The organism is Billgrantia sp. NRB1, from assembly GCF_056921725.1.
This window is the reverse complement of the sequence record NZ_CM167783.1, coordinates 115,344-226,903: the sequence shown is the minus strand read 5'-3', so window position 1 is coordinate 226,903 and position 111,560 is coordinate 115,344. Positions and strand designations below refer to the sequence as shown.

Below are 111,560 nucleotides of genomic sequence, written 5' to 3'. Positions count from 1 at the left end.
ATGCGCCCGAAGGGGCTGAGCAGCAGGCCGAAGCAGACGGCGATGAGAAACACCAGGGTGATGATGTAGTACCAGCTGAAGGTGCTCTCGATCCAGGCCCTGGCGGTGCCGAAGACGCTGCCGGCAAGCTCGGTGTCCAGCGCCGAGAAGAGCACGAAGGCGAGAATGATGCCGGCGGCCCAGAGCGTCATGCCGCGGTGGCTGCCACGAAACAGGCCCTGCTGCTCCACCAGCGCATAGTAGCGATGGGAGTCAGCCTCGGCGCCGGGAACAGGCCCTTGCGAATCGGTCATGGGTATCTCCTATGAAGCGACAGTGCCGACATCCTGCCCGACGCTGAGGAGATAACCATACACTAGACGACTTTTTTAACACATAAAACGACAAACACTCCCCATCAGGCGTCAACAGTATCCATAAAGCGAAAAATGTCCATGGCTGCCAGGACTGTCCTGCCCGAGCGGCCACATCAGGCGGCGGTAGATGGGGTGATGGCCGGACAATACCGGGCACTGCCCTGCACTCAAGAAGCCGAACATATCGATGCCATGCGCGAGCACTTCGACAACCTGAAAGAGGAGCCCGGCAGACCCTTAAACAGAATTAAGAGCCTGCTCAGACGGGGGACGACCAACAACTCCTCCCCGACCAAAAAACCCATAAAATCAAACGACTAACGAAGGACTTTTAAAGGCCACCCGAATCCCATCTTCCACTTATGCCCCCACCGGTACTCTCCCGCCCTGGGAAGATTGCTTGACAGGTTTGGAGGGCGGCTTCTATGGTCTATTTATTCGCATAAATATAATAATTGTTGGCTCGCCAGCACGAGCACCTCCCCTCCTGGCATCGACCAGGAGGAGCGACCGCCCCACCAACCACAATAAGGGGATGTAACGATGAGAAAGACCCTTCCTCCACGCAAACTTGCCATATACGGTGGCATGCTACTGGGCTTCTTGATGCTCGAAAGCCCGATGATCATGATTGCCAACAAGGTCGACCCCATGATCATGGGCGTACCGTTTCTGTTCGTCTGGAACCTCGTCTGGTGGAGCTTCCTCACCGGTCTGTTCCTTGTGGCTTACCTGACCAACTGGGGAAGCGGCAGCGTGCCCGCCACCCAGCGCAGCCGTTAAGGAGGCCACACCATGACTGGTAGCATCTTCATCATCGCAGCGTTCATGATCATCCCCTTGCTCGTGGGGGTTGTGTCCGCAAGGAAGTCTCAGGACACCAGCGAAGATTTCTTCGTGCAGGGTCGAGCCATGGGCAGCATCGCCGTATTCTTCACGGTGGCTGCTACCTGGTGGAGCGCCTTTGCCTTTCTGGGCTCGAACGCAACGTTCTATACCAGCGGCCCCGTCTACCTAACCGCACTCGCATGGAACCTGTTGTTCGGCTTCATGTACTATTGGGTCGGCAAGCGCGTGTGGTTCCTGGGCAAGCGCTTCAACTACCTCACCCCGTCCGATCTGATGGGTGACTTCTATAACAGCGAAGCACTGCGTATTCTGGTCGTCCTGATCACGCTGGTGTTTACGGTGCCCTATCTGCAGATCCAGTTGACCGGCGGTGCCTACCTGATTGAGGTTGCCTCGGGTGGCGTCGTTCCCTTCTGGCTGGCGGCCCTGCTGTTCTACTTCATCATCATCGTCTACGTGTGGATTGGCGGCATCCGTGCAATCGCCTGGACCGATGTGATCTACGGTGCGCTACTGTTCTTCGGCATGATGTTTGCCGGCTACTACATCTCGCTGCAAGTGGGGGGGCCAGCGGCGCTGTTCGCACAGCTTCAGCAGAGTTCACCCGACCACCTGACCATGCCGGGACCGAACGGCAACATGGGCTACAGCATGTGGTTCTCGCTATTCGTGATCGTGGCCATCGGGGCTTTCATGGGACCACAGATCTGGCTGCGCATGTACTCGGTGAAAAGCGGCCGTCTGTTCAACCTGATGCCCTTCCTGCTGGGGCTGGCGGCCTTCGCCTACTTCGGCTCCGTGCTGACCGGCTACACCGGCGTGATTCTCGAACCAGGCCTTGAGAATGCCGACCAGATCTTGCCTGTCATGCTGATGAACTATGCGCCATATCTGCTCGCTTCACTGATCATGGCTGCCGGTGCCGCCGCCGCCATGTCCACCGCCAACTCGCAGATTCACGCAGTCTCTACCGTGGTCACCATGGATATCTACCAGCGCTATGTGAACCGCAAGGCGAGCCAGGCACGCATCGTGACCATCGGCCGTCTGTCGCTGGTCGGTTTCTCGCTGGCCGCCTATATCCTGGCCCTGACCGTGCCTGGCTTGCTGGTGACCATCGGCATCGCCGCCCTGGCGGGCACCGCCCAGCTGATTGTGCCGACTATCGGTGCCATCACCTGGCGTCGCGCCCATCCGATGGCAGCCTTCTGGGGCCTGCTGACAGGCGTACTCTGTGTGCTGGTGCTTACCTATGGTCCTACCGTCAGTAACCCGCTGGGACTGCATGCCGGCATCTGGGGACTGCTACTCAACGGTGGGCTCTTCGTTGGTCTGAGCCTGGTGCTCAAGCGGAAGGATCACGAGGTAGTAGAGCGCTTTGCCCTGGCTCGTCAAGAGTACGACGCTGAATATCACCCGGAGCGTCTGGAGGGCGCCTCCCAGCCTGTTGGCGAGGCGGCTACGGCGCGCTGATCCATCTCACGGGGCCTGCCCAGCAGGCCCCATTTTTACAAGGAACCATCCATGGTCCAGACCCCGACACCGCGTCGTCGACAGAAGCTGGCTGAGCTGATCAGCGACGATATCAAGCGCTGGATCGCGACCGAGGGAATGACCGAAGGCGACCGCCTTCCCAACGAAAAGACCCTCATGGAACTCTACGGCTGTGCCAAAGGCACGGTGCGCGAGGCCCTGAAGATCCTCGAGGTCGAAGGGCTAGTGACCCTGAAAACGGGGCCGGGCGGCGGGGCAATCTTACATACCCCGAGCATGGAACCAGCCAGCCGCATGCTGCGCAATTTCCTGCACTTCCGCTCATTAGATGGCCACCAGGTCTATCAGCTGCGTCGCCTGCTGGAGGTGGAACTGGCGGTCTCCGTCGTGGGGAAGCTAAGTCCCGAGGCGCTGGAGAGCCTTGCCGTCAATATCGACGCCTGCGAATGCCATCATCCAGGCGAGGAAGATCAGCGACGCCAGCGCTTTCTCGAGCTGGAGTTTCACAACCTGCTGGCCAAGGCCTGCCCCAACCCGCTGCTCGCCTTCATGTGTCGTTTTCTCAACGACATGCTCCGCGACTTGGTGGTAGTCAAGAAGGCCTATATACCGGAGCGCAAGCAGTTCGACGAGGCCAACCACCGCTACCACCGTGAGCTGGTCGAGGCGTACCGCGATGAGGACAAGGAGCGGGTTCGCCAGCTGATGGATGAGCACATGCGGGATGCCGAGGCCCATATGTCAGCCCTGGAGGCCGAAATGGCCGACCAGATGCTGATCTCCCAGGAAACCTTGTTCGACGCAGAGCAAGACTCACCACTGCTGCATCTTATCAAGCAAGCCCGCTGAGCACAGCGCGACAAGCCGTGCCTATCACACAATCACAAAGAGGCGACTCATGACGATTGCTAACGTTCTGCGCCCCGCTACCGAGCTACGTACCGACCGTGAACGCCTCTGGCAGGCACTCATGGAAATGGCCAAGATTGGCGCCACCCCAAAGGGGGGCGTGAACCGCCAGGCCTTCACCGACCTTGACCGCCTGTCACGAGACCTGTTTATCGAGTGGTGCCGCGCCGAGGGGTGCACCATCCGGATTGATGCCATTGGCAATATCTTTGCTCGCCGAGAAGGCCAGGAGCCCGACAGCCCAGCCGTCATGACCGGCAGCCACCTCGACAGCCAGCCCACCGGCGGCAAGTTCGACGGCGTTTACGGGGTGCTGGCCGGCTTGGAGGTGATTCGCACCCTGAATCAACATGATATCCAAACACGATCCCCCATAGAGGTCGTCGCCTGGAGCAATGAAGAGGGGTGCCGTTTCGCGCCCTGCATGATGGGCTCCGGGGCCTTCACCGGCCAACTAGCATTGGAGGAGATGCTGGCCCGCACCGATGCGGAGAACATCAGCGCCGGTGACGCCCTTGAGGCCATTGGCTACCGAGGGGAAGATTGCGTCACTCCTGACCACATCAAGGCATATTTCGAGTGCCATATCGAGCAAGGACCGCTTCTGGAAGACACCGGCAACACCGTAGGAGTCGTCGTGGGGGCCCTAGGCCAGAAGTGGTTTGACCTTACCCTGACCGGGCTGGAGGCCCATGCTGGCCCGACCCCGATGCCGCTGCGCCGCGATGCGATGGTCGGGGCAGCTGACATTACCCAAGCGGTCAACCGCATTGCCAACGCGCATCAGCCCCACGGCCGTGGCACGGTCGGGGTCGTCAACCTGCACCCAGGCTCGCGCAACGTCATACCCGGCCAGGTAACGATGACGATTGACCTGCGCCACTTCGAGAGCGAGAGGCTCACCGCCATGGCCGAGGAACTCCACCAGGTGATCCAGGAGACGAGCCAACGCCATGGCTTGGCGTTCGAGCTGACGCCTACGGCGGATTTCTTACCGGAACACTTTGCCGACAGCTGCGTGGGGGCGGTACGTCGTGCTGCCGAAGCCATCGGCTGTGCGCACATGGATATCGTCAGCGGTGCCGGTCACGATGCCATCTTCATGGGGCGTGTCACCCAGGCTGGCATGATCTTCGTCCCCTGCGAAAACGGCATCAGTCACAACGAAATCGAGAATGCCAAGGCTAGCGACTTGAATGACGGCTGCAACGTGCTGCTTCACGCCATGCTGGAGCAGGCCGGAATCGCAGGCGAAGCCGTGGAGTGAAATGCGATGACCATGACCGCCCTTCCGACACAACTCGCCGACCTGAGCGCCGTTGAAGCGCTCAGCTTGTTTCGCCACCGAGAACTTTCGCCGGTGGAACTGACCAAGGACTGCCTGGCGCGCCTCCGCCGCGACAACCCCGCCGTCAACGCTTTCGCCCATGTAGACGAAGCGGGCGCACTAGCCGCTGCTCGCGCTTCCGAGTCACGCTGGCAGGCCGGCACGCCCAGCGGCCCTCTCGACGGCATCCCCACCACCATCAAGGATCTGACGCTGACAGCTGGCTTGCCGACCCGATTCGGCTCAGCCACCAGCAGCCCGGACGGCCCCTGGGAGACCGATGCCCCAATCAGCGGCCACCTGCGTGAAGCCGGCGCGGTGATTATCGGCAAGACCACTTCGCCGGAGTTTGGCTGGAAGGGCGTGACAGACAACCCCCTTCACGGTGTCACCCGCAACCCCTGGGATCACCGCCTGACGCCAGGCGGCTCCTCGGGCGGCGCTGCGGCAGCGGCAGCGCTCAACCTCGGCCTTCTCCACCAGGGCAGCGACGCGGGCGGTTCGATTCGCATCCCCTGCAGCTTCACCGGCACCTTCGGCCTCAAGCCGACCTTTGGATGGGTGCCCCAGTGGCCGGCCAGCGTCATGGGGCCGCTCTCACACTTGGGCCCGATGACCCGTACCGCCGCCGACAGCGCCCTGATGCTCAGTGTCATGGCTCAACCCGATACCCGAGACGGCTACCTGGGCAACCCGCGCGCCGATGACTGGCTGAGCCCGCCTCCCGACTCGCTGGCAGGATGGAGAATCGCCTTTAGCCCCGACTTGGGCTATGTGGATGTCGCGCCGGACATTGCGGCCCGCGTCAGGGAAGCCGTGGAAGCGCTGCAGGCGCTGGGCGCCACGATCGAAGAGGTGGGCCCAGGTTTCGACTCTCCGCTGGAGGTCTTCAATACCCTCTGGTTTGCCGGTGCGAGCCAGGTACTGGAGCGCCTGGATAGTGCCCAGCAGTCACTGCTGGATCCGGACTTTCTGGCTATCGCCCGGCGAGGTGCCGCGATTCCATTGCGCGACTACCTCACCGCTTGCCGCGCCAGGGAGCAACTCATCGCGAAGATGCAGGGATTCCATGAGCGCTATGACCTGCTGGTAACGCCCACCATGCCCATCGCCCCGTTCGAGGCGGGGCATAACGTCCCACCAGGTGGTCATTATCGTGAATGGATGGACTGGACACCCTTCAGCTACCCCTTCAACCTGACGCAACAGCCTGCAGCCTCGCTGCCCTGCGGCCTGGATGCCCAAGGCTTGCCGGTCGGCCTGCATCTGGTTGGCCCACGCTTTCAGGATCTCAAGGTCCTTCATGCCGCGCAGTTGCTGGAGGACCTCCTGCCAGACATGCCCTCTCCCACGAGCTGATCGCACAGGTGCCGGGATGACGCCCGGCACCCCAACTGCCGCACGGTGGTGCTGATGACTGACACGCTAACGCCGCGGGCGCCCTTCTGGGCGCCCGCTGATGACTGCTTTACGTTCCCGCTCGGCTGCTCATGAGGGGAAGGAGAACTGCGCCCCCTCGCGTACGCCGGCCGAGGGCCAGCGCTGGGTGATGGTCTTGCGTCGGGTATAGAAGCGCACCGAATCGGGGCCATAGGCGGAGAGGTCGCCGAACAGCGAGCGCTTCCAGCCACCGAAGCTATGATAGGAAACCGGTACCGGCAGCGGCACATTGATGCCCACCATGCCCACCTGGATGCGGTCGCTGAAGTAGCGTGCCGCCTCGCCGTCGCGGGTGTAGATACAGGTGCCGTTGCCGTACTCGTGGTCATCGATCAGCCGCATCGCCTGCTCCATGGTGTCCACTCGCACCACCAGCAGCACCGGGCCGAAGATCTCCTCCCGGTAGCAGGTCATCTCGGGCGTCACGCGGTCGATGAGGGTACCGCCCACATAGAAGCCCCCTTCATGGCCGGGCACCTGCACGCCGCGACCATCCACCACGATGCTGGCCCCCTGCTGCTCGGCGCTGTCGATGTAGCCGCACACCTTCTCCTGGTGGGCCTGGGTGATCACCGGCCCGAAGTCGTTCCCGGCATCGTGGAAAGGGCCGACCTTGAGGGAGGTCATCTGCTCCTGCATCTTGGCGATCAGGGTGTCGGCGGCTTCGTCGCCCACCGCCACCGCCACCGAAAGCGCCATGCAGCGCTCGCCGGAGGAGCCGAAGGCGGCCCCGTTCAGGGAGCTGACCACGTTGTCCATGTCAGCGTCGGGCATCACGATGGCGTGGTTCTTGGCGCCGCCCAGGGCCTGGCAGCGCTTGCCGTTGGCGCTGGCGCGGGAATAGGTGGTTTCCGCGATGGGCGTGGAGCCGACGAAGCTCACAGCCTGGACACGGGGGTCATCGAGCAAGGTGTCCACGGCCTCCTTGTCGCCGTTGACCACGTTGAGCACCCCGGCGGGAAGCCCCGCCTCTAACGCCAGCTCGGCCACGAACAGGGCCGAGGAGGGGTCGCGCTCGGAGGGCTTGAGCACGAAGGTGTTGCCGCAGGCGATGGCCATGGGATACATCCACAGCGGCACCATGGCGGGGAAGTTGAAGGGAGTGATGCCGGCCACCACGCCCAGAGGCTGAAACTCGCTCCAGGAGTCGATGCCGGGGCCGGTGTTCTTGCTGTGCTCCCCCTTGAGCAGCTCGGGGGCGCCGCAGGCGTACTCCACGTTCTCGATGCCGCGGGCCAGCTCGCCCTGGGCGTCGTGAACGATCTTGCCGTGTTCTTCGCCGACCAGGCGCACGATCTCGTCGGCACGCTCCTCGAGCAGCTGCTTGAAGCGGAACATCACCCTGGCCCGCTTGGCCGGCGGCGTATCGCGCCAGGCCGGGAAGGCGGCCTGAGCGGCGGCGATGGCCTCCTCCACGGTGGCCTTGGACGCCAGGCTTACCCGCCCCTTGACCTCGCCGGTGGATGGATTGAAGAGCTCCTGGGAGCGTCCTTCGCGGTCGACGCGTGCGCCGTTGATCAGATGGCCGAGTGTTGTCATTGGGTTCCTCTTGATAGCTCGGTTACAGGGGGAATTCAGTCCAGTTCGCCGATGGATTCGCCCAAGGCGTTGACGAGGCGGTCGATCTCTTCGCGCTCGACGATAAAGGGCAGGCCGAGCTGGATGGTGTCGCCGCCGTAGCGTACGTAGAAGCCTTTCTCCCAGCACTTCATGGCGATCTCGAAGGGCCGGCGGGCCGGCTCGCCGGGATAGGCCTCGATGGTCAGCGCCCCGGCGAGCCCGTAGTTGCGAATGTCGCTGATATAGCGGCTGCCCTTGAGGCCGTGCAGCGCTTCCTCGAAGAGCGGGCTCATCTGGCGTACGCGCTCGATGAGCTGCTCCTGCTCGAGGATGTCGAGCGAGGCCAGGGCCGCGGCGCAGGCCGCCGGGTGGCCGGAGTAGGTGTAGCCGTGGGGGAGTTCGAGCATGTAGTCGGGGCCGCCCTGCTCCATGAAGGTGTGGTAGATCTCGCCCTTGACCATCACCCCGCCCATGGGCACGGCGCCGTTGGTCAGCTGTTTGGCAAAGTTCATCATGTCGGGGACCACGCCGAAGGCCTCGGCGCCGGTCATGGCCCCCATGCGCCCGAAGGCGGTGATCACCTCGTCGAAGATCAGCAGGATATCGTGCGCATCGCAGATCTCGCGCAGCCGCTGCAGGTAGCCGACCGGCGGCGGAATCACCCCGGCGGAGCCGGCCAGGGGCTCGACGATTACCGCCGCAATGTTGGAAGCGTCGTGCAGGGCGATCAGCTCCAACAGCTCCTCGGCCTTCTCGGCGCCGCGCTCGGGCATCCCGCGGGTGAAGGCGTTCTCGGCCATCAGGGTGTGGGGCAGGTGGTCGGCATCGACGCCCTGGCCGAACAGGGCGCGGTTGGCGCCAATGCCACCCAGGCTGATGCCGCCGAAGTTGACCCCGTGATAGCCCTTGGCGCGCCCGATCAGCTTGGTCTTGGTGGGCTTGCCCTTCTTGCGCCAGTAGGCGCGGGCGATCTTCAGGGAGGTGTCGGCGCTCTCGGAGCCGGAGCCGGTGAAGAAGGCATGATCGAGCCCCGCTGGCGTCAGCTCACGCAGGCGGTGGGCCAGTTCGAAGGCCTTGGGGTGACCGAACTGGAAGGCCGGCGCATAGTCGAGCTCGCGCAGCTGACGACTCACGGCGTCGGCGATCTCGGGTCGCGAGTGGCCGGCACCGCAGGTCCAGAGGCCCGAGAGGCCATCGAAGACCCGGCGCCCCTCCGAATCGATCAGATAGCTGCCCTGGGCGCCGACGATGATGCGCGGGTCGCGCTTGAACTGGCGGTTGCCGGTATAGGGCATCCAGTAGGCGTCCAACTGATCGGCACTCAAGCCGGCCGCATAGGGAAATGCCTGGGCGGTCATGGTAGGGCCTCGCATAAGCTTGTCATTGTGGATATGCCGCGGCGGGTCGCTTCGCGGTGCTGATAGCCACAGGCTAGGCGGCCCCATGAGTCAGTTAAATTTTTAAAAACTTACTTTCATGTAAACTCAGGGTTAACTTTCTGGCCGGGAGCGGGGCATGGGCAAGGGGGTCACGATGGGGCAGCTGGGCGACGCCGATCTGCGTCTGCTGCGTATCTACCGCAAGGTGGTGGAGTGCGGCGGTTTCTCCGCCGCCGAGGTGGAGCTGGGCATCAGCCGGGCCGCCATCAGCATGGCCATGAACGACCTGGAGACGCGCCTGGGGCTGCGCCTCTGCCAGCGCGGCCGCAGCGGCTTCTCACTGACCGATGAGGGCGCCGAGGTCTATGAGTCGACGCTTCAGCTACTCGCCGCGGTGGAAGGCTTTCGCACTCGAGTCAATGCGCTGCACGCCCAGCTCAAGGGCGAACTCAATATCGGCATCACCGACAACCTGGTAACCATGCCCGAGATGCATATCACCCACGCCTTGAGTGCTCTGAAAGAGCGCGGGCCCGAGGTGCGCATCAATATTCGCATGATCCCGCCAAGCGATATCGAGCTGGCGGTGCTGGATGGACGCCTGCATACCGGCGTCGTCCCGGACCTCAAGGTCCTGCCGGGGCTCAACTACCTCTCCCTCTACGAGGAGGCATCACGGCTCTACTGCTCGGATGAGCACCCGCTGTTCGCGGTGGAGAAAGTGGACGAGGCGGCGCTGGCCAGCCACGATGCCGTGGTTCCCGCCTATGCCCAGACCCCCGAGATCAAGGGCGTTCACGAGCCCCTCAGGACCGCCGCCTCGGCCAGCGACCGCGAGGGGGTGGCCTTCCTGATCCTCTCCGGCCGCTATCTCGGCTATCTGCCCACCCACTACGCCGAACGCTGGGTCCGTGACGGTCGGATGCGCGCCCTGGATCCCGAGCGGTGGCGCTATGACACCCACTACAGCGCCATCACCCGCAAGGGGGCCCAGCCCAACCTGGTGTTGGAGGGCTTTCTGGAAGAGCTGAGGAGGCTGATCGGTGAGTAGGCGTCTCGCCTACCCCCCCGTCATGTTCATGAAGCGCACCACCTGGACATCGCCATCGGTGGTGAAGTGGTGGCGCTCAGGCTTCTTCGCCATGGCGGCAACGATGGCCTCTTTCAGGCGCTCGCTGTCGCCGGGGTGGCGGCGCAGCACCGCGCGCAGGTCCACCGAGTGCTCGTTGCCCAGGCAGAGCAGCAGGCGCCCCTCGGCGGTGACCCGCACCCGATTGCAGGCGTCGCAGAAATTGTGACTGTGGGGCGAGATGAAGCCGATCCGCGAGTCGCTGTCGGCCATGCGGAAGTAGCGCGACGGCCCGAGCGTCGTCTCGGTGGTGGGCACCAGGGCGTGGCGGGTCTCGATGATGGCGCGCACCGCGTCACTGGAGCAGAAGGTGGTGGCGCGGTCGTGGCCGATGGCCTGGCCCAGCGGCATCTCCTCGATAAAGCTGATGTCGACCCGCTCCCGGCGGGCGAACTCGACCAGGTCGAGGACCTCATCGTCGTTACGCCCCTTGAGGATCACCGCGTTGAGCTTGATGCGCGCGAACCCGGCCTCCCGGGCCGCGCGGATGCCGTCGATCACCTTGGCCAGCTCGCCGGTGCGGGTCAGGGCGCGGAAGCGCGCCGGGTCCAGGGTGTCGAGGCTGACGTTGAGACGCTTGAGCCCACCCTCATACAGGGCGCGGGCGTGCTTGACCAGGCCGGCTCCGTTGGTGGTCATGGCGAAGTCGGAAAGCCCCGGCAGCGTGCCCACCTCGGCGACCAGGGTCTCGATGCCCCGCTTGACCAGCGGCTCGCCGCCGGTGAGGCGAATCTTTTCCACCCCGAGTTCGACGAAGGCCCGGCACAGGGTGGCCATCTCCTCCAGGGTGAGCACCTGGGCGCGGGGCAGGAAGGTCATCTCCTCGGCCATGCAGTAAACGCAGCGGAAGTCGCAGCGATCGGTGACCGAGAGGCGAACGTAGCGGACGGTGCGGCCGAAGCCGTCGATCAGCGCGGTCATCGACGCGCCTCCACGCTAGCGCCGGCATGCAGGGGCAGTCGAGCGATCAGCTCGCCGACATCCTCGGCCACCTCGGCCACGACGTCCTCGCCGTAGCGCTGGCCGCGGCGCTTGCGCAGGCCGCGCTTGTAGAGTTTGACGTGTTCGGTGGCGGTGACGCCGGCCCTGTCCAGGCAGTGGCTGACGCAGTGCATCGGGCAGCCGTCGATGGCGACGATGGGGCGCCCGGAGCGGGCGACCTTGACCAGCCCCGGCACCCCGCCGCCGACGCCGGCGATGCACGACATCTCCGCGACGCCGCCGTGGTCGAGGCGCAGCGCCACATCGTTGGCAAGCTGGGCCACGTCCGAACAGCCCGAGCAGGAGTAGACCAGGGTGCGCGGTTTGTCAGCGGTTCGGGGCATAGGTGCCTCCCGGTTGCAGTGTTGCGTAGCGCGCTGTCGCCGCGTGGCGTCAGTCGTCGGTGACCATGGCGTCGCGCAGCTTCTGTTCGTCGAGCACGGTCAGCCGTTGGCGATCGATATTGATGGCGCCACTGTCGCGCAGCTTGGCCAGCAGGCGCGACAGGGTCTCCGGCGTCATCGCCAGCTGGGAGGCCAGCCAGCGCTTGGGGATGGAGAGACGCACCACCCGGGGCCCCTTGGCGCGGCCCGAGGGCAGCTGGCGCAGGATATAGCTGACCAGCCGTGACATGGCATCGGCCTGGGTCAGCAGCGCCAGGTCCTCGAGGCGCTCGGTGAGCTCCAGCGCCAGCCGGCTCATGAACTCGGCGCGGCAGGCGGGCTGACGATCCATGATCTCCCGGCAGCGCGAGGCGGGAATCGCCAGCACATGGGTGCGCCGCAGCGCCTCGGCCGAATAGAGATAGACCCCGGCGCTGGAGACCATGCTCAGCTCGCCGAGAGTACCGCCGCGCTCCACGCAGCGGATGGTCGCCAGCCGGCCATCGCCGGCAGAGCGGGTCAGGCGCACGGCGCCGTTGATGACGATATACAGCCAGTAGGCCGGGGCGTCCTGGCGAAACAGCCACTCGCGGTTCTTCAGCTCGAGCAGTTCGGAGTCTTCCAGCAGCGACTCGACCTCGTCGTCCTCGAGCTGACCCAGCCAGGGGATGCCCAGCACCAGCTCGCGCAGCTGCTTGGGCTTGAACAGCAGGTCAGCCGACGAACTGTCCGGCGGGCAGATAGGGGTAGTCATGACCTTCCTCCACGTCTTTGTCAGCGACCATCATCAGATAGCCGTGTGCCTGGCTGGCGGCCCGCAGCATGTGCGACCCCTGGCCGCCGGCCAGCAGAGCGACCGGCTGGCCGCCCCGCCAGTCGAGTACCACCCGCAGCAGCTCCCGCCGCCCGGGACTCGCCCGCCGGGAAAACCCCGCGCGCACGGCGAACTGCTGCAGCGGTGATACCTCACGCCCCTGGCAGCCCTGCACGAAGGGCCTGGCCAGCAGCTGCCAGCCCACCAGGGAGGCCACCGGGTTACCCGGCAGGCCGATCAGCGGCACGCCGTCCGGCGTTCCATCGTCCAAATGGCCGAAGGCAAACGGCTTGCCCGGCTTCATGGCCACGCCGTGGAAGTCCAGCCCACCCAGGCGCTCCAGCACCGGACGCACGTGATCCTCCTCGCCCACCGAGACCCCGCCGGTGCAGATCACCAGATCCGCCCCATCGCGGGCGGCGATGAAGGCGTCGTGCAGCGCCTCGGGCGTATCGGCGATGATGCCGAGATCCAGCACGTCACAGCCGGCCTGTTCCAGCAGTGCCTGCAACATCACCCGGTTGCTATTGTATACTTGACCGGTTTCGTAGGGTATCCCTGGTTCAATCAGCTCATCGCCGGTGGATATCAGCGCCACCGCCAAACGCGGCAACACCGGCACCTCGGCAATGCCCTGGCTGGCCAGCATCGCCAGCGCCGGCGCATTCAGCGCCGTCCCGGCCGGCAGCAGGGTGTCGCCGACCCGGTACTCCTCACCGCGGCGACGAATATTGGCCCCGGGCCTGGCCTCGCCCACCACGTGCATCCGCCCGTCGTCATCCAGCCGCACCCGCTCCTGGGGGACCACGCAGTCGGCCCCCTCGGGCACCGGCGCGCCGGTGAAGATCCGCGCACAGCCCCCTTCGGGAAGCCGCTGGGCACCGGCGCCCGCCGGCACCCGCATGACCACCGGCAGCCCCGCCTCGCTCAGCTCGGCCAGGCGCAGGGCATAACCGTCCATGGCGCTGTTGTCGATGCCCGGCATATCGAGCCGCGCCACCAGGTCACCGGCCAGCACGCGTCCGGCGGCCCGCTCCAGAGGCAGGCGCTCCTCCCCGGTCAGCGGCCTGGCCGCCGCGATCATCCGCTTGCGGGCGTCTTCCAGGTCGAGCAGTCCCTTGGCAAGGCTGGCACAGCTCATGCGCGCACTCCTTGACCACGGTCAGGCGCCGTCTCCGGGTCCCGGGAGCCACAGCCGGCCGCCTCGGGCAGCACCATGGCGACGAAGTTGCAGGGCCGGGTACGGGCATCGAGCTGGCTTTCGAGGATACCGTCCCAGGCGGTGGCGCAGGCCTTGGGCGAGCCAGGCATGGCGAAGATCAGGGTGCGATTGGCCACGCCGGCCACGGCACGGGACTGGATGGTGGAGGTGCCAATGCTTTCATAAGAGAGCTGGCGGAACAGCTCGCCGTAGCCGTCCACGGCGCGGTCGAACAGCGGCGCCAGCGCCTCGGGGGTGGTGTCTCGCGCCGTGAAGCCGGTGCCGCCGTTGACCAGGATCACCTGGATATCCTCACGTACCACCCACTTGGAGACCACCGCCCGGATGCGATAGATATCGTCGGGCACGATGCGTCGCTCGACCAGCGCGTGGCCGGCCTCGGAGAGCCGCTCACTGAGCAGGTCACCGCTGCCATCGCGGTCGTAGCCGCGGGTATCAGAGACGGTCAGCACGGCGATACCAAGCGGCGCGAAGGGGGTATTGGCGTGAACATGGGCCATGGGATTCTCCTCACCGCCCGCGACGCGAGCGGCGACATGGATATGAGGAAAGCGGGCACCGCGCAGCGCAGTGATTCACCGGAAACGCCTGCTCGCGCGGGGAGTTCTACTGCATCAAGGCGTTGGCGCTGTCGTCATCCAGGGCGATGCCCTCGACGCCGATGTCGGTTTCCAGCGCCAGCAGGTAGTGACGCAGGGCGCGACGCGTGGACTGCTCGCGCAGGCTATGACGCACCCGGTCGAACACCTCGTCGAAGGTCAGCGTCTTTCCTTCCAGGCGCTGGTCGATGAGCACCACATGCCAGCCATAGCGCGAGGCCAGAGGTCGCTCGTGCAGCCCCTCCGGCAGGTGATGCAGGGCGCGGTCGAGCTCGGCCACGGTCTGGCCCGGCGCCAGCCAGCCCAGCTCGCCGCCCTCGTCCTTGGAGGGGCAGGCAGAGTAGCGCATGGCCAGCTCGGTAAAACGCTCGGGCGCAGTGACAAGCGCTTCGATGAGCCCCTCGCCCTGCCGATAGCCGGCGTCCCGTGCCTCGGCGTCATCCGGCGCCGCAGGTAGGAGGATATGCCGTACGGCCAGGCGCGTCGGCTCGCTGAAGCGCTCGGGGTCGGCCTCGAAGAAGCGCCGGCAGTCCGCCTCGCTGGGTTCCGGCACCTCTAGCTCGCGATCCAGCAGCGCGGCGATGGCGGCGTCGTTGTCGCCGTCATCTGCGCTGTCGGCCGCGACGAGCCCCAGCTGGGCAGCGCGTGAACGCAACAGCTCGCGCACCACCAGGGCCCGAGCCGCCTCGAGCTGCGCCTCGCCGGCGCTGGCCGCGGGGTGGTACTGCATCTCCTGGGCGATGGCGGCCTCCTCGATGGTGGCGCCGCCGACCCGGATGGGAGGGGGACTCGCGCCCCCCGGGATCATCTCGATATCGATCTTTTGCATGGTGATAAATCCTTGGCGCACAGGCGCTGAGTCTAGAGGGCGCCGGGGACAGGTCATAGAGGGGGTCCTATGCCAGGGATGGCATCGGTAGCGCCCAGGGAGGGGTTTACAGCGCCCCCTCGTTGACCTGTCGCCGGACAAGCCCGGTCCTGTTTTCGTCTCGCTTCAGCCCCGCTTGCGCACCAGCTGGTAGCGACGAGTGATATAGCCCAGCGGAATGCTCCACACGTGTACCAGGCGCGAGAAGGGGAACAGCAGGATGATGGTCAGGCCCACGAAGATGTGCAGCTTGTAGATCCAGGACACGCCCTCCATGTACTGAGCGGCACCGCCGCCGAAGAAGACGATGGCCTGGGCCCAGCTGGAGAGGGTGACCATCATCTCGCCGTCCAGGTGGCCCAGCGAGAAGAGGACGGTGATCATGCCCAGCGCCGCCTGGAAGACGATCAGCCCGAGAATCAGGGTATCCATGGTGCTGGAGGAGGCGCGAACCCGCGGGTTGGTAATGCGGCGATGCAGCAGCATGGCGCCGCCCACCAGGCAGGCAATGCCGGCGGCCCCGCCCACCACGATGGCGATCAGCTGCTTGGTGCCGGCGTGGAGGAAGGGGGAGTAGACCCAGTGCGGGGTCAGCATGCCGAACAGGTGGCCAAAGAAGATCACGATGATGCCGACATGGAAGAGGTTGCTGGCCAGTCGCATGTTCTTCGACGACAGCATCTGGCTGGAGCCGGTCTTCCAGGTGAACTGCCCCTGGTCGTAGCGCAGCAGGCTGCCGACCAGGAACACGGTGCCGACCAAATACGGGTAGTAGCCGTAGATCAGGTGGTCGAGATAGGTGCCGAATGCAGACATGGTGATTCTCCTGTTAACGACCCGTCACCGGAGGCATCGCCTCGGGTGAGAGAATGCGAACGGCCTCGCTGTGGACGCCCTGCTTGCGCTCGGCCAGGCGGCGGCCCTCGGCGGACTGCAGGGCGCAGTCCTGGTCGGATTCGGCGGTGAAGCGCACCGCCTCCTCTTCCCAGACCGCGTCCAGCGCCTCGGGGGTGTCATCGGGCTCTTCGCTTCGCACCTCCTCGCGCCGCGCATCCACCTCCGACTCGGCGCCGATCAGGGCCAGCAGCGCCCGCGTCACCAGCCCCTGGTCGGCATCGCGCTCCTCGAGGCGCGCGGTGAGCAGGCCCAGGATATGGCGGATCTCCCCCAGCCAGCGGCCGATCTCTGCCTCATCACGAGTCGAGAGATACTCCAAGAAGATCGGCAGGTAGTCGGGCAGCTCATGGGCGTCCAGCGCGAAGCCGGCGGCCTGATACTCGTTCATCAGGTCGACCATGGCCTGGCCCCGGTCGCGGGACTCGCCGTGGACGTGCTCGAAAAGCAGCAGCGAGGTGGCCCGACCCTTGTCAAACTGCGCCACGTACTCCGCCTGCAGCTCCAGCAGGTCGCCGTCGGCGATGCGCTGGCACCACTCCATCAGGGCCGTGCGCAGGGGCGCCGCGAGGCGGCGCTCCTGGTCGATGACTTCGATGAGCTCGCCGGCCGCGGCCTGTAACTCCTCGGTGGGGTAGTCGAGCAGGCGCGACAACACACGCAGACTGCGCATGCCAACGGCCGGCTCGGCCATCTTCAGGGCAGCATCAGCCATGACGGGCCTCCTCCGCTTGCGGGTCAAAGGTCTCGACCGGCTGGACCAGGGTAGCGGTCTGGGGCCGGCCGTTGAACAGGCTCGGCTTGCTCTCGCCGTGGCAGCCGTCGCCGAAGCTGAAGCCGCAGCCGCCGCGCTCCGGGAAGGCTTCGGTCGCCATCTCGCGGTGGCTGGTGGGGATCACGAAGCGATCCTCGTAGTTGGCGATGGCCAGATAGCGATACATCTCTTCCACCTGCGCCTCGGTCAGCTCGACATCCTTCAGGACATCGGTATTGGGCTGGCCGTCGACATGCTTGCCTCGCATGTAGAGGCGCATGGCCATCAGCCGCTTCAGCGCCAGCACCACGGGCTCCTCCTCGCCGGCGGTGAGCATGTTGGCGAGATAGCGCACCGGGATACGCAGCGATTCGATCTTCGGCATCACGCCGTCGAACTCGATCTTGCCGGCCTCGGCGGCGGACTGGATCGGCGACAGCGGGGGCACGTACCAGACCATCGGCAGGGTGCGATACTCGGGGTGCAGCGGCAGCGCCAGCCCCCAGTCCATGGCCATCTTGTAGACCGGCGAGGCCTGAGCGGCCTTGATCACGTTGTCGGTAATGCCGTCCTTCTTCGCCTGGGCGATGACTTCCGGATCGTTGGGGTCCAGGAAGATCTCGCACTGACGATGATAGAGATCGCGCTCGTCCGGCGAGCTCGCCACCTCCTCGATGCGGTCGGCGTCATAGAGCAGCACGCCGAGGTATCGAATGCGCCCCACGCAGGTCTCGGAGCAGACCGTCGGCATGCCCGCCTCGATGCGCGGGTAGCAGAAGATGCACTTCTCGGACTTACCGGTCTTCCAGTTGTAGTAGATCTTCTTGTACGGGCAGCCGGAGATGCACATCCGCCAGCCGCGGCACTTGTCCTGGTCGATCAGCACGATACCATCCTCTTCGCGCTTGTAGATCGCACCGGACGGGCAGCTCGCCACGCAGGTGGGGTTGAGGCAGTGCTCGCAGAGCCGCGGCAGATACATCATGAAGGTGTTCTCGAACTGGCCGTAGATATCGGCCTGCACCTTCTCGAAATTCATGTCCTTGCGGCGCTTGGCGAACTCGGTACCGAGAATCTCTTCCCAGTTCGGGCCCCACTCGATCTTGTTCATGCGCTGACCGGAGATCAGCGAACGCGGTCGCGCGGTCGGCTGATGCTCACCCTGCTTGGCGGTATGCAGGTGCTCGTAGTCGAAGTCGAAGGGCTCATAGTAGTCGTCGATCTCCGGCAGGTCGGGGTTGGCGAAGATGTTCGCCAGTACCCGCCACTTGCCGCCGATCTTCGGCTCGATCTTGCCATCCTTGCGGCGCATCCAGCCGCCCTTCCACTTGTTCTGGTTCTCCCACTCCTTGGGATAGCCGATGCCGGGCTTGGTCTCGACGTTGTTGAACCAGGCGTATTCCATGCCTTCACGGCTGGTCCAGACATTCTTGCAGGTCACCGAACAGGTGTGGCAACCGATGCACTTGTCGAGGTTGAGGACCATGCCTACCTGGGAACGAATCTTCATTTCACGGCCTCCTGCTCGTAGTCATTGCCCTCGCCATCCAGCCAGTCGACTCTCTTCATCTTGCGAACCAGGACGAATTCATCGCGGTTGGAACCGACGGTGCCGTAGTAGTTGAAGCTGTAGGAAAGCTGCGCATAGCCGCCGATCATATGGGTCGGCTTGGGGCAGACCCGAGTCACAGAGTTGTGGATACCGCCACGCGTCCCGGTGACCTCTGAGCCCGGCACGTTCACCTGGCGCTCCTGGGCGTGGTACATCAGTACCATGCCGTTCTTGACCCGCTGGCTGACCACCGCCCGTGCGGCGATGGCACCGTTGGCGTTGTACAGTTCGATCCAGTCGTTGTCCTCGACGCCGATCTCGCCGGCGTCATCCTCGGAGAGCCATACCACCGGGCCGCCGCGGTTGAGCGTCAGCATCAGCAGGTTGTCCGAGTAGGTAGAGTGGATGCCCCACTTCTGGTGCGGAGTGATCCAGTTCAGCGCCTTGGACGGGTTGCCGTTGTCGCTGATGTACTCGACGTTCTGGTACGCCTTGGTGTTGATCGGCGGACGATAGACCAGCAGGCTCTCGCCGAAGGCACGCATCCAAGGATGATCCTGGTAGAACTGCTGGCGGCCACTGACGGTGCGCCACGGGATCATCTCATGCACGTTGGTGTAGCCGGCGTTGTAGGAGACGTGTTCGTCCTCGAGGCCGGACCAGGTCGGACTGGAGATGATCTTGCGCGGCTGGGCGACGATGTCGCGGAAGCGGATCTTCTCCTCTTCCTTGGGATGCGCCAGATGGGTGTGATCCCGCCCGGTGATCTTGGACAGCGCGCCCCACGCCTTCACCGCTACCTGACCGTTGGTCTCCGGCGCCAGCGTCAGGATCATCTCGGCCGCGTCGACGGCGGACTCGATCTGTGGACGGCCCTTATGCGGCCCATCGACCTTGCGGTGATTCAAGTCCCCCAGCAGCGAGACCTCCTTCTCGGTGTTCCAACTGATGCCCTTGCCGCCGTTACCGGCGCTCTCCAGCAGGGGCCCGATGGAGGTGAAACGCTCGTAGGTCTCGGGATAGTTGCGCTTGATCTCGATCAGCGCCGGCATGGTCTTGCCGGGGATCGGGTCGCACTCGCCCTTTTTCCAGTCCAGCACTTCGGGCTGGGCCAGCTCGGCCGGGGAGTCGTGCTGGTGCGGCAGGGTGACCAGATCGGTCTCCTCGCCCAGATGCCCCACGCAGGCCTTGGAGAACGCCTTGGCGATACCCTTGTAGATGTCCCAGTCGCTGCGCGACTCCCAGGCCGGATCGGTGGCCGCGGTCAGCGGGTGAATGAAGGGGTGCATGTCGGACGTGTTGAGGTCGTCCTTCTCATACCAGGTCGCGGTGGGCAGCACGATATCCGAGTAGAGGCAGGTGGTAGACATGCGGAAATCCAGGGTCACGAACAGATCGATCTTACCCTCGGGGGCATCGTCGACCCACTTGACCTCTTGGGGCTTGTTGCCGCCCTCATCGCCCAGGTCCTTGCCCTGGATACCGTGGCGGGTGCCCATCAGGTACTTGAGCATGTACTCGTGGCCCTTGCCCGAGCTGCCGAGCAGGTTGGAACGCCACACGAACATGTTGCGCGGGAAGTTCTGGGGGTTGTCCGGATCTTCCGCGGCGAAGGCCAGCTTGCCCTCCTTGAGCTGCTGAACGGCGTAGTCCTTGGTGGAGAGGCCGGCGGCCTCGGCGGCCTTGGCCAGGCGCAGCGGGTTGGTGCCCAGCTGGGGCGCCGAGGGCAGCCAGCCCATGCGCTCGGAGCGCACGTTGAAGTCGATCAGGCTGCCGGGGTACTCCTCGGCCTTGGCCAGCGGCGAGAGAATCTCCTTGATTTCGAGCTTCTCGTAGCGCCACTGGGAGGAGTGGTTGTAGAAGAAGGAGGTGGAGTTCATGTGCCGCGGCGGACGGTGCCAGTCGAGGCCGAAGGCCAGCGGGGTCCAGCCGGTCTGCGGACGGAGCTTCTCCTGGCCCACGTAGTGGGACCAGCCGCCGCCGCTCTGGCCGATGCAGCCACACATCACCAGCATGTTGATCAGACCGCGGTAGTTCATGTCCATGTGGTACCAGTGGTTCATACCGGCACCGACGATGATCATGGAACGCCCCCGAGTCTTGTCGGCGTTCTCGGCGAACTCCCGGGCAATACGGATGACCTGCTCGGCGGGCACGCCGGTGATCTTCTCCTGCCAGGCGGGGGTATAGGGCTTCACCTCGTCCAGGGAGGTGGCACCGTCATCCTCGCCCTCTTTACCAAACCCGCGATCGATGCCGTAGTTGGCGCACATCAGGTCGAAGACAGTGACCGCCAGCACCTCACTGCCGTCGGCCTTCTTCATGCGCTTCACCGGCAGGCTGTGGAACAGCAGCTCATCGCTAGCGCCACCGCTTTGCACATGACTAAAGTGCTCGTGGGTGATACCCCCGAAATAGGGGAAGGCGACCTTTGCTACGTCGTCATGCTTGTCGGCCAGGCTCAGCAGCGGCTTGATCTCGTCGCCGTCGGCATCGCGGGGCTCGAGGTTCCACTTGCCTTCCTCGCCCCAGCGGAAACCGATGGAGCCGCGGGGCACCACCAGCTGGTCGCGGGTCTCGTCCCAGGCCACGGTCTTCCACTCGGGATTGTTGTCCTGCCCCAGGTTCTTGGCGAAGTCGCTGGCCCGCAGCTGCTTGCCGGGCGCGTAGCTGCCGTCCTCGCGGGCTTCCAGCTCCACCAGGAAGGGCATGTCGGAGTAGTTGCGCACGTACTCGGTGAAGTAGGCGCTGGGATTCTCGAGGTGACGCTCCTTGAGGATCACGTGACCCATGGCCATGGCCAGGGCAGCGTCGGTGCCCTGCTTGCAGGAGAGCCACTCGTCGGTGAGCTTGGAGACCTCGGCGTAGTCCGGCGTGATGGAGACGGTCTTGGTGCCCTTGTAGCGCACCTCGGTGAAGAAGTGGGCGTCCGGGGTCCGGGTCTGGGGCACGTTGGAGCCCCAGGCGATGATGTAGCCGGAGTTGTACCAGTCGGCGGACTCGGGCACGTCGGTCTGCTCGCCCCAGGTCTGGGGGCTGGCCGGCGGCAGGTCGCAGTACCAGTCGTAGAAGCTCATGCAGACGCCGCCGATCAGCGACAGGTAGCGGCTGCCCGCGGCGTAGCTGACCATGGACATGGCGGGGATCGGCGAGAAGCCGATGATGCGGTCCGGGCCGTACTGCTTGGCGGTGTAGACGTTGGAGGCGGCAATCAGCTCGTTGAGCTCGTCCCAGTTGGCACGCACGAAGCCGCCCATGCCGCGGGCCCGCTTGTACTGCTTGGACTTGGCCGGATCCTCGACGATGGAGGCCCAGGCGTCGACCGGATCCTTCTTGTCCTTGAGGGCGTCGCGCCACATCTTGAGCAGCGGCTTGCGGACCAAGGGGTACTTGAGGCGGTTGGCGCTGTACATGTACCAGGAGTAGCTGGCGCCCCGCGGGCAGCCCCGCGGCTCATGGTTGGGCAGGTCCGGACGGGTGCGCGGATAGTCGGTCTGCTGGGTCTCCCAGGTGACCAGGCCATTCTTGACGTAGATCTTCCAGCTGCACGAACCGGTGCAGTTCACACCGTGGGTGCTGCGCACGACCTTGTCGTGCTGCCAGCGCTGACGATAGCTGTCTTCCCAGCCGCGCGACTCCTCGCGGACTTCGCCATGCTCGTTGGCGAAAGGCTCGCGGGTCTTGCGAAAGAAGTTCAGCCGATCAATGAAGTGACTCATGGTCGCTCTCCAGGCTCCTCGAAAGATGCGTGACCTCTGCGGGTCACCCGTCTTGCGCCGGGCGGTCAGTGGGTATCGACCACCGCACCAGGCACGGTCTATGCGTTCAGATTCTGGGGGATGTCGCGTCGAAAAACTGCCCGATTACCTCTATATACCGCCGCCCTACCCACAAGGTGATAGATGCCTCCGACAAGGGGGGATAAGCCCATCAGGAGTGTGGTTTCTGGGCATAGGCGTGGTCCCACACCATCATCAGCATGCACAGCACCAGCGACGCATAGAGAAACATGAACCCAGCGGTGCGAATGCCCACCCACTCGTTGCCGATAACGAAGACCAGCGGCAGTAAGGCGGCAAAGAGCCCGCCGAGAGTCAGCGCCAGCCCGCCCACTAGTGCCATCTCCTCGCGATGATCCCGGTGAATCAAACGCATCAGGCTGCCCTTACCGATCCCCATGGCAACGCCCATAGCACCCAGCAGCAGCATAAACACCTTCAATGGCGCCTCGTAGTGCAACGTGATCGGAGCGTAGACCCCCTCGATATGCATGACGAAAGGGGGATAGGAAAGCAGGAACAGGCAGATCAGCACGAAGGCGCTGACCCACCAGCGCAGAGCGCGGAAGTCGCGCCGATCGGCCCAGGCACCGCCGACAATCTGGCCAAGCCCGACAGCCAGGGTAAACGGCACGGCGGTCAGTGCCGCCTCCTTGAGCCCCAGGTGGTACTGGGCGCTGAGATAGGCCGGTAGCCATAGCGCCAGCGCCACGAAGGCGCCAAAGAAGAAGCTGTAGACTATTGCCAGTCGCCACACTTGCCATCGCGCCAGCCGACTTAGCAGGCTGCCCGCAGAGCTGGACTGCAGGCACCGGCCGACCTGATCCTGTCGGTCATCGGCGAACAGCCACAGCAGGGCCGCCACCGCCAGCACCGGCAGCAGATAGATAAGCGGCGCGGTTCGCCAGCCATAGGCCTGGCTGATCAGCGGCAGGAGGAGATAGCTCAGCCCAGCACCCAGCATCCCCGCACCGTATAGTCCCAGCGCCAGACCAGCGTGGCGGCGGGGACAGAGCCCGGCCACATACACCAGCCCCGCGGAGAGTGACCCAGCGCCCAGGCCAAGCCCCGCACCGGCCAGCAGGAAGTGATGATACTCCCGGGAATGAGAGAGCCCCCACAGGAAGGGGCAGATCAACAGCAGGCAGGCGACCATCACCCGTCGCCCGCCGAGCCGCCGGCCGAGCTCGGCCATGGGAAGCGCGGCCATGGCCCCAATGGCCATGGGCATCGCCAGCAGCACGGCAAAGCGCACTTCCCCGAAGCCCAGCAGCGCCTTGAGCTCGATACCCAGTACGGCGAAGATGGTCCAGCTGGCAAACACCAGTGCAAAGGCCAGCGGCGAAAGCAGCACGACAGCCAGCGGACGATAATCCCCCTGGGATTCATAATCTGGGTCAGACATGGCAGACATCATCATCGCCGCTAGCGGGAGAAAAGAGACATGGTGAGAGTCTCAGGACCGCACACTTCGGGGTCAAAGGCGCATAGGAGGTAGGGTGCCTACCCCGAAGGGTGTAGTAGACTGCGACCACCCCCTGACGGTTACGACACAACATGCGACAGCTGCGACACTCTCTTGTAGCCCGGATCATTGCCTCGCTGCTGGCCATCAGCGCCATGGCGCTGGTCAGCATCGTGGTGACCATGACCGTGGCCTCCGACAGCCGCGGTGATGCTGCCGCCATCAACATGGCGGGCTCGCTGCGCATGAACGTCTACCAGATCGTCAGCGCCCTGCAGCAGCATGAGCAGCAAGCTGACGCGGCATCGCAATCGCGTGTAAATCAGCTGGTTGAACGCTTCGAACAGCGGCTGGCCAGCCCCGCACTGACCGACGCGATGCCAGATGCCTCGGACCACCCTCTGCGCCAGCAGCACCGCCGCCTGCTCGACCGATGGGAGAGCGTCCTGGCCCCTCAGGTAACCCAGGCCGCAAACGGGGAGGGCGACATCCTTTTTGCCACCTTACCAGCACCCCTGGACGGCTTAGTGGATGAGATCGATGCGCTGGTCACGCTGCTCGAGCAGAACAGCGAATCCAAGATCCAGCTGCTCAGCGCCCTACAAATTCTCTTTCTCGGCCTGATCGCCGTCGTGGTGATCATCGCCTCCTACGATATCCGCCACAACCTGGTCACCCCGCTGCGTCAGCTGGTCGTGCTGGCCAGGGAAGCCGCGCGGCACAACTTCGGCTACCGCACCCGCCTCGGCGGCAAGGACGAGCTGGCCCTGTTGGGGCGAACCTTCGACAACATGGCCGAACAACTTGCCTCCAGCTACGCCGAGCTGGAGGCCCGAGTCGCCCATAAGACCAAGGAGCTGGAGCGCGGCAATCAGGTCATGCAGGTAATGCACGACGAAAGCCGCTCGCTCTACGGGGGCGGCAACGACCTGTGCGCCAGCGCCGCCCCCATGCTGCGCCATATCGAGCAGTTGCTGGAGATCGGCCCTCTCCGGCTGTCGCTCAACGACCCCCACGACGATCGCCAGATCCCGATACTCGCCACCCACTCGGCGCGCCGCCCCACCTACTGCCGCGACCACGACTGTCACGCCTGCCTGCTCGATCCTCAGCCGTTGAGCCTGGCCGAGACCCAAGAGGGCGACTGCCTCTTGCTGCCGGTCAGCGTCGGCGACGAGATGCTCGGCACCCTGGAGATCTGGTACCCCAAGGGGCAGCGTTTGTCGGACAGCGTCCGGCGCCTGCTCAACGCCCTGGCCGACCAGCTGGCCACCGCGGTTTACCTGCAGCGTCGCATCGAAGAGGAGCAACAGATCTCGCTGATGAACGAGCGCACCATCATTGCCCGGGAGCTGCACGACTCCCTGGCCCAGTCGCTCTCCTACCTGAAGATGCAGGTGGCGCGGCTGGAGCGCATGCAGGCCAAGGACGCCCCCAAGGAGATGCAGGCGGCGGTGTTCGATGAGCTGCGGACCGGCCTCAACAGCGCCTATCGCCAGCTGCGCGAGCTCTTGACCACCTTTCGGCTCAAGCTGGAGGGACCGGGGCTGCAGTCGGCTCTGCAGCAGACCACCGCCGAATTCGCCGAACGCATGGGGGCGCCGGTGGAGCTACACTTCGACGTGCCGCCTCACCTGCTCAACCCCAACGAAGAGATCCACGTATTACAGGTCGCCCGAGAGGCGCTGAGCAACACCCACAAGCATGCCGAGGCCCACTGGGCCGCGGTCACGGTGCGCTTCCACAACGCCCGCATCCTGCTGCGGATCGAGGATGACGGAATTGGCCTGGCAAACGGCGACTCGCCGCCCATGCACTACGGCCTGGTGATCATGCGCGACCGCGCCCATACCCTGGGGGGTGAGCTCCATCTGACCAACCGACCCGGCGGCGGCACCCTAATCGAGCTGGTGTTCCCCCCCAGACCGCGCGCCTGATCACTCGGCAGCCGGCACAGGACGCCACCACCCACCAGCAAGGAAACTGAGACACCCATGGGCCAATCCGTCAACGAGACCCCTGCCAGCATCCTGATCATCGACGACCATCCACTGCTGCGTCGCGGCGTGGCTCAGCTGCTGGAGCTGGAAGACGACCTCGAGCTGGTCGGCGATACCGGCGAACCGACCGAGGGCGTACGCCTGGCCGGCGAGCTGGATCCAGACATGATCCTGCTGGACCTCAACATGCCCGGCATGGACGGCATCCAGACCCTCAAGGCGCTGCGCGAGTCCGGCTTCGCCGGGCGTGTGGTCATGTTCACCGTCTCCGACCACGAGGATGACCTGGTAGCAGCGCTGCGCGGCGGTGCCGACGGCTACCTGCTCAAGGACATGGAGCCCGATGAGATGGTGCGCCAGCTGCGCCAGGCCGCCCTGGGGCGCATGGTGGTCAGCGAGAGTCTCACCGCACTGCTGGCCGAGGCGCTGCGTAAACAGCGCAGCCAGCCGGCTACCCCGGACATCCACAGCCTGACCCAGCGCGAGCGGGAGATCCTGCGCGAGCTGGCCGCCGGGCTCTCCAACAAGCTGATCGCCCGCAAGCTCGATATCACCGAGGGTACCGTCAAGGTGCACGTCAAGCACCTGCTCAAGAAGCTCAATCTGCGCTCGCGGGTAGAAGCGGCCGTGTGGGCGGTACAAGAGGGCGTGGACCACTGAGACAGGGCGTATTCTATGTGAATACCTCCAAATACCTCCGCCCGGCCCCAGCGCCGCCCCCTTCCCCCAGCGACCGAAATAAAGCCAATAATATCAATGTGATGACGTCATTCCTGCGCTACCTCCATGGAGGTAGAAGGCGGGTTTCAATGACGCCAGGCCCAGTTTCGCGCCGCGCCCTTCACACGTATCTTTGCCGTCAAAGCCTCGCGCGTTGATGCCCGTCAAGCATCGCGCGCCGACCAGACGTCATCAGGACCCGAGGAAGGAGCGCCAGCATGGCCAATTCATCCGCGAAAGCCAACCAGCAAAGATCGCGGGCCGCACGTAACGCCGACATCGAACACTGGGATGTCGAGAACGAGGCGTTCTGGGAGAAGGAAGGCAAGCACATTGCCAACCGCAACCTGTGGATCTCGATCCCTAGCCTGCTGATGGGTTTTGCGGTCTGGATGATGTGGGGCATGATCACCACCCAGATGCAGAACCTGGGCTTTCCCTTCACCACCGATCAGCTCTTCACCCTGACCGCCACCGCCGGCCTGGCCGGCGCCACCCTGCGCATTCCTGCCTCTTTCATGCTGCGACTTGCCGGCGGGCGCAACACCATCTTCCTGACCACCGCCCTGCTGATGATCCCGGCGGCCGGTACCGGCTTCGCACTGATGAATCCCGAGACGCCCTTCTGGGTGTTCCAGGCCCTGGCGCTGCTCTCCGGCATCGGCGGCGGCAACTTCGCCTGCTCGATGAGCAACATTTCCAGCTTCTATCCCAAAAGCCAGCAGGGCTACGCCCTGGGCATGAATGCCGGCCTCGGAAACTTTGGGGTCACGACCATGCAGATCCTGGTGCCGCTGGTGATGACCGTGGGCATCTTCGGCGCCATCGCCGGCGGCCCCATGGAGCTGCAGAGCTCCAGCGGCACCCTGATCGGCCGCATCGAGGCAGGCACCGATACCTGGATCCAGAACGCCGGCTTCGTGTGGCTGCTGTTTTTGATCCCGCTGGCCTTCGCCGGCTGGTTCGGCATGAACAACCTGCGTACCGTCAGCCCCAATCCCGGCACTCCGCTCCAAGCCTTCGGCAAGATTCTCGGCCTCTACGGCGTCGGCGTGGTCGCCACCGTGATTGGCCTGGTAGCACTCGAATGGCTCAATATGTGGCTGGCGCTGCCGCTGACTGTGGTACTGACCCTGGTGCTGCTGCGCCTGCTGCCCGGCGAGGAAATCAAGCCCAATATCCAGAAGCAGTTTGCAATCTTCCGCGACAAGCATACCTGGTCGATGACCCTGCTCTATATCCTGACCTTCGGCTCCTTTATCGGGTTCTCCGCCGCGCTCCCCCTTTCGATCACCATCATCTTTGGCAGCATGACCGAGGTAGCCGCCGACGGCACCATTACCCGGGTCACCAATCCCGATGCGCCCAGCGCCTTGACCTGGTCATGGATCGGCCCCTTCGTCGGCGCTCTGGTGCGCCCCATTGGCGGCTGGATTTCCGACAAGCTGGGCGGCTCTTTCGTGACTCAAGTCATCACCGTGATCATGGTGTTCGGCTCCGTGGCAGCGGGCTATGTGATGATGCTGGCCTACAACTCCCAGGATCCCAACCAGTATTTCTGGCTGTTCATGGTGCTATTCATCGTGCTTTTCACCGCCAGCGGGATCGGCAACGGCTCCACCTTTCGCAGCATCGGCTTCATCTTTGATGCTCAGAAAAAGGGACCGGTACTCGGCTGGACTGCGGCCGTGGCAGGCTATGGCTCTTTCATCGCACCCGTCATGATCGGTGATCAAATTCGTGCCGGCACCCCCGAAGTCGCCATGTACGGCTTTGCCGTCTTTTACCTAATCTGCCTGGTTGTCAACTGGTGGTTCTACCTGCGCAAGAACGCCTATGTAAAGAACCCTTAGCGCCAAATTCCTAGATAAAAAAGGCCGACTCATCATCACAATGAGTCGGCTTTTTTTATAAAAATCAACAAAAATAATATGCTTTCATATATGCTAATCCTATCCTCTTAATCGACCATCGGAGAGTCAAATGGCCTCTGAACGCTTCAAGCAATACTCGGTACTCACCGCCAACACTTTCGCCTTCACCATCTGTTTCATGGTGTGGACCATGTTCGGCGAAATCGGCGTCCCCATCGCCGAGGAGCTGGGCCTCTCCAGCACCCAGTTCGGGCTGCTGACCTCGGTGCCGATTCTCACCGGCGCGCTGATGCGCCTGCCGCTGGGGGCGCTCACCGACCGCATCGGCGGCCGGCCGGTGTTCATGGTGCTGATGCTCTCCACGGTGCCGGCAATTTGGGCGGTGCAGTTCTCCACCCAGTTCTGGCAGCTGCTGCTGCTCGGTGCCGTGGTGGGGCTGGCCGGCAGCGGCTTCTCGGTGGGTATCACCTATACCGCCAAGTGGTTCCCGCGCGACCGCCAGGGGCTGGCCATGGGGATCTTCGGCGCCGGCAACGCCGGGGCCGCGGTGACCAAATACATCGCGCCGACGGTGATCATCCTGCTGGGGTGGCAGGCGGTCCCCAATATCTACGCCGCCATCATGCTGATCACGGCCCTGTTCTTCTGGTTCTTCACCTTCACCAACCCCACGCATCGCAACGCCGACCGCCCCTCCCTGAAGGAGCAGGCGGCGGTGCTGCGCGACCCCAGGGTGTGGAAATACTGCCAGTACTACTCGGTGGTCTTCGGGGGCTATGTGGGGGTCTCCCTGTGGCTCACCCGCTACTACATGAACGAGTACGGCATGGGGATCCAGCTGGCGGCACTGATCGCTACCATCTTCGTGCTGCCCTCTGGGGTGATCCGTGCCTTCGGCGGCTGGCTCTCCGACCGCTTCGGCGCGCACACGGTGACCTGGGCGTGCATGTGGGCCAGCCTGGTCGCGCTGTTCGTGATGTCCTACCCGGAGACCCAGTACGCGGTGACGGCCACCGGCGGCGAGGGCACCATCGAGTTCGGCTTTGGCATTCCGGTCTGGCTGTTCACCTTTGCTCTCTTCGTGGTGGGCATCGCCTGGGGCATCGGCAAGGCCTCGGTGTTCAAGTACCTGTCGGACGACTACGACAAGAACCTGGGCCTGGTATCGGGGATCGTCGGTCTGGCCGGCGGCGTCGGCGGCTTCCTGCTGCCGATCATGTTCGGCGCCCTGGTCGACATCACCGGCGTGGCCACCTCGGTGTGGATGCTCTGCTTCGGGGTGACCCTGGTGTCGATCATGTGGATGTGGTGGACCGAACGCCGCACCCCGCTGCTGACTCGCGACGCCTACCACCAGGCCACCGTGGTACCGCAGGCCAGCGAGAGCCGGTGAGCCTGCGACATTCTGTCAAGTCCGGTATCCGACCTTGACGGTCAGGATTTGATCCGCGACAAGGACAGCGCTGCCCCGCTGGGCCATAGTAGTGGCCAAGCCTGCCGGCCGAGGTCAGCAGGCGGTCACCCAGCGACTTTCACCATCAGGAGGTAGAGCATGCCCTCCACGCCGCTCTCCACATCCCCGTCGACCTCTGCCGGTGAACCGGCTGGCCGCCATCGCGGCAAGGGCCTGGCCGCCACCGTCTACGTGCTGTTCCTCGGCAGCGTGATGACCGTGATCACCGCCCCCATCGGCGTGCTGATCGCCCACTTGTTCCGCCGACGCAGTGAGGGCTGGGTGGGCAGCCACCTGCAGTTCCAGATCCGCACCTTCTGGCTCGGCGCCCTGGCAGGTGCCGCGGTATTGGCGGCCTGGAACCTGCTTGGCCTGATCGGCGCCCCCTCCTGGGTCTCCTGGACCCTGGGCTACGGCTTCTTTACCGCCTGCCTGGGCTGGACCATCGGCCGCTGCGGCGTGGGCATCAACCGGCTGATGAACAACCAGGCCATCGCGGCACCGCGCAGCCTGCTGTTCGGTGGCGCCGCCGTCACGCTGGAAGACGATCAAACGGGAGCGACCCATGACCAGCGCTAGCCTCTCCTCGTCCGCGGCGGCGCCGCGCTCGGGCGCCGTCTCCGGCATCGCCTGGGGCTTTATCCTCTTTTCGCTGCTGACCCTGGCGCTGCTGACGCTGCCCCTGCTGCCTGGCGACGCCCTGGTGGCCTCGCTGGGGGTCGAAGCCGGCAGCGGCGGGTTGACCGGCGGGGTCGCCTGGCTCATCGAGCGCAGCGCTACCCTCGCCGCCCTGCTGATCACCGGTGCGCTGGTCACCCTGGTGCTGGCCATCGCCCTGCTACAGCGTCGCCGCTGGGCGCGCCCCGCCTTCGTCGGGCTGATGCTGGCTGGCTTTGTCGGCGTGTTCGGCGCCGCGGCGCTGACGCCGATGACCTTCGGCCTGCTGCCGGAGGCCGCCACTACCGAGGCGGTGAACCCCGGCAACCCGGTCGCCGGCCTGGTGGGCGCGCTGAGCCTGTTGATCATGATGGCCACCGCCCTGGTGGCGCTGTTCGCCTGGGCCGGCTGGAAGCTGACCACCCCGGCGGTGCGCGCCGAGTTCGATCGAACCCCCATCGCCCCGGAGGGCTGAGATGCCCCAACGCAAGGAAGCGCCTCCCCGCCCCCTGCCCAACCCGGGCTGGGGGCCGCTCTCCGCCCTGCCCGGCAACCCGCTGATGTGGGTGCTGATTCTCAGCGAGATGGTGGTCTTCGCCGCCTTCTTCGGCCTCTTCGCCTGGCTGCGCATCGCCGAGCGCGAGGTCTTCGACGCCTCCCAGCAGCTGCTCGACCCGGTGGCCGGGGGGATCAACACCCTGGTGCTGCTGACCAGCGGGCTCTTCGCCGCCCTGGCGGTGCAGGCGATCGGTCACGGTGATAAACGCCGCTGCCGCCAGTGGCTGGCCGGCGCCTTCGCCCTAGGGATGGTGTTCTGCGTGGTCAAGGTGGTGGAGTACGCCGACAAGTTGGGCCAGGGCCTGATGCCGGAAACCAACACCTTCTTCACCTTCTACTACCTGCTGACCGGCTTCCACTTCGCCCACGTGCTGTTCGGTCTGGCCCTGATCGCCCTGGTGGCCTGGCGCATCTCCCACGACAACGTGGAGACCGCCGCCGCCTTCTGGCACATGGTCGACCTGATCTGGATCCTGCTCTACCCGATCATCTACCTGCTGAGGTGACCCTGCCGATGCCGCTTGCCTCCCTGCCCCCGGCCACCCGCCGGCTGCTGATCACCTGGGCCGTGCTGATGGGCCTGACCCTGGTCACCATGGCCTCGGCCCAGCTCGGCGGCGATGCCCGCCTGTCGGCGCTACCGCTGTGGTCGGCGGGCCTGCTGCTGCTGAGCACGCTGTTCAAGGCCCATCAGGTACTGATGGTCTACCTGGGCCTGCGCGACGCCACCCCCGCCTGGCGGGGCGCCTTTATCGGACTGACCCTCTTTACCCTGGTGCTGGTGGCCTTCGGTTACCTGCTCGCGCGCTGAACGCTTGCCACTTTTCACGGCTCCTTGCACTTTAGCGTGAGCATGTTTGGCAAGCTTCAAGGTGGGAGGCCGGCTCCGCCGGGCGAAGGCGCCGCAGGCGCCCCATGGGTAGCGCTGCGCGCTACTTCGCGAGCTAAAGCTCCCTCCCACAAGGCCCATTCACGCCCGTCTGCAATGCTCCCTTTTCACCGGATGCCCTGCCAAGACGCCAGCGGCGCCGCTACGCTATCGTACGTCGCTGCAAGAAGGCCAGGGGCTCAGCGCTCCTCGGGGGGCTCCGGCTGCGCCCATTCCGCGAGCCGGCGCCCGGCATGGATCAGGGCGTAGATCACCACCGGCGCCAGCAGCATCAGGAAGATACCCCAGTCGCGGGTATTGATCAGCCAGATCAGCGGGGTGAGCACGGCGAAGGCCGCGATCACCCCGAAGAGCGTGGCCATTACGGGGCGGCTCAGTGTCATGGGAGTCCTCTCTTGCCGGCGCAGGCCGGCGATATAGGAGCCTGCCGGGTTTGACCGATCGTCGCGAGGAACACGGATTTCGCAGCAGATCAGCGTTAAGTCCGACAGGCTCCTAGCTGCCGATGATCTGACGGTAGATGCCCGGCAGGGCCAGCGCCAGATGCTCGGGACGATTGACGATGGCGTAGCTGCCGCGGCCGAACAGGCGCGAGACGTACTGGTGAGCCTCGCTGTCGACGGTCACGCCGAAGACTCGCACCTCCTGCTGGCGCGCCTCGAGCACCGCCTTGCGGGTGTCCTCGATGCCGTAGCGCCCCTCGTAGTAGTCGGTGTCGTTGGGCTTGCCGTCGGTGATCACCAGCAGCAGGCGGTGACGGTTGGGGCGTTCGGACAGCTCTTTGGCCACGTGGCGGATCGCCGGCCCCATGCGGGTATAGTGCCCCGGCTTGAGCGCCGAGATACGCCGCGCCACCCGTTCGCTCATGGTCTCCTCGAAGGGCTTCAGGGTGTTGACCCAGACCTTCTGGCGACGGTGGGAGGTGAAGCAGTGGATGGCGTAGTCGTCGCCGCAGCCGGCCAGACCGTGCCCCAGCACCAGCAGCGCCTCCTTCTCCACGTCCAGCACCCGGCGATCCTCCAGCCAGGCGTCGGTGGAGAGCGAGACGTCGACCAGGATCGACACCGCCAGGTCGCGGGCCTGCTGACGGGTGGCCTGGTAGAGTCGGTCGCTGGACTCGCCGGTGGCGGCCAGGTCGCAGCGTGAGCGGATCACCGCGTCCATGTCCAGCTCGCTGCCGTCGAGCTGGCCGCGCAGGATCTCGCGGCGCGGCCGCAGCGCCTCGAACTCGCGGCGCACCCGGCGAATGCGCCGCCGGGTGGCGTCGTCGGGCTCCCACTGCTCGCCCTCCTCGCTGGCAAGCTCGGTGTGCACCAGGCAGTGGTCGGGGAGATAGATCTGCTTGCGGTAGTTCCATTCAGGATAGGCATGCTTGCCGCGTAGCCGCTCGCCCAGCACCTCGTCGGGCGGCAGGTCGAGATCGACCTTGATGCGGGTCGCCGCACGCTGCTTGTGGGGGCTGAGGATGATCTCCTCCATCTGCTCTGCGGCGCGCTTGGCTTCCTCGTCCTCGTTGTCCTCGACCAGGCGATTGAGGTTGACCATCTCGGTCCAGGAGAGCATCTTCTCGAACCGGTTGGCGACCAGCGGGTCGTCGCGCTCGGTCTGATCCTGACGCTTGCGCTCGGCCTTGCGCTTGCCGCCGGCCACCGACTGGGGGCTGTTGGTCTCGCCTTCCTGGGGGTCGTCGCCGCTCTCCTCGCGGCCTGAACCGGTGCCCAGCTCTACCACCTGGCCCCACAGGGGGACCGGCAGCGGCGGCTTGTAGCCGCGCGGCGCCTTGAAGTCCTCCAGCGAGGCGTTGGGATCACAGACCGCGCGGTGCATGGCCGCTGCCCAGCCTTCGAGCTCGCCCTCTTCGCCGAGCAGCGCGCGCAGGGTCTGCTCCAGCGCCATCTCCATGGGCGGCAGCCGCTTGCGCTCGGGCCTGATGATCAGCAGCCCCAGGCACAGGCGCCGGTGGCGCTCGGCCAGGCCGGGGAAGCGGGCCAGGGCCGCGTCGCGGGCGCGCACGGCTTCGCGCAGGCTGGCCAGATCCTGGCGCAGCGGATCGCGCTGTCGGGCGGGCCGGCGCGATACGGCCAGGAAGGCCACCAGCCAGAAATAGAGATCGCGGTTGAGCTGCGCCTCGGGAAAGAAATCCAGCGTCGGCGGCAACAGCAGGTTTTCCTCGTCGCGCCGCGCCTGGTCGATGGCTTCGTCGTCGAAGCCAAGCCGCTGGCGCAGGGAGAGGCGGTGCTGGGAGCTGCGGGCGACGATGGCGGCCACTTCCACGCCCGCCTCGCCGCCGCTGGCGCGAAAGAAGACGCCCAGCATATGGCGCATGCTCTCGAGCTCCACGGCGGCACTCGGGTAGCGCTGGTAGCTGGCCGCGCTGGAGGCCCAGCGGTGCCAGTGGCGGCCGACGAACTCCTCGACCTCGAGAAATGGCAGCATGGCAGCCTCCCCTTATTCAGCCGTTATCCAAAGGTGGCGTTGATGGCTTCCATCAACCCTTCCTGGACATCCAAGTCGTCGGTGAGCGGCTCGACCAGGGCCGCCCGGGTCGCCTCGAGGATCGGCATGCCGGCGGCGATCAGGGTCGCGCAGTAGACCAGCAGGCGGGTGGAGACGCCCTCCTCCAGGTCCTGGCCCTTGAGCTGGCGCAGCCGTGCGGCAAGGTTGACCAGGGCGGCGCAGCGCTCGTGGGCCAGGCCGCTCTCGCGAGAGACGATGTCGCACTCCACGCGGGGCGGGGGGAAGTCGAAGGACATCGCCACGAAACGCTGGCGGGTGCTCGGCTTGAGCGACTTGAGAATGTGCTGGTAGCCGGGGTTGTAGGAGACCACCAGCATGAAATCGTCCGGCGCCTCGAGCAGCTCGCCGGTGCGCTCCAACGGCAGCAGGCGGCGGTCGTCGGTTAGCGGGTGCAGCACCACGGTGACATCCTTGCGCGCTTCCACCACCTCGTCGAGGTAGCAGATGCCGCCTTCGCGTACCGCACGGGTCAGGGGACCATCGACCCAGCGGGTCTCGCCCCCCTGCAGCAGGTAGCGCCCGGTGAGGTCCGCGGCAGTCAGGTCATCGTGGCAGGAAACGGTAAACAGCGGGCGACCCAGCTTGGCCGCCATGTGGCTGACGAAACGGGTCTTGCCACAGCCGGTAGGCCCCTTGAGCAGCAGCGGCAGATGCTGCTGGTACGCCTGCTCGAAAAGCGCACATTCGTTGCCGACCGATTCGTAGTAGGGCAGGTCGCGTTCCTGTGGGGACACGGCCGCAGCGGCGGTAGCAGTGTGAGACATGGCGTCACTCCAGGGGGAAGGGGTGACGGGGCGCAGCGCGCCCCGTCGGGTCGATCACTCGGTGGCGGTAAGCGGCTTGCTGGTGGCAGGCACCTGCTCGCGCGCCGGCCCGAAGACCGCGTAGATGAACATCACGGCGGCGGCGGCGACGAAGATGCCGGTACCGAAGCGCATGACGTAGAACAGGTCGAGCTGCTCCTGGATCTGCATGAAGTTCATGCCCAGCACCCGCTGCAGGTGAGTCTGGACGACGCCTGCGAAGGTCAGGGTGAAGGTCATGAACCACATGGCGGCGGTCATGATCCAGAAGGCCCACATGTTCAGCACCTGGTTGTAGGGCTGGACACCGCGGATCTGCGGCATGGCGTAGGTGATGATCCCCATGATCAGCATCACGTAGGCGCCATAGAAGGCCAGGTGGCCGTGGGCCGCGGTGACCTGGGTGCCGTGGGTGTAGTAGTTGATCCACGACAGGGTGTGCATGAAGCCCCAAACGCCGGCACCGAAGAAGGCCACGGCGGCACAGCCCAGGGTCCACAGCATGGCGGCCTTGTTCGGGTGGTTACGGCTGCCCTTCCAGAACATGTAGAAGGCGAACACCACCATGGCGAAGAACGGGATCACCTCGAGCGTGGAGAAGATGCTGCCGATCGGCTGCCAGTAGGCGGGGGTACCGATCCAGTAGTAGTGGTGCCCGGTGCCCAGCAGGCCGGAGAACAGCGCCAGGCCGACGATGACGTAGAGCCACTTCTCGATGACCTCGCGGTCGACGCCGGTCATCTTGATCAGCAGGTAGCCGAGCAGGGAGGCCATGATCAGCTCCCACACGCCTTCCACCCAGATGTGGACGATCCACCACCACCACAGCTTGTCCAGCGCCAGGTTGTCGGGGTTGTAGAAGGCGAACAGCCAGAACACCGCCGCCAGCCACAGGCCCAGCATCAGCACCATGTTGATGGCAGTCCTGCGCCCCTTGAGCATGGTCAGACTGGTGTTGAACAGGAACATCAGGAAGGAGACCGTTATCACCAGCTTGGCCCACAGCGGCTGCTCGAGATAGTGGCGTCCCTCATGAATGCCGAACTGATAGCTGATCAGCGCGCCGGCACCGGCAATGGCGAACAGCGCCAGTTGGAAGTAGGCCAGGTTGGGGCTGTAGATCTCGTTCTCGGCCTCTTCCGGCATCAGATAGTAGGTGCACCCCATGAAGCCGATCAGCAACCAGACGATCAGCAGGTTGGTATGGCTGGTACGGGTAATATTGAAGGGCATCGCCTCGGACATGAAGTGCGGCCAGACGTATGCCGCCGCCGCCGCCAGCCCGAAGACGATCTGTAGCGCAAAGAGCGCCATCGCCACCATGAAGAAGGGTAAGGCTACCTTCTGCGTTTCATATTTCATCGCTTCGACTCTCCTTGGTTCCTGAAGTCCGGATCAGCCGGCCGGATGCGGCGGCCAGCCCTGGGTGTCGATGGAGTCAGTCCACTCGAGGAAGTCGATCAGCGCCTGCATTTCTTCATCGTTGATGTCGAAGGCAGGCATCTGGCGACGACCAGGTGCGCCGGTGGGCTGGGCGTTCATCCACGCCTCGAGGGCCATGCGGGCACCCTCGGGGTTGTCGCGGCCGCCGTAGCGGGTCCAGACGTTGCCGACTTCAGGAGCGAAGTAGGAGCCTTCGCCGAGAATCGTGTGGCAGTTGATGCAGTTATGCTCTTCCCATACGTGCTTGCCCAGCCGAACGGAGTCCGACATGGGCTGCGTCGAGGTGTTGACGATGTAGAAGTGACTGTGAGCCGTCAGCGCGGCAAACAGCAGGAAGAAGAACAGCGAGCCGCCGTAAAAGATATTACGAGCCGCCGCCTTGGTGAGGCCTTCGGTCATGGGCCATCCCCCCTTGCTCATGTGGCACTTTCGGGACCTGCGACCGAGATCGACCAGTCCCACCCCTTATAACATGCATTTATAATGCATGTTTAGAGTAGCAGGCCCCGGCAGGGTCGGGCATTGACCTTCGTCAAATGGCGGTAAAACAAGGGCGCAAGCCGAGGAGTCTTGGCGGGTCGGGGGCTTGCGGCCTAGTGTCGCACGGCGGGCAGCCAAGGCCCCCGCCGCGGCAACGGGCAGGCGTTCAGGAGTCGGTAAGGTCCTCGATCCAGGTCAGGGCCGCCACGCCGGCGGGCAGCCCCAGGGTCGGCACGGCCAGCATGGCCACCTGCTTGAGCGCCTCGGGCTCGATCCCTTCGGCCAGGCCGCGGCGCATATGGGAGTGGACCGCGCCTTCGGAGCCAGCCCCCACCGCCAGGGCCAGCTTCACCAGCCGCCTGGTTCGGTGGTCTAGGGGCCCGGCCTCGGCACAGGCCTCGCCCAGGGACTGGAAGGCATTCCATACCTCGGGATACTGATCGGCTACCTTGCCGGCGCCGGCGGGAAGGTCCTGCTTGCTCATGCCAGCTCTCCTCGCTGCGGGGTGTGTCGAAGTGCCCTCAGTATAGATGCCATTGCCGTCGGCGAAAGCATGACAGAAATAACTTTAGCCAATGGCGAGGTCGTGCTGTGGGAGGCCGCTTCAGCGAGCGAAGCAGCGTGCAGCGCTGCCAGGATTAGGGCGCCTGACGGCGCCTTCGCGCGGCGGAGCCGCCCTCCCACGGTTCATCCAGGGATCTGAAGCGGCTAGATATGTAAGCAGTGGAACATACGTCAACATCGCTAGCGAGGCGCCAGCCAGGCGAGGGGGCTATTGTGCACCGCCGCCCCCAGCATGTAGAGGAACACCGCCACCGCGGCCAGCGCCGCCGCCCCGCGAATGGCCGGGGTCGCGCCGCGCTTGATCGCCACCGTGCCCAGGCCGATATAGACCAGCAGCGCGACCAGCTTGGCCGCCAGCCAGGGGTGCTGGTGCGGCCACATCGACAGCATCGCCATCAGCACGAGGCCCAAGGTGAGCAGCAGGGTGTCGTTGAGATGCGGCAGGACCTTGACCCAGCGGCGCTGGAGCATCGGCGCCTCGCTCACCGACCACCAGGCGCGCAGCAGGAAGAAGGCCAGGCTCAGCCCCGCCGTGGCCATGTGCAGGTGCTTGATCAGGAAGTAGTGTTCGAGCATCGCCGGGCACCTCAGCCGTCCTTGCCGTCCACCCGCGCCGTTACCAGCGGCAGCGTGTAGTGGAACAGGAAGATCAGGTAGGCGATGCACCAGAACAGGATGCTCAGGTTGTAGGTCCAGTGGGTGATCTGCGGAAACATCGCCAGCACCGGCGAGCGCAGCAGGGCGCCGGCAAACATCAGCGCCAGCCCCACGCCAATGCCGGGCAGGGTGCGAATGGTACGGCCGGTATGCCCCAGCGAGACCCGCGCCATCATCGCCAGCATCATGGCCGCAACGCCGCCGATCGCCAGGGCATGCAGCGCCAGCTCGACGCGGAACACCCCGGTCAGCGCCAGGGCCCACATGACCAGTCCCAGCGGGATAAAGGCGTAGCTGAGGTGCAGGCCCCACAGCAGCGGTTCATGCAGGGTGCGCAGGCCCTCCCAGCGGGCCAGCCGCACGGCGTTGGCCGCCGCGGCGATGAGCATCACCCAGCCCAGCAGCGCCGAGAGGGCGTCCATGCCCAGCAGGATCAGCAGCTGAATCAGCACTACCGCCAGCATCGCGCCCACCGCCAGCTTCTCCAGCATGGCGTTGGGCGTGGGCTTGGGCCGGCCCAGCTTGAGCGAGGTAAAGAAGGGGATCACCCGCCCGCCCAGCAGCACCATCAGGGTGGCGATCAGCAGCACCCCCAGGTAGCCCCCCTCGCGGATCAGCGGCAGCTCGCCGCGCATGATCCCCAGGTGCATGGCCAGGTTGGCGACGGCCATCAGCAGCAGCAGCGGCACGAACATCAGGTTGCGCCACAGCTTGGCGCGAATCACCAGCCGGGCCATGGCCAGGGCCGCCAGCGGCAGGAAGGCCACGTCGAGCAACATCAGCAGCCAGGCCGGCAGGCCCAGCGGATAGGCGAGCAGCACCCGCGCCGCGAGCCACAGTAGCACCAGGCCGAGCAGCGGCGCGCCGTGCAGGCTTCGCTGGCCGGTCCAGTTCTGTACCGCGGTCAGCAGAAACCCCACGATGATGGCGGCGCCGAAACCGAAGATCATCTCATGCTGGTGCCACCACATCAGGCCGCCATGGGGGCGCAGCAGGATATCGCCGTGCCAGAAGGCGAACCACACCACCAGGGCCAGCACGCTGAACAGCGAGGCGAGAAGAAAGAAGGGACGAAACGCCAGACGCGCCACGGGCAGGTGCGTCAGGCCGGATGCGGCAGTGGCTGATTTCATGACGTGATACCCGACTTGAATGCTTGGATAAAGCCATTGTGTGGAAAAGCACCGCACAACGCTATGACAGGTATCAAGAATACTCCTTTTCGAGACTAGCGCTTTCCCGCAAAAACGCCTGGCCGCTTCCGGCCAGGCGCTTGGCATACCCACGAGCGGTTGGCCCGTCAGTGGCTGGTCCCCTCCTCGTACTGGGTCTTGTTCCAGACGTTGTACTTGCCGGAGGGGCGCTTCATTGGCATGCGGTCGATCTCCTCCAGGGTGTTGCCGTCGATCCACAGCAGGTAGCCGTCGTCGTCCCAGACGCTGAGCAGCAGGGTCTCGCCGCGGCGGTCGAACTCCACGTGGGCGGCGGTCTTGCCCGGCTCGGGGATCAGTGTCTCGACGATCTCCAGGCGCTGCTTGTCGATGACGTGCACCCGGTCATGGTTGGGGCCGAAGAAGACGTCCACCCAGGCGTAGGGCGAGTTCTCGTGGCTGCGCATGAAAAACCCCGGACCGTCGGTCTCGATGTTGGTGATCAGCGACCAGTCGGTCATGTCGAACACCGATACCAGCCCCTTGTCGATATGCGGGATCGCCATCACCCGGCGGTCATCCAGCTCCCAGGTGATGCCCGCGCCCAGGTGCGGCATGCCTTCCAGGGGCAGGTCGGCGACCTTGACCTCTTCATCCATATCGAACACCTGGCCGCCCTTGCCGCCACGGGCCGCTCCCACCAGGTAGCGGTACTCCATGTCGAAGAAGAAGTCGTCCAGGTAGTCCGGCGCCTCCATGCGGTGCAGCGCGAAGTCCCCGGTGATCGTCTCGTCGCCCTCGGCGCGCTCCTCCGGCCAGCGAATCTCCCAGACTTCGGGGATGTCACGCAGGGCAGCCACGAAGCTGTCCCGCGGCGGCGCGGTGTAGACGGCGCTGACCCGCGAGGTCTCGCCGTTGAGCCCCTCCACCGGGATGGTGGCGATCAGCTCGAGGTCCCGGGCGTCGAACAGCACCAGGGTATGCGGCAGATAGTTGCCGGCCAGCACGTAGCGGCCGTCGGCGGAGACCGCGATGTTGCGCATATTGATACCGGCGCGCACCTCGGCGGTGACCTCCAGGTTGTAGATGTCGTACTTGGTCACCCAGCCGTCGCGGGAACCGAAGTAGACGTAGCGGCCGTCCGGGGTGTACTTGGGCCCGCCGTGCAGCGCGTAGCGGCTGGGGAAGCGGGTGATACGCTCGAAGGTGTCGCCGTCGAGCAGGCTGACGTGGTGGTCGCCGATCTCCACCACGATGAACAGATTCTTGAGGTCGTCGACCTCGAACACCGGCTCGTCGGGCAGGCTGCCGTAGGGATAGCGCACCTCGTGGCTGGCGAGAATGTCCTCCTCGGTCCAGGTCGGCTCCACCTCCGGCGGCTCGTAGATCCACTCGGCCAGGGCGCCGATCTCGGGCTCGCTGAGCAGCTCGCCGTAGGCGGGCATCTGGCTGGCCACCCGGCCGTCGCGAATCACCTCGACGGCCTCGTCGGGCTTGAGCCGTGAGAGGTTGTCCGGCAGCAGCGCCGGACCGATGCCGCCCAGCCGGCTGACGCCGTGGCACACCGCACAGTGGTGGTTGTAGAGCACGTTGGCATCGGGGTCGTCGGCCAGCGCCGGCAGCGCGGGTGCGGCCAGCCCCAGCAGGGTGCCGATCAGAAGCGCGGGTCGCATCACAGTGCCAGTCTCCCCATGTCGAGTTCCTCGGATGTCTCGGCATCCTCCCGGGTCAGCCGGCTCATGGCCGGCGCCAGGGTGTCGGCCAAACGCACCACCTCGCCCACCACGATCAGCGTCGGCGGCTTGAAGCCCTCGCGCTCGATCACCTCGACCAGGTCGCCCAGGGTCGCCAACACGTGACGCTGCTCGGGGGTGGTGCCACGCTCCACCAGGGCCACCGGGTGGGTGGCGGGCAAGCCATGGCGCTGCAGCTCACGGCTGATCAGCTCGGCGTTGGCCAGTCCCATGTAGAACACCGCCGTGTGGTTGGGCACCGCCAGGGCCGACCAGTCGAGCGCCAGCTCACCGTCGGCCTTGCAGTGGCCGGTGACGAAGGTGACGCTCTGGGCGAAGTCGCGGTGGGTCAGCGGGAATCCGGAATAGGTGGAGCAGCCCGACGCCGAGGTGATCCCCGGCACCACCCGAAAGCCGACGCCATGCTCGATCAGGTACTCGGCCTCCTCGCCGCCGCGGCCGAAGATGTACGGATCGCCGCCCTTGAGGCGCAGTACCCGCTTGCCCTCCCCGGCCAGGCGCACCAGCAGGGCGTTGGTCTCCTCCTGGGTCAGGGCGTGGCAGCGCGAGGCCTTGCCGACATAGAAGCGCCGCGCGCCGGCCGGGGCCAGGGCCAGCACCTCCTGGGAGACCAGGCGGTCGAAGACCAGGCAGTCGGCCTGCTGCAGTAGCGACAGGGCGCGCAGGGTCAACAGGCCCGGGTCACCGGGGCCGGCCCCCACGATGGCGACCTCGCCGGGCGCCAGGGGCGCCTCGTCAAGGTCGAAATTCAGGTGTCGCGAATGGCGATGTATGGTCATGGTCGGCCTCTCCCCGAAGCGTCACTCTTGTCTTGGATTCTACTCTACGGTCTATAGCTCGATGCTCTGGATGGCATCGTAGGGGGCCGCCACGCGGCGCTCTCGGCGCTCATCGACGCCGATTTCCTGATTGCTGAGATAGCATCCGGGATCCTCTTCCCAGGGGTCGCCGGTGACCTTCCAGGCCCGCACCCGGGTGTTGCCGTTGCAGATCGGCAGATAGCGGCACTCGGCGCAGCGTCCCTTGAGCGGCCTGGGGCGCTGTCGAAAGCCGAGCATCAGGGGATCCTGCGTATCCCGCCAGATCGCGGAGAAGGGCCGGTCGCGGACGTTGCCCAGGGTGTGATCCCACCAGAAGGTATCCGGATGCACGTTGCCGAGGTTGTCGATATTGGCGATGTTCTCACCGGAGGCGTTGCCCCCCCAGTTGATCAGCCGCTGCTCCAGCGCCTCGGCCTGCTCAGGGAAGTGCTCGCGGGCCCACATCAGCAGGAAGGGGCCGTCGGCGTCGTTGTTGCCGGTGACGTACTCGCGCTCGACGCCGCGGGCCAGTTCCGCCCGGCAGTGGTCGAAGAGTCGCGTCATGGCGTCGCGGGTCATCTGGTGCCAGGCGTCGTGCTTGCCGTGGCGGTGACCGCGCCCACCGTAGTTGAGGTGCGACAAATAGAACTTGTCGACGTCGTGCTCCTCGAGCAGCGCCAGGATGTCGCCCAGCTGTTCGTAGTTCTGCTGGGTGAGGGTGAAGCGAAGCCCCACCTTGATGCCGCGCTCCTTGCACAGCTTCACCGCGTGCATCGACTCGCGGAAGGCGCCCTGACGCTGGCGGATCACATCATGGGTCGCCTCCAGGCCGTCGATGCTGATGCCCACGTAGTCGTAACCGATGTCGGCGATCTCGTCGATGTTGGACTCGTCGATCAAGGTGCCGTTGGTGGACAGCCCGGTATAGATGCCCAGCGCCCGCGCCCGGCGGGAGAGCTCGAAGATATCCGGGCGCATCAGCGGCTCGCCGCCGGAGAGAATCAGCGCCGGCACCCGGAAGCCCTTCAGGTCGTCGAGCACCGCATGCGCCTCGGCGTTGGAGAGCTCACCGGCAAACTCGATGTCCGCCGAGGTGGTATAGCAGTGCTTGCAGGTCAGGTTGCAGCGGCGGATCAGATTCCAGATCACCACCGGGCCGGGCGGCTTGCGGGCCGGCGGCACCGGGGTGGGCTCGACCAGGGACTTGATGTAGCGGGTGACTCTGAACATGTCTAACTCCTCTGGCGGCAGGCGGGGTCGCCCCTAACGCTGCCTGTCGGACCGCCCCGCGAGACGCAGGCCGGTCTTCTTGAGAATGCGTGAGCTGTAGAGGATGCGGTGATCCCGACAGGCCGAGCCGAGCAGGTCGCGCAGCTCCTCCGCCTGGGCCTCCACTTCAGCGTGGGTCCGTCCGTGCAGCATGGCAAAGAGGTTGTAGGGCCAGTCCGGCAGATGACGCGGGCGCCGGTAGCAGTGGCTGACGCCGGGAAGCGCCGCCACGGCGCGCCCCAGCCGCTCGATCTCGGCGTCCTCCACGTCCCACACCGTCATGCCGTTGGCCAGATAGCCGAGCCGGTAGTGGTTGGGCACCGCGGCGATGCGGCGGATGATCCCGCTCTCCTGCATGCGCTCCATTCGCCGCCGCACCTCCTCGCCGGAGAGCCCCAGCGGCTCGCCCACCGCGCGCCAGGGGTCCGGCACCAGGGGCAACCCGGCCTGGGTGGCCAGGATGATGGCCCGGTCCTGGGCGTCCAGGACGCCGGGCGCGGCGCTCGGCGTGGACGCCGGGTCAGACGGGCAGGTGGAGACGGACATGGAATTCCTCCTGCTTGGGCATATTGAAGACCGTAAGACCGGTGGCCGCCTCGATCTCGGCGATCACCTCGGCGATACGCTCCGGCGTCTCGGTGGCCAGCACGAACCACATGTTGAGGCGGTGCTTGCGCCGGTAGTTGTGGGCCACCTCGGGGAAGGCATTGACCGCCTCGGTAACCCGCTCGAAGTCATCTTCTGGCACCGCCAGGGCCGCCAGGGTCAGGCCGCCGCCGAGCCGCTCGGCGTGGTACATGGGACCGAAGCGGCTCAACACGCCGCTTTCGCGCAGGCAGGCCAGCCGTTCGAGCAGCTCGCCCTCGGTGAGCGAAAGCTCCTCGGCCACCACGGCAAAGGGGGCCTCGACCAGCGGCAGGCCGTCCTGCAGGCGGTTGATGATGCGCCGGTCGGCGGCATCGAGCTGGGCCGGCTCAGGCCGGGTGGCAGGCTCGGCTGTCATGGGCGTCGTCCTCTCGGGTGTAGCGACCGCCGCGCTGCTTGTAGGCCTTGAGGCTGAACAGCACGCGGTGGGGAATGGCCTGCAGCCCCTGGCGCTCGACGATCTCGTCGAGCGACGCCAGCACCCGCTCGCGGCGGCTACCGTGGATCATGCAGAACAGGTTGTAGGGCCAGTCGGGCAGCCGGCGCGGGCGGCGATAGCACAGCGTTACCGCCGCCTCGTCCGCCAGGCGCCGGCCAAGCTCGCCCACGCTTGCGTCGGGCACGTCCCAGACCACCATGGCATTGGCGCGAATACCCAGGCTGTGATGCTTGACCACCAGCCCCAGGCGCTTGATCAGGCCCGCCTGCTGCCAGCGCTCTACGCAGGCCATCACCTCGGCCTCGTGCATGCCGCACTGCTCGGCCAGCCGCTGCCAAGGGCGGGGGGTGATCGGCAGGCCGCGCTCGAGCAGGGCGCGCAGGCGACGCTCGGCCTCGGTGCAGGGGATCGGGTCATGCGACAGATGGCTCATGCACCCTCCAGCTCGGCCCATGGAATGGGAAAGCCCAGATCGATATGAAAGCCTTCGAGCATCGGCAGGCGCAGTAGCGGCTCGCCCAGCTCGGCCTCCAGCGCATCGAGGCGGGCCTCGAGCTGCGCCTCGTCGGCGGCGGTCATCACGAACCACAGGTTGTAGCGATGCTCGCGGGCGTAGTTGTGGTTGACCCCGGGACAGCGGTTGATCACCGCGGCGGCGGCATCGCGCTGCTCGGCGGGTACCGCCACCGCCGCCAGGAGGCTGGCGCCGGCCCGGGCATGGTCGAACACCGGCCCCACCCGGCTCAGCACCTCCAGCGACTGGAGGCGCTCGAGACGTTCGACCACCTCGGCCTCGCTGACGCCCAGCCGCTCGGCCATGGCGGCGAAGGGCCGCTCACAGATCGGCAGGCCACGCTGATAGGCGTCGATGAGAGCGCGATCCTGAGCATCCAGTGAAACCATCGGCAGCCACCCGCTGAGGTCGATAGAAAGCATGATGTTAAGGCGTATATTACATGCACCATCAATCCCGAATGCCGTGATCGTCGCTGGCGTTGACACAAGTCAAAAGAGGTATTTTCAATGGCACTTCTGCGTTCCGGGTCCACGACTACCCGACAGGGCATTGATGCTCGTCAAAGCATCGCCTGATCGTCGGCGGGACACTGCGTCTAACCGTCACGTCGACCGCGCCCCCTGTTTCCCATCCGTCCTACGAGGCCCTTTCACATGCATATGCCGGTTCTGATCACGCTGCTCCTGGGCATCCTGCTGTCGTCGACCTCCGCCCAGGCGCAGGATCCGCAAGACGAACTCGACCCGGCGCGCCAGGCGGAGCTCGAAACCCTGCTCTACCAGGACTGCGGCTCCTGCCACGGGATGACCCTGCGCGGCGGCCTGGGCCCGGCGCTGCCCCGCGACCGCATGCAGACCTTCAGCGTGGAGGCGCTGAGCCATATCATCCTGCACGGCATCCCCGGCAGCGCCATGCCCGGCTGGAAGGCCCTGATCAGCGAGGCCGATGCCCGCTGGATCGCCGAGCACCTGCAGACCGACAACCCCCTCGACACGCTGACATCACAAGACTGATCAGGAGATTTCCGATGCCCCTACCCACCTCCCTCAAATCGCTGCTGGCGGCCGGCAGCCTGGCTCTGATGGTCGGGGCCCCCGCCTTGGCCGATAGCTCGCCCAACGCCCTGCCCGAGCTGCGCGGTACCGGCGATCTCGGGGTGATCATCGAGCGCGCCACCGGCAGCGTGGCGCTGGTCGACACCACCCACCGGGAAGTGCTGCGTCATGTCGAGGGCTTCGGCGACCTTTCCCACGCCTCGGTCAAGTTCACCCGCGACGCCCGCTACGCCTTCGTCTTCGGCCGCGACGGCGGCCTGACCCGGTTCGACCTGCTCACCGGCGAGATCGACGGGCGCATCATCCAGGGGGGCAACAGCATCGGCGGCGCCATCTCCCAGGACGGCCGCTTCGTGGCAGTGGGCAACTACGAGCCCGGCGGCGTCAAGGTCTTCAACGTCGAGACCATGGAGCTGGTGATCGACGTGCCGGCTACCTACGAGAAGCCCGATGGCACCACCGACCAGGCCAAGGTGGTCGGGGTGGTGGACGTGCCCGGCAACATGTTCGTGTTCAGCCTCTTCGAGGCCGGCGAGATCTGGACCCTGGACATGTCCTCCGAGGAGCCCGAGCTGACCCAGTATCGCGACGTGGGCAGCATGCCCTACGACGCTCTGATCACCGCCAACGGCCGCTACTATATCGCCGGGCTGTTCGGCGAGGACGGCATGGCGATGCTCGACCTTTGGTACCCGGAGAAGGGCGTGCAACGCATCCTGCCCGACTACGGCCGCGGCGAGGAGCGCCTGCCGGTCTACAAGATGCCCCACCTGGAGGGCTGGGCGATGGCCGGCGACCAGGCCTTCTTCCCCGCCGTGGGCCGCAACGAGGTGCTGGTGGCCGACACCCGCGACTGGTCGCTGACCGAGCGCATCGAGGTCCACGGCCAGCCGATCTTCGTGATGAGCCGCCCCGACGAGCGGCAGGTATGGGTCACCTTCGCCCACCCGCTCAACGACAAGGTGCAGGTGATCGATACGCGGACGCTGGAGATCATCAAGACCCTCGAGCCCGGCGAGTCGATCCTGCACAAGGAGTTCACCCCCAGGGGCGAACACATCTGGATCTCGGCCCGGGACAGCGACCAGGTGGTCGTCTACGACACCCGCACCTTCGAGGAACTGGCGCGCCTGCCGGCCGAATCGCCCAGCGGTATCTTCTTCACCCATCGCGCCCACCGTATCGGGCTGTAATCGAAAAGCGCCTGCTCGACACTGGTCGAGCAGGCGATTGCGCGAGGCGGGGCCGGGGCACTAGGCCGACCCCGTAGCTGCTCAGTAGATCTCGTGCATGGAGTTGTAGACGTTGAACTTACCGGTGGGCGTCACCAGACGCTCATCGGTGATCACCGCCTTGAGCTCTCGGGTGGTGTCATCGACCACCACCAGCGCCGACATCTCGTCCATGGTGTTCCACACCGAGAACCACACCTCGTTGCCGGCCTTGTTATATTCGGGCTGGACCACACGCTTGGGACCATCGCCGAGATCGGCCCACTCGGCAATCGGCAGTACCTCGTAGCCGGCCTCCAGGTTGTCGATATCGAACACCGCCACGCTCTGGCTCAAGTCATCCTCGGGGTGGAAGGTGGTATCCACATAGAGGTTGCGGGATTCTGGATGGGTCTTGATAAACAGCGAACCGCCACCCTGGCCTTCGAGGGTACGCACCACCTGCCAGGCCTCATCGGGATGCCCTTCCGGGTCGGTGCCGATCAGTTGAATGGTATTGTCGCCCAGGTGGCTGGTGGCCCAAACCGGGCCAAACTCCGGATCATCGAAGTTGGCGCCACGGCCGGGATGGGGGATGCGCCCCACGTCGACCAGGGCGGCCAGCTCACGCTCCTGGGCATCCACCACCGCGATCTGATGTGACTCGTTGGCTGCGGTCATGAAATAGCGCAGCGAGCGGTCGAAGCCACCGTCATGCAGGTAGGGAGCGGCATCGATCTCTACCGTACTGAGGGCGTCGAGGTCCTGATAGTCGACCAGCAGCACCTTGCCGGTCTCCTTGACGTTGACGATGAACTCCGGGTGCTTGTGCGATGCCACGATGGCCGCTACGCGCGGCTCAGGGTGGTACTCTTGAGTATCCACCGTCATCCCCCGGGTGGAGACGATCTTCAGCGGCGCCAGGGTCTCGCCGTCCATGATCACGTAGTGCGGCGGCCAGTAGGCCCCAGCGATGATGTACTCATCCTCGTAGCCGGAGTAGCGGGACACCTCGACCGAACGCGCTTCCATACCGATCTTGATCTCGGCAACGGTATCGGGCTTTTCCATCCACATGTCGATCATGTTGATGGCGCCATCACGGCCAATCACCAGCAGGTAGCGGCCCGAGGCGGAAATACGCGAGATATGCACCGCGTAGCCGGTGTCCAGCACGCTGACGATCTCCTTGGAGTCGCCGTCGACCAGGGCGATCTGCCCGGCATCGCGCAGGGTCACGGAAAACAGATTCTCCAGGTCGAGATCATTCATCTGCTCGGTGGGCCGCTCCTCGGGCGGAACATGCACCGTCCAGGTCTCCTCCATCTCGGCCTTGCCGTGCTCCGGTGGCTGGGGCGGTTCGTGCATGATGTAGCGGGTCATGATGTCGATATCGCTTTCCGACATCTCCCCGGAAGTGCCCCAGTTGGGCATGCCGGCCGGCGAGCCGTAGGTGATGAAGGCGTCAAGATAGGCTTCCCCGCGCTGCTGTGTGATATCCGGGGTGAGCGGCTTGCCGGTGGCTCCCTTGCGCAACACACCGTGACAGCCGGCGCAGCGCTGGAAGTAGAGCTCGGTACCACGCTGGAACTCCTCCTCGGTCATGTCCGGTGCCCCGGGGGCGGTCATCATCTTCACCGACGCCGGTTCGACCGCCGAGCCGGCACCGTGATAGGCCCCGGAGGCAGGATCGGCATGGTCGCTCTCGGCCGCCGCATGGCCGGTACCAAGCGCCGCGGCAGCCACGGCCGCCGCCAGGGAGTGTCGTAGCCAGGTCTTGTGGGTCATCGCTGAGCCTCTTCCTGTTGTTCCTTGAAATGTTCCTGAATGTCTTGCTCGCTTCGCGCCGTCACAGCGCTCCTATCGACACGGCGTTAGCATCGAATCACCTGACGCCAACTTGTATCCATAGGATGTCTACATTAAATAACATATTTCGTATACCAAAAGTAACGAGACATACTCCCCTGACATGAATCAAAAAAATGACTCAAAAAATCCCCAAGCTTTCATCATGGAAAAGCAGAGACAAATAAGAAAATTACGATCAATCAAAGTGGTAGAAATGAAAAAAGATCTTCATCAAGCAAGTTGAAGGTTCGCTCTTCCTTGACGCTTCGCAGACCGGCACGAAACAGCCTGTGAAAGCACTTCAGCGCCGCTTGGCAGCTGCGACGAAGGAAGTCGCATCGCAGGGTGGGAAATCCCGGGGACGACGAGCCCCGGGCCGGGAGGATCAGCGCTGAACGCTGAGTGGCACCGTCGAGTAGCCGCCGGCGGGGAACTTGGCACGCACTGCCGGCCTGCCCGGTATCAGGGCCAGGTGCACGGTATCGGCCAGCAGCACCTCCATGAACAGGCGCAGCTCCAGGCGGGCCAGCGGGGCGCCGGGGCAGACGTGGATGCCGGCCCCGTAGAGCAGGTTGTTCTGAGGATCGCGGTCGAGGCGACACTCATCCGGTTCGCCGAACACGGCCTCGTCGCGATTGGCCGAGCCCCACAGAATCGTCAGTCGCTCGCCGGCGGGTATCTGCCGCCCACCGATCTCAACCGGTCGCGTGGTTATGCGCCGGTTGGACATCAGCGGTGCATCAAGCCGCAGGATCTCATCGATGGCTACCGGCAACAGCTCGAGCTCGCCACGCAGCCGCGACTGCAGGTCGGGGTGTGCCGCCAAGTAGCGGGTCAGAATGCCAATACTGGCGGAAATCGTACCCAGCTCGCCCACCGTCCAGTTGCGCAGGATGCTGACAATCTCCTCGTCAGTGAGTGACCGCCCCTCCACCGTCTCGCTCATGATGCGAGAGGTGACGTCATCGGGCGCTGCGTCGCCGGCCGACCGACGCGCGGCCAGCAGGTCGCGGATCACTCCGTCAAACTCCAGCGCCAGCTCGCCCAGCGCCTCGCGATCTCCAGCAAGGGTGGCCGCCTGCTGGCGCTGCACCCAGGCACGCAGCGGCTCATGCAGTCGCTCAGGCCAGCCCATGAAGGCGCACTGGATCTCCAGGGCAAAGTCCTGACCCAGCGTCGTCATGGCCTCCACTTCGCCGCTGGCCGGCAGACGCGCCACCACGCCAACGGCAATCTCGCGGCAGCGTGGTTCCAATGCCGCCATCGGCTCGGGACCGAAATAGGGCTCGATGACACGGCGAAACCGGGTATGATCCGGGGGATCCATGGCATTGGGTACGGAAAGGTGGCGGCTTGCCGCATTGCTGAAGGTTTCATGGTCTTCTAGTACACGCATCACATCGGCATGCCGAAACAGCGACCACTGCAGGTAGTCGCTATAGGCCACCGGACAGCATCGGCGCATCCCATCATAGGCGGCGACCTGGTCATCCAGCACGGCCTCGGCCCGCGGGTCCCAGTCCTGATGGTGGTGATTTGTCATATCGACTCCTTAAAAGACAAGAAACAGCGTGAATCAGTCGAGATCCGGCCAGCCAGGCAGATGGAACTCCTCCTGCAGGTGGCGCAGCTCCGGCTGATGCAGCTCGGCAATCCGTGCGGCCAGGCTTGCCCCTCGCTGCATGAGGTGGACCTCGATGCGGCGACGATCCTGAGGATCCGGCCGTCGTTCCACCAGCCCCAGCTGCACACAGCGATCCACGAGGGCCACCGCACCATGGTGCTTGGCCTGCAGCCGCTCGGCGAGCTCACCCACCGAGGCCCACTCACGCCCCTCAAACCCCTTGAGATGCAGCAACAGCTGGTACTGTAGCGGCGTTACCCCGTGCTGCCGGCAGATATCCTCACTCTGCCGAAGAAAGCAGCGCAGCTGGTAGCGAAAGTGAGACAGCCGCTGAAAATCCTGCTTGGTCAACCGGTCATTCTCGGACATGCAAAGTCCTCATACCCCACCACTTGCCTTGACGGGGGCCGTGACGGGCGCTATCTGTTAAAGCATTAATATCACAATATGATATTAAATATCCCGATACGTTCCCGCAAGCTCTAGCCAAGTCCGCCGTCGGGGCCAGCAAGAAGAGGGAAAGAGTCATGAACTTGATCACCGTGGTTCGCCTACCCTTTACTCGCCATGCAGGCTGGAAGGAGCTTCAGCAGCGCCGCCCCTCCATTCCGCTGCTGGCATGGGCGATCGTTTTTCCGATGTCGCTGCTGCCACCGCTGATGCTCTATTACGCCGGCACCCACTACGGCGACGACTTCGTCGTCGGCTTCGGTGATAGAGAGTGGCGCTTCATCACCACCATCCTGTTCCTGGCAGAGCTGTTGACCTTCTTCGTGATGGGCTGGCTGATCCATGCGGTCGTCAACGGCACCCGTGAACTGGCGATCGACTACCACGACGCCTACCTGCTGGCAGCACTGGCCCCACTGCCGCTGTGGTCCTCCGCCGTGGTGCTGTTGATCCCCAGCCTGCTGCTCAACGCCCTGGCCGTTCTGACCGCCTTGGGCATCTCCTGCAGCTTGATCTATCACGGCCTGCAGGCGCTGTGTCAGCGACAGGACGAGGACGTAGTCACTATGTCGGTGACACATACCATCGTGGCCGCCGGAGTGCTGGCCTGGGGGCTGCTCATGGCCATCGTCTGGGCCTACTGAGAAGCAAACTCTGGCTGCGACAAAACGCCTCACTTCGTCGCCCCTGATAAGAAGTATTCTAAATACCTCTTATAAAAAATACCCCCATAGACGAAGGAGACCCCTATGCTCAACGCCGAGCAGGAGCAATTGATCGCGGCCACCGCCCCCACCGTGGCCGAACACCTCGACGCCATCACCCAGCGCTTCTACCCGTTGATGTTCGCCCGCTACCCCGAGGTGAAGCCGCTGTTCAATGACGCTCACCAGGCCGACGGCGGCCAGCCCCGGGCACTGGCCGGCGCCGTGCTGGCCTATGTCCAGCTGCGCCAGGACCGCGAGAAGGTGCGCAAGACCCTGGCCACGGTGGTCAGCAAGCATGTTTCGCTGGACATCCGCCCCGAGCACTACCCGATTGTCGGTGAATGCCTGATGGCCGCCATCGGCGAGGTGCTGGGCGATGCCGTGACGCCGGAGGTCGCCGACGCCTGGAGCACGCTCTACGAGGAGCTTGCCGGGCTGCTGATCGAGCTGGAGGACCATCGCTATCGAGAGTTCGAAGAGCGACCCGGCGGCTGGCGCGGCCCCCGCGAGTTCCGCATCGCCGAGGTTCGTCAGGAGAGCGCGGTGATCCGCTCCTTCGTGCTGGAGCCGGTAGACGGCGGCCCGGTGGCCGACCATGCCCCCGGCCAGTACATCGGCGTAAGGCTGACCCTCGACGGCGAGCCGCTCTATCGTCACTACAGCCTGTCGGATGTGCCCAACGGCAGGCACTATCGCATCTCGGTCAAGCGCGAGCCGCAGGGCCGCGCTAGCCGCCACCTGCATGACGCCATGCGCGTGGGCGATACCCTGGCGCTGCTGCCCCCCGCCGGCGACTTGACCCTGCAGGGCGGCGACGAGCCGCTGCTGCTGGCCTCCGGGGGCGTCGGCCAGACCCCGATGCTGCCTCTGGCCCGCCAGGCCCTCGCCCAGGGCCGCCGGGTGGTCTATCTGCACGCCGCCCTGGACGCCGAGCACCACGCCTTTCGCGACGAGGTCGCGGCGCTGGCCCAGGCCCATCCGGAAACGCTGCAGGCGGTGAGCGTCCACGAGCGCGGCGAGGCGGCCGACCATCGCGGCCGAATCGACCGTGACCTGCTGGCGCGGCTGCTGCCGGCGGACGCCCGCTGCTACTACGTCGGCCCCCAGGGCTTCATGAGCGCCATCGACAGTGCCCTGGCCGGCCTCGGGGTGCCCGCCGAGCGACGCCACTACGAGCATTTCGGCCCTTCACGCCCCCTCGAAGCGGCCTGACCCGCCCAAGCGACACCGGCCCGGCGCCGGTGTCGCCTTCCTCGTGTCGAGCCCCGCCTGTGGCTTGTCCCGCTCAAGGCGCGGGATCATCCCCGCCGCGATCGTAATGAAAGGTCATGTAGACGATGCCCGGCGTCATCACCAACCGCCAGGCCAGCTCGATATCGGCGCTGAAACAATCGTCGAAATGACGCACCGTATCAATCAGGGCATCGAGCCAGAGATCGTAGAGCTCGGGGCGAACGTCGAGGTGGGCGCGGCTGTGGAGCACGGCCACCTGGTGCAGGTAGTAGTCGGCATGGCTCGAGACATAGAAGGTCAGCAGATGGTAGAAGGCCTTCTTCAACATGGCCTGCTGACGCGGCATGTCGGTATGGCGAAACTTCGCCGCCACCTCCGGCGATGCCGCCAGGAAACGCTCGTAGAAGACGTCAAAGAACTCCCGGCCTTCGAGCCGGCGATTGAGGACGCGCATATAGCTGGCATCGAAGAGCCTTTCGATATCCATAGGAGCGTCGCCATGGCGTAGCTATCCAAGCAGCCTAGAACAGGCCAGGAACGACGACATCCACTTGTGTCGCGCAATGTCGCGCAATGTCGCGCTGCATGACCTGGATCATGCAGGCGGCACATCACCCTCTGCCGTTACTCCCCTGGGGCCCGACAACCTGCCGCCAGCCTGTTCAGCAATGCCGGCGCTCAATAGATATCCAGACGCGCAATATCTCGGGTCTGGAGGCGAGCCTCAGCCTCTTGCTGGTCGGCGAGCCGCTCGAAAAGCTCCGTTTCCTCTGGAATGGAAGCCAGCTCAGCGCGCAGCCGGTACATGTCTTTGAGGGTCTGGTGAGCGGTCGTCACATTGGCCAGGATATCGTGAACATCATGGCACCCCAGGCACTGGGGAATGCGCTCCAGCACACCGGGATGGCCAAATTCCTGGCTATCGATCAGCCAGGTGGACAGCAGACCCTCATCTGCATCTTCCAAATAGGCTGCCATCCCCTCCTGCATGCGCCGCTCACGGTCGGCCAGAAAGACCAGGGCCATCTTCATTCGTTCATCCTGCTGCTGATCCCCTAGACGGACATACTGTTTTCCAAGCTGCTCGTGGAAGTCATGGATCCATGCCAGCAGATCCTTCACCTGTCGAAATGCCATCTTCGCGACTCCTCTTTGATCAGCTACCACGCGCCAGTAGCATCGCCTTGATGTGTCCGATCGCGCGCATGGGATTGAGCCCCTTAGGACAAACCCAGGTGCAGTTGGCTATCTGTCGGCAGCGGAACACGCTGAAGGGATCGTCGAGGTCGGCCAGCCGCTCTTCGGTGGCCGTATCGCGGCTATCGATCAGAAACCGGTAGGCCTGCAACAGCCCGGCCGGCCCGATGTACTTATCCGGGTTCCACCACCAGGAGGGACAGGCAGAGCTGCAGCAGGCACAGAGGATACACTCGTAGAGGCCGTCGAGTTTCTCACGGTCCTCTGGGCTCTGCAGCCGCTCGATGGTAGCCGGTGACTCATTGTTGATGAGCCAGGGGCGGATCTTCTCAAACTGGCGGAAAAAAAGGCCGTAATCCACCGCCAAGTCGCGAATTACCGGCATGCCCGGCAGCGGGCGCAGGATCAGGGTATCGCTACCATCCAGCGCTTCTGTCACCGGGGTCACGCAAGCCAGTCCGTTCTTGCCGTTGATATTCATGCCGTCGGAGCCGCACACCCCCTCGCGACAGGAGCGCCGATAGGCCAGAGTCGCATCCTGCTGCTTCAGGTGCTCGAGGACGTCCAACACCATCGCCTTGCGGAAGTGCTCCGCGACTTCATGGGTTTCCAGCCGCGGCGCTTCATCGTACTCGGGATGGTAGCGGTAGAGTCGGACTTGGATCATGCGGTGCTTGCTCCTCTTGCTGGGTGGCCGTGTCAGTAGGCCAGATGCAGCCGCTGGCGCGCATTGAGGCGCATCACATAGCCAATCTTGATCAGAGTTGGCCCGGCAATGACCAGCAGATGGGCCACTACCTGTAGATACAGCGCCAGATGCGCATTAATGACGTAACCACCCAGCACACCCACGAGAAGCAGCAGAAGACCAATCACCATCAACATATTGCCAACAACATGGGTACGTTGTGCATTGTGAAAAAAATCAAGCATGACGATAGCTCCCATGATCTTCAAATCACGACTGGGCGCATTACTCCCGCCAGTAGTCATTTGCCGCTGCAACCGCACTTCCCAACACTAAAGCTGCGGCTAGGGCCAGAACACCCGAGAGCCTGCCCGCCAAGGGTGAGACTCGATCGAAAAGTGGCATATCGGCCTCCTGTGCTTTTCTGTTGTCTGGCGTGGATATCAAGGCACCCCTAGAAGATGTATTTTACATGCCTCTTTTAAGGTAGCTGAGAGCTCACTATTATCAAGGGGAAATCTCTCAAGAAGCGTTGGCAGACTCTTTCACCCACCCCCACTCATCCAGTAGCACGTAAAGTGCCGGGATCACCAGGAGTACCAGCACGGTGGCGCTGAGCAGTCCGAACACCACCGAGATCACCAGCGGCTTAATGGCCGCCGCCTGAGTGCTGGTCTCGGCCAGCAGCGGCAGCAGCCCGGCGATGGTGGTGGTGGACGAGATCAGGATGGCACGCAGCCGGTCGCGGCTGGCCTGGCCGGCAGCCTCCACGGCACCGAGCCCCTGGGACCGATGCCCCTTGATGAAGTGAATCAGCAGGATAGCGTTGTTGACCACGATACCGGCCAGAGAGGCCGCGCCAATCATCGAGGGCATGGAGAGGTAGTAGCCCATAAGCACGTGACCCCAGATGGCACCGATGAAGGCCAGGGGAATGGCGAGCATGACGATCAGTGGCTCTACATAGCTGCGGAACTGGAAGGAGAGGATGACGAAGATGCCCACCAGGCCGATCAGCAGTCCACGGCCGATGGAGCCACCGGTTTCAGCGGAGCTGGCCACCTGGCCTTCGAAGGAGACAGCGACATCAGGATAGCGATTGCGGAAACCCTCGAGCCAGCCGCTGCCGGCGAGGTCATCGACAATAGCCTGGCCGCTGGCCTGTCGCGCATCCACGTTGGCCTCCACGGTGGCGGTACGCCGCCCGTCGATGCGGGTGATGTGCGCCCATTCGCGCCGCTCCTCGGCGTTGGCCACCACTTCCAGGGGTACCCGACTCCTATCGGGCAGGGCGATGGTCATGTCGACCAGCGCATCGAGGGAGTTCCGGTCCTCCTCGGCCAGGCGGATCAGCACCTCGACCTCCCGGTCACCGATACGCTGGGTATCGGCGACCTCCCCCAGCAGCGCCGCGCGCAGCTGGCCGGCCACCTCCTCGGCGGAGAGCCCCAGGCCATGGGCGCCCTCGGCGATGGAGAGGGTCAGTTGGGGCTTGCCCAGGCGCAGGTCATCGATGACGTTGTAGACGGCCGCATAGCCCTCGAGATGCTCTCTCAGCTCCAGCGCTGCCGCCTTCATGGCATCGAGATCGTTTCCCGTCAGGCGCACCTCCACCGGCACGCCGGCAGGCCCGAATCCGGGCTCCTGAATGATCAGCCGCTGCAGACCCTCCACCTCGCCGATGGCCTCCCGCCAGGCGGGGGTCAGCTCATCCAGGGTCACCCGGCGCCGCTCGGCGGTCAGCAGGTCGACGATGACGGTGGCCACATGGGGGCCCGTCTCCCGGGCGCTGAGGTTATGGTTGAAGCGCACCTGGGTCGCTTCGACCAGTGAGGCACCTCCCGGCTGCGCTGGCGAGAAGCGAGCATCGAGCTCGCGGATCGCCGCCTCGACCCGCTCGACCACTGCCTCTGTGCGCGCCAGGGGCGTGCCCTGGGGCATCAGGATGCGCGCCTCGAGCACGTCGCCATCGATATCCGGCATCGCTTCGCTACCCACATGCCCCCCGGCCATAAAGCCAAAGGAGCCGAGCATGACGGCGAGGATGGCCCCCAGTACCGCATACCGAAAGCGGATCGCCCGATCGGCCAGTCGCCCGACGGCCTCGCGGAACCTGTCAAAGCGAGCTTCGAAGGCAGCTCGAAAGCGGGAGTCGTGGCCATCGGCCAGCTTCTGCACACTGCCCTTCAGATGATGTGGCAGGATCCAGAATGCCTCGACAAGGCTTGCCGCCAGGGCGGCGATCAGCACCACGGGCAGCACCTGCAACACCACCCCCAGTTCCCCGGCCAGGAAGGACAGAGGCACGAAGACCGCGGCGGTGGTCAAGAAGGACGAGAGCACACCGGGCATGACCTGGCGAGCCCCATCGACTACCGCCTCCAGCGGCGACTTCTGCTGCAGGGCGTGGCGGGCGATGTTGTCGGTGATCACGATGGCATCGTCCATGACGATGCCGATGGACATCAGCAGCGCCACCAAGGTGATCATGTTCATCGACAGCCCGGTCAGGGCCATGACGATGAAAGCGCCCATGAAGGCCGCCGGCAGGCCCAGCACCGCCCACAGGGCCAGCCGGGGGCGGAAGAACAGACTCATCACCAGCACTACCAGCACCAGGCCCATCAGGCCGTTGCCCACCAGCATCTGCAAGCGGTCTCGGACGATGCTGGTCGCATCCTGGGTCAGCGTCAGCGAGATGCCGCCGTCGAAGCGCCGACGTTCGGCCTCGAGCAGCGATTCGAGCCGCTCCTTAACCGTCAGGGCATCGTCACGCAGCGCCTTGCTCACCTCCAGCACCAGCGCCGGCTCGCCGTTGAAGCGGACCTGTTCCTCGGCTCGCTCGCCGGCCTCGGTGATGGTGGCCAGCTCACCCAAGGTCAGCTCACCGCCTCCGGCGTCGGAGACCACTACCAGCTCTTCCAGCTCAGCGGGCGAACGACGCTGATCCGTGAAGCGCAGCAGGATATCGCGCTCGGCGGTTTCCAGGGTACCCAGGGGCAAATCGAGGCTCTGACCGGCTACCCGCCCCGCCAGCTTCCGGGCCGAGAGGCCGTGCTGCCCCAGCACCTCACGGGGCACCTCCACCTGCCACTGGCGTTGGGGCATGCCGTGGATCGCTACCCGAGCGACCCCGGGCAGCGTCATGATGCGCTCCTCCAGGCGCAGGGCGTAGTCTTCCAGCTGGCGCTTGGGCATGTCGCCGGACACCGCGATCGCGGCTACCAGGTCGCTGCGGTGGAGTTCACGTACCACCGGGGGATCGGCACGGGCCGGCAGTTCGGTGATGGCGCTCACCTCGGTGTCGATCTCGTTGAGGAAGCGGATGGCATCGCCGCCGACGGCCATGGTGGCCGTGGCGCTGGCCAGATTGTCCTGTGCCACGCAGCTAAATTCATCGAGAAATTCCACGCCCTTGACGGCATCGAACAGGCGTCTGCAGACGGCGTCCTCGACGTCGGCGGCGCTGGCCCCGCGGTAGACCACCTCCACCGACACCTCCACCGGGCGGTAGTCGGGGAAGGTCTCGCGCTTGAGGTTGGGGGCAGCGAAGAGCCCGGCGGCCAGCAGCAGGATCAGCAGCAGGTTGGCGGCGGTGGGGTGAGCGGCAAACCAGCGGATCATGGCTGCTCTCCCTCCGGCACTTCGCCTCGGGCCCGGTTGGCCAGACGCGCCTCGGCTTCCTCGTCCCGACGCACGGAGAGTGCCATCCCCTCGATGGCCGGCTGCAGGTCATCGACCACCACCTGCTCCCCCGGGGCAAGCCCCGCCTCGATGACCGCCAGCCCACCCTGCTCGAAGGCCACGGAGACCGGGCGACGCACCAGACGCTGCTGCTCATCGGCAAGATAGAGCTCGCCCTGATGGAGCGCCGACGCCGGCACCACCATCAAGGCCCTGGGATCGAGAGCCGAGAGCCGCACCCGGGTATACATGTCGCGCTGCAGCGGTGGATGATCCGGGGGCCGCGCATCGCGCCAGGGCTCATCGACCCTGACCACCACCCGCACGGCGCGGGTGGCAGGGTCGAGGCCGCTGGCCACTCTGACGACCTTACCCTGCCAGCCCACGCCGGGCGCCCCGACCAGCGCCAGCTCGGCCTCGATCACGCCGAGGTCGATGCGCTCACCAAGATCCAGGGTGCCGGGCTCAGGCTCGACCGGCGCCACGCTGCCCAGCAGGCGCCGCATCATGCTGAACGGGATACGCGCCTCCACCTCGGCGGCGGTCAGGCTATCCGCCTCGAACAGCCGCTGCCCCGCGCCCACGAACTGGTGCAGCGCTACGTCCACCTCACCGAGGCGCAGGTCATAGGGCGCCACGAAGCGGGTATCCGCCAGGTCCTGCCGGGCCTGGGCCAGGCGCGCCGATGCCCGCTCGCGCTGAGCCGGCATCAGGGCCAAGGCATTCTCCAGCGTGGTCACTGCCTGGCGTTGCCCTACCGTGCTGCGACGCTGAGCGTCTCGCTGAGAAGTGGAGACCGAGCCGGTGGCCGCCAATCGCTCGATTCGGGAAAGCTCCTGCTCGGCGAGATCGAGTGACTGACGCTCCAGCTCCAGCAGGCGCCGGGTATTGGCCTCCTCTGCCTCGAGCTGAGTCAACTCCGCCTCGGCTTCAGCGATGGCCAGCTCATAGCGGCTCGGGTCCAGCGCCAGCAGCAGGATGCCTTCACGCAGCAGAGTGCCGCTCTCCAGGTCCGGGTGGCGCGCCACCACCCGGCCCGAGACGTTGGCCACGGCCTGCCAGGTCTCGGCGGGGCGCGCCACGCCGTGGCCGCGCGCCTCCAGGCGAAGCGCCAGCGGCTGGGCCTCAATCACCGCCACCGCCGCAGGTGCCGGTGGCGTGTCGCTGCGCTCTGGGACCTGGCGATTGACCAAGAAGAAGACCAGCAACGCCACGCCTGCAGCGACGCCCACCAGTACCATCATCCCTTGCCCCAGGCGCTTCACCCGGGGACTCATGCCTCACCTCCGCGATCCGCTCGGATGCCGTGCCAATAGAGGTCGAAAGCCGCCGGCGCACGGCCGACGATCCCGACCACGTCGTCGTTGATCAGCGCCTGCAGCACTAGCCCCTGAATGCAGCCGATGAACTGGGCCGCCGCGGCGTCCAAATCAAGCCCAGGGCGCAGCTGGTCGCGGCACCGAGCCTCCTCAAGCAGTCCCATCAGTCGCTCTCGGTAGGTCGCCAGGAGTCCCTTCACCAAACGACTGGCCGGGGTAGGGTGCGGCTGCTGCAGCTGCCCCATCAGCAGCCGGGGCACCCCGGGATGCTCGGCGATGAAAGCCACATGGGCCAGGAACATCGCTTCCATAGCGTCAAGAGGGTTTTCAACGCCCTCGGCGGCGGCACCGACTCTGGCCATGACTCGCTCGGACACCCAGGCTACCACCGTCTCCCAGATCGCCTCCTTGTTGGGAAAATGGCGAAACAGCGCCCCCTGGGTGACGCCCATGCGGCTGGCGATACGTCCGGTGGTCAGGGTCGCGGGATCCTCTTCGCCGCACAGGGCGACGACGGTTTCCACAGTGCGTTCCCGGCGCTCATCGGCGGAAAGATGCTGGCGTTCAGACATGTCCTGATCCCCATAAGATAGTAATTGATTACTATCTTATGCGAGGTCACCACGTAACGCCAGCCATCAAGTTGCCAAGGGTTTTGTTGCAGGCTGCTACCCCTCTGGCTTCATGCCCAGCCGTCGGGCCAGCTTGTGCAGGTTGCTGGGATCCACGGGCCGCCGCCGCCCAGCGCCCATCGCAGGCCGAAAGCGCCTCGCGAATTGCCGCACGCTGGGCCTGCTCGACCCTGGTACGCAGCGGCAGGTCGGACTGCGCCACCACGTCGAGTTCCTGCAGCAGGCGCTGGAGCACGGCGCTGGGCAAGTCGGCCACCAAATCGGACGGCATAGTTATTTCTACCCTCAAGGGTTGTATTGACCCTAAACGTTCCAGGTAATTTTCACCATCAATCCGGCAAGCCCCCTGATGACGCACTCCCGTGAGCTGGCACGCCACTTGCTTGGTATAGAGTGTCACTCAATCTCTGCGACCCATCTCCCAAGGAGTTCCTGCCATGAGCCTGATCGAACAGACCGTCGGCCGTACCGCCCTGACCCTGCCCGGTGCCACCCGGGTGTTCCGGGCACACAACATCGACTTCTGCTGCGGCGGACGCATCAGCCTGCGCGAGGCCGCCGAGCGCATTGGCCTCGCGCCCGAAGCCCTGGTCGCTGAGCTCGAGGGGCTGCCGGCCGTTGCCAGCGACGAGCGCGACTGGCAGGCGGCCAGCAACTACGAGCTGATCGACCATATCCTGACTCGTTACCACGACGTCCATCGCCAGCAGCTGCCCGAGCTGGTGCGCATGGCCCGTCGCGTCGAGCAGGTCCACGGCGAACGCGATACCTGCCCCAACGGCCTGGCCGACCTGCTCACCACCATCCACCAGGAGATGGAGAGCCATATGCAGAAGGAGGAGCAGATCCTCTTCCCGATGCTGCGCCGGGGGATGGGCGCCCAGGCCCAGGGCCCCATCGCGGTGATGCGCCACGAGCACGACGACCACGGCGAGAACCTCGAGCAGGTGCTGGCGCTGACCGACAACATCACCCCGCCCAAGGGCGCCTGCACCACCTGGCGCGCCCTCTACACCGGGCTGCGCGAGTTCCGCGAGGACCTGATGCAGCACATTCATCTGGAGAACAACCTGCTCTTCGAACGCGCCGGCTGAACCCTGGGCGGCGCCCAACAGCGACGCGCCGTCCCGCGGCGGCGCGTCAGGGAGGTCACCATGAAAGCCATCGTTCTGGAACGGTTGCACGCCGACCACTACCGCTACGAGGCGCTACTGTGCATCCTCGATCGCCAGCTGCATATCGCGGCCTGCAACGAGCTCCCGGACTACCGGCTGCTGGCCAGGCTGTGCCACTACCTGACCCGCCAGCCCGAGGAGTGGCACCACCCGGTGGAGGATGCCCTCTTCGAGCAGCTGGCCAGCTGTCACTCTCAGAGCGCCGAACTGCTGGAGGTGCTCACCGAGGAGCATCGGCGCATCGTCCGCTATGGCAGCGAGCTCGAGCAAGCATTCCGCCGCCAGGCGGACGAGGCGCCGGGAGAGGAGCTCGACGCCAACCGGCTCAACCTGGCACGCGCCTTCAGCGAGCTCTACCACCATCACCTGCATAGCGAGAACCGCCACGTCTACCCGCTCATCGAGCGCTGCCTCCCGGCGGCGGAACTGGAGGCGATGCCGCCGCGGATCACGCTCACCAGCCCCGCCGAGGGCAGCCCCGGCTTCCAGCAGCTCTACCGGCAGATCGCCGATCACCACACAGGGCTGCGCCTGGGCCATGGCGAACAGGCCGACTTCTGCCCGCTCTGCGACGCCAGGCCAGCCACTTCTTCCTGATCCGGCAAGCAGATGGCGCCACAGCCCCCCTGGGCCTCGCCTGGGGGGCCTGCGTGCCGGGCTCGGTGGTAAGGGTGGCGGGCTCAGCCGGCGGGATCGTCACCCCAATCGTAATGGAACGTCATGTAGAAGATGGCAAGGGTTTCGTTGCAGGCTGCTACCCCTCTGGCTTCATGCCCAGCCGTCGGGCCAGCTTGTGCAGGTTGCTGGGATCCACCTCCAGCCACCGGGCCGCCGCCGCCCAGCGCCCATCGCAGGCCGAAAGCGCCTCGCGAATTGCCGCACGCTGGGCCTGCTCGACCCTGCTACGCAGCGGCAGGGCAGCGGCCGAAGATGACGCAGAGAGCGGCTCCGAGCCGCCCTTAGCTCCGTCCGCCACCGGCGGGAGGTCGAGCCTCTCGGGCTCCAGCGTGATGATATCGCCACGATGAGCCCCTCGGCTGAGCGCCTTGATGGCCGCCCGGCTGATCACGTGTTCGAGTTCGCGGACATTGCCCGGCCAGGCATACGCCAGCAGCGACGCCTCGGCCTGCGGCGAGAGGCGCAGGCTACGCAGCCCCAGACGGGCACGGTTGATTTCCAGGTAGTGACCGGCTAACACCAGAACATCGCTGCCCCGTTCGCGCAAAGGCGGAATGACCACCGGATAGACCGACAGCCGGTGATAGAGGTCGGCCCGGAAGTGGCCGTCGCGTACTGCTTCGGCAAGCTGGCGGTTGGTCGCGGCGATGATGCGGACATCCACCCGCCGCGGCGTATCCTCGCCCAGACGCTGCACCTCCCCCTCCTGCAGGGCGCGCAGCAGCTTCGCCTGAACAGGCAGCGGCAGCTCGCCCACCTCGTCGAGCAACAGGGTGCCGCCGTTGGCTGCCTCGAAGCGGCCGGCGCGGTCGGCGCTCGCCCCGGAGAACGCTCCCTTGACATGGCCAAACAGCTCACTCTCCGCCAGTGATTCGGGCAGGGCGGCGCAGTTGACCTGCACCAGAGGTTCATTGTGACGAGCCGAGCGGCGATGCAGCCGACGGGCAAAGAGCTCCTTGCCCACCCCGGTCTCACCGCTGAGCAGCACCGGCAGGTCGGACTGCGCCACCACGTCGAGTTCGTGCAGCAGGCGCTGGAGCACGGCGCTGTGGCCGAGAATATCGCGCGCCTCGGGCAGCGCCTGGGGCAGACCGGCATCTTCGCGGATCATATGCAGGGCCCGCAGATCACGCTCCAGGCGGCTGACACGAACTGCCGCTTCGACCAGCAGCGCATAGCGCTCCAGCGCAGTCCGATCAGCCGCGTCAAAGGTGCCCGCCTCCAGCGCATCCAGGGTCAGCACGCCCCATGGCTCTCCCTCCACGTGCAGACTGATCCCCATGCAGTCGTGCACATGCAGCGGCTGGCCCGGCTGCTGCTCCACCAAGCCATCGTAGGGATCGGGCAGGCCGGCATCCGGCGGAAACAGCGTGGTGCCCCGGCTGGCGAGAATGGTGGCCAGGCGTGGATGCTGGCCCACCTCGAAGCGCCGCCCCAGTGCCTCGCGCACCAGGCCATCCACGGCCACCGGCACCAGGGCGCTCTCCTCCCGACGCAGCAGACAGACCGCGCCGCAGCGAAAGCCTTCCCGCAGGGTGCGCACCAGCCGCTGCAGACGCACGGCGCTGGGCAGGTCGACCACCAAATCGGCCAGCAGAGTATCGTCCAGCATGGTGTTTTTTACCTTTCAGGGTATGAATAACCCCATCTTACCTGGGTTTAAATCACCCGATAAGTCCGCCATGCCCGCAGATCGGACGCTGCCGGCCTGGCACGGCTATTGCTTATATGAGAACACCCCTCACCTGCAACGAACGACTCGGAGGTCCTATGCGCCTTTTCCGCCGCCACGCTCCCAACAAACAACCCGATAACGAGGCCGCACTGCACGCGGAGCGCGACCGCCTCCAGGCCCGCATCGACACGCTGGAAGCAGACCAGCAACTCCATCAGCAGCTTTTCACCAATCTCACCGGATTCGGCCATTCGCTGGTAGCGCTGCGCGAATCCTTCTCGGACCTCTCGGGGCTGCTGGTAGGCAATCGACAGGCCACGGACTTCACCACCAGCGAGTCCCAGCGCAGCCAGGAAGCCCTGAACGCCATGGTGGGGGAGCTGCGCGCCCTCAACCAGCGCATTGCCAACGCCGCCGAACAGGTCACCTCGCTGCGCGGCAACGCAGGCCACATTGATGGCTTCGTCAAGGTCATCGACGAGATCTCGATGCAGACGACCCTGCTGGCCTTCAATGCCAGCATCGAAGCGGCCCGCGCCGGGGATGCCGGGCGTGGCTTCGCCGTGGTGGCCACCGAGGTTCGCCAGCTTGCCTCGCGGACCAACGATGCCACCGAAGAGATCGGCGGACTCAACGGCAGCATTCTGAGCCAGGCCGACCATGTCGATAGCGTGATGGAGGACAACGCACGTAAGGCCGAGCGTTTGAGCGCCGAGGCCAGTCGGGTGATGGAGCGCACGGAGCAGCTGCTGGGCCTGACCGGCGAGAGCAGCCAGGCACTGGCCTTCTCGGCCATGCTTAGCGAAGTCGAGCTGGCCAACCTCGAGGAGCTGGAGATCAAGCTCGAGGTCTACCGCATCTTCATGGGGCTCTCAGACAAAGGGGTCACGGACATCCCCGATGAGACCCAGTGCGCCCTGGGGCGCTGGTACTACGAGGGCACCGGCAGCCAGCAGTTCTACAGTGACCAGGACTTCCAGGCCCTGGAAATGCCCCACCGCCAGGTCCACCGCTGCGCCATCGAGGCCGTGACTCACTATCGAGCCGGCCAGATGGACGACGCCATGGACGCACTCTCGCGCATGGAGTCGGCCAACCTGGATGTGATGAAGCGGCTTCGCTATATCATGCGCAAGTACCGGCCCGAGACACGACAGGACGCGCTGCCCACCGAAGGCAAGCGCTCCGTCGATACCCATGAACCGGTCATCGAAGGACGCTACGGAGAGCTTTCCTGCGCCACCGCCGATACCGCCGCGCTGCGATAAGGGAACTGCAACGGAGAACCGAGCCCGCCATGACCCGAGTCAAAAGGCCGCGCCACGTAGTCGACTAGCATGGTCGGGTTTCCAACGACAGGAGGCTCACCATGGAGCTCGTCTGCCCCGCCGGCAACCTGCCCGCCCTGAAGCGCGCTGTGGACGAAGGGGCCGATGCCGTATATTTCGGCTTCCAGAACACCACCAACGCTCGCCAGTTCGCCGGGCTCAACTTCACCGACAAGCGCGCGCGTGAGGGAATCGACTACGCCCATGCTCGCGGCAAGCGGGTATTCTGCGCCATCAACACCTACCCGCAGCCGGACGGCTGGGATATGTGGACCCGCGCCGTGGATCAGGCCGCCGATCTCGGCGTCGACGCCCTGATCATGGCCGACATGGGCCTGCTCGACTATGCGGCCCGCCGCCACCCGGATCTCGCCCGCCACCTCTCGGTGCAGGGCTCGGCGACCAGTCACGAGGCCCTGCGCTTCTATCACGACCAGTTCGGCATCAAGCGCGCCGTGCTGCCCCGGGTGCTCTCCATCACCCAGGTGCGCGACCTGGCCAAGCAGAGCCCGGTGGAGCTCGAGGTGTTCGCCTTCGGCAGCCTGTGCATCATGGCCGAGGGGCGCTGCTATCTCTCGTCCTACCTCACCGGAGAGTCGCCCAACACCCGCGGCGTCTGCTCGCCGGCCGCCCATGTGCGCTGGGAGGAGACCCCCGAGGGCCTGGAGTCGCGGCTGAACGGCGTGCTGATCGACCGCTACGGCGAGGGCGAGAACGCCGGCTACCCGACGCTCTGCAAGGGGCGCTTCGAGGTGGGGGGCGAGACCTACCACGCCATCGAGGAGCCCACCAGCCTCAACACCCTGGAGCTCTTGCCCGAGCTTGCCGAACTGGGCATTGCGGCGGTGAAGATCGAGGGACGCCAGCGCAGCCCCGCCTATGTCTCCAAGGTGGCAGGGATCTGGCGCCAGGCCCTGGACCGCCTGGAGCAGGCCCCGGGCCGCTTCCACACCGAACCCGCCTGGATGACCGGCCTCGGCGAGGTCTCGGAGGGCAGCACCACCACCCTGGGCGCCTACGAGCGCCGCTGGAAATAGGAGAGCGCCATGTCCACCCCTCACTCCCTTCAGCTGTCGCTGGGCCCGGTCCTCTTCTACTGGACCCGCGAGCGCTACGCCGACTTCTATCGCGAGGCTGCCGACTGGCCCGTCGAGATCGTGCATCTGGGCGAGTCCGTCTGCTCGCGCCGCCGCGACATGAAGCTCGACGACTGGATGGGCATCGGCCGCGAGCTGGCCCAGAGCGGCAAGCAGGTGGTGCTCGCCAGCCAGACCCTGATCGAATCCGAGGCCGACCTGCGCGACCTGCGAAAGCTGTGCGACAACGGCGAGTTCCTGGTCGAGGCCAACGACCAGAGCGCCCTGCAGCGCCTCTCGGCGGCGGGCCTGCCCTTCGTCGCCGGGGCCGCCCTGAACCTCTACAATCCCACCACCCTGGCGGTGCTGGCCCGCACCGGCATGCAACGCTGGAACGCCCCGGTGGAGATGTCACGCCGTGATCTGACCCGCCTGCTCGCCGACTGTCGGGATCAGGGCCTCGACAAGCCCTGCGAGGTGTTCGCCTACGGCCACCTACCGCTGGCCTGGTCGTCGCGCTGCTTCACCGCACGCCGCTACCAGAAGCCCAAGGACCGCTGCCAGTTCGTCTGCCAGAAGCACCCGGAGGGTCTGGCGCTGCGTACCCAGGAGTCGGCCCAGGTGTTCACGCTGAACGGCATCCAGACCCTCTCCGGCGCCTGCCAGGACCTGCGTCACGAGGTGCCCGACATGGCCGAGATGGGCGCCGGGGTGGCGCGTCTCAGCCCGCGCCCCGAGGGCATGGCCGAGGTGGTGGCGGCCTTCGATGCCGCCCGCCGCGGCGAGCTGCCCGCGCCGGACCCGCTCTCACTGGTGGACGCCGAGATCTGCGACGGCTACTGGCACGGCCGGCCCGGCATGGACAACACCCGCGCCGCGGTCGACTGAGCGCTGCGACACATCGCTGGCTGGCGTGAACTGGCCCTCCCAGATGTCACCCCTGGCCAATTCAGAAGCCGCTCGATGAGACAGGGTTGCATCATGCGCCCCCCTACCAGCGGGCCCCGTCACACGACGGGGCCCGCTGTCGTTGCACCGCGAGTCTCTCCCTATCTGGCCTTTTTCTGATCTGGATCATTTGCTTCTCACGCCTTAGCCTCTAGCCTTCCTTGCACAACATATAGTGCCATTTCTTCAAAAAGACGCCATATATAGGGAGATTGCGGTGAGCGCCCCCACCAGTCGCCAGGCCGGCAAACGCCACGTCGAGGTCGCCTCGACGGTCAACGAGTACCTGCAGCGCGCCGACTGGCGCGTCAACGCCAACGCCAACCAGGGCTACTCCCTGGGTGGGCTGATCCTCAACGCCGCGGGCAAGCTGATCGCCAACTACTGGCTCGACGAGGTCTACCCGGCGGCGGTGGGCACCGCCCACCGCGAGGGCGATCTGCACATTCACGACCTGGACATGCTCAGCGGCTACTGCGCCGGCTGGTCGCTGCGCCAGCTGCTGATCGAAGGCTTCAACGGCGTGCCGGGCCGCGCCGAGAGCGCGCCCCCCAGGCACCTCTCGAGCGCCCTGGGCCAGATGGTCAATTTCCTCGGCACCCTGCAGAATGAATGGGCCGGCGCCCAGGCCTTCAGCTCCTTCGATACCTACCTGGCGCCCTTCGTGCGCAGGGACAGCCTCGACTATCCGGCGGTGAAGCAGGCGATCCAGGAGTTCATCTACAACCTCAACGTGCCTTCGCGCTGGGGCAGCCAGACGCCGTTCACCAACCTTACCTTCGACTGGGTCTGCCCGGACGACCTGCGTGACCAGGTGCCGGTCATCGGCGGCGAGGAGCAGCCCTTCACCTACGGCGAGCTGCAGGTCGAGATGGATCGGCTCAACCGCGCCTACCTGGAGGTCATGGCGGAGGGTGACTGCCACGGGCGGGCCTTCACCTTTCCCATCCCCACCTACAACATCACCCCCGATTTCGACTGGGAGAGCGACAACGCCGAGCGGCTCTTCGCCCTGACCGCCAAGTACGGCCTGCCCTACTTCCAGAACTTCCTCAACTCGGACCTGGAGCCGCATATGGTGCGCTCCATGTGCTGCCGACTGCAGCTCGACCTCACCGAGCTGCTCAAGCGCGGCAACGGCCTGTTCGGCAGCGCCGAGCAGACCGGCTCCTTGGGGGTGGTGACCGTCAACTGTGCGCGCCTGGGGCACCGCTTCGCCGGTGACAGAACGGGCCTCTACGCCGAACTGGACCGCCTGCTGGCGCTCGGCCGCGACAGTCTGGAGATCAAGCGGGACTGCATCCAGCGCTGGATGGACGACGGCCTCTATCCCTACAGCCGCCGCTACCTGGGCACTCTGCGCAACCACTTCTCCACCCTGGGCGTGAACGGCCTCAACGAGATGGTGCGCAACTTCAGCGAGGACCGCTTCGACATCGCCGACCCCGAGGGTCAGCAGCTGGCGCTGGAGGTGCTCGACCACGTGCGTCAGCGGATGCGCGAGTTTCAGGCGGCCACCGGCCACCTCTACAACCTGGAGGCGACCCCGGCGGAGGGGACCACCTACCGCTTCGCCAAGGAGGACGCCAAGCGCTTCCCCGGCATTCTCCAGGCAGGCACCCCGGAGGCCCCCTACTACACCAATTCCAGCCAGCTGCCGGTGGGCTTCACCGATGACCCCTTCGAGGCGCTGTTGCACCAGGACCCGCTGCAGACCCGCTATACCGGCGGCACGGTGCTGCATCTCTATATGCGTGAGCGGCTCTCGTCGCCGGCGGCATGCCGCAAGCTGGTGCGCACCGCCCTGTCCCGCTTTCGCCTGCCCTATATCACCGTGACGCCAACCTTCTCGATCTGCCCGGTGCACGGCTACCTGGCCGGCGAACACGAGTTCTGCCCGAAGTGCGACGACGCGCTTCTGGCACAACGGGCCTCGCACGCCGAAACCGCCACGGCCTGAGGCACCCGAAGTCTATCCGTAGGGACTCCGGGGACAGGTCGAAGAGGAGGTCATTTGCCATGGGTGAGGAGCACTGCTCCAAACGGGCTGGCCATGGATGGCCAGCCCCGGTCCTGCAAGCGGAGCAGGATGCGAGAGCGAAGCAGGGCAAATGTAGCGCCCAGGGACGGGTTCACAGCGCCTCCTCGCAGACCTGTCGCCGGATGCTCCTTACAGGATGCCACTATCTGAAACAGCCTCGGATATTTGACTCTTCGCAGACTGGCGTGAACTGGCTCTGTGGGAGGGAGCTTCAGCTCGCGAAGTAGCGCGCAGCGCTACCCATAGGGCGCCTGCGGCGCCTTCGCCCGGCAGAGCCGGCCTCCCACCATTAAACCTGCCAAACATGTTCACGCTAAAGTGCGAAGAACCGGATATTTCCCCTCCATCAACGAAAAGGAGCACCCCATGAGCCAGAAACAGTACACGACCCTGCCCACCGAAGCGCGCCAACGCTGCGAAGTCTGGACCCGCGTGATGGGCTATCACCGCCCGGTCAGCCAGTTCAACCATGGCAAGCAGTCCGAGCACCGCGAACGCCGGCATTTTAACGAGCAGGCCGCCTCTCTCTGACCCCACCGCCACACCGGGCGTCCCGCGCCGATGCGGGGCGCTCGCCCGGATGACCACCATGCCCCACCGCAACGATGTCCGGCTGCGACTGCCCGTGGCCGGCTTTACCCCCATGACCACCCTGGACTACCCCGAGCACCTGGCCTGCGTGGTCTTCCTGCAGGGCTGCCCGCTGCGCTGCGGCTACTGCCACAACCCCGGGATGCTCACCTCCCGTCGGGGCGCGCCCGCCGAGTGGGCCGAGATCGAGGCCTTCCTGAGAAAACGCCAGGGCCTGCTGGAGGGCGTGGTCTTCAGCGGCGGCGAGCCCACCCTGCACGCCGGGCTGCCCGCCGCGGTGCAGCGAGCCAAGGCGCTCGGCTTCAAGGTCGGCCTGCATACGGCCGGCGTCTACCCGAGGCGGCTGCGTGAGCTGCTGCCCTGGCTCGACTGGGTAGGCCTGGACGTCAAGGGCCTGGCCGATGACGTTGACCGTATCGTCGGCCGCCCCGGCATGGCCGCCTCCCACGCCGAGAGCCTCGCCCTGGTGCGGGAGAGCGGGGTGGCCTTCGAGTGCCGCACCACGGTGCACTGGCGCGACTTCGACCTGGCCCGCCTGGAGGAGCTGGCGCTGACGCTCGCCGACGAAGGCGTGCGCCACTATGCGATCCAGCTGGCCCGCACCGACCAATGCCTGGACGGCGCCTACGCCGCGCCGGTGCCGGGCGCCCCGACCACCGCCGAGGTCGAGACGCTGGTCAAGGCGCTAGAGCCCGCTTTCCGGCAGCTGACGCTGCGCCAGTGACACTCTGCCGCTCCCCGGCGCGGCAAAGCACGCCCGCTTATGACGCTCGTCAAAGGGCGCGGCCGGCGGCTCGTCTAGCATGGTCGCATCGTCGATACTCGAGCCTCCCCATGCGCCTGGAAGCCACTCTCCTCCCCTCCCCCCGCCTGCCCATCGCCGGGCTGGCCGCGACCAGCCACACGGCCTTTCCCGGCCGGCGGGCCGCGGTGGTCTACCTGCAGGGCTGTCCGCTGCGCTGCGGCTACTGCGAGACGGCCAGCACCATGGGGGAAGCACGCCGCGCCGTGGCCGGCGAGTGGGAGGCCATCGAGGCGCTGCTCGCCGCCCGGGCCGGCGACCTGGAGGCGGTGGTGTTCAGCGGCGGCGAGCCCACCCTGCACCCCGACCTGCCTGATGCCGCCAGGGCCTGCCGCGAGCTGGGGCTGGCGGTGGGCCTGCATACCGCCGGCCCCTACCCGGAACGCCTGGAGACCCTGCTGCCGCTGCTGGACTGGGTGGCCCTCGACGTCAAGGGACGCGGCCGCGACTTCGACCGCATCGTGGGGCGGGAGGGGATCTGGCAGCGCCACGCCCGCAGCCTGTCGCTGCTGCTGGAGGGCGACACCGCCTTCGAGTGCTGCACCACGGTGCACTGGCGCGACTTCGACCTGGCACGCCTGGAGGAGCTAGCGCTAACGCTGGCCGACTGCGGCGTGCGCCACTATGCGCTGCAGCTGGCGCGCCTGGCCCAATGTCAGAATCCCGACTACTGCCGGCCGGTGGACGACGCCCCCGACCGCGATGCCGTGGAGGCCCTGGTGCGGCGGTTGCGGCCTCATTTCGCGCGGCTGGCGCTGCGCGACTAGTCGCCTAGTCGCCCAGGTTCTCCGGCCCGAAGGCGTCGGGCAGCAGCTCGTCGATAGTGTAGCGCCGCAGCAGCCCTCCCTCGGCATCGATGACGTGAATGCGGGTCTCGGCGTCGGCGAACTCGCGGATGCGCTGACGGCAGTCGCCACAGGGTGTGCACAGATGATCACCCGGGCCGATCACGTAGACATGGCGCAGACGCCGCTCGCCGGCACTGACCATGGCGGCGATGGCCGAGGCCTCGGCGCAGAGTCCCTTGTAGTGGGCCACCTCGACATTGGCGCCGACATAGCGCGTCCCGCTGTCGCTCTCCACCAGCGCGCCCACCGGGTGGTGCGAATAGGGGGCGTAGGCGCGGCCCCGCACCGTCACCAGCGCTTCGACGATGGCCGGCGCGACGCCGCTCCTGGCCTCCCCGCTCATGGAGCCGACTCCTCGTCGTCGCGGCGCACCGCCTCCAGGGCGATCTCCACCATCTCGTCGAAGGTGCTCTGGCGCGCCTGGCTGCTCAGCGAGTCGCCCTTGAGGATATGGTCCGAGACCGTGCAGATCGTCGCTGCCCGGGCGCCGAACTCGGCGGCCACGCCGTAGAGGCCGGCGGCCTCCATCTCCACGCCGACGATGCCGTAGCGCTTCATCAGCTCGAACAGCTCACCCTGGGGGTTATAGAAGAGATCCGCCGAGAAGAGGTTGCCCACCTTCACCGGCACCCCCTGGTCCCGGGCGGCATCCACCGCGTGACGGGTCAGCGCGAAGTCGGCGATGGCGGCGAAGTCGTGGCCCATGAAGCGGGTGCGGTTGACCCCGGAGTCGGTGCAGGCGCCGAGCCCGATCACCACGTCGCGCACCGCCACGTCGTCCGCCACCGCGCCGCAGGAGCCGACGCGGATCAGCCGCTTCACGCCGAAGTCGGTGATCAGCTCCTTGGCGTAGATGGAGGCCGAGGGGATCCCCATGCCGTGGCCCATCACCGAGATCTCCCGCCCCCGGTAGCGGCCGGTGTAGCCGAACATGTTGCGCACGTCGGTGACCCGACGCGCATCCTCCAGAAAGGTCTCGGCGATATGCTGGGCGCGCAGCGGGTCGCCGGGCATCAGCACGGTGTCGGCGAAATCGCCGGGCTCGGCGTTGATATGGGGAGTGGCCATCAGTGTCCTCCTGTGTCGAGAAAGCGCTTGCCGTCGTCCATGGGTTCAAGCCCCAGGTGGGCGGCGAGGGTCTGGCCGATGTCGGCGAAGCTCTCGCGCCGGCCCAGCGAGCCCGGGGCGAGCCCGGCGCCCCGCGCCAGCACCGGCACATACTCCCGGGTGTGGTCGGTGCCGTGCCAGGTGGGATCGCAGCCGTGATCGGCGGTCAGCACCAGCAGGTCGTCGTCGGCAAGGCGCCCCAGCAGCTCCGGCAGCCGGGCGTCGAAGTGCTCCAGCGCCGCGGCATAGCCGGCCACGTCTCGGCGGTGACCGTAGAGGGTGTCGAAATCCACGAAGTTGGTCATGATCAGCGAGCGCTCGCCGGCCGCCTCCAGGGCCTCGAGGGTGGCCTCCATCAGGGCATCGTGACCGCTGGCCTTCACCGTGCGGGAGATGCCGCAGTGGGCGTAGATATCGGCGATCTTGCCGATGGCGATCACCTCGCCGCCATCGTCATGCAGCTTCTGCAGCACCGTGGGCGCCGGCGGCTCGACGCTGTAGTCCCGGCGATTGGCGCTGCGGGCGAAGTCATCGGCGCGCTCGCCGGTAAAGGGGCGGGCGATCACCCGGCCGATGTTGTAGGGCTCGAGTAAGTGGCGGGCGGTCTCGCAGAGGGCGTAGAGTCGCGCCAGGCCAAACGCTTCCTCGTGGGCGGCGATCTGGAATACCGAGTCGCCGGAGGTATAGACGATGGGCTTGCCGCTGGCCAGGTGCTCCTCACCCAGGCGGGCGATGATCTCGGTGCCCGAGGCGTGGCAGTTGCCCAGCACCCCGGGCAGCTCGCCCTCCCGGATCAGCGCCTCGAGCAGCTCGGCGGGAAAGCTGTTCTCCCGCTCGAGGAAGTAGCCCCAGTCGAAACGCACCGGCACCCCGGCGATCTCCCAGTGACCCGAGGGGGTGTCCTTGCCCGAGGAGACCTCCCGGGCGTGGCCGTAGGCGCCGATCACCTCGGCTGGCGTCTCGACGCCCTCGGCCCAGGCGCCGGTGCTCTCGGCATGGGCATGGAAGAGCCCTAGCCGCGCCAGGTGGGGCAGCGCCAGCGGCCCCTGACGGTCGGCGCCGTCACACTGGCCGCGGGCGCAGGCGGCGGCGATATGGCCCAGGGTATCGGCCCCGGCATCGCCGAAGCGCTCGGCGTCGGGGGCGGCACCGATGCCGAAGGAGTCGAGGACCAGCACGATGGCGCGGGTCATGGGGCTTCCTCCGTGGTGGATGGTCGGCGGATCACCTCTTGAATCAGTGTAGGCGCCGCCGCGCTCTCCTCGCCCACCCAGGTGGCCGCCTGCAGCTGGACGGCGGCGCGTTCGGCCTGTGCTTCGCTGCGGGCATGGATCACCGCCAGCGGACGCGACGCATCGACCCACTCGCCGAGGGGGGCGATGTCGGCCAGGCCGACGGCCGGGTCAATGGCGTCGTCCGGCGAGCGGCGCCCGCCGCCGAGCGCCACCACGGCGAGGCCCAGGGCACGAGTGTCCAAACGCTGTACCCGTCCCGGGCGCTTAGCGAACACCTCACGAATCACCGGCGCCTCGGGCAGGTAGGCAGCGGGACGCTCCAGCAGGTCGGCTGGCCCCCCCAGCCCCGCCACCATGCGCGCGAAGCACTCGGCGGCCGCCCCCGAGGCGAGCCGTTCGTCGAGCCTGGACAGCGCGGCCCGGCGATCCTCGACCAGCCGGCCGGCCAGCAGCAGCTCGCAGGCCAGTTCCCGGGTCACCTCCAGCAGGCGACCCCCGCGCTTCTCTCCCGACAGCAGGGCGAGGGCCTCGCGCACCTCCAGGGCGTTGCCGGCGCAGGGCGCCAGCGGCTGGCTCATGTCGGTGAGCAGCGCCGTGGTGGGCGTGCCGGCGCGGCTCGCCACCTCGGCGATGGTCTCGGCCAGCTCCCGGGAGGCTTCCGGCGTGGGCATAAAGGCCCCGCTGCCCACCTTGACGTCCATCACCAGGGCATCGAGGCCGCAGGCCAGCTTCTTGCCGAGAATGGAGCTGACGATCAGCGGCAGCGACTCCACGGTGGCGGTGACGTCACGCACGCCATAGAGCCGCCGGTCGGCCGGGGCCAGGTCGGCCGTCTGGCCGATGATGGCCACCCCCGCCTCGCGAACCAGGCGACGGAAGGTGGCGGTGTCCGGCGTCACCGAGTAGCCGGGGATCGCCTCCAGCTTGTCCAGGGTGCCGCCGGTGTGACCCAGCCCGCGGCCCGAGACCATCGGCACGAAGCCGCCACAGGCGGCGATCCAGGGACCCAGCACCAGGGAGACCAGATCCCCCACCCCGCCGGTGGAGTGCTTGTCGAGAACGGGACCGGGCAGATCGAGCCCTGACCAGTCGAGGACCTCGCCGGAGTCGCGGATCGCCTCGGTGAGCGCCACCGTCTCGGCGGCACTCATCCCGTTGAGATAGACCGCCATGGCGAAGGCGCCGATCTGGGCATCGCTCAGGCTGCCGTCGGCGATACCGGCCACCAGGACGCGAATCGCCTCGGGGTCGAGCGCCTGGCCGTCGCGCTTGGTGCGGATCAGCTCCTGGGGCAGGGCCTGGGTATCCATCAGTAGCCTCCCGCCGGGGCCATACCGCCCGGCGCGACCCCCAGGGTCGCCAGCAGATCGTCCAGGAGCCCCGAGGCGCCGAAGCGGAAATGGGCCGGCGTGATCCAGGCCGCGCCCATCAGCCGCTCGGCCAGCTGCAGGTAGCCCTGGGCGTCTTCCGCGCTGCGCACCCCGCCGGCGGCCTTGAAGCCGATTTCCTTGCCACTGTCACGGATCACCTGGAGCATTATCTCGGCGGCTTCGAGGGTTGCATTGACCTCGACCTTGCCGGTGGAGGTCTTGAGGAAATCGGCTCCGCCGTCGATGGCCAGCTCGCTGGCACGGCGGATCAAGGCAGGATCGGCAAGCTCACCGGACTCGATGATCACCTTCAACACGGCATCGCCACAGGCCTGCCGACAGGCCTCGACCAGCTCAAGGCCGACCGCCTCGTTGCCGGCCATCAGGGCGCGATAGGGAAACACCACGTCCACCTCGTCGGCTCCCGAGGCCACGGCGGCCCGTGTCTCCCGGGCGGCCGCCATGACATCGTCGCCGCCGTGGGGAAAGTTGGTCACCGTGGCGATCTTGACGACATCGTTGAGCCGATAGGCCGTCAGGGCGCGCCTGGCGGTCACCACGAAGGCGGGATAGACGCAGACTGCCGCCGGCGAGCCGACAGGCGTCTGAGCCCGCTGGCAGAGCGCCTCGATGGCGGCGTCGGTATCGTCGTCGTTGAGGCTGGTCAGGTCCATCAGGGTCAGGGCCTGGCGGGCCGCCTGCTGCAGTTCGGTCATGTCAGGACTCCTAGAATAGGTCGTAGCGGAAATCGGCATCAGCCCATGGCCCCCAGGGAGAGGAAGAGGCCAGCGATAGAGGCGGACATCAGGTTGGAGAGGGTACCGGCCAGCACCGCCTTGAGGCCAAAGCGGGCGATATCGTGGCGACGGCTGGGGGCGATACTCCCAAGGCCGCCGAGCAGGATGGCGATGGACGACAGGTTGGCGAAGCCGCACAGGGCGAAGGAGAGGATCGCCATGGTGTGGGGCGTCATCGCCTGGCCGGTGGCCGGCACCAGCTGGCTGCCCTCGAGGTAGGGGGCCAGGTTGATATAGGCAACGAACTCGTTGACCACCAGCTTCTGGCCGAGGAAGGAGCCGGCCAGCGTCGCCTCCTCCCAGGGCACGCCCAGCAGGAAGGCCAGCGGCGCGAAGAGCCAGCCGAGGATCAGCTCCAGGCTCAGCGCCTCCATGCCGACCCAGCCGCCCAGGCCACCGAGGATGCCGTTGACCAGGGCGATCAGGGCGATGAAGGCGACCAGCATGGCGCCGACGTTGGCGGCCAGCTTGAGCCCCGAGGAGGCGCCAGCGGCGGCGGCATCCAGGACGTTGGTGGGGTGATCCTCCTCCTCGTCGAGGCGCTTCTCGGCCGCCGAGATGCTGTCCTCGGGGGTCTGGGTCTCGGGCATGATCAGCTTGGCGAAGAGCAGCCCGCCGGGGGCGGCCATGAAGGAGGCGGCCACCAGGTACTCCATGGGAACGCCCAGCGCCGCATAGCCGGCCAGCACCGCACCGGCCACCGAGGCGAGCCCGCCGCACATCACCGCGAAGAGTTGGGACGGGGTCATGCGGGCGATGAAGGGGCGTACCACCAGGGGCGCCTCGGTCTGGCCGACGAAGATATTGGCGGTGGCCGATAGCGACTCGGTGCGGGAGGTGCCCAGGGCCTTCTGCAGGGCACCGCCGAGGAGGCGAATCACCCACTGCATGATGCCGATGTAATAGAGTACCGCCGTCAGCGAGGAGAAGAACACGATGACCGGCAGCACCTGGATGGCAAAGACGAAGCCGATGTTCTCCACGTCGGCGAGGCCGCCGAACACGAAGTCGATGCCATCGTTGGCGTAGGCCACCACCTGGCTGACCGCCCCGGAGACGGCGGCGAGCACCGCCTGGCCAGCGGGCACATAGAGCACGAAGGCGCCGATACCGGCCTGGATGGCGAAGGCGCCGCCCACGGTACGCAGGCGGATGGCGCGGCGATCGGTGGAGAAAAGCAGGGCGATGGCGATCAGGGTCGCCATGCCGACGAGGCTCATGATAGGGGTCATGGGGCACCTGTTGTCATTGTCGTGCTAGGACCCGGCGCACCGGGAGCGGGCATGGCGTGAAATTTATAACACTGCGTGTTATTTTTCTAACATTTTCTGGCAAAAGTCTCCGATGCATCAAGGAGCCGCATAAGGAACCGCAACATGAACCCACGACGAGCCGAGCGCCTGGCCCGCCTGCAGCAGGCCCTGGCGGCAGGCGGCACCATGCGCCTATCGGACGCGGCGAGGCACTGCAATGTCTCGGAAATGACCATCCGCCGCGACGTGGCAGCCAGCAACGGCGCCCTGGTCTTTTTCGGCGGGCGGCTGGTGATGGCTGATAACCCCCAGTACGCTCCGGTCTACAATCTGGACAAGGAGCTGGATAGCCATTCCCAGGCCAAGCACCGGCTCTGCGAGCAAGCCGTGCTGTTCATCGAGGAGGGGGACACCCTGTTTGTCGACTGCGGCACGACGCTGATGCCGCTGACCGGCCTGCTGGCGGGCATCCGCGAGCTGACGGTGGTGACCTATGCCTTGAATATCGCCAATGCGGTGAGCCGGCTGCCCGGTGTGCGGCTGATCCTGCTCGGCGGCCTCTACCACGCCGTTTCCCAGACCTTCTCCGGCGATGACATGCCCGATGCGATTCACCGCCTGGGTATCAACAAGGCGTTCCTGTCGGCAGCGGGCGTGCATGCCGAGCGTGGCGTCAGCTGCTTCCACTTCCATGAAGTCGCGCCCAAGCAGGCCGCCATCGCCTCTGCGGCACAGCGCCTGCTGGTGGTGGACGACAGCAAGATCGGCGTGATTCGTCCTGCCTACTTCGCCGGACTGGAGGACTTCGACATGGTGATCACCGGCAAGGATGCACCGCTCGCGGCCCCTGCCGGGAGAGAGAGGCCGCGTATCATTGCGGCATGACCCCTCGATTCAACCACACTTGGACCAGCCGCAGCCGGCATAGCAGGTGGGGCAGCCGTCCATCATGATCAGCTCGCCGCGGCACTCGGGGCAGTGGCCCACCACGGTGGGGCCGTCGCCCTTGTCGCTGGCCGCGTCGCCGCCGATGGCCGAGACGGCACCCGCGGGCGCGGCCTCTTCCTCATGGGCCGGCGGCTGCCAGGGGTGGCCGTGGGTCAGGCGATGGGCATAGCGGCTGACCAGCTCTTCTACCGGCACCTGGTTGCCGTCCTGGTCGAGGAAGCCGCGGCGGTAGAGGATCTGCTGGATCGACCAGGCGATGGCCGCCACCTCGGAGTCGTGGAACATCGGCTTGCCCCAGCGGTTCATGCCGCAGCGTACCAGGCCCTTGTCCCAGGCCACCTTGCGCAGATCGGCCACCGCCTGGGTGACGTAGCCGCCGCGGGCGGCCAGCGACAGGCTGCGCATGGTGGCAGTGATCCACTGGTGCTCGCTGGAGAGCTGGCCGGAGGGGAAGAAGAACTCCACCGGCCGCTCGATCACCACCCGCTTGCCGTCGAGCACGCCCTCCACGGGCATGAAGGAGACCAGCAGGTAGACCTTCTTGCGGCCCTCGGCGCCGACGTAGGAGATCTTCTCGGACACCGCCTCCAGGGTGCCCTCCGGGCGCGAGGGAATGCGCACCGTGAGCGGGTTCTCGTCGGCCAGGGGGGCTTGCTCCTCCACGGCCTTCTTGACGCTGTAGGAGACGATCTTGGAATTGATTTCGACGGCCATCACGGGGCTCCTGCGGAAAGTTGTGCGTTGACGCTTGGGTGACGGCCGCTCACGACCGTCACGAGCGAAGGCGAGGCAAGGCGCAGGCTTTCGAGGAAGCGGAGTTTACGAGCCGTAAATGAGCATTCCGAGAAAGACTGCAACACCGCCTCGGCGAGCGCAGTAGGTCGTGAGTTACCACTTGCCATAGGTGCCTTCCTTCAACGCATCATAGAGGTTCGCCGCATTGTGCTCCTCGCCGTCATAGATCACCTTCTCGTCGCCGGCAAGCTCCACGGTCTCGCCGTTCTCCAGCTCGAAGACGTAAGTGGTGTTCTTGAGGTCGTCTTCGCGGACCAGCACGCCCTGGAAGGCCTCCGGGTTGAAGCGGAAGGTGGTGCAGCCCTTGAGCTTGCTCTCGTAGGCGTCCAGGTAGAGGTCCTTGAACGCCTCGAAGGGGAACTCGGTGGGCACGTTGACCGTCTTGGAGATCGCCGAGTCCACCCACACCTGGGCGGCGGCCTGTACCGCCACGTGCTGCTTGGGCGTTACCGCATCGGCGGTGATGAAGTAGTCGGGCAGGTCGCTCTCCACGGCCTCGCTGGCGATGAAGTGCCGGTAAGCCGCCAGCTCGAAGGAGCACACCTCGACCTGCTCCTTGGTCTTCTTGCCCGCCTGGATGACGTTGCGGAAGTAGCGGTGCGAGAACGACGGCTCGATACCGTTCGAGGCGTTATTGCCCAGTGACAGCGAGATAGTGCCGGTGGGCGCGATCGAGCTGTGGTGGGTGAAGCGCGCGCCGTGCTCGGCGAGCGCGGCGACCAGCTCCGGCTCCACCTCGGCGACCTTCTGCATGTAGCGGCTGTAGCGGGCGTGCAGGATGCGCCCCGGCACCTTGTCGCCCACCTCGTAACCGTCCTTGGCAAGCTCGGGCCGCTCGCGCAGCATCCTGGGCGTGATCTCGAAATCCTCGGCGAGGATCGGTGCCATGCCCTTCTCGCGGGAGAGTTCCAGCGCCTGCTTCCAGCCTTCGATGGCCAGGTTGCGGCTGACCTCCTCGGTGAAGGCCAGCGACTCGGCGGAGCCGTAGGGGATCTTGAGCATGGTCAGGGTCGAGCCCAGGCCCAGAAAGCCCATGCCGTGGCGGCGCTTGGCCTCGATCTCGCGGCGCTGCCCCTCGAGCGGCAGGCCGCTGATCTCCACCACGTTGTCCAGCATGCGGGTGAAGATCGCCACCACCTTGCGATAGCGCTCCCAGTCGAAGCGCGGCTTCTTGCCGAAGGGGTCGATGACGAAGCGGGTCAGGTTGACCGAGCCCAGCAGGCAGGCGCCCTCGGGAGGAAGCGGCTGCTCACCGCAGGGATTGGTCGCCCGGATCTCCTCGCAGAACCAGTTGTTGTTCATGCGGTTGACCTGATCGATCAGGATGAAGCCCGGCTCGGCGAAGTCGTAGGTCGAACGCATGATGGTGTCCCACAGCTCGCGCGCCTTGATCACCTCGACGATGCGGCAGGCGACGCGCCCCTCGGCGTCAACGGTGTAGCCCTCCTCGATCACCGGCCAGTCGCGGTAGATCAGGTCCTCCGGCTTGACGTCGTCCTTCTCGCCCGGATGCAGCGGGAAGGCCAGCGGCCAGTCGCTATCGTGCTTCACCGCCTCCACGAACTCGTCGGTGATCAGCAGCGAGAGGTTGAACTGGCGCAGCCGGCCGGCCTCGCGCTTGGCCTCGATGAAGGCGCGCACGTCGGGATGGCCGACGTCGAAGGTGCCCATCTGGGCGCCGCGACGCCCGCCGGCGGAGGCCACCGTGAAGCACATCTTGTCGTAGATATCCATGAACGCCAGGGGACCGTTGGTGCCGGCCCCGGCGCCGAACACGAAGGCGCCCTTGTGGCGCAGGGTGGAGAACTCGTAGCCGATGCCGCAGCCGGCCTTGAGGGTCATGCCGGCGTCCACCACCGAGGAGAGGATATCGTGCATGGAGTCGCGGATGGTGCGCGACACCGTGCAGTTGATCAGGCTCACCGCCGGCTTGTAGGCCTCGGCGCCGGCGTTGGACATGATGCGCCCGGCGGGAATGGCGCCGTTCTCCAGCGCCCAGCGGAACTTGGGCAGCCACTCCTCGGCCTTGTCGCCTTCCACCGCCGCCAGGGCCCGGGCCACCCGCTCCCAGGTGGCCGCCACGTCCTTGTCCACGGGCCGGCCATGACGATCCTTGAGACGATACTTGGCGTCCCAGATATCGCGAGAGGGCACCTGCAGCGGCACCTCGTTGGATGACTTGACGGCCTTGGTGGTTGTGCTCATGAAGGGGCTCCGGCAGTTCCTTGGATAGGGGCAGGGTCAATCGTTGCGGCGCGCCATGCGCTCCAGCCGCACCAGCCAGTCGCCGAACCGGCCCTGGGCCAGGCCCTCCTCGCGGCTGTCGAGGAGGTTCTTGACCATCAGGCCAAGCTCGGTGTCACCCTCGATCAGCAGCCGGCGCTGGAAGAACAGCGCATCGGGGTCCTCGCGGCGCGTCGCCAGGCAGAGAAACTCCCGCCAGCCCCCGCGAATGGTCGCCTCGCCGGCCTCGCGGGTGAGCACCAGGCGCTGATCCTGGAGACTCAGCGTCAAGACGACGCCCAGGTCTTCCACGTTGAGGGTGATACGCCGCCCCTCTAGGGCGTCGAACTCACCCTCGGCGAGGGGCTCGGCGAAGGTACGGTTGAGCAGCGGCTCGACCACGCGCTGCTTGATCGGCAGTGGCACGCGGGGGTCAATGGCGCGAATCAGCTGGGTCGGGGCGGGTGGACGCGGCAGGAATGACAACGGCAACAGGGACATCGCTACTCTCCATGGGATCGAGCCGGTGGAATCGCACGGCCACGAGAGGCCGACGAGCCGACCATCCTAGGCGCGATGGCGGCCGCCTGCACTGATATGCGTCAAGCTCATGCCACTGCCCCGACCGGGGCCTGCGTACCATATATAGTCCAGATTCGATGATCAAGCACCATATCTGGATAAAAAATTGGCTCTCCCCCTTGCGTTCCGATAACTCTTTGATCCCCAAGCGGCGGACACGATCCCTATCTCAACGGTTGGGCCATGACACCATCCCCTCCACCAACACGGCGCCCCGCAGGGCGCCGTGTTCGCGTAATCCCAAGGGCCGTCACACCGTACGCGAGTAGCGGTTCTCCTCGGGCTTGAGGTAGGCGTCGAAGGTCATGGCCATGTTGCGCATCATCAAACGCCCCGCGGGCAGCACTTCGAGCTCGTCCTCGCGGATCGCCAGCAGGCCGTCGTCGGCCATCTCCTCGAGCGCCCCGAGGGCGTCGGCGAAGTAGTCGCGAAAGGCGATCCCGTGGCGGGCCTCGATATCGGCGAAGTCCACCCGACCGTGGCACATCAGGGCGTTGATCACGTCGCGGCGCAGGCGGTCGTCGTCGTTGAGCCGGTAGCCGCGCATCACCGGCAGCCGGCCGGCTTCGAGCCGCGCCTGGTACTGGGCGGTCTCCTTGACGTTCTGGCTGTAGCTGTCGCCCACCTTGCCGATGGAGGTGTTGCCGAGCCCGATCATGTCGCAGTCGGCGTGGGTGGAGTAGCCCTGGAAGTTGCGCTGCAGGGTGCCGTTCTCCCGGGCCAGGGTCAGCTCATCCTCGGGCAGGGCGAAGTGGTCCATGCCGATATAGACGTAGCCGGCCTCGGTGAGACGGCGAATGGTGAGCTCGAGCAGCTCCATCTTGCGCTCCGGGGGCGGCATATCCTCCGGGCGGATCAACCGCTGGGCCTTGAACAGGTCGGGCAGATGCGCATAGCTGTAGGTGGCGATACGATCCGGACGCAGGGCGATGATCTTGTCCAGGGTGGCATCGAAGCTGGCCACGGTCTGCAGCGGCAGGCCGTAGATCAGATCGACGCTGACCGAGGCAAAGCCGGCCTCGCGGGCCGCCTGCACCAGCTCCACCACCTGCTCCTCGCTCTGGATGCGGTTGACCGCCTTCTGCACGGCCTCGTCGAAGTCCTGGACACCGAAGCTGAGCCGGTTGAACCCCAGATCGTGCAGCTCATGGATCTGCTCGGGAGTGACCGTGCGCGGGTCCACCTCCAGGGAGAACTCGCGCTCGGCGGGGGGCGCAAAGTGAAAGGCCGCGTCCAGCGCCGCCATCAGCTCGCCCAGCTGAGCATTGCTCAGGTAGGTGGGCGTACCGCCGCCCAGGTGCAGCTGGGTCATGCGCCGCGAATCGTCGAACAGCGCCCCCTGGACCTCGATCTCCCGCTTCAGCCAGGTCAGGTACTCGGCGGCGCGCTCGGTGTTGTGGGTGATGATCTTGTTGCAGGCGCAGTAGTAGCACAGGCTCTTGCAGAATGGGATATGCACGTAGACCGAGAGCGGCTTGGGCGTCTCGGCACGGTTGCTGCGCTCGGCGGCGGCGCGATAGTCGTCCTCGGCGAAGGCGGTATGGAACTGCGGCGCCGTGGGATAGGAGGTATAGCGCGGCCCCGGGCGGTCGTACTTCTCCACCAGGGGGCGGTTGAACAGCAGGGTGTCTTGCATGATCGGAAACAGCCTCTTGAAAGGGGGCATGGAGCGGGCCATCGCCTCATGCCGTCAGTATGCCATTGGCGGCCGGCCGCGTCGTCAGGGGCAGGTCGGACCCTTGCCCAGGGTCAAGTCTATCGAGGCCGCCCGGCCGGCAGCCGCGCCAGCCAGTGCCACAGCCGCCACACCACCAGCAGCCAGGCCAGGCTCCAGGCCGCGGCCGACCCCCACAGCACCACCAGCCAGGCGCTGCCCGTCTCCAGCACCCACAGCCGCAGCAGGGCCGCCAGGGCAAACAGCGCCGCCAGCGGCACCAGGCTCCACTCCGACTCGGGGCGCCCCTTGGCGCGCAGGATCACCTGGCGCAGCATGATGGCGCTGGCCAGGGTGCCCAGGGCCCCGATGGTGAAGGCGTGCAGCGAGGTGCTGGCGTGGGCCGGCAGCCACCAGGTGCGCGCCAGCAGCAGCAGCCCGATGCCCAGCCAGCCGTAGCCGAGCATCAGCACCAGCAGATCCCGCCGCTCCCGACACAGCGCCGGCCGCCAGCGGCGGATCCGCCACAGCACCAGCAGCCCGGCGGCCGCCACCAGCAGCGCGGCCAGCGGCTGCAGCGGGGGCCACAGCATGATGAAGGGGGCCAACCCCAGCAGCACGATCAGTGCCGCCTCGATAGGCGGCTGCACGCCGCCGCCAGCGACGCCGTGACGCTGCATCAGATGACCGTTGACCGCCGGGGCGATCACCCGGCCGCCCATGAAGGTCATCAGCAGCACCAGCCACAGCACGCTCTGGTGCATCAGCGGGTCGGTGGTGGGCATCCCCTCCAGATAGCGCCAGGTGAGGGTCACCACCGCCAGCAGGCAGATCAGCCCCAGCAGCGGTGACAAGAGCCGATTGCGCCACTTCTTGGCCGCAAGGAAACGCGGCACCAGCAGTGCCGCCACCCACAGGGCGAAGGCGCCATCCGCCAGGCTCGCCAGGAAGCTGCCCGGCCACTCCAGCACCCCCAGGCGCCCCACCAGCCAGAGCCCCACCAGACCGATAAGGCGATGGCGCGGCAGTGGACCGAGCAGGTAGCCGGCGATCACCGCCAGGGCAAACCCGAACAGCAGCTCCCGGGCATGGGCGGCGGGCGAGGCCAAATGCGGCAGGAGATCCAGCGAGTGATAGAGGGAGAGCAGCGACAGCGGCACCATCAGCGCCGCGTGCAGCGCTGCCAGGGGGAAGAGCCAGCGCCAGGCCGGCAGGCTGGGCCCGCGCGGACCGCGACGATCGGGGGGGACGCCCGCGCGGGCTTTACATCGACGCCAAACATGCATATAAAATACTACTTAGAGGAGTCGCTGCCAATCCGTGAGGTCCGCATGATGTCCATGGTGTCACGAATGGCCTGGCGCTGCCTGGCCTACGGCTGTATCGGCCTGGGCACCGCCGGCCTGGTGGTACCGCTGCTGCCCACCACGCCCTTTCTGCTGGTGGCCGCCTGGGCGGCCCCGAAGGGATCGCCGCGCCTGGCCCGCTGGCTGTGGGAGCATCCCCGGCTGGGGCCCACGCTGCACGCCTGGCAGAGTCAGCGCGCCGTGCCCCGCCGCGCCAAGCGTCTCGCGGCGGGCCTGCTGGTGCTCAGCTGGCTGGTGCTGTGGCTGGGTGGGGCGCCGGCGCCGGCGCTGGGGCTGACCGCGGTAATCTTCTGCTGCGTGGCCACCTTCGTGCTGACGCGACCGGATGTCGCACCCTGCCACGCCCGCTGTAGTAACCGGTGATAAGATATACCGCTTTTATTCACGTTTTTGACGCAAATCAAACGCCGGGGGACTACCGAGTAACCTTATGCATCTAACTCGCTACACCGACTACGCCCTGCGCGTGCTGATCTTCCTCGCCGTCAAGGGCGATGAGCGGGCGACCATCACCGAGATCGCCGACAGCTTCGGAGTGTCTCGCAACCACCTGATGAAGGTGGTCCAGGACCTCAGCCACCGCGGCTATATCACCACCATTCGCGGCAAGAACGGCGGCTTGCTGCTCAACCGCCCCGCAGAGGAGGTGAGCCTGGGCGAGCTGGTGCGGGACACCGAGAGCGAACTCGGCCTGGTGGAGTGCTTTCGCGACCACAACGAGTGCATCATTACCCCGGCCTGCCGGCTCAAGCCGATTCTCAATGAGGCCCTCGGCGCCTTCATGGCCGTCCTGGACCGCTATACGCTGGCGGATATGCTCGGCCGCCGCCAGCCTCAGCTGGTCAAGCTGCTGAAGATCCAGAGCGATGGACGTGAACCTCCTTCGTCTCCACCGGCCTAACCTTTGCCCTGCCCTTGGGCGCGATTCTTGTCTACCATGATGTGATCATGGAAATATTTCCCAACCTGGCCTACTGCCCCACCGGGGCCAGGCCAACCCGTGACTAGCACGACCAGGAGAACCTTGATGAACAAACTGACCACTGCCCTGTTGACCGGTGCTGCCGCCCTCGCCTTCACCGCCGCTGCCCAGGCCGAGCCCGACGGTGAAGCCATCTACAACCAGGCCTGCATGGCCTGCCACATGACCGGCGCCGCCGGCGCCCCGATCAAGGGCGACGAGGCCGCCTGGGCCCCGCGCCTGGAGCAGGGCATGGATGTCATGTACGAGCACTCCATCGAGGGCTTCCAGGCCATGCCGGCGCGCGGCGGCCACCCCAGCCTGAGCGACGAAGAAGTCAAGGCCGCCGTCGACTTCATGCTGGAGCCGGTGCTCTAAGTCGGCAAGCCCCTGAACACGCATCGCCCCCGGCCGGTTGCTCCGGCCGGGGGCGATACGTTTATGCCTATTGTCGAGACACCCAGAGCGCTGCTACATGCTGCGCTCAATGTGCGAGCGAGCCAGCTGGTTGATCACCGCCACGTCGACCTCTTCATAGTCGAGCAGCAGGCCGTCGTGCTCCTCGATGAAGGCGCGCGCCTCCGCCTCGCTGCCAAAAGAGGCCAGCGTTGGCCCCATGGCCCCCATCAGCGGCTGCTCAGTGACATAGAAGGCCACGTCAGCTCCGATATAGGCATCGTCGGCCGGGGACTCCCAGTCGGTAGCGCCCATGTCATGGACGAAGGCCTGCTGCAGATGAGGCACCGAGTCCGGCTGCAGCAGCCAGACGAACATGTCGGAGGTGGAACAGAACTTGAGCACTCGCCCATCGCGCAGACAGGCCTGCGCCTTGGGACCAGGATGCTCGGCAATGAACATCCCGCATACGGCACACTCATCGCCTGACTCGATGGGGAGCGGCCCGCAGGCCACGGCCTCGCTCTCTTCGCTGCCGCAGCCGGCCAGCCCAGCCAGCGAGACACCGCCCAGCACGATGATGAACTTCCTACGCGTCAACATGACATAACTCCTTGGACGTCACGCCTCACGGCTGCGGAAGACCCACAGGGCCAGACTCAGGGGGACGACCACCCAGGCGAGCATCGCACCGATCAGCATCGCCGGATGGAAGGCCGCATCGGCGCCGATGGAGGCCAGGCCGGCCTGGGTCCGCGCCGCCTCGAAGAAGGTCAGGTTGACGATGCGGAAGATGTCCGTGGGGTTGAGCAGCAGCAGGTAGTGGAAGAGCCCCTCGCTGACCTGGCCCCCGGTGCCGACCAGCAGGCCCAGCAGCGCCAGGTCGAAGACGATGACGAACAGGAACCAGACCACCAGGGCGATGCCCGCCGCACGGGACTTCTCGGCCACATTGACGCTGATCAGGTAGGCGAAGCCGATGAAGGCCCAGCCCAGCAGCATCGCCGAGAGAATGAACAGGGCCAGGGCGGCCACCAGTTCGCCGAGGTTCTCCACGCTGCCGAAAGCGGCGATGACCACCCCGGCCACGCCGAAACCGACCAGGGTGGAGACCCCGAGAATGGCCGCATGGCCCAGGAACTTGCCGGCCAGGATCTCGACCCGGCTGATGGGATAGGTGAGCAGCAACAGCAGGGTACCCTGCTCGTCTTCGCCGACGATGCTGTCATAGGCCAGCATCAGGGCGATCAGCGGGATCAGGAAGACCGCCAGGCTCGACAGGCTGACGATGGTGGTCGACACCCGGGTGAAGCCCACCTGACCGGAGGCCGCGGCACCGAAGTAGGCCAGCCCGATGGCCAGCAGCCCGAACACCAGGGTAATGGCCAGCACCCAGCGGTTGCGCAGGCCGTCGCGAAACTCCTTGCCGGCGACTATCAGCAGATTGTTCATACGGTAACGCCCTCCGGGCCGACGTTGGCTGACATAGTGACCTCTTCTACCGCGCTGTTGCGACGCACGGTGCCGTCGAAGTGGGCGTAGAGCGACTCCAGCGTCGGCGGTTCGAGGTCGATATCCTCGACCTGGCCGTCAGTCAGCAGGGCGCGCAGCACTTCGACCTTGGCCCGCGTGGGTACCGCCAGCTCGAGCCGCCCCAGGCTGCCCTGGTCGACACGAACGCCGAAGGCCTGCAGCCGCTCTGCCACGGCGTCCGGCGTCAGAGCGGTGCGCAGGCGCATCACCAGCGGCAGGTTGGCGGCCTCACGCAGCTCGTCGATGCTGCCCGAGGCCAGCATACGGCCCTGGCCGAGAATCGCCGCCCGGTCGATATGCCGCTCGACCCCCGGCAGCACATGGGAGCAGAGGATCACGCTGACGCCACGGCCGCGCAGCTCATCGACCATCGCATAGAAATCGCGTGTCGCCATGGGGTCGAGCCCCACGGTCGGCTCATCGAGCAGCATCAGGCGCGGCTCGCCGATCAATGCCTGGGCAAGGCCCAGGCGCTGGCGCATGCCCTTGGAGTAGGTCTTCACCCGGCGATGCATGGCGTGGGTCAGGCCGACCCGCTCCAGCAGAGTGTCGACGACGCCGTGACCGACGCGCTTGAGCTTGGCGAAGTAGCGCAACACCTCGCGGCCGCTGAGCTGCTCGTAGAACTGCACGTTCTCGGGCAGATAGCCCAACCGCAGCCGCAGGTCGTTGGCCTCGGCGCCGCTCGGGTCATGGCCGAACACCCGCAGCTCGCCGCTGCTGGGCCGAATCAGGCCGAGGATCAGCTTCATCGACGTGGACTTGCCGGCACCATTGTGGCCCATCAGGCCCAGCACTTCGCCTTCGCCCAGGCGCAGGCTGATGTCGTTGAGGGCGGCCAGCTTGCCGAAACGCTTGCCGACGGATGCCATCTCGATTACGGGGTGAGTCATTGCAGGGCCTCCGCCATCCAGTCGGGTAGGGTCATGAGGGGGTGGCTGTCCTTGACGCCGGGCGGACGCAGGATCGGAAACTCGCGCTGTACCCAGCGCAGCACCTGAACCGCCGGGCTGTTCATCAGGATCTTGGCCATCGGGTAGGTCCAGATCAGCCGGTCCACCGAATCATTGGGTTCATAGGGGATGTCGCCGATACCGTCGCCGCTGAGATCCCAGCCCAGGTAGTCGCTCCAGTAGTTGCCGCGGCCGTCATGGGACCACTCCTGCTCGCGCAGGGCCACGTACTTGACCTGGCTCTCGTTGCCGACGAAGGCATTGCCGTGAAACTCGTTGTCCTCGGAGCCGGCGGTCATATGAATGCCGATCTCGGTGCGGGCAAACAGGTTGTCGCGAATCTCGTTGAACAGCGAATTATAGACGAACAGCGCCTTGCCCTCGGCGCCGCTGATGGCGTGGCCGTCGGGTGCCGCCGCCACGCCCCCCCGCTGGGCTTCGATGGCGATGTTCTCGGCGATCACCGAGTCGACGATGAAGTTGAGCAGAAAGCCGTAGTTCTGATCGCGGATCGAGCGGTTGCCGACCACCTCGAGCTGGCGCGACTGCATCAGCGCGTAGCCGAGCCGATTGTTGCGGGTCTCGTTGTCGCGCACCTCGTTGGCGTGCGAGAACATGTAATGTACGCCATAGCGCTGATCGCGCAGCAGATTACCGATCAGGCGATTGTGGTTGCTGACATCGATATAGATGCCGTCCCGGGCCTCCCAGATCTCGTTGCCGATGATCTCGGCACCGGTGACGTTGAAGAGCTGCAGGCCGTTGCCGCGGTCCTGGGAGCGCAGGGAGGCGTCGCCGCTGATGCGGTTGCCTTCCACCCGCACATCGGCTGGCGCATCCAGCCAGATACCGAAGCCGCGGGCTTCGATACGATTGTTCTCGATGACGGCGCCCGTGGCAGAATCGGCCACGAAGATGCCGCTGTCTATCTCGGTCAGATTGGCCCCGTCGTTGCGGATATGCAGGCCCGATACCGTGGTTGCCGGCGCCATCACGCTCAGCACGCTGCCGCGGCCCTGACCGTCCAGAATCGCCCCTTCCTCACCGACCAATTCGATGGTGGTCTCGACAACGAAGTTACCCTCGTAGAGGCCCGGCATCAGGCGCACCCGATCACCGGTTTGTGCCGAATCCAGCACCTCTTGCAGCGACTGCTCGCCCGGCACGACGAGACGCTCGGCGGCGAAGCCCAGCGCCGGAAACAGCATCAGCAAGAGCAGGAAAAGCCATGTCGAACGCATATGACTCTCGGTTGGAGATAAAAGAGAGGAGGGAGGGGGTCGGCGTTGCCGCCGACCCCGGAGGGGCTTACGCCGGCTCGACGAGCAGGCGACCGACCATCTCCATGTGCAGCGCGTGGCAGAACCAGTTGCAGTAGTACCAGAACACCCCGGGCTTGTCTGCCGTGAAGGTGATCGAGGCGGTCTGCATCGGGCTGATCTCCATGCTCACGCCGTGATCCACCACGCAGAAGCCGTGGGAGAGATCCTCGACGCGGTCCAGGTTGGTGATGGTCACCGTGACCTCGTTGCCCTGCTTGACGGGAATTTCGGTGATCCCGAAGTTCGGCGCCACCGAGGTCATGTAGACCCGCACCTTGTTGCCGTCACGAATGATGGTGTTGTCGGTCTCGACGTTGACACCGTCCGCCTCGGCCATGGCAATGGTTTCGGCGAAGTAGGGATCGTCGCGCTCCCAGATCTGCTTGGTCTGGATCTGGTCGCGGCGGATGATCACCGCATCGTGGGGCTCGGCGAAGGTGGGCGTGTCGTGCACCAGCTTCATTTCCTCGCCGGAGATGTCGATCATCTGATCGTTTTCCGGGTGCAGCGGGCCCACCGGCAGGTAGCGGTCCTTGGAGAACTTGTTCAGAGAGAACAGCCACTTGCCGTCGGCATCCTTGGACTCTGCCAGGGTTGCATGGTTGTGGCCCGGCTGGTAGTGGACATCCAGCTTCTGGCGGATGTACTCGACGTCCTCGCCGTTGTAGTTGCGCACGGCGTCTTCCATGTTCCACTTCACCACCTGGCTGTCGATGAACACCGTGGTGTAGGCGTTGCCGCGGCCGTCGTAGGTGGTGTGGAGCGGCCCCAGGCCGATTTCCGGCTCGGCGGCAATGACGTCGCGCTCGTCGTCCAGATTGCCCTCGAAGAGGTCGTCGAGCTTGGCGATTTCGATCATCGACACGGTGGGCGAGAGCTTGCCGGCGGCAATGAAGTACTTGCCATCGGTGGACGTATTGAGCCCGTGGGGGTTCTTGGGCACCGGCACGTAGCGGGTAACGTTGAGGTCGGAGCTCTTGCGGCCGTCGACCACCGGCACGTCGGAGTCGCCGATGGTCATGTAGTTGCCGTCGGCCACCGCCTGCTCGATACGCTCGATGCTGAACACGGTTACCCAGTCGCGGTCGGCGCGCATCTTGCCCGCCAGGTCCACAGCGCCCTCGGAGTTGTAGCAGGTCGCCGCGGCGTACTTGCCGGTGTAGTCGGCGTCCATATTGTCCAGGTTGCCGTCTACCATCACCTGCCACTTCACCTCCATGGTGTCGGCATCGATGGCATTCCACAGGGTGTAGTACTTCGACGGGTCGTTGATGTCCCGCCCGTCGTTGGGCTGGGGAATCATGTACTCGCCGTTGGCGAACACATAGCCGGTGCGCGGCGCCTTCTGCAGACGCAGGCCGTGGATCGCCTGGACGTTGGGCACGGTGACCATCTTGTCGGTCTTGAAGACATCAAGACGAATCCGCGCCACGCGGGTGTTGGCCTTGTCGTTGATGAACAGGTAGCGGCCGTCGTGGCTGCCATCGGTGTAGCTGACGTGAGGGTGGTGGGCGTCGCCGTTGGTGAAGCGATGGCTGTCGCCCATGATGCGCTTGGATTCTTCGGTCATGCCCCAGCCGGAGGCCGAGCAGTGGTTGAACACCGGAATCCGCATGATCTCGCGCATGGAGGGCACGCCGTAGACGCGCACTTCACCACTGTGGCCGCCGCTCCAGAAGCCGTAGTACTCGTCCAGTTCACCCGGCGGCACGTGGATGTCGGCGCCGCCATTGCTGGCCGCCTGGGCCGGCTGGCTGCGGGTCAGGGCACCCACGCCCGCCACGCCGGTGACACCGGCCATGCCGGCCGCACCGACCATGGCGCTACCCGCCAGGAAGCGACGACGCCCCTGGTTGACCGAAGCGCCTTCGGGCGAGCCGGTGGGCTTGTCGTCCTTATGGTTGTCGCTCATGACACTACCTCCGTTTCATTATGTCGAGAGAAGCCTCGATGCCGACTCTGCGTTCGGCCTTCGCTTTCCGGCGATTCGTGGGCGCCTGATGGCGCCTCACGCCGCGCGGGGTACCGCTCCCGAGGGGCACCGGCCCCTCAGGCACCGTCTCCGGATACTTCTGCCACCGGGATACGCTGTTTCTCTGCCGCCTTGCTGCTGAGCCGGGTGGCCTTCTCACGCTTCTTGCGCTGCACCACCATGGGCGGGCACTTGCGATCGTTGTGGTAGGTCACCTGGCAATCCAGGCAGTAGTGGCACTCGTTGGGGTTGATCCGGCCATCGGGATGGATCGCCTGGATATGGCATTCGTGGGCGCAGATCTGGCAGGGCTTGCCGCACTCCTTGTGGCGGCGCAGCCAGTCGAACAGCCGAATGCGTGCAGGGATCGCCAGGCCGGCCCCCAGCGGGCAGACATAGCGGCAGTAGAACTTGTGGTTGAAGGCGCTGATCACCAGCAGCAGCACCGCATAGAGCACGAAGCCCCACTCGCGCTGGAACTTCAGCAGCACCGCCGTCTTGAAGGGCTCGACCTCGGCGTAGATCTCCGCCTGGGTCAAGGACTGCAGCGAGATGGCGAATAGCCCCAGCAGAATGATGTATTTCAATGCCCAGAGACGCTCGTGAACCACGAAGGGCAGCTCGAACTGCGGCACCTTGAGCTTGAGGGCCACCGCGCTGATCAGCTCCTGCATGGCGCCGAAGGGGCAGAGCCAACCGCAGTAGACGCCGCGCCCCCACAGCAGCAGCGAGACCGCCACGAAGCTCCAGAGAATGAACATCATCGGGTCCATCAGGAAGGTGGACCAGCGGAAATCGGTGAACAGCGCGTTGGTGAAAGTGAAGATATTCACCACCGAGAGCTGCGCCAGGGCATACCAGCCGATGAACACCACCGTATAGACCAGGAAGCTGTAGCGCAGGGTGTGCAGCAGTCGAGGCCGTTTGGCCAGCATATCCTGAAACAGCAGGATGAAGGTCAGCACGCCCAGACCGGCCCCCAGCACGATGATGTGCATGACCCGATCTTCCCAGACCGAGATCCACAGGGGGCGGTCCTCGTCGGCGTCGAGCATGGCATCGGCGGGCGGCTCGGGAATCTCGAGGAAGCGCTCCGGCACCGTCACCTCCGCTGCGAAACCGGCAAACTCGGTGTCCAGAGCCCCCACCTGACGACGCACTAGCAGCTCGACCTCCCACGCCTGGCCGGGGTCGAAGCCCGCCTCTTCACGCAGGATGAAGATATCGCGCTCGGGCAGGCGCGGCGCTCCCTCGGCGTCGATGCCCCACAGGCGACGCATGTCGGTATCGCGGAACTGATCCGAGCGTCCGCCGTGATGGATCAGGATGCGGTCGTAGATGCCCCCGCGCACGAAGCCGGAGCCCTTGAAGGAGTATCGGCCATCGGCCAGCAGCGCCAGCGCATGCTCGTTCTCACCGAGGCTTTCCATCAGCTGCTCGTACTGGCGCTCGCCCAGCAGATTGCGGCCAATGGTGGGAACGTTCAGGTAGGCGAAGTAGAGATCGATGAAGGTCTCGTCCTCGCGCCCCTCCGGGGCGGCTTCGACGCCCTCGGCATCGGTGCCGACGAAGGCGTCGTCGACCTCGCCACGGGTCAGATGCAGATGGCCGATGGCGCCCTGCTCCTTGAGCTCGGCCCAGCTAGCCTCCTCGAAGATATCCTCGCGAACCGTGGCCGGCTCCCTGACGGCGGCGGTGATGATCCCCAGCTGACGCGCCAGCTGGCGGGCCGAGCGCATGATGCCCTCGCCCATTACCACGACGGTGACGGTGGCACCGGACACCGCATCGACGTGCTCATAGCCTTCGCGCTGCTGGCGCGAGAGGCCGACACGCACCTTCTGGCGGATCGATTTGCCGACGTACTGATCGACGAAATCGTCGAGCACGGTCTCGGGGATGCCGACCAGCATGATCGGTTCGGAGTGATCCAGCACCTGCACGCCGGTGATTCGGCCTTCCAGATCCATGCCGACGCGCATATTGACGGGATAGCCGGAGTAGGCGGGAATGGGCGCGAGGTCGTTGGTCTCGAAGACATAGCCGACGATCTCGCCATCTTGCAGCACCGGCACGGCCGGGGCGTCCTCCAGGGGCTGCCCGACGCTGCTGGCCTCGGGGAACACCTCGGGCAGCCAATCCGCCGCCGTGGCGACCGTGGGCAGCCAGAACATTACCAGCAACACCAGCAGCCAGGAGTGCAACAACCTCATTCCATTCGTCTCCATCATGTTCATGCCGACTGGACGTCCGCCGGAACCGGCGCCTGCACTCCGTGACATGGAAAAGCCCCGACCGTGGCACATCACGGCACCGACACCCTTCCTGTAGTACCCTGGGGCGTGCCTTGCGCAGCCGGAAAAAGCGTATATTCGATACCTGTTTAACGTTAGCATAGCCAGGGGCTGAAAACCTGACCTGTATCAAACCTGGCCACTCATGCCGCATTCAGCCGGAAAATCGTGACAACTGCGTTGATCTGGCAACGAAAGGCTCGATGCGACATTGACGCCCTGGGAGGGCCCTGGAGAGCTCTTCTCGCCTTCCCGACAAGGTGATAGTCTCGATCGCACTGTGCTCAACTCCCTCCGCGGGGCTCACGGAGTCGCCATGACTGAAGAACCGCTCAATGCCATGCGCAATCCATTGATCATCCATCAGCGCCAGCTGGTTACCGAGTACGCCTTCTGCCTGGGTGATATTCCCACCCCGATCCGGGTACGCCTCTACCGTCAGTTGGAAGAGGGACGGGTGAGCTGTGAACAGAGCCACTACATCCAGACCCCGCTGCAGGACGAACCGATCTTCGAAAGCGCCGACGACCATCCCAGCGTCGAGGCCTGCCTGAAAACCATCACCGACGACATGGCCGAGCAGTACCGGCAGGCCGAGCAAGCCGGCCATCGACCCTCGGAGAGCTGGCTGCTGCCGAGTCGCGATTTCGACTGATGAACGGGGGCCGGCTTTAGACGAACGTCTGCCGGGGCGATTCGCCGCTTCCGGGGCGACCTGACGCATGTCAAGGGCAGCCGTACGCGCAGCGGGTAGAATGGCGCTACACGACTCGGACTAGGGTGACGCCATCATGCGCGCTGTGCTTCCCGCTCTGCTCGCTCCCCTGCTGCTGCTGATCCTCGCCACGGGCGCCCTTGCCGAGGCGTCGACGCCACAGCGCGACGCGGAACCGCAGCCAACCGACGAAGCGGCAGCCCTCGGTTACGTCGGCGACCCCGAGCGCGGCGCCGAAATGGCCAAGCTGTGCACCAGCTGTCACGGCTACCAGGGGCGCAGCGTGACCTCGCGCTATCCCAGCATCGCCGGGATGGATGAAACCCGCTTCATCGAAGGCATGAAGGCGCTGCGCGCCGGCGAAAGAGGCCACCGAATGGCCAGCATGACCCGTGGCCTGAGCGACCAGGACATCGCCGACCTCGCCGCCCACTACAGCCGCCTGGAGGCGCCCGAGAGGCCGTGATGGCTCGGCGCCCGGGGCCGTGAATGCTACCATCGCCCTCCTGACCTTCAGGATGACCGGGCCATGATCCAGACCCTTGCCGCCACTGCACGCCTCGCCGCGCTGGCTGCCGGCCTGAGCGCCGCGCCGCTGGCCGGAGCCACCACCTTCAACACCAGCGATCTCGAAACGCACGGCCGCTGGCACTCCGTGACCCTGACGCTGGGCGAGGAGCGCCACTTCCGCGCCCTTGAGCAGTACAGCTACAGCGACACCCTGCTTAGCCTCAACTTCACCCCCCGGGTCTGCGACCTGCCGTGGCTGGAGGTTCGCGTCGAGCTCGACGAGCATCAGGCCAAGAGTCGGGTGGCCAACCTGGTCCCGGCCGACCTGCGGGTCGATCACGACACCCTCCATAACGGCATGGCGGAGTTCATCACCCAGCGCGGTGACAGCGGCTTCTATGTGAACTTCTACCTGAACGAGCAGGAGCTATTGATCGAGGAGATGCGCCGCGGCGACACCCTGCGACTGCGCCTGACCCGTGCCGAGGAGGACTACTGGTTCCTGAGCTTCGCGCTCGACGGTGCCGATGCCGCCATCGCCCGGGCCGAGCGGCAATGCGAGGCGGCCGGCTGATGGCGACGCTGCTGTTTCGGCTATCGCATGTCTCCGAAGAGGAGGCCTGGGAGGTGCGCCGGCTGCTCGACGAGCACGGCTTCGACACCTACGAGACCCATGCCGGCTTCTGGAGGCTGGGGGTCGACGCCATCTGGCTGCGCGACGACACGCAGCTGGAGGCGGCGCGGGAGGCGCTAGACCGCTACCAGGCCGAGCGCCAGGCGCGGGAGCAACAGGCGCATGCCGACCGTGTCGAGCGAGGCGTGGCGCCCACCCAGTGGCAGCGCCTGTGCCAGCATCCCGTGCGGGTGGTGCTGGCCATCCTGGCGGTGCTGGCCATCCTGGCCCTGACCCTGGCGCCCTTCCTGGGGCTGATCGAGGCCTTCGGCGGCGCCTGACCCGCCGAAAGCCGAATGGCGATTCACCACCGCCGTCATGGGCTCAGAAGCGGGTGGTGAGATTGGCCCACAGGGTGCGGCCAGGCTCGTTCACCCGTGCATCCGAGGCGCCCAGGTCAGCGCTGCCGCGCTGAATATGCTCGGCATAGGTGCGGTCGAAGAGGTTATCCACACCCAGCGTCAGCCTGGTGTTGTGGAAAAGCTCGCGGCCGGCATAGGCCGACACCGTGGCAAATCCCGGGGTCTCGTCGGTATCCAGGCTGTAGATGGTGCCCTGCCCCTCGGCGATACGATCCTGGCGCATCACGCCACGCCACAGCACGCCGCCGAAATAGGCATTTTGCGCATAGTCCAGCCCCAGGGTGGCCTCCAGCGGCGGGGTCTGGGCAAGCGGTAGATCGTCGGTGTCGTTGTCGCTGCGCACCCAGGCCAGGGAGGCGCTCAGGCTCCAGCTGTCAGTGAGGTTCACCGCCATGTCGGCCTCGGCGCCATAGGTCGTGGCATCGATGTTGCGCGCCCGCGGACCGCTTCCAGACTCGTCCACCAGGATGTAGTCGTCATACCAGCCGTAGAAGAGCGACAGATTGGCGCTCAGGCGCTCTCCTCGCCAGCTCGCACCGCTGTCGAGCTGTGTCAGCGACTCGGTGCCGAGATCGAAGACCCGGTTGCGCTCCCAGAAGTCGCCGGCCCGCTCGGCGCGCCCCAGCCCGGCGAACAGACTCAGCGGCTGCTCGTCCAGCGCATACTCATAGCGAGCGAAGCCGCTCCACAGGGTCGAGCGCTCGGTCTCGCCCCGCTCGGCGCCGCCGAAGCCTGCCGGATTGAGCGCCTCGGCCTCGGTGCGGTCGACGCGCAGGCCAAGGGTCAACCAGCTGCGCGCGCCCAGCTCATGCTCGATCTCGGCGAAGGCCCCCAGATCGGTGAATTCGGCACGCCCGCTGCGCGGCTGCTCGCGCCAGCTCGTGGTGCCCCGCCAGCGGTGGCGATTCTCGGTATAGTCGAGGCCAGTCGACAGGAAGGTCGCCTCGCCGAGCAGAAGTTCCGCGGCCAGCCGGGCGCCCTGGGTACGCCGGTCGGGATTGCTGGCCATGGCCATCATCGGCGCCTCACGCAGGCGGAAGTTGTCCATGACATGATCGACGTAGTTGTAATAGGCCGTTGCCTCGACCTCGGTCAGCCAGGGTGCCAGGTTCTGACGCGTCACGCTCAGAGTATAGCCGGTACGAGCGAACTCGGTGCCGTCCATGCCGCGATCGTCATAGGCGGCTTCGGCATCGCTGCGGTCGTAGGCAAGCTCGATGCGGGTGTCGGAATCCGGCGTCCAGCCGACAATGGCGGTACCGCTCCAGCGATGGTACTGCGAATGGACCTCGTTGCCGTCACCGTCCTGATAGTCATCTTGATCGGAAAGCGTACCAATCAGGCGCACATAGCCATCCTGATTCCCGGCAGTCATATCGCCCACCAGATCGAAGCGGTCGTGGCTACCCAGGGTGGTGCTGGCGAAACCCTCCACGGTAGACTCGGTCAGCACCGGCTTGTCGCGTTCGAAGCGCACCACCCCGGCCGGGGCCACGCCGTAGCGCACGCTCTGAGGCCCTTTGATGATCTCGACGCGATCATAGGCCTGGGGAAAGATATAGGCGGTCGGCGGGTCCATGCGTCCGCCGCATCCCCCCAGGATGCTCGTTCCACCGGCCTGGATGGCCAGCCGTGAGCCGCCCAGTCCGCGCAGTTCGGGATCGCCGCTGGTGCCCCCTTTACGGCTGACGGCAAAGCCGGGGATTGACTTGAGGAAGGCGCCGCCGTCTTGAGCCGGCAGCGGAAGACGCGGCTGGCGCGCATCGGTGGAGACCGTGTAGGGATCGGCCATGGCCGGCGCGGTGATGACCAGGGTCGACATGGCCGGCGAGGCAAGCGGCGCCTGATCCGCCGCCATGGCGACCTGCCAGGTGAACAGGGAAACGGCGACCGCCAGAGGCTGGCGAAACGATAGGGAGTGATGCAGCATATTGGGCTCTCGAATCAAGTAATGGCCGCCTTAATAGGCAAAACAGGTGCCAGTTATGACCCAAGCCCGCTGAAAATAGCTAACACACTGACATAAAGGAAAATTTTCCGTCAGGACAAGACGGCATGACCCGCCCGCGGATACCTCGCCCGGCGTCGAACAGGTTAAATGCCCGGATCAGCAAGGCAAATGCCACATCGCACCCACGGTGCAAGAAGCAGATAGCAGGCAAAAAAACGGCCCCGAGCGGGGCCGTGCAAGGGCTTCTTTCTAACGAAACGGTATTATTTATAAGCAGCTTTCATGCCAATGTTAGCCATTACCACCATGAATATACATCTCCTTGATTTGACAGGCCTGTTTCCGCACTTTTCCTGTCCTGGCAGGCGACAGCCGACCCGCTGCCTGAGTATGCTTGTGTCATCTGCCACGCCGGTCAAGGCAGATGACGCAGCATGGTGAGATTACACAAGCGATTGCCGCGGCACATCCGGGGAGCAAGCCGTCATGCCGGCTGAGTGGACCATCGCCTTTCTGCTGGGGCTACTCAGCAGCACCCACTGTCTGGGCATGTGCGGCGGCATTGCAGGCGCTTTGACGTTCAGCCTAGCCCCCGAGGTGCGAGCGAGACCGCGCAGGCTGATGGGTTTCAACCTGACCTACAACGCCGGACGTATCAGCAGCTATCTGCTGGCCGGCGCCCTGGTCGCCGGCAGCGCCGGGATGCTCAGCGGCGCCGTGGGCGCTACCCACCGCCCGCTGATGACGCTGCTGGGGGCCGGCTTTCTGGTCGCGGTCGGGCTCTATATCGGCGGCTGGTTTCCCCGCTTCGCGCGTATCGAGGCGGTGGGACGCCCACTGTGGCGCTACCTGGAACCTTTGGGGCGGCGGCTGCTGCCGGTCCAGCGCCACTATCAGGCCTATGGCTTCGGGCTGGTGTGGGGCTGGCTGCCCTGTGGCCTGGTCTACTCCGCGCTGGTCTACAGCCTGACCACGGAGGATGCCCTGCGCGGCGCGCTGTTCATGCTGTTCTTCGGCCTTGGCACCATGCCGATGCTGTTCACCGTCGGCGTCATGGCCAGCAGCGCGGCCGCCACGTTGCGCGCACCGGCCACGCGCAGGCTGGCCGGGCTGATCATCATCGTACTGGCCCCGGTGCCGCCGATGCTCACCCACTGGGGCGGGCCTTGAAGGGAGATCGGATGAACAGGGTTACGGTAAACCACGCCTCGCGCTTCGAGCTGATCGGCGATTCCCCCGCGCTGCAGGCGGTGGTGCGCTCTGCGCGCCTGGTGGCCGCTACCGACGCCACGGTGTTGATCCTGGGCGAGAGCGGCACCGGCAAGGAGCTGCTGGCACGCCTGGTGCACCAGAGCAGCCGCCGTGCTCAGGGCCCCTGGATTACCCTGAACTGCGCTGCACTCCCCGAGGATCTGGTCGAGTCCGAGCTGTTCGGCTACCAGCGCGGCGCCTTTACCGGGGCCCAGGCCGACACCCCCGGCCGCGTGCAGCAGGCTCACGGCGGCACCCTGTTTCTCGACGAGGTGGCCGAGCTGCCACCGGCCGCACAAGCCAAGCTGCTGCGCTTTCTGGAGTACGGAGAGTGCCAGGCGCTGGGCGCCGGGCGCGTGGAGCGGGTCGACGTCCGCATCCTGGCCGCCACCCATCAGGACCTGCGCACCCGGGTCGCAGATGGCACCTTCCGCGAGGACCTCTTCTATCGCCTGCACGTCATTCCATTGGAGCTGCCCCCGCTGCGTGAACGCGATGGCGACCTGCCGCTGCTCGCGCGGCGCTTCTGCGAGGAGCTTGCCAGCCGCCATGGCGTCGCGCCCCCCAGGCTTGCCAGCGACCTGCTGAGCCGGCTCGCCGGCCATCCATGGCCCGGCAATGTTCGCGAACTCCGCAACCTCATCGAGCGCTGCGTGGTGCTGATGCACGGACGCACCATTGGCGCCGACGACCTCCCCGACGACTGGCTGCAGGCCGCCACGCCTCGTCAGGCTAACGCCCCTTGGCAGCTGCCCGCCGGTGGGGTAAGCCTCGAGGCGCTGGAGGGGCAGCTGATCCGTCAGGCGCTGGAACAAGCCCAGGGAAACCGCTCCCGGGCGGCACGACTGCTGGGGCTGACCCGCGACACCCTGCTCTATCGGATGAAAAAGCACGCCATCGCCTGACCCGCCTACGACAAGGCGCTACCCCGAAGGGGCAGCGCCTTGTCGCGGACTCCCACTCAGGGTTGGCTCAGTGGCCGATCGCCTCGCGCAGAGAGTCCGGCAGCGTCAGCTCGGTCCCCTCGGGCAGCGGCTCGAAGCCCTGGGCGTACCAGCGCTGGCCGGCGTCGATGCGGCTGTACATCTGGAAGGCCACCTTGTCGCCGGGCTCGAGCGCCGGCACCGCCTCGCCTTCCGACAGGAAGAGGTGCATGCGCATGGCCATCATCACGTCGGGAATGGCCTCGTGGGCCAGGGTCACCCGCCCTTCGCTCGGATCATGCCCGAGGAAGATACCGCGCACCGCGAAGGGGCCCGCAGCGGCTTGCGCTTCGCCATGGGCATGGCCCTGGGCATGATCCTCCCCATGCGCCCCATGGCCGTGATGGTCCTCGCCGGCATGGACCGACAGGCTGAGCGCGGCGGCCGCCAGCAGCGCCGGCAGAGTCGCTATCTTCATGGCTCGATGTCCTCTATCGAAACAGCCGCCCCGAAGGGCGGCTGAAGGGTGAAAACGCTGTCATCACTGCCCATCAGTGAAACAGCCGAGTGTCGAGATACTCCACCGAGAGGTAGTCGTCGAAGGACCAGAGGCGCACGAAGCGACCCCGCTCGGTCATCTCTTCACCCTCGCCGCCCCACACGCTGAGGCTCTGGGGCTCCTCGGGCATGCCGTCCTTGAGCTGCTCGAACCACCATTCGGCCATCTCTTCTGCCCAGGGCTGACCGTAGCGCTCCTCGAGCTGCTCCTTGACGCTGGCATAGTCCTCCACCTGAGGATGGAAGGCCACCACCAGCGCCAGCTGGTCGTTGCCGCCGGGGAAGACGTAGCGCACATCGGTATCCGGTTCGCCCTCGGCCTGCAGCTCACCGTCGATGATCACATCGCCGTCGCCGATTTCCTGCACCGAAACGTTGACGATGCTATCCGCCTCGAGGCGCTCCATCACCGCCTCGGCGGACATCCCGAAATCGGCGCTGCGATAGCCGCTGGGGCCTTCCGCCGCCACCGCGGCGCCGGCCGTGGACAGCGCCAGGGCGGTCAGCAGCCCGGTGGCCCAGGCTGCCGGTTGAGTGGTTTTCGCCATGCGAACTCCTCTGTTGCCGGTGCATCACCGCACCGCTTGCTGCGTGGATCAGGCCGCTCCGTGGCCGGCTACTCGTCGTCGCTCGCTTCGACCACACGGACCACGCCCACCATGCCGCGCTGCTCATGCGGTCGGCAGATGTACTCGTAGGTGCCGGGTTCGTCGAAGGTGCGCTCCCAGCTCTCATCCGGGAGCATGCGCAGCGGCGAGCCGATGTCCTCGTCCGGGAAATACACGTCGTGGAAGGAGCGACTCGTGACGTTCACCCAGCGCACCGTCGTACCGGGGGGTATCTCCAGTTCCGCTGGGAGAAACTCCATGTTCACCATGTCCACCACGACCACATCATCGTCAACGGCGCCGTTAGCCTCTTTCTCGCTGCCGGCCTGGGCCGCCCCGCTCATCAGCAGGGTGGCCAGCAGGCTGGCGCCAAGAGTGAGAAGACATTTACGCATTGCGACTTGCTCCTCTGGTGCCGGGGCGCATCACCGGGTGATGCGCGTAGCGTTGATTTCTACCATGTCGTCCTCGAAGTCGCCCGGGATCTCGGCGTCGAAGGCCAGGCCGTACTGCCAAGAGACGTGGTGGAAGCGCGATGAGGCGTAGTCATCGTGCAGGGCGACGTTGAAGCTGTACTTCCCATCGGTGGACAGCGGCTTGTCGCCTTCTACGCCGGTGCGCAGGGCCCGAGTCAGGTAGGCGGTCCAGACACCGTCCGCTTCCTCGGCGGTCATCACCACCGCCTCGCTCTCGGAGAGGTGACGCTGCTCGAGGATGTAGCCGCTCTCGGTCAGCGCATCGCCGCTCTTGAAGCGCGCCACGTCCAGGTAGGCGCCACCGCCCAGCAGCTCGGCGATCTCCTCCTCTTCGCGGAGCTTGTCCCAGCCCCCGCGGGCGGCACCGCCACGACCACGGACCTCGATCTCGGTGCGGCTTTCGGTGAGGTACTTGGTGACCCCGTTCATCAAGTCGAGACGCTCGGCCAGCTCGGACTGCGCCAGGGTCTCCTCATCCGGGGCATCCGGCATGTAGGTGGAGTCATGGTGGCAGCTCGCCCAGCAGCCGCCGCGGTCGGCCATGTCGACGCGCTCGTCGGCGAAGCTCACGGTCAGCTTCATGGGATTGTCGGGATCCATGCGGCCGCCGTCGACGAAGGGCAGCGGCGCGTGCTCGCCGGCCTCCCACTGGAAGCGCATGAACAGGTAGTCGTCGTCGAAGGAGGCCTGCACGGTCATCGGAACGTGGCCGCGCTTGTCGCCCAGATCGAAGGTCTCGAACTTCTCGGCATCGACCGCCATCTGACCGATCTGCTCCTCTTCGCCAGCATGACACCAGATGCAGCGATCGCCGAAGCTGAAGGCACGGCCGCCGCCATGCTCGCTGCCGTCCTGGATCCACTCGATGGAGGCCTGGCCAGGCAGGAACAGGGTCACGTCCAGCGCCGGAACGTCGTCCCAGTCCAGGGTCGAGGCGATATCGCCCTCGGCCACCACGGCCTCACCCAGATCTTCGGCTTCCAGCGGCATTTCTGGCTCACCGCGGTCGAGGTCGGCATCGGTATCATGCGCAAAGCGTGCGGCCCACACCTCGGACTCGTCCCAGTCTTCCGGCAGCTCGTGGGCGATGCCCTGGTGGCACTCGATGCAAGTTTGGCCCTGCTCGAAGGCGCGGGCGTGCTCACGGGCCGCACGGGGGGCCTGCTCTTCGAGATCCATGGCCGACCAGTCATGGCAGTTGCGACACTCACGCGAGTCGGTGCGCAGCATCGAGCGCCAGACGTTCTCGGCCAGGTGCAGCCGCTTGTCCTCGAACTTCTCCTTGGTGTTGATGGTCCCCAACATCCAGTGCCACACCTCGCGGCTGGCCTCGATCTTACGGATCATCTTGGGCCCCCAATCATCCGGCACGTGGCAGTCGGAGCAGGTGGCTCCCACCCCGGTGGCGTTCTGGTAGTGCGGCCGGTCGAGATACTCCTCGTGCACCCAGGTCATCTCGTGGCAGGCCGTGCTGCAGAACTTCATGCTGTTGGTGGCCTCCATCACCGTGTTGAAGCCCCCCCAGAACAGGATGCCGGCCACGAAAAAGACCGCGGCGGCCCCCAGCGAGGCCCCCATGATCGTCAACTTGCGCCAATTGCGTAGACGCTCCCCCATGATCACTCTCCCGAATTTGTCATGACACCCGTTATTGCCTTCATCAGCCTGACCTGCGCCTTGTTATGGTTATGGTGCCGGCCCCTTCTTCAGCGGCTCCGTGGCCCTGCCTGGCACGAAACGGCTGAAGAAAGGGCCGGGGCGCCCTGGGGGCGCCCCGGCGGTCGGCTTAGCTGCGCAGGTACTTAGCCTTGCGGTTGTAGACGTTGAACTTGCCGGTCGGCGTGTTCAGGTTCTCGACTCGACCGATCTCTTCCATGGTCTTGTCGTCGTAGATGATGATGGCACCATCGTCCTGGTGGCCGCGGCCGCGGGCCCAGATGGAGACCCATACCTCGGTACCGGACTGGTCGTACTCCATGTGAAGCGCCACGGCGTCATGCTCCGGGGGACGATCCGCCACATGGATCGGGGTCAGCTCGCGGGTCTCCTTGTTCATGACCTGGACCCACTGATTGGCGAAGGCCTCCGGGTGCATGGACTGGTCGATCCAGACGTGCGGGGAGTCCGGATGGCTACGCAGGAAGAGCCCCGGGCCGTCGGTCTCGACGGTGCCGCAGATCTCCCAGGCGTGGTCCGGATGGTTCTCCGGGTCGGTACCCCAGAAGGTCACCAGCCCCTGGCCCAGGTGGGTGGTGCCGGCCACCGGACCACACTCCGGGTCGATCCAGTTGGCGCCCGGCCCCGGGTGGGGGATCTCACCGGTATTGAGCAGGCTGACCAGCTTGCGCTCCACGGTGTCGATGAAGGCCATCTTGTTGCTGAAGTTGGCCGCGATCATGAAGTAGCGGCCGGTCGAATCGAAGAAGCCGTCGTGCAGGTACTCGGCCGAGGCGATGTGATCGATGCGCAGGTTGTCGAGGTCGGTGTAATCGACCTGCCAGACCTGCCCGGTCTCCTTGACGTTGACCAGGAAGGAGGGCGCATGGGGCGTGTCGTAGAGCGCCGCCACGCGGGCCTCGTGGACGTAATTGCCCTCGGTGTCATAGCCGCGGGTCGAGACGACCTTGAGCGGCTCCATGGTCTCGGCGTCGGCGATCACGAAGTGCGGGGGCCAGTAGCCGCCGCCGATGACGTACTTGTCCTTCCACTCGCCGTACTTGGAGACCGCTACGTCGCGGGCGTCGATGCCGATGAACACCTCAGCGGTCACCTGGGGCGGGTCCATCCACAGGTCGATCTTAGAGAGGCGACCGTCGCGGCCCTGGACGTACCAGAAGCGGCCGTCGGAGCTCGACTTGGCCACGTGCACGGCATAGCCGGTCTCGGCCTCGGTGACCAGTTCCTTGGTGTCGCCGTCGATGATACCCATGGCGCCACGGTCACGCAGGATGGTGACCATGAAGTTTTCCCAGTTACGATCGTGCTGGGGCTCATCCGGCCACTGATCCTGGGGCACTACGATTTCCCAGGTGTCGCGGATATCGGCCAGGGACATCTCCGGCGGCTCTTCCGGGGTCTGCTGGATGTACTTCGTGATCAGAGTGATCTCTTCTTCGTCCAGGATGCCGTCGAAGTTGTTCATCCCGCCTTCGGTGCCCAGCGTGATGATGCTCTCCAGCCGGCGCTGACCCATCTCGATGGTGTCTTCGGGCAGCAGGCCCGGGCCGGTGGCGCCCTTACGCAGGGTGCCGTGGCAGCCGGCGCAGCGCTGGAAGTAGATGTCGCTGGCGCGGTCCATCTCTTCCGCGGTCATTTCTGGCGCCGCGGCCTGGGCGGTGCCCATCATGGCGGCCAGCGGGAAGCTGAGGGCGAAAATCCCCTTGCTCAATGCTCTCTTGTGCATAACGTGCCTCGCTTGGTTTCCCCTTGGGGTAGTGCCTGGCGGGTGTCCGGCAGGGCCGATACCGTCAGCTATCGGCCACTACCATCAGCCACCCTCCACCTAGGCTTAGTAGTAGCAGTTTTCGCCCCCTGCTCACTTGACCACTGTCAATTGATGCATACTGGAGTTGACTTATGTCAGAGGTAGGGTCGAGAAATCGCTCCGAGGGGTTGTTTCGGCCCCCTCACAGCCGTTGGCGAAGCGCAGCAGGGCGTCGACATCGGCCACTTCCACGCAGTTGCGCTCACAGTGCACGCCGACCTCGCGCAGCCGCGCCATGGCCCGCGAAAAGCTCTCCGGCTTCATGCCCAACCGCCCAGCAATCAACAACTTGTCGCAGGGCAGGCAGACAGTGGCGCGTTGGGCATCGCGCGGGCATAGCGAGACGATAAAGGCGGCCAGGCGCTGGTAGGTGGGCTGGTTGGTCAGCTGGTCGAGCTGGCGCACCAGGTAGCGCAGCATGGCCGAGAGGTTGGCCAGCAGATTGAGCGCCAGCTCGTGGTTCTGTTCGAGGGTCGAGAGGAAGTGATCGGCGGTGAAGATCAGCAGCCGGGCATCCTCGGCCACCGCGGCATGCACCGGGAAACCGAGTCGGTCGAACATGGCCGCCTCGGCAAAGGACTCCCCCCGGGTGAAGAGCCCTACCATGCACTCGTTGCCATCGGGGCTCTCGCGGAACAGCTTGACCCAGCCGTCCAGCACCACATAGAAGCGATCCGCCGGCTCTCCCTCGCTGAACAGCAGGGTCCCGCGCCGATAGCTGCGCTCCAGGGCGCCGCCGGTCAGCAGCGCCAGGGTGTCATCCTCCAGCCCGGTGAACAGGGGGACCTGCCGGACAGCCTGCAGGGCGTCACGGCTCAGCGGCGTCTTCATGAGCACCTCCTCGACTATGCATTCAGGATCCACCCTGTTCGGCCGCCTGGGCGACCTGGGCCAGGTTGCCGCGGATGATCTCGGCCTCGGCGGAGTCCTCATCCAGGGTGTTCAGCAGCCGCTCCCAGTAGCGCCGGGCCACGTCCAGCTCATTGGCATCGAAGGCCTGGGTGCCGGCCATCCACAGCCCCTGGGCGTGGTCGGGGTCCAGCACCAGCGCCTGCTCGATCAGCGCCATGGGCTCACCGGCGAGGCTGCCCTGACGCTCGGCCAGCACATCGGCGTAGCGGGTGAGCAGGTCGGGGTCGCGCTCGCCGCCGTGGCGCATGGCCTCGCGGAAGGCGCGCTCGGCCCCCTCCAGGTCGTCGAGAAAGACCAGGGTCCGGCCCAGCAGCACCCAGCTCTCCAGGTCGTCCGGCTCCTGGGCCAGCCGCCCCTGCAGCTGCTGGGCGAGTCGTTCGAACTCTCGCTGCAGCTGCTCATCGCTGGGCGGCGCCTCCTGGGAGGCCGCCGGCATGGTCCCCGGCGGCGGCTGAGTGGCAAAGACCTCCTCGGCATGGCCCACGCTGAGATAGATACCCACCGCCAGGAAGGGCACCGCGGCAACGCTGGCCAAGGCCGCCACCCGGGGCAGGCGCCCGACGCCTGGCGGCGCCTCATGGCGTGGCGCTTCCGGGTCGATGACACCGGTGTCGAGCAGCTCGCGCTCCAGGTCGGCCAGGGCGATGTCGTACTGCGCCTGGGTCAGGGTGCCCGTCGCCAGGTCCTGGTCCAGCTCGCGCACCCGGTCGCGATGTATCGCCAGGTTGACCGCACGCTGTGACTCGATGTCTCCCCGAGGCGGCTCACGCAGCAGCGGGATCACCACGAAGGCCAGCGCCAGCAGACACAGAGCCAAGGCAAACAAGAGAAAGAGACCGTTCATCCATCACCTCCGGGGATCACTCGCCGCGATCCAGTCGCTTGAGCGCGGCGCGCTCCTGCTCGGTAAACTCGGGGCGCACCGCCATCTGCCGGCGCCCGCGTATGATCTGCCACCAGGCGCCGAGACCAATCAGGGCCAGCAGAAAGGGGCTAGCCCACAGCAGGGCGGTATTGGCCTGCAGTGGCGGCCGGTAGCGCACGTAGTCCCCGTAGCGGGCCACCATGAAGTCGACGATGGCGTCGCCGTCATGGCCGTCCAGGGTCATCTGGTAGACCCGCCGACGCATGTCGGCGGCGAGCTCGGCGTTGGACTCATGGATGGTTTCGCTCTGGCACACCGTGCAGCGCAGCTCGCGCACCAGGGTCTCGTACTGGCGCTGCTGGGCCTCGGTCTCGAAGGCGATGGGCTCGCCGATGGCCAGCGCCATGGCCAGGCCGGCCGGCAGCAGCCAAGCGACCAGGGCGACCAGCCCCAGCGGTAGGCCGCGAGCCGGATGGGAGAATCGATGCGTCATGACTGGGCGGCCTCCTGCTCGGCGCGAAGTTTCTCGACCAGCGGCAACACCTCGTCGAGCAGCAGCTGGCGATTCAACGGGCCGATGCGCTTGTAGCGGATGATGCCTCGGTGATCGAGCACGTAGGTCTCGGGCGTGGCGTAGACGCCCCAGTCCATGCCGGCGTCCCCCTTAGGGTCGTAGGCGATGACCTGGTAGGGACTGCCGCTGACGTCCAGGTAGCGCACCGCCGCCTCGCGCTCATCGCGGTAGTTGAAGGCGTGAATCGGGATGCCGCCCCGGGCCAGCTCCATCAGCAGGGGCTTTTCCTGACGACAGGTGCTGCACCAGGTGGCCCAGACATTGACCAGCGCCACCTCGCCGACGAAATCCTGCTCGGTGAGGGTGCGCCCGGCATCCTCCAGCGCTTCCAGCTCGAAGGCCGGGGCCGGCTGGCCCACCAGCGGCGAGGGTAGGTCGCGGGAGTTCATGCCCAGGCCGATGAACAGCAGCCCCAGCAGGGCAGACACCGCCACCAGCGGAATCAGCAGACGTAGGTTCATCAGGGGGTCACCTCCCGAGCGGCCACGGCGCTGGGGCGCTCTGCCTCACGCCGGGCACCGGCGCGGTGGCGCGCCAGCCGGTAGCGCTTGTCGCTGGCCGCCAGCAGCCCCCCCAGGGAGAGCAGGATGGCACCGGTCCACATCCAGAACATGTAGGGCTTGTAGTAGAGCCGGAAGCTCCAGGCGTCACCCACCAGGCGCTCGCCCAGCGAGACGTAGACGTCGCGGGTCGGCGCCCGGTGCAGTGAGGCCTGGTGCATGGGGTTGTTGGGCTGGGTGTCGTAGTAGCGACGCTGGGGCAGCAAGGTGGCCACCGGCTTGCCGTTGCGCGACACCTCGACCACCGCCTGGTCGGCGTCCCAGTTGGGGCCGCGCACCGCCTCCATGCGCTGGAGGGTGAAGTCGTAGCCGGCCGCCGAGGCGCGCTCGCCCGGCTCCATGCGCACGTCACGCTCCACCTCATAGGTATTCACCATGGCGATGGCGACCACGATCAGCGCCAGCCCCACGTGGGCCAGGTGCATACCGAGAAAGCTCGGGCGCATGACCTTCTTGAGCCGGGCGGCCAGGGGCTGGCGGGCGCTGCCCATGCGCTTGTGGATATCCAGCAGGGCGGTGAGGATGATCCAGGTCGCCAGCATCAGCGACAGCGCGGTAAGCGGGCGCCAGGCGCCCACGGTGAGCGGCCATAGCCCGCCGGCGATTACGCTGACCGCCAGCACCCAGCGCAGCTGGCGAAAGGTCTGCCCGGGGTCGGCCTGCTTCCACATGACCGAAGGCCCGAGGCCGACCAGCAGCAGCAGCGGCAGCATCAGCGGGGCGAACACCGCGTCGAAGTAGGGAGGGCCCACGGAGATCTTGCCGAGACCGAAGGCGTCCAGGGCCAGCGGGTAGAGGGTGCCGATGAATACCGCCGTGCAGGCCACCGCCAGCAGCACGTTGTTGGCCAGCAGCAGCGACTCCCGGGAGTACCAGTGGAAGGCGCCGCCAAGGCCCACCTTGGGCGCCCGCCAGGCGTAGACGGTCAAGGAGCCGAGCAGGGTCAGCGCCAGCATGCCGAGAATGAAGACCCCGCGCTCCGGGTCGGTGGCGAAGGCGTGCACCGAGGTGATCACCCCCGAGCGCACGATAAAGGCCGCCAGCACGACCAGCGCGAAGGTGATGATCGCCAGCATCAGGGACCACACCTTGAAGCCGCCGCGCTTCTCGGAGACCGCCAGGGAGTGGATCAGGGCGGTGGCGGTCAGCCAGGGCAGGAAGGAAGCGTTCTCCACCGGGTCCCAGAACCACCAGCCGCCCCAGCCCAGCTCGTAGTAGGCCCACCAGCTGCCGACGGCGATGCCCATGGTGAGAAACACCCAGGCCACGGTGGTCCAGGGACGCGACCAGCGCGCCCAGGCGGCGTCCAGGCGGCCCCCGAGCAGGGCGGCAATGGCGAAGGCGAAGACCACGGCAGTGCCCACGTAGCCCATGTAGAGCAGCGGCGGGTGCAGGATCATCCCCGGGTCCTGCAGCAGCGGATTCATGCCGCGGCCATCGACAGGCCCGGGCACGACGCGATCGAAGGGGTTGGAGGTGAAGAGGGTGAAGGCGATGAAGCCCACCGAGACCATGCCCAGCACGCCCAGCACCCTTGCCAGCATCTCGCGGGGCAGTGACTTGCTGAAGATTGCCGCCGCGACGCCCCAAGCGCCCAGCAACCAGACCCACAGCAGCAGCGAGCCCTCGTGCCCCCCCCAGACGGCGGTGATCTTGTACATCAGCGGCTGGGTCAGGCTCGAGTGGCTGGCCACGTAGCGCACCGAGAAGTCGCTGACCACGAAGGCCCAGGTCAACACCGCGTAGGAGAGCGTCAGAAAGACGAACTGTCCCGCGGCGAGAAAGCGCCCCGTGCGCATCAGTCGCGCATCCCCTCGCTGGGCGCCCAGCAGCGGCAGTACGCTCTGGACCAGGGCCAGGCATAGCGCCAGAATGAGTGCAAAGTTTCCGAGTTCCGCCACCATGGATTGGCTACCTCCTGCCTGAATCGACCGAGACAGGAGCACCGCACGGCCGGTCAGGATCTGGACATCCCTGGCCGAGGCCGCGACCCTGCCCGCATCGGGAAGCCGCCGACTCGACCTGCATGCCTGGAATGGTCCGGGGAAAGCCGCATAAAATCCATACGGGATACCTCTTTACTCCGGCCACTTCTGACCCACGTCAAACAATCCCCCGTGGCCGGATGTCGCAGCGTCAATCCCTGCTACACGGTGCCTGACAGCAGGGCCGCAAGCGCTTAAGCTGGCAGCCTGACAACTCTCACAGGAGCCCACCGTGCTGAAACGCCCCCTGCTGACCCTACTCGTGGCCGGCGTCCTGCCGCTCGCCGCCCAGGCCGACGACCCCGCTGCCGACGTCATCCTGCACACCAATCATGGCCCCATCGCCATCGAGCTGTTCCAGGAAGAGGCCCCGGAGAGCGTCAACAATTTCTTGATCTATGTGCAGGAGGGTCATTACGACGGCACCCTCTTCCACCGGGTGATCGACGGTTTCATGATCCAGGGCGGCGGCTTCGATGAAGACTTCCGCCAGAAGCCTACCCGCGACCCGATCACCAACGAGGCCGACAATGGCCTTTCCAACCAGCGCGGCACCCTGGCCATGGCGCGCACCGGCGCCCCCCACTCCGCCACCGCCCAGTTCTTCATCAACGTTGCCGACAACACCTTCCTC

Annotated in this window: 108 protein-coding genes (2 of these 108 cut by a window edge); 39 read left to right on the top strand and 69 right to left on the bottom strand. The window is 65.9% G+C overall.

Translation table 11 applies throughout. From position 1 onward, the window contains the following. Positions 1-293, bottom strand: the beginning of a protein-coding gene (locus ACZIYR_RS01030; protein WP_473032050.1) for a BCCT family transporter. The gene continues 1,384 nt to the left of window position 1, outside the view; the window shows 293 of its 1,677 coding nt (coding positions 1-293); its start codon is at positions 291-293; its stop codon lies off the left edge, out of view. Between the two features lie 141 nt (positions 294-434). Between ACZIYR_RS01030 and ACZIYR_RS01025 the strand changes: the two genes are divergently transcribed. The 6 genes from ACZIYR_RS01025 (at position 435) to ACZIYR_RS01000 (ending at position 6,294) form a co-directional block, all read left to right on the top strand. Continuing rightward, positions 435-677 (top strand): hypothetical protein, encoded by a 243-nt coding sequence (locus ACZIYR_RS01025; RefSeq protein ID WP_473032049.1) that lies wholly within the window; start codon positions 435-437, stop codon positions 675-677. A gap of 222 nt (positions 678-899) precedes the next feature. After that, complete coding sequence (locus ACZIYR_RS01020; RefSeq protein WP_473032048.1) at positions 900-1,139, top strand: hypothetical protein; 240 nt, start codon at positions 900-902, stop codon at positions 1,137-1,139. A 12-nt stretch (positions 1,140-1,151) separates the two neighbouring features. After that, positions 1,152-2,678, top strand: a complete 1,527-nt coding sequence (locus ACZIYR_RS01015; RefSeq protein WP_473032047.1) for a sodium:solute symporter family protein — start codon at positions 1,152-1,154, stop codon at positions 2,676-2,678. 51 nt (positions 2,679-2,729) lie between these two features. Next, on the top strand, positions 2,730-3,548 hold the full coding sequence (locus ACZIYR_RS01010; protein ID WP_473032046.1) for a FadR/GntR family transcriptional regulator: 819 nt from the start codon (positions 2,730-2,732) through the stop codon (positions 3,546-3,548). A gap of 49 nt (positions 3,549-3,597) precedes the next feature. Then, a complete protein-coding gene (locus ACZIYR_RS01005) occupies positions 3,598-4,875 on the top strand; it encodes a Zn-dependent hydrolase (protein WP_473032045.1) in 1,278 nt (425 codons plus the stop codon). Positions 4,876-4,881: 6 nt separating this feature from the next. Next, complete coding sequence (locus tag ACZIYR_RS01000) at positions 4,882-6,294, top strand: amidase (RefSeq protein WP_473032044.1); 1,413 nt, start codon at positions 4,882-4,884, stop codon at positions 6,292-6,294. 129 nt (positions 6,295-6,423) lie between these two features. Here the strand turns inward: ACZIYR_RS01000 and ACZIYR_RS00995 are convergent, their stop codons facing one another. Then, the gene (locus ACZIYR_RS00995) at positions 6,424-7,914 is read right to left on the bottom strand and encodes a CoA-acylating methylmalonate-semialdehyde dehydrogenase (protein ID WP_473032043.1); all 1,491 of its coding nucleotides are present in this window, start codon (positions 7,912-7,914) and stop codon (positions 6,424-6,426) included. Positions 7,915-7,949: 35 nt separating this feature from the next. After that, positions 7,950-9,293 (bottom strand): omega-aminotransferase AptA, encoded by a 1,344-nt coding sequence (aptA, locus tag ACZIYR_RS00990; protein WP_473032042.1) that lies wholly within the window; start codon positions 9,291-9,293, stop codon positions 7,950-7,952. Positions 9,294-9,450: 157 nt separating this feature from the next. On the opposite strand from aptA, the gene ACZIYR_RS00985 reads away from it, so the two are divergent. Next, positions 9,451-10,365 (top strand): LysR family transcriptional regulator, encoded by a 915-nt coding sequence (locus ACZIYR_RS00985; RefSeq protein WP_473032041.1) that lies wholly within the window; start codon positions 9,451-9,453, stop codon positions 10,363-10,365. A 9-nt stretch (positions 10,366-10,374) separates the two neighbouring features. Here the strand turns inward: ACZIYR_RS00985 and moaA are convergent, their stop codons facing one another. From moaA to ACZIYR_RS00930, 11 genes are all read right to left on the bottom strand, one after another. Continuing rightward, on the bottom strand, positions 10,375-11,364 hold the full coding sequence (gene moaA, locus ACZIYR_RS00980; RefSeq protein ID WP_473032040.1) for a GTP 3',8-cyclase MoaA: 990 nt from the start codon (positions 11,362-11,364) through the stop codon (positions 10,375-10,377). Continuing rightward, positions 11,361-11,768: a putative zinc-binding protein gene (locus ACZIYR_RS00975; protein ID WP_473032039.1), complete on the bottom strand. Its 408-nt coding sequence runs from the start codon at positions 11,766-11,768 to the stop codon at positions 11,361-11,363. The genes moaA and ACZIYR_RS00975 overlap by 4 nt, the downstream gene beginning before the upstream one ends. 49 nt (positions 11,769-11,817) lie before the next feature. Next, positions 11,818-12,561, bottom strand: a complete 744-nt coding sequence (locus tag ACZIYR_RS00970; protein WP_473032038.1) for a Crp/Fnr family transcriptional regulator — start codon at positions 12,559-12,561, stop codon at positions 11,818-11,820. After that, positions 12,521-13,762 (bottom strand): molybdopterin molybdotransferase MoeA, encoded by a 1,242-nt coding sequence (locus ACZIYR_RS00965; protein ID WP_483527913.1) that lies wholly within the window; start codon positions 13,760-13,762, stop codon positions 12,521-12,523. The genes ACZIYR_RS00970 and ACZIYR_RS00965 overlap by 41 nt, the downstream gene beginning before the upstream one ends. Beyond that, the gene (gene moaB / locus ACZIYR_RS00960) at positions 13,759-14,343 is read right to left on the bottom strand and encodes a molybdenum cofactor biosynthesis protein B (protein ID WP_483527912.1); all 585 of its coding nucleotides are present in this window, start codon (positions 14,341-14,343) and stop codon (positions 13,759-13,761) included. Before moaB ends, ACZIYR_RS00965 begins: the two co-directional genes overlap by 4 nt. 106 nt (positions 14,344-14,449) lie before the next feature. Then, complete coding sequence (locus ACZIYR_RS00955) at positions 14,450-15,271, bottom strand: peptidylprolyl isomerase (RefSeq protein ID WP_483527911.1); 822 nt, start codon at positions 15,269-15,271, stop codon at positions 14,450-14,452. A gap of 165 nt (positions 15,272-15,436) precedes the next feature. Then, positions 15,437-16,126 (bottom strand): respiratory nitrate reductase subunit gamma, encoded by a 690-nt coding sequence (gene narI / locus ACZIYR_RS00950; protein ID WP_483527910.1) that lies wholly within the window; start codon positions 16,124-16,126, stop codon positions 15,437-15,439. A 13-nt stretch (positions 16,127-16,139) separates the two neighbouring features. Further along, positions 16,140-16,919: a nitrate reductase molybdenum cofactor assembly chaperone gene (narJ, locus tag ACZIYR_RS00945; RefSeq protein WP_483527909.1), complete on the bottom strand. Its 780-nt coding sequence runs from the start codon at positions 16,917-16,919 to the stop codon at positions 16,140-16,142. Then, positions 16,912-18,468: a nitrate reductase subunit beta gene (gene narH / locus ACZIYR_RS00940; protein WP_483527908.1), complete on the bottom strand. Its 1,557-nt coding sequence runs from the start codon at positions 18,466-18,468 to the stop codon at positions 16,912-16,914. The genes narJ and narH overlap by 8 nt, the downstream gene beginning before the upstream one ends. Continuing rightward, positions 18,465-22,229: a nitrate reductase subunit alpha gene (locus ACZIYR_RS00935; protein WP_483527907.1), complete on the bottom strand. Its 3,765-nt coding sequence runs from the start codon at positions 22,227-22,229 to the stop codon at positions 18,465-18,467. Before ACZIYR_RS00935 ends, narH begins: the two co-directional genes overlap by 4 nt. A 211-nt stretch (positions 22,230-22,440) precedes the next feature. Beyond that, the gene (locus tag ACZIYR_RS00930; protein ID WP_483527906.1) at positions 22,441-23,694 is read right to left on the bottom strand and encodes an MFS transporter; all 1,254 of its coding nucleotides are present in this window, start codon (positions 23,692-23,694) and stop codon (positions 22,441-22,443) included. A gap of 152 nt (positions 23,695-23,846) precedes the next feature. On the opposite strand from ACZIYR_RS00930, the gene ACZIYR_RS00925 reads away from it, so the two are divergent. From ACZIYR_RS00925 to ACZIYR_RS00890, 8 genes are all read left to right on the top strand, one after another. After that, positions 23,847-25,691 carry a type IV pili methyl-accepting chemotaxis transducer N-terminal domain-containing protein gene (locus ACZIYR_RS00925; RefSeq protein WP_483527905.1) on the top strand — a complete coding sequence of 615 codons (1,845 nt, stop codon included), beginning with the start codon at positions 23,847-23,849 and terminating at the stop codon, positions 25,689-25,691. A 57-nt stretch (positions 25,692-25,748) separates the two neighbouring features. Beyond that, positions 25,749-26,414 (top strand): two-component system response regulator NarL, encoded by a 666-nt coding sequence (gene narL, locus ACZIYR_RS00920; RefSeq protein ID WP_483527904.1) that lies wholly within the window; start codon positions 25,749-25,751, stop codon positions 26,412-26,414. Between the two features lie 278 nt (positions 26,415-26,692). Next, positions 26,693-28,327, top strand: a complete 1,635-nt coding sequence (locus ACZIYR_RS00915; protein ID WP_483527903.1) for an MFS transporter — start codon at positions 26,693-26,695, stop codon at positions 28,325-28,327. Between the two features lie 130 nt (positions 28,328-28,457). Then, positions 28,458-29,741, top strand: coding sequence for an MFS transporter (locus ACZIYR_RS00910; RefSeq protein WP_483527902.1), 1,284 nt, complete (start codon positions 28,458-28,460; stop codon positions 29,739-29,741). A gap of 159 nt (positions 29,742-29,900) precedes the next feature. After that, entirely contained in the window at positions 29,901-30,380 is a 480-nt protein-coding gene (locus ACZIYR_RS00905; protein WP_473032026.1) for a DUF4870 family protein, read from the top strand. Next, on the top strand, positions 30,367-30,933 hold the full coding sequence (locus ACZIYR_RS00900; protein ID WP_473032025.1) for a hypothetical protein: 567 nt from the start codon (positions 30,367-30,369) through the stop codon (positions 30,931-30,933). The genes ACZIYR_RS00905 and ACZIYR_RS00900 overlap by 14 nt, the downstream gene beginning before the upstream one ends. A gap of 1 nt (position 30,934) precedes the next feature. Continuing rightward, on the top strand, positions 30,935-31,522 hold the full coding sequence (locus ACZIYR_RS00895; RefSeq protein WP_483527901.1) for a cytochrome c oxidase subunit 3 family protein: 588 nt from the start codon (positions 30,935-30,937) through the stop codon (positions 31,520-31,522). A gap of 8 nt (positions 31,523-31,530) precedes the next feature. Next, a complete protein-coding gene (locus ACZIYR_RS00890) occupies positions 31,531-31,827 on the top strand; it encodes a cytochrome C oxidase subunit IV family protein (protein ID WP_483527900.1) in 297 nt (98 codons plus the stop codon). A gap of 257 nt (positions 31,828-32,084) precedes the next feature. On the opposite strand, the gene ACZIYR_RS00885 is transcribed toward ACZIYR_RS00890, so the two are convergent. The 15 genes from ACZIYR_RS00885 to ACZIYR_RS00815 all read right to left on the bottom strand — a co-directional run bounded on the left by ACZIYR_RS00885 (position 32,085) and on the right by ACZIYR_RS00815 (position 45,330). Then, the gene (locus ACZIYR_RS00885; RefSeq protein WP_483527899.1) at positions 32,085-32,288 is read right to left on the bottom strand and encodes a hypothetical protein; all 204 of its coding nucleotides are present in this window, start codon (positions 32,286-32,288) and stop codon (positions 32,085-32,087) included. 112 nt (positions 32,289-32,400) lie between these two features. Then, positions 32,401-34,341, bottom strand: a complete 1,941-nt coding sequence (locus tag ACZIYR_RS00880) for a nitric oxide reductase activation protein NorD (protein WP_483527898.1) — start codon at positions 34,339-34,341, stop codon at positions 32,401-32,403. Positions 34,342-34,364: 23 nt separating this feature from the next. Further along, a complete protein-coding gene (locus ACZIYR_RS00875) occupies positions 34,365-35,186 on the bottom strand; it encodes an AAA family ATPase (RefSeq protein WP_483527897.1) in 822 nt (273 codons plus the stop codon). 54 nt (positions 35,187-35,240) lie between these two features. Continuing rightward, positions 35,241-36,587 (bottom strand): cbb3-type cytochrome c oxidase subunit I, encoded by a 1,347-nt coding sequence (locus ACZIYR_RS00870; RefSeq protein WP_473032019.1) that lies wholly within the window; start codon positions 36,585-36,587, stop codon positions 35,241-35,243. A gap of 33 nt (positions 36,588-36,620) precedes the next feature. Continuing rightward, positions 36,621-37,067 carry a c-type cytochrome gene (locus tag ACZIYR_RS00865; RefSeq protein WP_473032018.1) on the bottom strand — a complete coding sequence of 149 codons (447 nt, stop codon included), beginning with the start codon at positions 37,065-37,067 and terminating at the stop codon, positions 36,621-36,623. 247 nt (positions 37,068-37,314) lie between these two features. Further along, entirely contained in the window at positions 37,315-37,632 is a 318-nt protein-coding gene (locus ACZIYR_RS00860; RefSeq protein ID WP_473032017.1) for a carboxymuconolactone decarboxylase family protein, read from the bottom strand. A 260-nt stretch (positions 37,633-37,892) separates the two neighbouring features. Beyond that, positions 37,893-38,288 carry a SirB2 family protein gene (locus tag ACZIYR_RS00855; protein WP_483527896.1) on the bottom strand — a complete coding sequence of 132 codons (396 nt, stop codon included), beginning with the start codon at positions 38,286-38,288 and terminating at the stop codon, positions 37,893-37,895. Positions 38,289-38,299: 11 nt separating this feature from the next. Continuing rightward, complete coding sequence (locus ACZIYR_RS00850; protein ID WP_483527895.1) at positions 38,300-39,502, bottom strand: NnrS family protein; 1,203 nt, start codon at positions 39,500-39,502, stop codon at positions 38,300-38,302. A gap of 167 nt (positions 39,503-39,669) precedes the next feature. Beyond that, positions 39,670-41,193 carry a cytochrome D1 domain-containing protein gene (locus ACZIYR_RS00845; RefSeq protein WP_483527894.1) on the bottom strand — a complete coding sequence of 508 codons (1,524 nt, stop codon included), beginning with the start codon at positions 41,191-41,193 and terminating at the stop codon, positions 39,670-39,672. Beyond that, positions 41,193-42,053, bottom strand: coding sequence for a uroporphyrinogen-III C-methyltransferase (gene cobA / locus ACZIYR_RS00840; protein ID WP_483527893.1), 861 nt, complete (start codon positions 42,051-42,053; stop codon positions 41,193-41,195). The genes ACZIYR_RS00845 and cobA overlap by 1 nt, the downstream gene beginning before the upstream one ends. Before the next feature lie 51 nt (positions 42,054-42,104). Then, a complete protein-coding gene (nirJ, locus tag ACZIYR_RS00835) occupies positions 42,105-43,304 on the bottom strand; it encodes a heme d1 biosynthesis radical SAM protein NirJ (protein WP_473032013.1) in 1,200 nt (399 codons plus the stop codon). A gap of 33 nt (positions 43,305-43,337) precedes the next feature. Continuing rightward, entirely contained in the window at positions 43,338-43,889 is a 552-nt protein-coding gene (gene ahbB, locus ACZIYR_RS00830) for a siroheme decarboxylase subunit beta (RefSeq protein ID WP_473032012.1), read from the bottom strand. After that, positions 43,864-44,346 carry an Lrp/AsnC family transcriptional regulator gene (locus ACZIYR_RS00825; RefSeq protein WP_483527892.1) on the bottom strand — a complete coding sequence of 161 codons (483 nt, stop codon included), beginning with the start codon at positions 44,344-44,346 and terminating at the stop codon, positions 43,864-43,866. The genes ahbB (ACZIYR_RS00830) and ACZIYR_RS00825 overlap by 26 nt, the downstream gene beginning before the upstream one ends. Then, positions 44,318-44,860, bottom strand: a complete 543-nt coding sequence (gene ahbB / locus ACZIYR_RS00820; RefSeq protein ID WP_483527891.1) for a siroheme decarboxylase subunit beta — start codon at positions 44,858-44,860, stop codon at positions 44,318-44,320. Before ahbB (ACZIYR_RS00820) ends, ACZIYR_RS00825 begins: the two co-directional genes overlap by 29 nt. After that, the gene (locus tag ACZIYR_RS00815) at positions 44,857-45,330 is read right to left on the bottom strand and encodes an AsnC family transcriptional regulator (RefSeq protein ID WP_473032008.1); all 474 of its coding nucleotides are present in this window, start codon (positions 45,328-45,330) and stop codon (positions 44,857-44,859) included. The genes ahbB (ACZIYR_RS00820) and ACZIYR_RS00815 overlap by 4 nt, the downstream gene beginning before the upstream one ends. A 267-nt stretch (positions 45,331-45,597) precedes the next feature. On the opposite strand from ACZIYR_RS00815, the gene ACZIYR_RS00810 reads away from it, so the two are divergent. Both ACZIYR_RS00810 and ACZIYR_RS00805 read left to right on the top strand, forming a co-directional pair. Further along, positions 45,598-45,957 (top strand): c-type cytochrome, encoded by a 360-nt coding sequence (locus ACZIYR_RS00810; protein ID WP_483527890.1) that lies wholly within the window; start codon positions 45,598-45,600, stop codon positions 45,955-45,957. 14 nt (positions 45,958-45,971) lie between these two features. Next, positions 45,972-47,192: a cytochrome D1 domain-containing protein gene (locus tag ACZIYR_RS00805; protein ID WP_483527889.1), complete on the top strand. Its 1,221-nt coding sequence runs from the start codon at positions 45,972-45,974 to the stop codon at positions 47,190-47,192. 81 nt (positions 47,193-47,273) lie between these two features. Here ACZIYR_RS00805 and ACZIYR_RS00800 read toward each other — a convergent pair whose 3' ends face one another. The 3 genes from ACZIYR_RS00800 to ACZIYR_RS00790 form a co-directional block, all read right to left on the bottom strand. Then, positions 47,274-48,998: a cytochrome D1 domain-containing protein gene (locus ACZIYR_RS00800; RefSeq protein ID WP_483527888.1), complete on the bottom strand. Its 1,725-nt coding sequence runs from the start codon at positions 48,996-48,998 to the stop codon at positions 47,274-47,276. 448 nt (positions 48,999-49,446) lie between these two features. Then, the gene (locus ACZIYR_RS00795; protein WP_483527887.1) at positions 49,447-50,604 is read right to left on the bottom strand and encodes a cytochrome P450; all 1,158 of its coding nucleotides are present in this window, start codon (positions 50,602-50,604) and stop codon (positions 49,447-49,449) included. Positions 50,605-50,637: 33 nt separating this feature from the next. Further along, a complete protein-coding gene (locus tag ACZIYR_RS00790; protein WP_483527886.1) occupies positions 50,638-51,054 on the bottom strand; it encodes a MarR family transcriptional regulator in 417 nt (138 codons plus the stop codon). A gap of 158 nt (positions 51,055-51,212) precedes the next feature. Here ACZIYR_RS00790 and ACZIYR_RS00785 point away from each other — a divergent pair, with 158 nt between their 5' ends. Beyond that, positions 51,213-51,779: a YIP1 family protein gene (locus ACZIYR_RS00785; protein WP_483527885.1), complete on the top strand. Its 567-nt coding sequence runs from the start codon at positions 51,213-51,215 to the stop codon at positions 51,777-51,779. Positions 51,780-51,884: 105 nt separating this feature from the next. Next, on the top strand, positions 51,885-53,054 hold the full coding sequence (hmpA, locus tag ACZIYR_RS00780) for an NO-inducible flavohemoprotein (RefSeq protein WP_483527884.1): 1,170 nt from the start codon (positions 51,885-51,887) through the stop codon (positions 53,052-53,054). A gap of 73 nt (positions 53,055-53,127) precedes the next feature. On the opposite strand, the gene ACZIYR_RS00775 is transcribed toward hmpA, so the two are convergent. The 8 genes from ACZIYR_RS00775 to ACZIYR_RS00740 form a co-directional block, all read right to left on the bottom strand. After that, positions 53,128-53,562 carry a globin gene (locus ACZIYR_RS00775; RefSeq protein ID WP_483527883.1) on the bottom strand — a complete coding sequence of 145 codons (435 nt, stop codon included), beginning with the start codon at positions 53,560-53,562 and terminating at the stop codon, positions 53,128-53,130. Between the two features lie 191 nt (positions 53,563-53,753). Beyond that, positions 53,754-54,212, bottom strand: a complete 459-nt coding sequence (locus tag ACZIYR_RS00770) for a 2-hydroxyacyl-CoA dehydratase (RefSeq protein ID WP_483527882.1) — start codon at positions 54,210-54,212, stop codon at positions 53,754-53,756. 19 nt (positions 54,213-54,231) lie between these two features. Next, complete coding sequence (locus ACZIYR_RS00765) at positions 54,232-54,936, bottom strand: succinate dehydrogenase iron-sulfur subunit (protein ID WP_483529038.1); 705 nt, start codon at positions 54,934-54,936, stop codon at positions 54,232-54,234. Positions 54,937-54,971: 35 nt separating this feature from the next. Beyond that, complete coding sequence (locus ACZIYR_RS00760; RefSeq protein ID WP_473032001.1) at positions 54,972-55,205, bottom strand: hypothetical protein; 234 nt, start codon at positions 55,203-55,205, stop codon at positions 54,972-54,974. A gap of 277 nt (positions 55,206-55,482) precedes the next feature. After that, positions 55,483-58,584: an efflux RND transporter permease subunit gene (locus ACZIYR_RS00755; protein ID WP_483527881.1), complete on the bottom strand. Its 3,102-nt coding sequence runs from the start codon at positions 58,582-58,584 to the stop codon at positions 55,483-55,485. Further along, entirely contained in the window at positions 58,581-59,921 is a 1,341-nt protein-coding gene (locus ACZIYR_RS00750) for an efflux RND transporter periplasmic adaptor subunit (RefSeq protein ID WP_483527880.1), read from the bottom strand. Before ACZIYR_RS00750 ends, ACZIYR_RS00755 begins: the two co-directional genes overlap by 4 nt. Next, positions 59,918-60,535, bottom strand: a complete 618-nt coding sequence (locus ACZIYR_RS00745; protein ID WP_473031998.1) for a TetR/AcrR family transcriptional regulator — start codon at positions 60,533-60,535, stop codon at positions 59,918-59,920. The genes ACZIYR_RS00750 and ACZIYR_RS00745 overlap by 4 nt, the downstream gene beginning before the upstream one ends. A gap of 46 nt (positions 60,536-60,581) precedes the next feature. Continuing rightward, a complete protein-coding gene (locus tag ACZIYR_RS00740; protein ID WP_473031997.1) occupies positions 60,582-60,995 on the bottom strand; it encodes a hypothetical protein in 414 nt (137 codons plus the stop codon). Between the two features lie 37 nt (positions 60,996-61,032). Here ACZIYR_RS00740 and ytfE point away from each other — a divergent pair, with 37 nt between their 5' ends. Further along, a complete protein-coding gene (ytfE, locus tag ACZIYR_RS00735; protein ID WP_473031996.1) occupies positions 61,033-61,689 on the top strand; it encodes an iron-sulfur cluster repair protein YtfE in 657 nt (218 codons plus the stop codon). Positions 61,690-61,749: 60 nt separating this feature from the next. Beyond that, entirely contained in the window at positions 61,750-62,367 is a 618-nt protein-coding gene (locus tag ACZIYR_RS00730) for a hemerythrin domain-containing protein (RefSeq protein ID WP_473031995.1), read from the top strand. Positions 62,368-62,524: 157 nt separating this feature from the next. Here ACZIYR_RS00730 and norR read toward each other — a convergent pair whose 3' ends face one another. Then, positions 62,525-64,060 (bottom strand): nitric oxide reductase transcriptional regulator NorR, encoded by a 1,536-nt coding sequence (gene norR / locus ACZIYR_RS00725; RefSeq protein ID WP_483527879.1) that lies wholly within the window; start codon positions 64,058-64,060, stop codon positions 62,525-62,527. Positions 64,061-64,218: 158 nt separating this feature from the next. On the opposite strand from norR, the gene ACZIYR_RS00720 reads away from it, so the two are divergent. From ACZIYR_RS00720 to ACZIYR_RS00690, 7 genes are all read left to right on the top strand, one after another. Next, positions 64,219-65,391, top strand: coding sequence for a methyl-accepting chemotaxis protein (locus tag ACZIYR_RS00720; RefSeq protein WP_473031994.1), 1,173 nt, complete (start codon positions 64,219-64,221; stop codon positions 65,389-65,391). A gap of 101 nt (positions 65,392-65,492) precedes the next feature. Next, the gene (ubiU, locus tag ACZIYR_RS00715) at positions 65,493-66,488 is read left to right on the top strand and encodes a ubiquinone anaerobic biosynthesis protein UbiU (RefSeq protein ID WP_473031993.1); all 996 of its coding nucleotides are present in this window, start codon (positions 65,493-65,495) and stop codon (positions 66,486-66,488) included. 9 nt (positions 66,489-66,497) lie between these two features. Beyond that, complete coding sequence (locus ACZIYR_RS00710; RefSeq protein WP_483527878.1) at positions 66,498-67,415, top strand: U32 family peptidase; 918 nt, start codon at positions 66,498-66,500, stop codon at positions 67,413-67,415. Positions 67,416-67,692: 277 nt separating this feature from the next. Beyond that, positions 67,693-69,435: a ribonucleoside triphosphate reductase gene (locus ACZIYR_RS00705; RefSeq protein WP_483527877.1), complete on the top strand. Its 1,743-nt coding sequence runs from the start codon at positions 67,693-67,695 to the stop codon at positions 69,433-69,435. A 447-nt stretch (positions 69,436-69,882) separates the two neighbouring features. Next, positions 69,883-70,047, top strand: coding sequence for an anaerobic ribonucleoside-triphosphate reductase (gene nrdD / locus ACZIYR_RS00700; protein WP_483527876.1), 165 nt, complete (start codon positions 69,883-69,885; stop codon positions 70,045-70,047). Between the two features lie 58 nt (positions 70,048-70,105). Beyond that, entirely contained in the window at positions 70,106-70,831 is a 726-nt protein-coding gene (locus tag ACZIYR_RS00695; protein WP_483527875.1) for an anaerobic ribonucleoside-triphosphate reductase activating protein, read from the top strand. Positions 70,832-70,941: 110 nt separating this feature from the next. Beyond that, positions 70,942-71,676, top strand: coding sequence for an anaerobic ribonucleoside-triphosphate reductase activating protein (locus tag ACZIYR_RS00690; RefSeq protein WP_483527874.1), 735 nt, complete (start codon positions 70,942-70,944; stop codon positions 71,674-71,676). A gap of 4 nt (positions 71,677-71,680) precedes the next feature. Here ACZIYR_RS00690 and cdd read toward each other — a convergent pair whose 3' ends face one another. From cdd to ACZIYR_RS00660, 6 genes are read right to left on the bottom strand one after another with little or no spacing between them, the layout of a single operon-like run. Continuing rightward, positions 71,681-72,100, bottom strand: coding sequence for a cytidine deaminase (cdd, locus tag ACZIYR_RS00685; RefSeq protein WP_483527873.1), 420 nt, complete (start codon positions 72,098-72,100; stop codon positions 71,681-71,683). Continuing rightward, a complete protein-coding gene (deoD, locus tag ACZIYR_RS00680) occupies positions 72,097-72,825 on the bottom strand; it encodes a purine-nucleoside phosphorylase (RefSeq protein WP_483527872.1) in 729 nt (242 codons plus the stop codon). Before deoD ends, cdd begins: the two co-directional genes overlap by 4 nt. Continuing rightward, a complete protein-coding gene (locus tag ACZIYR_RS00675) occupies positions 72,825-74,057 on the bottom strand; it encodes a phosphopentomutase (protein ID WP_483527871.1) in 1,233 nt (410 codons plus the stop codon). The genes deoD and ACZIYR_RS00675 overlap by 1 nt, the downstream gene beginning before the upstream one ends. Next, positions 74,054-75,409, bottom strand: a complete 1,356-nt coding sequence (gene deoA / locus ACZIYR_RS00670; RefSeq protein ID WP_483527870.1) for a thymidine phosphorylase — start codon at positions 75,407-75,409, stop codon at positions 74,054-74,056. Before deoA ends, ACZIYR_RS00675 begins: the two co-directional genes overlap by 4 nt. Next, the gene (gene deoC / locus ACZIYR_RS00665; protein WP_473031987.1) at positions 75,409-76,185 is read right to left on the bottom strand and encodes a deoxyribose-phosphate aldolase; all 777 of its coding nucleotides are present in this window, start codon (positions 76,183-76,185) and stop codon (positions 75,409-75,411) included. Before deoC ends, deoA begins: the two co-directional genes overlap by 1 nt. Before the next feature lie 38 nt (positions 76,186-76,223). Beyond that, positions 76,224-77,498, bottom strand: coding sequence for a NupC/NupG family nucleoside CNT transporter (locus ACZIYR_RS00660; RefSeq protein WP_483527869.1), 1,275 nt, complete (start codon positions 77,496-77,498; stop codon positions 76,224-76,226). 144 nt (positions 77,499-77,642) lie between these two features. Between ACZIYR_RS00660 and ACZIYR_RS00655 the strand changes: the two genes are divergently transcribed. Then, on the top strand, positions 77,643-78,404 hold the full coding sequence (locus tag ACZIYR_RS00655; protein WP_483527868.1) for a DeoR/GlpR family DNA-binding transcription regulator: 762 nt from the start codon (positions 77,643-77,645) through the stop codon (positions 78,402-78,404). Between the two features lie 9 nt (positions 78,405-78,413). Here ACZIYR_RS00655 and ACZIYR_RS00650 read toward each other — a convergent pair whose 3' ends face one another. From ACZIYR_RS00650 to ACZIYR_RS00630, 5 genes are all read right to left on the bottom strand, one after another. Beyond that, positions 78,414-79,181, bottom strand: coding sequence for a ribonucleoside-diphosphate reductase (locus ACZIYR_RS00650; protein WP_483527867.1), 768 nt, complete (start codon positions 79,179-79,181; stop codon positions 78,414-78,416). Positions 79,182-79,355: 174 nt separating this feature from the next. After that, positions 79,356-81,467: an adenosylcobalamin-dependent ribonucleoside-diphosphate reductase gene (locus ACZIYR_RS00645; RefSeq protein WP_483527866.1), complete on the bottom strand. Its 2,112-nt coding sequence runs from the start codon at positions 81,465-81,467 to the stop codon at positions 79,356-79,358. Positions 81,468-81,503: 36 nt separating this feature from the next. After that, positions 81,504-81,986: a ubiquinone anaerobic biosynthesis accessory factor UbiT gene (gene ubiT / locus ACZIYR_RS00640; RefSeq protein WP_473031983.1), complete on the bottom strand. Its 483-nt coding sequence runs from the start codon at positions 81,984-81,986 to the stop codon at positions 81,504-81,506. 331 nt (positions 81,987-82,317) lie between these two features. Beyond that, the gene (gene hemN, locus ACZIYR_RS00635) at positions 82,318-83,703 is read right to left on the bottom strand and encodes an oxygen-independent coproporphyrinogen III oxidase (protein ID WP_483527865.1); all 1,386 of its coding nucleotides are present in this window, start codon (positions 83,701-83,703) and stop codon (positions 82,318-82,320) included. A gap of 119 nt (positions 83,704-83,822) precedes the next feature. Continuing rightward, positions 83,823-85,007 (bottom strand): NnrS family protein, encoded by a 1,185-nt coding sequence (locus ACZIYR_RS00630; RefSeq protein ID WP_483527864.1) that lies wholly within the window; start codon positions 85,005-85,007, stop codon positions 83,823-83,825. Between the two features lie 45 nt (positions 85,008-85,052). Here ACZIYR_RS00630 and ACZIYR_RS00625 point away from each other — a divergent pair, with 45 nt between their 5' ends. The 3 genes from ACZIYR_RS00625 to ACZIYR_RS00615 all read left to right on the top strand — a co-directional run bounded on the left by ACZIYR_RS00625 (position 85,053) and on the right by ACZIYR_RS00615 (position 86,427). Further along, positions 85,053-85,451, top strand: coding sequence for a YbaN family protein (locus ACZIYR_RS00625; RefSeq protein ID WP_473031980.1), 399 nt, complete (start codon positions 85,053-85,055; stop codon positions 85,449-85,451). A gap of 67 nt (positions 85,452-85,518) precedes the next feature. Further along, positions 85,519-85,989 (top strand): Rrf2 family transcriptional regulator, encoded by a 471-nt coding sequence (locus ACZIYR_RS00620; protein ID WP_473031979.1) that lies wholly within the window; start codon positions 85,519-85,521, stop codon positions 85,987-85,989. A 126-nt stretch (positions 85,990-86,115) separates the two neighbouring features. After that, entirely contained in the window at positions 86,116-86,427 is a 312-nt protein-coding gene (locus tag ACZIYR_RS00615; protein ID WP_473031978.1) for a c-type cytochrome, read from the top strand. 93 nt (positions 86,428-86,520) lie between these two features. Here the strand turns inward: ACZIYR_RS00615 and ACZIYR_RS00610 are convergent, their stop codons facing one another. The 6 genes from ACZIYR_RS00610 to nosR all read right to left on the bottom strand — a co-directional run bounded on the left by ACZIYR_RS00610 (position 86,521) and on the right by nosR (position 94,438). Further along, a complete protein-coding gene (locus ACZIYR_RS00610) occupies positions 86,521-87,048 on the bottom strand; it encodes a nitrous oxide reductase accessory protein NosL (protein ID WP_483527863.1) in 528 nt (175 codons plus the stop codon). A gap of 18 nt (positions 87,049-87,066) precedes the next feature. Continuing rightward, positions 87,067-87,897 (bottom strand): ABC transporter permease, encoded by an 831-nt coding sequence (locus tag ACZIYR_RS00605; RefSeq protein ID WP_483527862.1) that lies wholly within the window; start codon positions 87,895-87,897, stop codon positions 87,067-87,069. Beyond that, the gene (locus tag ACZIYR_RS00600; RefSeq protein ID WP_483527861.1) at positions 87,894-88,871 is read right to left on the bottom strand and encodes an ABC transporter ATP-binding protein; all 978 of its coding nucleotides are present in this window, start codon (positions 88,869-88,871) and stop codon (positions 87,894-87,896) included. Before ACZIYR_RS00600 ends, ACZIYR_RS00605 begins: the two co-directional genes overlap by 4 nt. Further along, positions 88,868-90,172 (bottom strand): nitrous oxide reductase family maturation protein NosD, encoded by a 1,305-nt coding sequence (locus tag ACZIYR_RS00595; RefSeq protein WP_483527860.1) that lies wholly within the window; start codon positions 90,170-90,172, stop codon positions 88,868-88,870. Before ACZIYR_RS00595 ends, ACZIYR_RS00600 begins: the two co-directional genes overlap by 4 nt. A 67-nt stretch (positions 90,173-90,239) precedes the next feature. Continuing rightward, entirely contained in the window at positions 90,240-92,165 is a 1,926-nt protein-coding gene (gene nosZ, locus ACZIYR_RS00590; RefSeq protein WP_473031973.1) for a TAT-dependent nitrous-oxide reductase, read from the bottom strand. Between the two features lie 137 nt (positions 92,166-92,302). Next, positions 92,303-94,438: a transcriptional regulator NosR gene (gene nosR / locus ACZIYR_RS00585; RefSeq protein WP_483527859.1), complete on the bottom strand. Its 2,136-nt coding sequence runs from the start codon at positions 94,436-94,438 to the stop codon at positions 92,303-92,305. Between the two features lie 397 nt (positions 94,439-94,835). On the opposite strand from nosR, the gene ACZIYR_RS00580 reads away from it, so the two are divergent. From ACZIYR_RS00580 to ACZIYR_RS00565, 4 genes are all read left to right on the top strand, one after another. Then, positions 94,836-95,174: a hypothetical protein gene (locus ACZIYR_RS00580; RefSeq protein WP_473031970.1), complete on the top strand. Its 339-nt coding sequence runs from the start codon at positions 94,836-94,838 to the stop codon at positions 95,172-95,174. Between the two features lie 136 nt (positions 95,175-95,310). Then, the gene (locus ACZIYR_RS00575) at positions 95,311-95,700 is read left to right on the top strand and encodes a c-type cytochrome (protein WP_483527858.1); all 390 of its coding nucleotides are present in this window, start codon (positions 95,311-95,313) and stop codon (positions 95,698-95,700) included. A 63-nt stretch (positions 95,701-95,763) separates the two neighbouring features. Next, a complete protein-coding gene (locus ACZIYR_RS00570; protein ID WP_483527857.1) occupies positions 95,764-96,318 on the top strand; it encodes a hypothetical protein in 555 nt (184 codons plus the stop codon). Further along, on the top strand, positions 96,318-96,698 hold the full coding sequence (locus tag ACZIYR_RS00565; protein ID WP_473031966.1) for a DUF6164 family protein: 381 nt from the start codon (positions 96,318-96,320) through the stop codon (positions 96,696-96,698). The genes ACZIYR_RS00570 and ACZIYR_RS00565 overlap by 1 nt, the downstream gene beginning before the upstream one ends. A gap of 43 nt (positions 96,699-96,741) precedes the next feature. Here the strand turns inward: ACZIYR_RS00565 and ACZIYR_RS00560 are convergent, their stop codons facing one another. Further along, positions 96,742-98,709, bottom strand: coding sequence for a TonB-dependent copper receptor (locus ACZIYR_RS00560; RefSeq protein WP_483527856.1), 1,968 nt, complete (start codon positions 98,707-98,709; stop codon positions 96,742-96,744). Positions 98,710-99,216: 507 nt separating this feature from the next. Between ACZIYR_RS00560 and ACZIYR_RS00555 the strand changes: the two genes are divergently transcribed. Together ACZIYR_RS00555 and ACZIYR_RS00550 are read left to right on the top strand one after the other, a co-directional pair. Continuing rightward, a complete protein-coding gene (locus ACZIYR_RS00555; protein ID WP_483527855.1) occupies positions 99,217-99,900 on the top strand; it encodes a sulfite exporter TauE/SafE family protein in 684 nt (227 codons plus the stop codon). A gap of 11 nt (positions 99,901-99,911) precedes the next feature. Then, positions 99,912-100,886, top strand: a complete 975-nt coding sequence (locus ACZIYR_RS00550; protein ID WP_483527854.1) for a sigma-54 interaction domain-containing protein — start codon at positions 99,912-99,914, stop codon at positions 100,884-100,886. A 67-nt stretch (positions 100,887-100,953) separates the two neighbouring features. Here ACZIYR_RS00550 and ACZIYR_RS00545 read toward each other — a convergent pair whose 3' ends face one another. The 10 genes from ACZIYR_RS00545 to ACZIYR_RS00500 form a co-directional block, all read right to left on the bottom strand. After that, positions 100,954-101,382 carry a copper-binding protein gene (locus ACZIYR_RS00545; protein WP_483527853.1) on the bottom strand — a complete coding sequence of 143 codons (429 nt, stop codon included), beginning with the start codon at positions 101,380-101,382 and terminating at the stop codon, positions 100,954-100,956. 73 nt (positions 101,383-101,455) lie between these two features. Beyond that, on the bottom strand, positions 101,456-102,010 hold the full coding sequence (locus ACZIYR_RS00540) for a hypothetical protein (protein WP_483527852.1): 555 nt from the start codon (positions 102,008-102,010) through the stop codon (positions 101,456-101,458). Positions 102,011-102,078: 68 nt separating this feature from the next. After that, positions 102,079-102,465 carry a cupredoxin domain-containing protein gene (locus tag ACZIYR_RS00535; protein WP_483527851.1) on the bottom strand — a complete coding sequence of 129 codons (387 nt, stop codon included), beginning with the start codon at positions 102,463-102,465 and terminating at the stop codon, positions 102,079-102,081. 30 nt (positions 102,466-102,495) lie between these two features. Next, positions 102,496-104,163: a NapC/NirT family cytochrome c gene (locus tag ACZIYR_RS00530; RefSeq protein ID WP_483527850.1), complete on the bottom strand. Its 1,668-nt coding sequence runs from the start codon at positions 104,161-104,163 to the stop codon at positions 102,496-102,498. Positions 104,164-104,332: 169 nt separating this feature from the next. Continuing rightward, positions 104,333-105,949, bottom strand: a complete 1,617-nt coding sequence (locus ACZIYR_RS00525; RefSeq protein WP_483527849.1) for a cytochrome D1 domain-containing protein — start codon at positions 105,947-105,949, stop codon at positions 104,333-104,335. A 171-nt stretch (positions 105,950-106,120) separates the two neighbouring features. Next, the gene (locus ACZIYR_RS00520) at positions 106,121-106,861 is read right to left on the bottom strand and encodes a Crp/Fnr family transcriptional regulator (protein ID WP_473031957.1); all 741 of its coding nucleotides are present in this window, start codon (positions 106,859-106,861) and stop codon (positions 106,121-106,123) included. 22 nt (positions 106,862-106,883) lie between these two features. Beyond that, a complete protein-coding gene (gene ccmI / locus ACZIYR_RS00515) occupies positions 106,884-107,786 on the bottom strand; it encodes a c-type cytochrome biogenesis protein CcmI (RefSeq protein ID WP_483527848.1) in 903 nt (300 codons plus the stop codon). Positions 107,787-107,802: 16 nt separating this feature from the next. Continuing rightward, positions 107,803-108,300, bottom strand: a complete 498-nt coding sequence (locus tag ACZIYR_RS00510; protein WP_483527847.1) for a cytochrome c-type biogenesis protein — start codon at positions 108,298-108,300, stop codon at positions 107,803-107,805. Continuing rightward, positions 108,297-108,842, bottom strand: a complete 546-nt coding sequence (locus ACZIYR_RS00505) for a DsbE family thiol:disulfide interchange protein (protein WP_483527846.1) — start codon at positions 108,840-108,842, stop codon at positions 108,297-108,299. The genes ACZIYR_RS00510 and ACZIYR_RS00505 overlap by 4 nt, the downstream gene beginning before the upstream one ends. Beyond that, the gene (locus tag ACZIYR_RS00500) at positions 108,842-110,845 is read right to left on the bottom strand and encodes a heme lyase CcmF/NrfE family subunit (RefSeq protein ID WP_483527845.1); all 2,004 of its coding nucleotides are present in this window, start codon (positions 110,843-110,845) and stop codon (positions 108,842-108,844) included. Before ACZIYR_RS00500 ends, ACZIYR_RS00505 begins: the two co-directional genes overlap by 1 nt. 355 nt (positions 110,846-111,200) lie before the next feature. Here ACZIYR_RS00500 and ACZIYR_RS00495 point away from each other — a divergent pair, with 355 nt between their 5' ends. After that, positions 111,201-111,560, top strand: the 5' portion of a protein-coding gene (locus ACZIYR_RS00495) for a peptidylprolyl isomerase (protein ID WP_483529037.1). The gene runs 171 nt beyond the window's last position; the window shows 360 of its 531 coding nt (coding positions 1-360); it begins with the start codon at positions 111,201-111,203; the stop codon falls past the right edge of the window.

Coding starts and splice junctions, on each gene's coding strand:
- ACZIYR_RS00880 (WP_483527898.1), bottom strand. CDS start 34,341: ATGCTGCCATTTCTCGAGGTCGAGGAGTTCGTCGGCCGCCACTGGCAC.
- ACZIYR_RS01015 (WP_473032047.1), top strand. CDS start 1,152: ATGACTGGTAGCATCTTCATCATCGCAGCGTTCATGATCATCCCCTTG.
- ACZIYR_RS00675 (WP_483527871.1), bottom strand. CDS start 74,057: ATGACCCGCGCCATCGTGCTGGTCCTCGACTCCTTCGGCATCGGTGCC.
- ACZIYR_RS00610 (WP_483527863.1), bottom strand. CDS start 87,048: ATGTTGACGCGTAGGAAGTTCATCATCGTGCTGGGCGGTGTCTCGCTG.
- ACZIYR_RS00615 (WP_473031978.1), top strand. CDS start 86,116: ATGAACAAACTGACCACTGCCCTGTTGACCGGTGCTGCCGCCCTCGCC.
- ACZIYR_RS00955 (WP_483527911.1), bottom strand. CDS start 15,271: ATGCAAAAGATCGATATCGAGATGATCCCGGGGGGCGCGAGTCCCCCT.
- ACZIYR_RS00905 (WP_473032026.1), top strand. CDS start 29,901: ATGCCCTCCACGCCGCTCTCCACATCCCCGTCGACCTCTGCCGGTGAA.
- ACZIYR_RS00825 (WP_483527892.1), bottom strand. CDS start 44,346: ATGACAGCCGAGCCTGCCACCCGGCCTGAGCCGGCCCAGCTCGATGCC.
- ACZIYR_RS01000 (WP_473032044.1), top strand. CDS start 4,882: ATGACCATGACCGCCCTTCCGACACAACTCGCCGACCTGAGCGCCGTT.
- ACZIYR_RS00575 (WP_483527858.1), top strand. CDS start 95,311: ATGCGCGCTGTGCTTCCCGCTCTGCTCGCTCCCCTGCTGCTGCTGATC.
- ACZIYR_RS00925 (WP_483527905.1), top strand. CDS start 23,847: ATGCGACAGCTGCGACACTCTCTTGTAGCCCGGATCATTGCCTCGCTG.
- ACZIYR_RS00605 (WP_483527862.1), bottom strand. CDS start 87,897: ATGAACAATCTGCTGATAGTCGCCGGCAAGGAGTTTCGCGACGGCCTG.
- ACZIYR_RS00720 (WP_473031994.1), top strand. CDS start 64,219: ATGCGCCTTTTCCGCCGCCACGCTCCCAACAAACAACCCGATAACGAG.
- narI (WP_483527910.1), bottom strand. CDS start 16,126: ATGTCTGCATTCGGCACCTATCTCGACCACCTGATCTACGGCTACTAC.
- ACZIYR_RS00710 (WP_483527878.1), top strand. CDS start 66,498: ATGTCCACCCCTCACTCCCTTCAGCTGTCGCTGGGCCCGGTCCTCTTC.
- ACZIYR_RS00865 (WP_473032018.1), bottom strand. CDS start 37,067: ATGACCGAAGGCCTCACCAAGGCGGCGGCTCGTAATATCTTTTACGGC.
- ACZIYR_RS00800 (WP_483527888.1), bottom strand. CDS start 48,998: ATGACCCACAAGACCTGGCTACGACACTCCCTGGCGGCGGCCGTGGCT.
- ytfE (WP_473031996.1), top strand. CDS start 61,033: ATGAGCCTGATCGAACAGACCGTCGGCCGTACCGCCCTGACCCTGCCC.
- ACZIYR_RS00850 (WP_483527895.1), bottom strand. CDS start 39,502: ATGAAATCAGCCACTGCCGCATCCGGCCTGACGCACCTGCCCGTGGCG.
- ACZIYR_RS00525 (WP_483527849.1), bottom strand. CDS start 105,949: ATGCACAAGAGAGCATTGAGCAAGGGGATTTTCGCCCTCAGCTTCCCG.
- ACZIYR_RS00935 (WP_483527907.1), bottom strand. CDS start 22,229: ATGAGTCACTTCATTGATCGGCTGAACTTCTTTCGCAAGACCCGCGAG.
- ACZIYR_RS00520 (WP_473031957.1), bottom strand. CDS start 106,861: ATGAAGACGCCGCTGAGCCGTGACGCCCTGCAGGCTGTCCGGCAGGTC.
- ACZIYR_RS00540 (WP_483527852.1), bottom strand. CDS start 102,010: ATGGCGAAAACCACTCAACCGGCAGCCTGGGCCACCGGGCTGCTGACC.
- ACZIYR_RS00620 (WP_473031979.1), top strand. CDS start 85,519: ATGCATCTAACTCGCTACACCGACTACGCCCTGCGCGTGCTGATCTTC.
- ACZIYR_RS00510 (WP_483527847.1), bottom strand. CDS start 108,300: ATGACGCATCGATTCTCCCATCCGGCTCGCGGCCTACCGCTGGGGCTG.
- hmpA (WP_483527884.1), top strand. CDS start 51,885: ATGCTCAACGCCGAGCAGGAGCAATTGATCGCGGCCACCGCCCCCACC.
- moaA (WP_473032040.1), bottom strand. CDS start 11,364: ATGACCGCGCTGATCGACGGCTTCGGCCGCACCGTCCGCTACGTTCGC.
- ACZIYR_RS00630 (WP_483527864.1), bottom strand. CDS start 85,007: ATGCATGTTTGGCGTCGATGTAAAGCCCGCGCGGGCGTCCCCCCCGAT.
- ACZIYR_RS00580 (WP_473031970.1), top strand. CDS start 94,836: ATGACTGAAGAACCGCTCAATGCCATGCGCAATCCATTGATCATCCAT.
- deoA (WP_483527870.1), bottom strand. CDS start 75,409: ATGGATACCCAGGCCCTGCCCCAGGAGCTGATCCGCACCAAGCGCGAC.
- ACZIYR_RS00985 (WP_473032041.1), top strand. CDS start 9,451: ATGGGCAAGGGGGTCACGATGGGGCAGCTGGGCGACGCCGATCTGCGT.
- moaB (WP_483527912.1), bottom strand. CDS start 14,343: ATGGCCCATGTTCACGCCAATACCCCCTTCGCGCCGCTTGGTATCGCC.
- ACZIYR_RS00530 (WP_483527850.1), bottom strand. CDS start 104,163: ATGGGGGAGCGTCTACGCAATTGGCGCAAGTTGACGATCATGGGGGCC.
- ACZIYR_RS00545 (WP_483527853.1), bottom strand. CDS start 101,382: ATGAAGATAGCGACTCTGCCGGCGCTGCTGGCGGCCGCCGCGCTCAGC.
- ACZIYR_RS00875 (WP_483527897.1), bottom strand. CDS start 35,186: ATGTCTCACACTGCTACCGCCGCTGCGGCCGTGTCCCCACAGGAACGC.
- ACZIYR_RS00810 (WP_483527890.1), top strand. CDS start 45,598: ATGCATATGCCGGTTCTGATCACGCTGCTCCTGGGCATCCTGCTGTCG.
- ACZIYR_RS00815 (WP_473032008.1), bottom strand. CDS start 45,330: ATGGTTTCACTGGATGCTCAGGATCGCGCTCTCATCGACGCCTATCAG.
- ACZIYR_RS00755 (WP_483527881.1), bottom strand. CDS start 58,584: ATGATCCGCTGGTTTGCCGCTCACCCCACCGCCGCCAACCTGCTGCTG.
- ACZIYR_RS00900 (WP_473032025.1), top strand. CDS start 30,367: ATGACCAGCGCTAGCCTCTCCTCGTCCGCGGCGGCGCCGCGCTCGGGC.
- ACZIYR_RS00995 (WP_473032043.1), bottom strand. CDS start 7,914: ATGACAACACTCGGCCATCTGATCAACGGCGCACGCGTCGACCGCGAA.
- ACZIYR_RS01020 (WP_473032048.1), top strand. CDS start 900: ATGAGAAAGACCCTTCCTCCACGCAAACTTGCCATATACGGTGGCATG.
- ACZIYR_RS00625 (WP_473031980.1), top strand. CDS start 85,053: ATGATGTCCATGGTGTCACGAATGGCCTGGCGCTGCCTGGCCTACGGC.
- ACZIYR_RS00860 (WP_473032017.1), bottom strand. CDS start 37,632: ATGAGCAAGCAGGACCTTCCCGCCGGCGCCGGCAAGGTAGCCGATCAG.
- ACZIYR_RS00645 (WP_483527866.1), bottom strand. CDS start 81,467: ATGAGCACAACCACCAAGGCCGTCAAGTCATCCAACGAGGTGCCGCTG.
- ACZIYR_RS00970 (WP_473032038.1), bottom strand. CDS start 12,561: ATGACTACCCCTATCTGCCCGCCGGACAGTTCGTCGGCTGACCTGCTG.
- nosR (WP_483527859.1), bottom strand. CDS start 94,438: ATGAGGTTGTTGCACTCCTGGCTGCTGGTGTTGCTGGTAATGTTCTGG.
- ACZIYR_RS00890 (WP_483527900.1), top strand. CDS start 31,531: ATGCCGCTTGCCTCCCTGCCCCCGGCCACCCGCCGGCTGCTGATCACC.
- ahbB (WP_473032012.1), bottom strand. CDS start 43,889: ATGTCCGTCTCCACCTGCCCGTCTGACCCGGCGTCCACGCCGAGCGCC.
- ACZIYR_RS00770 (WP_483527882.1), bottom strand. CDS start 54,212: ATGGCATTTCGACAGGTGAAGGATCTGCTGGCATGGATCCATGACTTC.
- ACZIYR_RS00535 (WP_483527851.1), bottom strand. CDS start 102,465: ATGCGTAAATGTCTTCTCACTCTTGGCGCCAGCCTGCTGGCCACCCTG.
- ccmI (WP_483527848.1), bottom strand. CDS start 107,786: ATGAACGGTCTCTTTCTCTTGTTTGCCTTGGCTCTGTGTCTGCTGGCG.
- ACZIYR_RS00965 (WP_483527913.1), bottom strand. CDS start 13,762: ATGAGCTGTGCCAGCCTTGCCAAGGGACTGCTCGACCTGGAAGACGCC.
- aptA (WP_473032042.1), bottom strand. CDS start 9,293: ATGACCGCCCAGGCATTTCCCTATGCGGCCGGCTTGAGTGCCGATCAG.
- nrdD (WP_483527876.1), top strand. CDS start 69,883: ATGAGCCAGAAACAGTACACGACCCTGCCCACCGAAGCGCGCCAACGC.
- ACZIYR_RS00690 (WP_483527874.1), top strand. CDS start 70,942: ATGCGCCTGGAAGCCACTCTCCTCCCCTCCCCCCGCCTGCCCATCGCC.
- norR (WP_483527879.1), bottom strand. CDS start 64,060: ATGCTGGACGATACTCTGCTGGCCGATTTGGTGGTCGACCTGCCCAGC.
- deoD (WP_483527872.1), bottom strand. CDS start 72,825: ATGGCCACTCCCCATATCAACGCCGAGCCCGGCGATTTCGCCGACACC.
- ACZIYR_RS00805 (WP_483527889.1), top strand. CDS start 45,972: ATGCCCCTACCCACCTCCCTCAAATCGCTGCTGGCGGCCGGCAGCCTG.
- ACZIYR_RS00650 (WP_483527867.1), bottom strand. CDS start 79,181: ATGGCCGTCGAAATCAATTCCAAGATCGTCTCCTACAGCGTCAAGAAG.
- ACZIYR_RS00910 (WP_483527902.1), top strand. CDS start 28,458: ATGGCCTCTGAACGCTTCAAGCAATACTCGGTACTCACCGCCAACACT.
- ACZIYR_RS00560 (WP_483527856.1), bottom strand. CDS start 98,709: ATGCTGCATCACTCCCTATCGTTTCGCCAGCCTCTGGCGGTCGCCGTT.
- ACZIYR_RS00855 (WP_483527896.1), bottom strand. CDS start 38,288: ATGCTCGAACACTACTTCCTGATCAAGCACCTGCACATGGCCACGGCG.
- deoC (WP_473031987.1), bottom strand. CDS start 76,185: ATGACCGAACTGCAGCAGGCGGCCCGCCAGGCCCTGACCCTGATGGAC.
- ACZIYR_RS00550 (WP_483527854.1), top strand. CDS start 99,912: ATGAACAGGGTTACGGTAAACCACGCCTCGCGCTTCGAGCTGATCGGC.
- ubiT (WP_473031983.1), bottom strand. CDS start 81,986: ATGTCCCTGTTGCCGTTGTCATTCCTGCCGCGTCCACCCGCCCCGACC.
- ACZIYR_RS00790 (WP_483527886.1), bottom strand. CDS start 51,054: ATGTCCGAGAATGACCGGTTGACCAAGCAGGATTTTCAGCGGCTGTCT.
- nosZ (WP_473031973.1), bottom strand. CDS start 92,165: ATGAGCGACAACCATAAGGACGACAAGCCCACCGGCTCGCCCGAAGGC.
- ACZIYR_RS00885 (WP_483527899.1), bottom strand. CDS start 32,288: ATGACACTGAGCCGCCCCGTAATGGCCACGCTCTTCGGGGTGATCGCG.
- ACZIYR_RS00750 (WP_483527880.1), bottom strand. CDS start 59,921: ATGAGTCCCCGGGTGAAGCGCCTGGGGCAAGGGATGATGGTACTGGTG.
- nirJ (WP_473032013.1), bottom strand. CDS start 43,304: ATGTTCAGAGTCACCCGCTACATCAAGTCCCTGGTCGAGCCCACCCCG.
- ACZIYR_RS00570 (WP_483527857.1), top strand. CDS start 95,764: ATGATCCAGACCCTTGCCGCCACTGCACGCCTCGCCGCGCTGGCTGCC.
- ACZIYR_RS00930 (WP_483527906.1), bottom strand. CDS start 23,694: ATGTCTGACCCAGATTATGAATCCCAGGGGGATTATCGTCCGCTGGCT.
- hemN (WP_483527865.1), bottom strand. CDS start 83,703: ATGCAAGACACCCTGCTGTTCAACCGCCCCCTGGTGGAGAAGTACGAC.
- ubiU (WP_473031993.1), top strand. CDS start 65,493: ATGGAGCTCGTCTGCCCCGCCGGCAACCTGCCCGCCCTGAAGCGCGCT.
- ACZIYR_RS00555 (WP_483527855.1), top strand. CDS start 99,217: ATGCCGGCTGAGTGGACCATCGCCTTTCTGCTGGGGCTACTCAGCAGC.
- ACZIYR_RS00785 (WP_483527885.1), top strand. CDS start 51,213: ATGAACTTGATCACCGTGGTTCGCCTACCCTTTACTCGCCATGCAGGC.
- ACZIYR_RS00500 (WP_483527845.1), bottom strand. CDS start 110,845: ATGGTGGCGGAACTCGGAAACTTTGCACTCATTCTGGCGCTATGCCTG.
- ACZIYR_RS00600 (WP_483527861.1), bottom strand. CDS start 88,871: ATGACTCACCCCGTAATCGAGATGGCATCCGTCGGCAAGCGTTTCGGC.
- ACZIYR_RS00760 (WP_473032001.1), bottom strand. CDS start 55,205: ATGCTTGATTTTTTTCACAATGCACAACGTACCCATGTTGTTGGCAAT.
- ACZIYR_RS00565 (WP_473031966.1), top strand. CDS start 96,318: ATGGCGACGCTGCTGTTTCGGCTATCGCATGTCTCCGAAGAGGAGGCC.
- ACZIYR_RS00505 (WP_483527846.1), bottom strand. CDS start 108,842: ATGAACCTACGTCTGCTGATTCCGCTGGTGGCGGTGTCTGCCCTGCTG.
- ACZIYR_RS00730 (WP_473031995.1), top strand. CDS start 61,750: ATGAAAGCCATCGTTCTGGAACGGTTGCACGCCGACCACTACCGCTAC.
- ACZIYR_RS00915 (WP_483527903.1), top strand. CDS start 26,693: ATGGCCAATTCATCCGCGAAAGCCAACCAGCAAAGATCGCGGGCCGCA.
- narH (WP_483527908.1), bottom strand. CDS start 18,468: ATGAAGATTCGTTCCCAGGTAGGCATGGTCCTCAACCTCGACAAGTGC.
- ACZIYR_RS01010 (WP_473032046.1), top strand. CDS start 2,730: ATGGTCCAGACCCCGACACCGCGTCGTCGACAGAAGCTGGCTGAGCTG.
- ACZIYR_RS00775 (WP_483527883.1), bottom strand. CDS start 53,562: ATGGATATCGAAAGGCTCTTCGATGCCAGCTATATGCGCGTCCTCAAT.
- ACZIYR_RS00895 (WP_483527901.1), top strand. CDS start 30,935: ATGCCCCAACGCAAGGAAGCGCCTCCCCGCCCCCTGCCCAACCCGGGC.
- narJ (WP_483527909.1), bottom strand. CDS start 16,919: ATGGCTGATGCTGCCCTGAAGATGGCCGAGCCGGCCGTTGGCATGCGC.
- cdd (WP_483527873.1), bottom strand. CDS start 72,100: ATGAGCGGGGAGGCCAGGAGCGGCGTCGCGCCGGCCATCGTCGAAGCG.
- narL (WP_483527904.1), top strand. CDS start 25,749: ATGGGCCAATCCGTCAACGAGACCCCTGCCAGCATCCTGATCATCGAC.
- ACZIYR_RS00795 (WP_483527887.1), bottom strand. CDS start 50,604: ATGACAAATCACCACCATCAGGACTGGGACCCGCGGGCCGAGGCCGTG.
- ACZIYR_RS00845 (WP_483527894.1), bottom strand. CDS start 41,193: ATGCGACCCGCGCTTCTGATCGGCACCCTGCTGGGGCTGGCCGCACCC.
- ACZIYR_RS00745 (WP_473031998.1), bottom strand. CDS start 60,535: ATGTCTGAACGCCAGCATCTTTCCGCCGATGAGCGCCGGGAACGCACT.
- ACZIYR_RS00660 (WP_483527869.1), bottom strand. CDS start 77,498: ATGACCCCTATCATGAGCCTCGTCGGCATGGCGACCCTGATCGCCATC.
- ACZIYR_RS01005 (WP_473032045.1), top strand. CDS start 3,598: ATGACGATTGCTAACGTTCTGCGCCCCGCTACCGAGCTACGTACCGAC.
- ACZIYR_RS00870 (WP_473032019.1), bottom strand. CDS start 36,587: ATGAAATATGAAACGCAGAAGGTAGCCTTACCCTTCTTCATGGTGGCG.
- cobA (WP_483527893.1), bottom strand. CDS start 42,053: ATGACCATACATCGCCATTCGCGACACCTGAATTTCGACCTTGACGAG.
- ACZIYR_RS00595 (WP_483527860.1), bottom strand. CDS start 90,172: ATGCGTTCGACATGGCTTTTCCTGCTCTTGCTGATGCTGTTTCCGGCG.
- ACZIYR_RS00655 (WP_483527868.1), top strand. CDS start 77,643: ATGAACCCACGACGAGCCGAGCGCCTGGCCCGCCTGCAGCAGGCCCTG.
- ahbB (WP_483527891.1), bottom strand. CDS start 44,860: ATGAGCCATCTGTCGCATGACCCGATCCCCTGCACCGAGGCCGAGCGT.
- ACZIYR_RS00975 (WP_473032039.1), bottom strand. CDS start 11,768: ATGCCCCGAACCGCTGACAAACCGCGCACCCTGGTCTACTCCTGCTCG.
- ACZIYR_RS01025 (WP_473032049.1), top strand. CDS start 435: ATGGCTGCCAGGACTGTCCTGCCCGAGCGGCCACATCAGGCGGCGGTA.
- ACZIYR_RS00695 (WP_483527875.1), top strand. CDS start 70,106: ATGCCCCACCGCAACGATGTCCGGCTGCGACTGCCCGTGGCCGGCTTT.